Source organism: Streptomyces sp. NPDC013157 (assembly GCF_042899865.1).
Classification (GTDB): Bacteria; Actinomycetota; Actinomycetes; order Streptomycetales; family Streptomycetaceae; genus Streptomyces.
In genome coordinates, this window is sequence record NZ_JBIBAK010000007.1 from 1 (window position 1) to 115,343 (window position 115,343).

At 70.9% G+C, this 115,343-nt stretch carries 72 protein-coding genes and 1 riboswitch (1 of these 73 running past the window's edge); of the genes, 43 read left to right on the forward strand and 29 right to left on the reverse strand.

Annotated elements, in window-relative coordinates:
• On the reverse strand, positions 1-678 hold a 678-nt coding region (locus tag ACFY6U_RS21570), incomplete at its 3' end, for a maltotransferase domain-containing protein (protein ID WP_390040475.1).
• A gap of 649 nt (positions 679-1,327) precedes the next feature.
• On the opposite strand from ACFY6U_RS21570, the gene ACFY6U_RS21575 reads away from it, so the two are divergent.
• The 5 genes from ACFY6U_RS21575 (at position 1,328) to ACFY6U_RS21595 (ending at position 6,749) form a co-directional block, all read left to right on the forward strand.
• Positions 1,328-3,952 carry a glycosyltransferase family 1 protein gene (locus ACFY6U_RS21575; protein ID WP_390040477.1) on the forward strand — a complete coding sequence of 875 codons (2,625 nt, stop codon included), beginning with the start codon at positions 1,328-1,330 and terminating at the stop codon, positions 3,950-3,952.
• A 153-nt stretch (positions 3,953-4,105) separates the two neighbouring features.
• Positions 4,106-4,426: a hypothetical protein gene (locus tag ACFY6U_RS21580; protein ID WP_390040479.1), complete on the forward strand. Its 321-nt coding sequence runs from the start codon at positions 4,106-4,108 to the stop codon at positions 4,424-4,426.
• The gene (locus ACFY6U_RS21585) at positions 4,423-5,853 is read left to right on the forward strand and encodes a putative T7SS-secreted protein (RefSeq protein ID WP_390040481.1); all 1,431 of its coding nucleotides are present in this window, start codon (positions 4,423-4,425) and stop codon (positions 5,851-5,853) included. The genes ACFY6U_RS21580 and ACFY6U_RS21585 overlap by 4 nt, the downstream gene beginning before the upstream one ends.
• A 21-nt stretch (positions 5,854-5,874) precedes the next feature.
• The gene (locus ACFY6U_RS21590) at positions 5,875-6,366 is read left to right on the forward strand and encodes a SitI3 family protein (protein ID WP_390040483.1); all 492 of its coding nucleotides are present in this window, start codon (positions 5,875-5,877) and stop codon (positions 6,364-6,366) included.
• A 35-nt stretch (positions 6,367-6,401) separates the two neighbouring features.
• Positions 6,402-6,749, forward strand: coding sequence for a DUF6086 family protein (locus tag ACFY6U_RS21595; RefSeq protein ID WP_390040485.1), 348 nt, complete (start codon positions 6,402-6,404; stop codon positions 6,747-6,749).
• A gap of 3 nt (positions 6,750-6,752) precedes the next feature.
• On the opposite strand, the gene ACFY6U_RS21600 is transcribed toward ACFY6U_RS21595, so the two are convergent.
• From ACFY6U_RS21600 to ACFY6U_RS21630, 7 genes are all read right to left on the reverse strand, one after another.
• Complete coding sequence (locus tag ACFY6U_RS21600; protein ID WP_390040487.1) at positions 6,753-7,268, reverse strand: DUF1990 family protein; 516 nt, start codon at positions 7,266-7,268, stop codon at positions 6,753-6,755.
• Between the two features lie 71 nt (positions 7,269-7,339).
• Positions 7,340-8,986, reverse strand: a complete 1,647-nt coding sequence (locus ACFY6U_RS21605) for a M4 family metallopeptidase (RefSeq protein WP_390040489.1) — start codon at positions 8,984-8,986, stop codon at positions 7,340-7,342.
• 250 nt (positions 8,987-9,236) lie between these two features.
• Entirely contained in the window at positions 9,237-11,282 is a 2,046-nt protein-coding gene (locus ACFY6U_RS21610) for a M4 family metallopeptidase (RefSeq protein ID WP_390040491.1), read from the reverse strand.
• Between the two features lie 321 nt (positions 11,283-11,603).
• Positions 11,604-13,355: an ABC transporter ATP-binding protein gene (locus ACFY6U_RS21615; RefSeq protein ID WP_390040493.1), complete on the reverse strand. Its 1,752-nt coding sequence runs from the start codon at positions 13,353-13,355 to the stop codon at positions 11,604-11,606.
• A complete protein-coding gene (locus tag ACFY6U_RS21620; protein WP_390040495.1) occupies positions 13,352-15,157 on the reverse strand; it encodes an ABC transporter transmembrane domain-containing protein in 1,806 nt (601 codons plus the stop codon). Before ACFY6U_RS21620 ends, ACFY6U_RS21615 begins: the two co-directional genes overlap by 4 nt.
• 33 nt (positions 15,158-15,190) lie before the next feature.
• Positions 15,191-17,059 (reverse strand): ABC transporter ATP-binding protein, encoded by a 1,869-nt coding sequence (locus ACFY6U_RS21625; RefSeq protein ID WP_390040497.1) that lies wholly within the window; start codon positions 17,057-17,059, stop codon positions 15,191-15,193.
• Positions 17,056-18,948, reverse strand: a complete 1,893-nt coding sequence (locus ACFY6U_RS21630) for an ABC transporter ATP-binding protein (protein WP_390040499.1) — start codon at positions 18,946-18,948, stop codon at positions 17,056-17,058. Before ACFY6U_RS21630 ends, ACFY6U_RS21625 begins: the two co-directional genes overlap by 4 nt.
• Positions 18,949-19,140: 192 nt before the next feature.
• On the opposite strand from ACFY6U_RS21630, the gene ACFY6U_RS21635 reads away from it, so the two are divergent.
• The 5 genes from ACFY6U_RS21635 to ACFY6U_RS21655 are packed head-to-tail and all read left to right on the forward strand — an operon-like array spanning position 19,141 to position 23,648.
• A complete protein-coding gene (locus ACFY6U_RS21635; RefSeq protein ID WP_390040501.1) occupies positions 19,141-20,052 on the forward strand; it encodes an ATP-binding cassette domain-containing protein in 912 nt (303 codons plus the stop codon).
• A complete protein-coding gene (locus ACFY6U_RS21640) occupies positions 20,049-20,783 on the forward strand; it encodes an ABC transporter permease (RefSeq protein ID WP_390040503.1) in 735 nt (244 codons plus the stop codon). The genes ACFY6U_RS21635 and ACFY6U_RS21640 overlap by 4 nt, the downstream gene beginning before the upstream one ends.
• Before the next feature lie 22 nt (positions 20,784-20,805).
• Positions 20,806-22,056: a sensor histidine kinase gene (locus ACFY6U_RS21645; RefSeq protein WP_390040505.1), complete on the forward strand. Its 1,251-nt coding sequence runs from the start codon at positions 20,806-20,808 to the stop codon at positions 22,054-22,056.
• The gene (locus ACFY6U_RS21650; RefSeq protein ID WP_390040507.1) at positions 22,046-22,690 is read left to right on the forward strand and encodes a response regulator; all 645 of its coding nucleotides are present in this window, start codon (positions 22,046-22,048) and stop codon (positions 22,688-22,690) included. Before ACFY6U_RS21645 ends, ACFY6U_RS21650 begins: the two co-directional genes overlap by 11 nt.
• A 40-nt stretch (positions 22,691-22,730) precedes the next feature.
• Positions 22,731-23,648, forward strand: coding sequence for a dihydropteroate synthase (locus ACFY6U_RS21655; RefSeq protein WP_390040509.1), 918 nt, complete (start codon positions 22,731-22,733; stop codon positions 23,646-23,648).
• A gap of 34 nt (positions 23,649-23,682) precedes the next feature.
• On the opposite strand, the gene glgX is transcribed toward ACFY6U_RS21655, so the two are convergent.
• Entirely contained in the window at positions 23,683-25,932 is a 2,250-nt protein-coding gene (gene glgX / locus ACFY6U_RS21660) for a glycogen debranching protein GlgX (protein WP_390040511.1), read from the reverse strand.
• 243 nt (positions 25,933-26,175) lie between these two features.
• Between glgX and ACFY6U_RS21665 the strand changes: the two genes are divergently transcribed.
• The 6 genes from ACFY6U_RS21665 (at position 26,176) to ACFY6U_RS21690 (ending at position 32,572) form a co-directional block, all read left to right on the forward strand.
• Positions 26,176-27,411, forward strand: a complete 1,236-nt coding sequence (locus ACFY6U_RS21665) for an Ig-like domain-containing protein (protein ID WP_390040513.1) — start codon at positions 26,176-26,178, stop codon at positions 27,409-27,411.
• A gap of 212 nt (positions 27,412-27,623) precedes the next feature.
• The gene (locus tag ACFY6U_RS21670) at positions 27,624-28,802 is read left to right on the forward strand and encodes an Ig-like domain-containing protein (RefSeq protein WP_390040515.1); all 1,179 of its coding nucleotides are present in this window, start codon (positions 27,624-27,626) and stop codon (positions 28,800-28,802) included.
• Between the two features lie 88 nt (positions 28,803-28,890).
• Positions 28,891-29,658, forward strand: a complete 768-nt coding sequence (locus ACFY6U_RS21675) for an enoyl-CoA hydratase/isomerase family protein (RefSeq protein ID WP_390040517.1) — start codon at positions 28,891-28,893, stop codon at positions 29,656-29,658.
• A 289-nt stretch (positions 29,659-29,947) separates the two neighbouring features.
• Entirely contained in the window at positions 29,948-30,451 is a 504-nt protein-coding gene (locus ACFY6U_RS21680) for an ATP-binding protein (protein WP_351491156.1), read from the forward strand.
• Positions 30,452-30,623: 172 nt separating this feature from the next.
• On the forward strand, positions 30,624-31,379 hold the full coding sequence (locus tag ACFY6U_RS21685) for a polysaccharide deacetylase family protein (RefSeq protein ID WP_390040519.1): 756 nt from the start codon (positions 30,624-30,626) through the stop codon (positions 31,377-31,379).
• Complete coding sequence (locus ACFY6U_RS21690; protein WP_390040521.1) at positions 31,379-32,572, forward strand: YncE family protein; 1,194 nt, start codon at positions 31,379-31,381, stop codon at positions 32,570-32,572. The genes ACFY6U_RS21685 and ACFY6U_RS21690 overlap by 1 nt, the downstream gene beginning before the upstream one ends.
• Before the next feature lie 11 nt (positions 32,573-32,583).
• Here ACFY6U_RS21690 and ACFY6U_RS21695 read toward each other — a convergent pair whose 3' ends face one another.
• Positions 32,584-33,267 carry a GNAT family N-acetyltransferase gene (locus ACFY6U_RS21695; RefSeq protein ID WP_390040523.1) on the reverse strand — a complete coding sequence of 228 codons (684 nt, stop codon included), beginning with the start codon at positions 33,265-33,267 and terminating at the stop codon, positions 32,584-32,586.
• Between ACFY6U_RS21695 and ACFY6U_RS21700 the strand changes: the two genes are divergently transcribed.
• Positions 33,266-34,177 (forward strand): MerR family transcriptional regulator, encoded by a 912-nt coding sequence (locus ACFY6U_RS21700; RefSeq protein ID WP_390040525.1) that lies wholly within the window; start codon positions 33,266-33,268, stop codon positions 34,175-34,177. The genes ACFY6U_RS21695 and ACFY6U_RS21700 overlap by 2 nt on opposite strands.
• 60 nt (positions 34,178-34,237) lie before the next feature.
• Entirely contained in the window at positions 34,238-34,450 is a 213-nt protein-coding gene (locus ACFY6U_RS21705) for an EF-hand domain-containing protein (RefSeq protein WP_351491145.1), read from the forward strand.
• 211 nt (positions 34,451-34,661) lie between these two features.
• Here ACFY6U_RS21705 and ACFY6U_RS21710 read toward each other — a convergent pair whose 3' ends face one another.
• On the reverse strand, positions 34,662-35,693 hold the full coding sequence (locus ACFY6U_RS21710) for an AraC family transcriptional regulator (RefSeq protein WP_390040527.1): 1,032 nt from the start codon (positions 35,691-35,693) through the stop codon (positions 34,662-34,664).
• A gap of 90 nt (positions 35,694-35,783) precedes the next feature.
• Here ACFY6U_RS21710 and ACFY6U_RS21715 point away from each other — a divergent pair, with 90 nt between their 5' ends.
• Positions 35,784-36,785 carry a zinc-dependent alcohol dehydrogenase family protein gene (locus ACFY6U_RS21715; protein ID WP_390040529.1) on the forward strand — a complete coding sequence of 334 codons (1,002 nt, stop codon included), beginning with the start codon at positions 35,784-35,786 and terminating at the stop codon, positions 36,783-36,785.
• Positions 36,786-36,880: 95 nt separating this feature from the next.
• Complete coding sequence (locus ACFY6U_RS21720) at positions 36,881-37,579, forward strand: NADPH-dependent F420 reductase (protein WP_390040531.1); 699 nt, start codon at positions 36,881-36,883, stop codon at positions 37,577-37,579.
• A gap of 82 nt (positions 37,580-37,661) precedes the next feature.
• On the opposite strand, the gene ACFY6U_RS21725 is transcribed toward ACFY6U_RS21720, so the two are convergent.
• Positions 37,662-38,222, reverse strand: coding sequence for a glycoside hydrolase family 25 protein (locus tag ACFY6U_RS21725; RefSeq protein ID WP_390040533.1), 561 nt, complete (start codon positions 38,220-38,222; stop codon positions 37,662-37,664).
• Positions 38,223-38,323: 101 nt separating this feature from the next.
• The gene (locus ACFY6U_RS21730; protein ID WP_390040535.1) at positions 38,324-39,367 is read right to left on the reverse strand and encodes a phosphatidylinositol-specific phospholipase C domain-containing protein; all 1,044 of its coding nucleotides are present in this window, start codon (positions 39,365-39,367) and stop codon (positions 38,324-38,326) included.
• Between the two features lie 142 nt (positions 39,368-39,509).
• On the opposite strand from ACFY6U_RS21730, the gene ACFY6U_RS21735 reads away from it, so the two are divergent.
• Positions 39,510-40,442: a PfkB family carbohydrate kinase gene (locus tag ACFY6U_RS21735; RefSeq protein ID WP_390040537.1), complete on the forward strand. Its 933-nt coding sequence runs from the start codon at positions 39,510-39,512 to the stop codon at positions 40,440-40,442.
• 39 nt (positions 40,443-40,481) lie between these two features.
• Here ACFY6U_RS21735 and ACFY6U_RS21740 read toward each other — a convergent pair whose 3' ends face one another.
• Positions 40,482-40,781 carry a hypothetical protein gene (locus ACFY6U_RS21740; RefSeq protein WP_390040539.1) on the reverse strand — a complete coding sequence of 100 codons (300 nt, stop codon included), beginning with the start codon at positions 40,779-40,781 and terminating at the stop codon, positions 40,482-40,484.
• Positions 40,782-41,268: 487 nt separating this feature from the next.
• Here ACFY6U_RS21740 and ACFY6U_RS21745 point away from each other — a divergent pair, with 487 nt between their 5' ends.
• Positions 41,269-42,414, forward strand: coding sequence for a hypothetical protein (locus ACFY6U_RS21745; protein WP_390040541.1), 1,146 nt, complete (start codon positions 41,269-41,271; stop codon positions 42,412-42,414).
• A gap of 337 nt (positions 42,415-42,751) precedes the next feature.
• A complete protein-coding gene (locus ACFY6U_RS21750; RefSeq protein ID WP_390040543.1) occupies positions 42,752-43,069 on the forward strand; it encodes an ArsR/SmtB family transcription factor in 318 nt (105 codons plus the stop codon).
• A 3-nt stretch (positions 43,070-43,072) separates the two neighbouring features.
• Here the strand turns inward: ACFY6U_RS21750 and ACFY6U_RS21755 are convergent, their stop codons facing one another.
• Positions 43,073-44,410: a cation:proton antiporter gene (locus tag ACFY6U_RS21755; RefSeq protein WP_390040545.1), complete on the reverse strand. Its 1,338-nt coding sequence runs from the start codon at positions 44,408-44,410 to the stop codon at positions 43,073-43,075.
• A gap of 150 nt (positions 44,411-44,560) precedes the next feature.
• Here ACFY6U_RS21755 and ACFY6U_RS21760 point away from each other — a divergent pair, with 150 nt between their 5' ends.
• From ACFY6U_RS21760 to ACFY6U_RS21820, 13 genes are all read left to right on the forward strand, one after another.
• Complete coding sequence (locus tag ACFY6U_RS21760; RefSeq protein WP_390040547.1) at positions 44,561-45,307, forward strand: 4'-phosphopantetheinyl transferase family protein; 747 nt, start codon at positions 44,561-44,563, stop codon at positions 45,305-45,307.
• A gap of 75 nt (positions 45,308-45,382) precedes the next feature.
• Positions 45,383-45,697, forward strand: a complete 315-nt coding sequence (locus ACFY6U_RS21765) for an ArsR/SmtB family transcription factor (RefSeq protein ID WP_390041112.1) — start codon at positions 45,383-45,385, stop codon at positions 45,695-45,697.
• On the forward strand, positions 45,697-45,963 hold the full coding sequence (locus ACFY6U_RS21770; protein ID WP_390040549.1) for a hypothetical protein: 267 nt from the start codon (positions 45,697-45,699) through the stop codon (positions 45,961-45,963). The genes ACFY6U_RS21765 and ACFY6U_RS21770 overlap by 1 nt, the downstream gene beginning before the upstream one ends.
• A 115-nt stretch (positions 45,964-46,078) precedes the next feature.
• Positions 46,079-48,388 (forward strand): MMPL family transporter, encoded by a 2,310-nt coding sequence (locus ACFY6U_RS21775; RefSeq protein ID WP_390040551.1) that lies wholly within the window; start codon positions 46,079-46,081, stop codon positions 48,386-48,388.
• A 222-nt stretch (positions 48,389-48,610) separates the two neighbouring features.
• Positions 48,611-48,829: an MbtH family protein gene (locus ACFY6U_RS21780; protein ID WP_390040553.1), complete on the forward strand. Its 219-nt coding sequence runs from the start codon at positions 48,611-48,613 to the stop codon at positions 48,827-48,829.
• 203 nt (positions 48,830-49,032) lie between these two features.
• Positions 49,033-69,255: an amino acid adenylation domain-containing protein gene (locus ACFY6U_RS21785; RefSeq protein ID WP_390040555.1), complete on the forward strand. Its 20,223-nt coding sequence runs from the start codon at positions 49,033-49,035 to the stop codon at positions 69,253-69,255.
• A gap of 48 nt (positions 69,256-69,303) precedes the next feature.
• The gene (locus tag ACFY6U_RS21790; RefSeq protein ID WP_390040557.1) at positions 69,304-70,251 is read left to right on the forward strand and encodes an ornithine carbamoyltransferase; all 948 of its coding nucleotides are present in this window, start codon (positions 69,304-69,306) and stop codon (positions 70,249-70,251) included.
• Positions 70,248-71,561 (forward strand): MFS transporter, encoded by a 1,314-nt coding sequence (locus ACFY6U_RS21795; protein WP_390040559.1) that lies wholly within the window; start codon positions 70,248-70,250, stop codon positions 71,559-71,561. The genes ACFY6U_RS21790 and ACFY6U_RS21795 overlap by 4 nt, the downstream gene beginning before the upstream one ends.
• A gap of 81 nt (positions 71,562-71,642) precedes the next feature.
• Complete coding sequence (locus tag ACFY6U_RS21800) at positions 71,643-72,455, forward strand: thioesterase II family protein (RefSeq protein WP_390040561.1); 813 nt, start codon at positions 71,643-71,645, stop codon at positions 72,453-72,455.
• Between the two features lies 1 nt (position 72,456).
• Entirely contained in the window at positions 72,457-73,674 is a 1,218-nt protein-coding gene (locus ACFY6U_RS21805) for a cytochrome P450 (RefSeq protein ID WP_390040563.1), read from the forward strand.
• 6 nt (positions 73,675-73,680) lie between these two features.
• On the forward strand, positions 73,681-78,768 hold the full coding sequence (locus tag ACFY6U_RS21810; protein WP_390040565.1) for an amino acid adenylation domain-containing protein: 5,088 nt from the start codon (positions 73,681-73,683) through the stop codon (positions 78,766-78,768).
• A 38-nt stretch (positions 78,769-78,806) separates the two neighbouring features.
• Positions 78,807-79,118, forward strand: coding sequence for a phosphopantetheine-binding protein (locus tag ACFY6U_RS21815; RefSeq protein ID WP_390040567.1), 312 nt, complete (start codon positions 78,807-78,809; stop codon positions 79,116-79,118).
• Positions 79,115-80,458: an NAD(P)/FAD-dependent oxidoreductase gene (locus ACFY6U_RS21820; protein WP_390040569.1), complete on the forward strand. Its 1,344-nt coding sequence runs from the start codon at positions 79,115-79,117 to the stop codon at positions 80,456-80,458. The genes ACFY6U_RS21815 and ACFY6U_RS21820 overlap by 4 nt, the downstream gene beginning before the upstream one ends.
• 81 nt (positions 80,459-80,539) lie before the next feature.
• Here ACFY6U_RS21820 and ACFY6U_RS21825 read toward each other — a convergent pair whose 3' ends face one another.
• The 3 genes from ACFY6U_RS21825 to ACFY6U_RS21835 form a co-directional block, all read right to left on the reverse strand.
• Positions 80,540-85,891 (reverse strand): type I polyketide synthase, encoded by a 5,352-nt coding sequence (locus tag ACFY6U_RS21825; protein WP_390040571.1) that lies wholly within the window; start codon positions 85,889-85,891, stop codon positions 80,540-80,542.
• A gap of 24 nt (positions 85,892-85,915) precedes the next feature.
• The gene (locus tag ACFY6U_RS21830) at positions 85,916-86,977 is read right to left on the reverse strand and encodes a ketoacyl-ACP synthase III family protein (RefSeq protein ID WP_390040573.1); all 1,062 of its coding nucleotides are present in this window, start codon (positions 86,975-86,977) and stop codon (positions 85,916-85,918) included.
• A gap of 72 nt (positions 86,978-87,049) precedes the next feature.
• Positions 87,050-91,540, reverse strand: coding sequence for an amino acid adenylation domain-containing protein (locus ACFY6U_RS21835; protein WP_390040575.1), 4,491 nt, complete (start codon positions 91,538-91,540; stop codon positions 87,050-87,052).
• 154 nt (positions 91,541-91,694) lie between these two features.
• Here ACFY6U_RS21835 and ACFY6U_RS21840 point away from each other — a divergent pair, with 154 nt between their 5' ends.
• Both ACFY6U_RS21840 and sbnB read left to right on the forward strand, forming a co-directional pair.
• Positions 91,695-92,630 (forward strand): TauD/TfdA family dioxygenase, encoded by a 936-nt coding sequence (locus ACFY6U_RS21840; protein WP_390040577.1) that lies wholly within the window; start codon positions 91,695-91,697, stop codon positions 92,628-92,630.
• 54 nt (positions 92,631-92,684) lie between these two features.
• Entirely contained in the window at positions 92,685-93,719 is a 1,035-nt protein-coding gene (sbnB, locus tag ACFY6U_RS21845) for a 2,3-diaminopropionate biosynthesis protein SbnB (RefSeq protein ID WP_390040579.1), read from the forward strand.
• Here sbnB and ACFY6U_RS21850 read toward each other — a convergent pair.
• On the reverse strand, positions 93,716-94,537 hold the full coding sequence (locus tag ACFY6U_RS21850; protein WP_390040581.1) for a BTAD domain-containing putative transcriptional regulator: 822 nt from the start codon (positions 94,535-94,537) through the stop codon (positions 93,716-93,718). The genes sbnB and ACFY6U_RS21850 overlap by 4 nt on opposite strands.
• 616 nt (positions 94,538-95,153) lie before the next feature.
• Here ACFY6U_RS21850 and sbnA point away from each other — a divergent pair.
• Positions 95,154-96,143, forward strand: a complete 990-nt coding sequence (gene sbnA, locus ACFY6U_RS21855; RefSeq protein ID WP_390040583.1) for a 2,3-diaminopropionate biosynthesis protein SbnA — start codon at positions 95,154-95,156, stop codon at positions 96,141-96,143.
• Between the two features lie 263 nt (positions 96,144-96,406).
• On the opposite strand, the gene ACFY6U_RS21860 is transcribed toward sbnA, so the two are convergent.
• The 3 genes from ACFY6U_RS21860 to ACFY6U_RS21870 form a co-directional block, all read right to left on the reverse strand.
• Positions 96,407-98,023: a tryptophan halogenase family protein gene (locus tag ACFY6U_RS21860; RefSeq protein ID WP_390040585.1), complete on the reverse strand. Its 1,617-nt coding sequence runs from the start codon at positions 98,021-98,023 to the stop codon at positions 96,407-96,409.
• Positions 98,024-98,048: 25 nt separating this feature from the next.
• Positions 98,049-98,645 (reverse strand): flavin reductase family protein, encoded by a 597-nt coding sequence (locus ACFY6U_RS21865; RefSeq protein WP_390040587.1) that lies wholly within the window; start codon positions 98,643-98,645, stop codon positions 98,049-98,051.
• Positions 98,646-99,522: 877 nt separating this feature from the next.
• Complete coding sequence (locus ACFY6U_RS21870; RefSeq protein WP_390040589.1) at positions 99,523-100,551, reverse strand: LuxR C-terminal-related transcriptional regulator; 1,029 nt, start codon at positions 100,549-100,551, stop codon at positions 99,523-99,525.
• 587 nt (positions 100,552-101,138) lie between these two features.
• Here ACFY6U_RS21870 and ACFY6U_RS21875 point away from each other — a divergent pair.
• Positions 101,139-105,221 carry a carboxypeptidase regulatory-like domain-containing protein gene (locus tag ACFY6U_RS21875; protein ID WP_390040591.1) on the forward strand — a complete coding sequence of 1,361 codons (4,083 nt, stop codon included), beginning with the start codon at positions 101,139-101,141 and terminating at the stop codon, positions 105,219-105,221.
• 1,011 nt (positions 105,222-106,232) lie between these two features.
• On the opposite strand, the gene ACFY6U_RS21880 is transcribed toward ACFY6U_RS21875, so the two are convergent.
• The 7 genes from ACFY6U_RS21880 to gcvT form a co-directional block, all read right to left on the reverse strand.
• A complete protein-coding gene (locus ACFY6U_RS21880) occupies positions 106,233-106,652 on the reverse strand; it encodes a PIN domain nuclease (protein WP_350781766.1) in 420 nt (139 codons plus the stop codon).
• Positions 106,652-106,894: a type II toxin-antitoxin system VapB family antitoxin gene (locus ACFY6U_RS21885; protein ID WP_293996899.1), complete on the reverse strand. Its 243-nt coding sequence runs from the start codon at positions 106,892-106,894 to the stop codon at positions 106,652-106,654. Before ACFY6U_RS21885 ends, ACFY6U_RS21880 begins: the two co-directional genes overlap by 1 nt.
• Positions 106,895-107,152: 258 nt before the next feature.
• On the reverse strand, positions 107,153-107,362 hold the full coding sequence (locus ACFY6U_RS21890) for a hypothetical protein (protein WP_390040594.1): 210 nt from the start codon (positions 107,360-107,362) through the stop codon (positions 107,153-107,155).
• An 874-nt stretch (positions 107,363-108,236) separates the two neighbouring features.
• On the reverse strand, positions 108,237-109,604 hold the full coding sequence (locus ACFY6U_RS21895; protein WP_390040596.1) for an L-serine ammonia-lyase: 1,368 nt from the start codon (positions 109,602-109,604) through the stop codon (positions 108,237-108,239).
• A 56-nt stretch (positions 109,605-109,660) separates the two neighbouring features.
• Positions 109,661-110,923: a serine hydroxymethyltransferase gene (gene glyA / locus ACFY6U_RS21900; protein ID WP_390040598.1), complete on the reverse strand. Its 1,263-nt coding sequence runs from the start codon at positions 110,921-110,923 to the stop codon at positions 109,661-109,663.
• A gap of 39 nt (positions 110,924-110,962) precedes the next feature.
• Entirely contained in the window at positions 110,963-111,340 is a 378-nt protein-coding gene (gene gcvH / locus ACFY6U_RS21905) for a glycine cleavage system protein GcvH (protein WP_390040600.1), read from the reverse strand.
• A gap of 123 nt (positions 111,341-111,463) precedes the next feature.
• Positions 111,464-112,591 carry a glycine cleavage system aminomethyltransferase GcvT gene (gcvT, locus tag ACFY6U_RS21910; RefSeq protein ID WP_351491103.1) on the reverse strand — a complete coding sequence of 376 codons (1,128 nt, stop codon included), beginning with the start codon at positions 112,589-112,591 and terminating at the stop codon, positions 111,464-111,466.
• Between the two features lie 158 nt (positions 112,592-112,749).
• Positions 112,750-112,847: riboswitch (glycine riboswitch) on the reverse strand.
• Between the two features lie 183 nt (positions 112,848-113,030).
• Here gcvT and ACFY6U_RS21915 point away from each other — a divergent pair.
• The 3 genes from ACFY6U_RS21915 to ACFY6U_RS21925 form a co-directional block, all read left to right on the forward strand.
• Positions 113,031-113,705 (forward strand): AAA family ATPase, encoded by a 675-nt coding sequence (locus ACFY6U_RS21915; protein ID WP_390041114.1) that lies wholly within the window; start codon positions 113,031-113,033, stop codon positions 113,703-113,705.
• Positions 113,706-113,786: 81 nt separating this feature from the next.
• Positions 113,787-114,578: an enhanced serine sensitivity protein SseB gene (locus tag ACFY6U_RS21920; protein WP_390040603.1), complete on the forward strand. Its 792-nt coding sequence runs from the start codon at positions 113,787-113,789 to the stop codon at positions 114,576-114,578.
• 150 nt (positions 114,579-114,728) lie between these two features.
• Positions 114,729-115,343: the 5' portion of an enhanced serine sensitivity protein SseB C-terminal domain-containing protein gene (locus ACFY6U_RS21925; RefSeq protein ID WP_390040605.1), read on the forward strand. Its footprint extends 183 nt past the window's final position; the window shows 615 of its 798 coding nt (coding positions 1-615); its start codon is at positions 114,729-114,731; its stop codon lies beyond the right edge, outside the window.

Here is a 115,343-nt window from a genome sequence, read left to right on the forward strand (position 1 = left end):
CCAGGAGCCGTACAGCGCCCGTTCACGCTCCACGAGCAGCGGCAGCTCCTCGGAGACGGTCACCAGCTCCCGCAGCGGATACCGCGCCAGGACCTTGTCGACCTCGGGCATGAGGGCGGCGGCCAGGCGCCAGGGGGCGGGCCGTTCCTCGTCGCGGAGGGCGGCGGCCGCGGTCAGCAGGATTTCCCGTTTTTTTGCCTTCGGGACCCCGGCGGCGGCCCGTTCGTAGAGCCGGGCGCCCTCCTCCAGGACCAGATCGGTGTCCATGCCCGCCGGGATCTTGATCTGTGCGTGGTGGCGCCAGGTGGCGACCGGATCTCCCCATGCCTCGACCTGGTAGGTCCAGCGGCCCGGTTTCCCGTCGACGGTGACCTCGGCGCCCCAGCGGTCCGTCCCGGGGACCAGCTCCCGCATCGGCGTCCAGGGCCCCGGGCGGCCCTTCGGGTCCTTCAGTACGACGTTGGCGGCGACGGCGTCATGGCCCTCGCGGAAGACGGTGGCGGTGACCTCGAACGACTCCCCGGTGACCGCTTTGGCGGGCCGGCGCCCCTGCTGGATCAGCGGGCGGACGTCGAGGACGGGTATGCGGCCGACGGCGGTGGCCTCGTCCGCGCTGGGTGGCGCGCCGGGTGACGTGCGCCGGTTCGGAGGTGCTGACGGTTGGTGCGTGGCGGGCATGACCGCTCCTGTCCGCGGCAACGAGGGTGTGGGCGGATGGGTGGTGGGGAGGTGGGTCCTGCGGGGGTGTACCTGGTGTTGTACCGCTGCCTGGTGTCAGTGCTGTGTCTGTGGGGTGTACCGGAGGAGCCTTCCCACCCTATTCGGGTGGGCAATCCGGCACTTTGTTAACTACTCAGCCGTATGTCTACGCACAAGACCGGTCCCGTTCGCGGCGAACGGGACCGCTGGCGTGTTCGGATACCGGAAACCGCTTCACGACTCCGGTACCCGCAGGAGCCTGTTCGGCGCCCCGCGCCCCGCATCCGACACCTTCCCGCTCGCCGCCCCCGCAATCAGGGCGTCGGTGACCGGGGTGAACAGGCCGACGGCGAGGGGCATGGCGAGCCGTCCGGCCCGTGCAGCGCTTGCCGCGACGCCCTGGCCGTTCGGCACACTGCCGCAAGTATGGCTTGATTGCGTCCGGCGCGGCCCGGTCCGCACCGCCTCCGGCCCGTCCGGCGTTCGAGGACGAGGCCGTTCAGGCAGAAGCGGGGGTCTGGGGACGGCAGCCCCCAGCGGTACCCCGACACCGGTACTGTCGGACAGACGCCGAGCCGCACACCGCCGTACGGCTCTCACCGCGAACGCGAAACGCACGAGGTGGAATGTGAAGGCGATCCGTCGGTTCACCGTCCGTCCCGTTCTCCCCGAACCCCTCCGCCCCCTCAGCGACCTGGCCCGCAACCTGCGCTGGTCCTGGCATGCCGAGACCCGGGACCTCTTCCAGGCCGTCGATCCCGAGCGCTGGGCCGCCTCGGAGGGCGACCCGGTGCGGCTGCTCGGCAGTGTGCCCCCGGCACGGCTCGCCGAGCTGGCGGGCGACCGGCGCTTCCTGCGCCGGCTGACCGCGGTCGCCGACGACCTGGGCGACTACGTGACCGGCGACCGCTGGTACCAGTCCCGCTCCGAGGCCGCCGAACTCCCGGCCGCCGTCGCCTACTTCTCACCCGAGTTCGGCATCACGGCCGCCCTGCCCCAGTACTCCGGCGGCCTCGGCATCCTGGCCGGCGACCACCTCAAGTCGGCCAGCGACCTCGGCGTGCCGCTGATCGGCGTCGGCCTGCTGTACCGGCACGGCTACTTCCGGCAGACCCTGTCCCGGGACGGCTGGCAGCAGGAGCACTATCCCGTCCTCGACCCCAACGAACTCCCCGTGGCCCTGCTGAAGGAGGCCGACGGCGCCCCGGCGCACGTCTCCCTCGCGCTGCCCGGCGGCAGACTGCTGCGGGCCCGCATCTGGCTGGCCCAGGTCGGCAGGGTGCCGCTGCTGATGCTGGACTCGGACGTCGAGGAGAACGACGTCGGCGAACGCGGGGTCACCGACCGGCTCTACGGCGGCGGCAGCGAGCACCGGCTGCTCCAGGAGATGCTGCTCGGGATAGGGGGTGTGCGGGCCGTACGGACGTACTGCCGGCTCACCGGCTACCCCGAGCCGGAGGTCTTCCACACCAACGAGGGCCACGCCGGCTTCCTCGGCCTGGAGCGGATCGCCGAACTGGTCGCCGAGGGGCTGGACTTCGACGCGGCGCTGGAGGCGGTGCGGGCCGGCACGGTCTTCACCACCCACACGCCCGTCCCGGCCGGCATCGACCGCTTCGACCGTGAGCTGGTCGCCCACCACTTCGGCGCCGACGCCGAACTCCCCGGGATCGGCGTCGAGCACATCCTGCGGCTCGGCATGGAGACCTACCCCGGCGGTGAGCCCAACCTGTTCAACATGGCCGTGATGGGGCTGCGGCTCGCCCAGCGCGCCAACGGGGTCTCGCTGCTGCACGGCAACGTCAGCCGGGAGATGTTCTCCGGGCTGTGGCCGGGCTTCGACGCCGACGAGGTGCCGATCACCTCGGTGACGAACGGGGTGCACGCCCCGACCTGGGTGGCCCCGGAGGTGGTCCGGCTGGGCGCCCGGCAGCTCGGTGACCGCCGCACCGAGGAGGCGCTGACGGTCGGCGGTCCGGAACGCTGGGACGCCGTCGCCGAGATCGCCGACCAGGAGATCTGGGAGCTGCGCCGCAGCCTGCGCGAGCAGCTGGTGCTGGAGGTGCGGGAGCGGCTGCGCGCGTCCTGGCGGCAACGCGGCGCCGGTACCGCCGAGCTGGGGTGGATCGACGGCGTCCTCGACCCCGACGTGCTCACCATCGGGTTCGCCCGGCGCGTCCCCTCGTACAAACGTCTCACGCTCATGCTGCGCGACCGCGACCGCCTGATGGATCTCCTGACCCATCCCGAGCGGCCGATCCAGATCGTGGTGGCGGGCAAGGCGCACCCGGCCGACGACGGCGGCAAGCGGCTGGTGCAGGAACTGGTCCGCTTCACCGACGACCCGCGGGTCCGCCACCGCGTCGTCTTCCTGCCCGACTACGGCATGGCGATGGCGCAGAAGCTCCTGCCCGGCTGCGACATCTGGCTGAACAACCCGCTGCGCCCTCTGGAGGCGTGCGGGACGAGCGGGATGAAGGCGGCGCTCAACGGCGGCCTCAACCTGTCCGTCCTGGACGGCTGGTGGGACGAATGGTTCCAGCCGGACTTCGGCTGGGCGATCCCGACGGCGGACGGCGCCGGAACCGATCCCGACCGCCGGGACGACATCGAGGCCGCCGCGCTGTACGACCTGCTGGAGCAGCGGGTGACCCCGCGCTTCTACGAGCGCGGCCGCAGCGGTCTGCCGGACCGCTGGATCGAGATGGTCCGCCAGACCCTCACCCTCCTCGGTCCCAAGGTGCTGGCGGGCCGCATGGTCCGGGAGTACGTGGAGCGCCTCTACACCCCGGCGGCGCACGCCCACCGGTCCATGACCCCGGACACGGCCCGCGAACTCTCCGCCTGGAAGGGCAGGGTGCGGGCGGCCTGGCACGGCGTCTCGGTGGACCACGTCGAGACGGCCACCGCCACGGCCACCGCCGAACTCGGCACCACCCTCGCCGTACGCGTCCGGGTCCGCCTCGGCGACCTCGTCCCCGACGACGTGGAGGTCCAGGCCGTCTCCGGCCGGGTCGACCCGGAGGACCGCATCACCGACGCGACCACGGTGCCGCTGAAACCGACCACCGGCCCCGACCTGGAGGGCCACTGGACCTACGAGGGCCCCCTCTCCCTGGACCGCACGGGCCCCTACGGCTACACGGTCCGCATCCTCCCCACCCACCGCCTGCTGGCGTCGGGCGCGGAGCTGGGGCTGGTGGTGGTGCCCGCGGAGGGGGCGGTGACGGGGGCCGGGGTGCTGATGCGCTGACCGCGTGGAACCCGACACGCCAAGGGTGGGTTTTGCCTGCCCTTGGCGATCGGATTGCTCGTCGGTGGCATCTGCCATGCCTGCCCCATGCGCACCGTCACTACGGTTGCGAGTGGACATGTACGCGAAGTGACGTACGGGGGCGGAGCTTCGATGAGCGATCTGAGAGCGGACACCAGGCGCATACGCGAGTGCTCGCGAGCGCTGCAGCGGATCTACGACAACTTCACCAGCCGCACCAATCCGGCCGAGGACCTGTCCGCGGCGGAACTCGGAGACCGGCGCATAGTCGGTGCCTTCGACGAGTTCGCCGACAACTGGAAGATCCACCGCAAGGACCTCGCGGAGAAGATCAGGAAGCTCGGCGTCATCACGGCGGAGGCGGCGAAGGGGTACGACGCCGTCGATGCCGACCTCGCTCAGGCACTGCGTGAGCAGGACGACCGGGCCAGGCACGATCGCAGGCTGAAGTGAGGCGCCCGCCTGTCGGCGAGTGGAGCGTCCTTGACGAGGACGGCGACCCGGTACCCGGCGATCCGGACGCGGTGGCCCTGCTCGGCCAGTCGTTGCGTGAGGTCGCCGACGACATCTGGCGCGAAGCGGGTGACGTGGAGGCGCTGTGCGGTGTCGAGTCCTGGAAGTCCAAGGCGGCAGACGCCTTCCGGGACACCGCGCGGGACACCCTTGACCCGTTGCGGAAGGCCTACCACCGCTATGACAAGGCCGCGAGCGCCATGGGGACCCGGATCGTCGACGGCAGTACCGCCGACTGGGCCAGCGCTCTCGAACACGCACAACAGCTGGCCGACAAGGCGCTGAAGGCCGCACAGGCCGCTCACGCCGATCACGAGTCGGCGGTCCGGAGCATCCAGGGTCTGCCGAAGGACACGGCCGACGACGATCCCCGGCGTGTCCGGCTGAACAAGGCGCGGGACCAGGCGGCCGGCGACCTGTCGAGCGCCAAGTCGGCCCTCCGGCACGCCAAGGATGTCCGCGACGACGCGGCGAACCAGGCCGCGAAGGTCATTCACCGCGCCATCACCCATGACGGCATGCACGACTCCGGGTGGGACAGGTTCGGCAACGCGGTCGACTCCATCGCGTCCGACGTGGGGGACTTCCTCAAGGACGCAGGTGAGGTCCTGGTGTCTGATCTCGCCTCCCTCGGCAACGCGATGCTGCACGACGCCGGCTCCACACTCTCCGTTCTCGGCGGACTCGCTCTGGTGGCGGGCGGCCTCGGGGAGGAGGCCGGAGGCGTGCTGCTGGACGCCACCGGCATCGGCGCCGCCCTCGGTATCCCGATCAATGTCGCGGCCGCCGCCCAGATCGCCGTGGGGGTGTCCATGGCGGGTGCCGGACTGGCCAACATCGTCAACGACGCGACCGGGCCCGACCGGGTCGACATGACGTCCGACGGTACCGGCGGCGGAGGCGGTGACTGGGATCCGGCGGCGGAGGCGGGCCGGACCAAGCCGTCGGGGCAGCCGGACCCTGCCGCGCAGCCGCGCGGGAAGCCGGAATCCCTGAGCAAGAATGACGACGCGGAGACGATCCGGGCCAAGGGCCGGGAGGTGCACTCTGCCGAGACGCTGGCAAAGCAGGGATACGACGTCGAACAGTCCCCGGGTACGATGCCGAACGGCACCAAGCCCGATTTCCGGATCGAAGGCGAAATCTTCGACAATTACGCCCCGACGTCCAGCAGTCCCCGCTCCATCTGGTCCGCTGTGGAGAAGAAGGTGGACAAGGGGCAGACAGAGCGCGTCGTTCTGAACCTCGGAGACAGCAACGCCGATCTCGGGGCACTCCGAAAGCAGTTCCACGACTGGCCCAAGTCAGGCCTCAAAGAGGTGCTGGTGATCGACCGCGCCGGAAACGTCGTTCCTCTCTATCCGTAGAAATCAAGAGAAAGTATCTCCATGGCAATCGAGTACGATCTCGACATCGCGACGGGATCGTCCGCCGCCGAGGTCGCTGCCCGGCTCTCCGAAGCGGGCAGGGAGAGTGGCGTGTTCGACACGTCGGTCGCGCCCGAAACGCTCATGGCGCGGGGGACGTTCGCGCTGAGCCGACTGGGGACCACCGTCAGCGTCCTCCCGCAACGGACGCCACACCCGTGGCACCCCGTCGTCGCCGGACTCGGATTCGTTCCGACAGTCGGTGTGGGATTTCGGATGGCCAAGGACGCCGACGTCCCGGACCAGCAGGACGACATGATCCGCCTGGTGGCCCCTCTGCTGGAGAACATCGACGGCGACGCGGTTCTGCACTTCCAGTACGAGGTGATCTGGCTGCTTCGCCGGAACGGCGAGCTCAGCCTCGACGAACGGGACGACATCTGGCCGCCACGGCGGCTGGCCCTGATGACGCAGCCCTACCGGCGGGAAACCCACAGCATGGACTCAGAGTGAGCCGGCACGTGCGATTCCGGTTTCACGCGGCCGATATGCCCGGGCGCGACATCTGGTGCCCGAACGCCGAGGTCGCCCAGACATTCGTGGGGACTGCCGAGGTCTTCTCCCAGGTTTTCGGCCTCGCATCAGGCATCGGTGACCCCGTCGACGGAGTCTGCCTCATCGACTTCGCGGACTTCGGCGTGCTCTGTGCCGCGGCCGTCGGCCGGTTCAGCGGCACTCGTGAGGGAATCCTGCGCTCCCTGTCCCTCGGCTTCATCGCGACCGCGCTCGTCCTCATCGACCGCGCAGGACAGCCGGCGCCCGCCATGCCCGGCCCGGATCAGGAACGGGCATGGGCGGTACTGCGGGACCAGCATGCCCGGGCCATGACTGTCTGACCGTCAGAACTCCGGCTCCGCATCCGCGCAGAGCCGCCGCAGTACCGCCCCGCACCTGCGCGCGTACGCGTGCTGCAGCCCCCGGGCCGCGGCGCCGCCCGCGCGGGCGTACCACTTGGCGGGTCTGCTGAAAGCCGCGACCGTGAGCCAGACCGTGCCGTCGCCGGTGCGGTCGACCACGAAGGCCTCCTCGCCGCTTTCGGGGTGGCCGGCGAGGGTGCCGTAGGCCCAGCCGGCGCGGCGGGACTCCTCGGCCGTCCAGACGATCCGGCAGGGGGCCTTGATCAGGCCGGCCAGGGTGACGGTGACGTCGACGCCGGGGGCCGCGCGGTCGGCGGTGGCGTCGATGCCCACGCCGAGGGCGCGGTGGAGTTCCCAGGTGAGGACCGCCTCGGCGGCCCGGTGGAAGACTTCCTGGCCCTCGCCTATGCGCGTGCGCACGTGCAGGGGGTGGAAGCCCGGTGGGCAGGCGGCGAGGTTGTCGCGGGTGGCGCCGACCGCCTCGTACGTGAAGGACATGGGAGAGAGCGTAGGGCGGGCCCCCGGGACGCCTGCTCCCCGGGGGCCCGCCCGTGACGCTCGGTGCGGGGTCAGCTGACGTTGACCGCCGTCCAGGCCGCCGCCACCGCGTTGTACTCGGTGGAGCCGGAGCCGTACAGCGCGGCCGCCGCGGACAGCGTGCCGGTGCGGGCCGACTTGTAGTTGGTGGTCGAGGTGAAGTACGTGGTCAGGGCCTTGTACCAGATCTGGAGGGCCTTGGCCCGGCCGATGCCGGTGACCGTGGAGCCGCTGTAGGTCGGGGAGTTGTAGGACACTCCGTTGATCGTCTTCGCGCCGCTGCCCTCGGACAGCAGGTAGAAGAAGTGGTTCGCGACACCGGACGAGTAGTGCACGTCCAGGTTCTTCACCGACGAGGACCAGTAGTCGGCCGAGCCGCCGTCCTTGCTGGGCTTGTCCATGTAGCGCAGCGGGGAGCCGTCGCCGTTGATGTCGATCTTCTCGCCGATGAGGTAGTCGCCGACGTCGGAGGAGTTGTTGGCGTAGAACTCGACGCCGGTGCCGAAGATGTCGGAGGTGGCCTCGTTCAGGCCGCCGGACTCGCCGCTGTAGTTGAGGCCGGCGGTGTTGGCGGTGACGCCGTGGCTCATCTCGTGGCCGGCCACGTCCAGCGAGGTCAGCGGGTGGGTGTTGCTGTCACCGTCGCCGTAGGTCATGCAGAAGCAGCTGTCGTCCCAGAACGCGTTGACGTACGAGCTGCCGTAGTGGACGCGGGAGTAGGCGCCGACACCGTCGTTCTTGATGCCGCTCCGGCCGAAGGTGTCCTTGTAGAAGTCCCAGGTCTCCTGCGCACCGTAGGCGGCGTCGGCGGCCGCGGTCACGTCGGTGGTGGAGCTGGAGGCGGTACCGGTGCCCCACGTGTTGGTGGTGTTGGTGAACAGGGTGCCGGTGCCGGAGCTGGTGGTGTGCTTCAGGTTGTAGGTCTTGTGGCCGCCGCGGGAGGCGTCGGTCAGCGAGTACGTCGAGCCCGACAGCGTGGTGGTGAGGCTGACCGTGCCGGAGTACAGGGTCTTGCCGGTGCCGGTGGCGTTCTCGATGCCCTGGTACTCGAAGAGCTTCTTGCCCGTGGCCGCGTCGGTGATGACGTGGAGCTGGTTCGGGGTGCCGTCGTCCTGGAAGCCGCCGACGATCGTCTCGTAGGCGAGGACGGGGGTGCCGGAGCCGGCCCAGATCACCTTGCGGGCGCCGTCGGCGGCCGACTTGGTGGAGCCCAGCGTCTTCGCGGCGGCGAGGGCCGTCTTCTCGGCCTTGGCCGCGGTGAGCTGCGGCTTCAGGGAGGCCACCTTGATGGTCGCCTTGGTCGCCTTGGTGACGCCCTCGGTCTTGCCGGCCTTGGAGGTGTGCACGACGATGTCGCCGCCGAGGACGGGCAGGCCCGCGTAGGTGCGCTCGTAGCGCGTGTGGACCGTGCCGTCGACGTCCTTCACGACGTCCTTGACGACCAGCTTCTCCTTGGTGCCGAGGCCTATCTGCTTGGCCGTCTCGGCGACGTGCGCGTCCGCCTTCTGGATCAGGGCGGTGCGGGCGGCGTTGGAGAGCAGCGTGGGGGCGGCGGCCAGCGGCTGCTTGGCGGCGGCCGAGGCGTTCGCGGTCATACCAGTGGTGAGGAGGGCGCCGGCGGCGACAGCGGTGGCGATGGCGAGCGTGGTGCGCTTGTGACGCGCGTAGAGGGGGCTCACTCAAGCTCCTTCAGGATGTGGGGAGTCCGGGCGGAGTGGGGTTACCGGCCCGGCTTTGGTGATGTGAAGTTGCTGTGCTGTGCGACGGGTGAAGGAAGAGTGACATCAAGGTCGCGTACATGTCAGGACCCTGAAGTGATGTTGGCCGAAAAGCAGGTGTTGGGTGAACATTGCGGCCATGTAAAACGGGCGCCGCCCGAGGGGAGGTCCCCCGCGGACGGCGCCCGGTGCGCGCGGTTATTACCTGCGGTTACGGGAAGGTCAGCTTCCACCCGTTGATCGTGCCGACGTCCTGCGCGGCCTGGTCCTGGACCTTCAACTTCCAGGTGCCATTGGCCGATTCCGACGAGGCGTTCACCGTGTAGGTGTCCGTCACGTCGTCCGCCGAGTCGGAGGAGCTGAAGTTCTTCAGCCGGTACGACGTACCGGACGGACCGACGAGGTCGATCACCAGGTCACCGCGCCACGTGTGGCTGATATTCGGCGTTACCTGCAAGGTGCTCGGCGCGTTTCCGGTCCGGCCGGAGACCGTGATCGACGAGGTGACCGCGGGCCCGTTGTCCGGAATCGACACAGGCGTGGTGCTCTCGTACGACGTGCCCGTACCGCCGCCACCGCCGGACCGCGAGCCGACCGCCACGGCCGCCCAGGCGTCCTGCACCGCCTTGTACTCGGTGCTGGTGGTGCCGTACAGCTCACCCGCCGCCGCGAGGGTGCCGGTGCGGGCGGCAGCGTAGTTGGTGGTCGAGGTGAACTTGGTGGTGAGCGCCCGGTACCAGATCTGCAGTGCCTTGTCCCGGCCGATGCCGGTGACCGGGAGGCCGTCCTTCGTGGGCGAGTTGTAGCTGACGCCGTTGATGACCTTGGCGCCGCTGCCCTCGCTCAGCAGGTAGAAGAAGTGGTTCGCCACGCCCGACGAGTAGTGCACGTCGAGGCCGCCGACGGACGAGGACCAGTAGTCGGCCGAGCCGCCGTCCTTGCTGGGCTTGTCCATGTAGCGCAGCGGCGTGCCGTCGCCGTTGATGTCGATCTTCTCGCCGATGAGGTAGTCGCCGACGTCGGAGGAGTTGTTGGCGTAGAACTCGACGCCGGTGCCGAAGATGTCGGAGGTGGCCTCGTTCAGGCCGCCGGACTCGCCGCTGTAGTTGAGACCGGCCGTGTTCGACGTGACGCCGTGGCTCATCTCGTGGCCGGCCACGTCGAGGGCGGTCAGCGGGTCCGCGTTGCCGGAGCCGTCGCCGTACGTCATGCAGAAGCAGCCGTCGTCCCAGAACGCGTTCACGTACGAGTTGCCGTAGTGGACGCGGGAGTAGGCGCCGACGCCGTTGTTCTTGATGCCGCTGCGCCCGAAGGTGTTCTTGTAGAAGTCCCAGGTCTCTGCGGCCCCGTAGTGCGCGTCGGCGCCCGCGGTGGCGGCGTTCGACGTGGTGCCGTTGCCCCAGGTGTTGCTCGACTGCGAGAACAGCGTGCCGGTGCCCGAGGTGCCGTGGTTCAGGTTGTACGTCTTGTGGCCGCCGCGGTCGCCGTCGGTCAGGGTGTACGTCGAGCCCGACTGGGTCGTCGACAGCGACACGGTCCCGCTGTACTGGGTGTTGCCGGTGCCGGTGACGTTCTCGATGCCCTGGTACTGGAAGAGCTTCTTGCCGCTGGCGGCGTCGGTGATGACGTGCAGCTGGTTGGGGGTGCCGTCGTCCTGGAAGCCGCCGACGATCGTCTCGTAGGCGAGGACGGGGGTGCCGGAGCCGGCCCAGATCACCTTGCGGGCGCCGTCGGCGGCCGACTTGGTGGAGCCCAGCGTCTTCGCGGCGGCGAGGGCGGTCTTCTCGGCGCTCGCCGCGCTCTTGGCCGGGGAGAGGTCGGCGACCTTGAGCGTGGCGTTGTTCGCCTTGATGACGCGATCGGTGGCACCCGACTTCGCGGTGTCGACGATCAGGTCGCCGCCGAGCACGGGCAGGCCCGCGTAGGTGCGCTCGTAGCGGGTGTGCACGGTGCCGTCGGCGTCCTTGACGACGTCCTTGACGACCAGCTTCTCCTGGGTGCCGAGGCCTATCGCCCTGGCGGTGGCGGCCCGTTCGGTGCTCGCGTCGCGGAGCAGTTCGGCGCGCTGCGAGGGCGAGAGCTTGACGGCCGCGTGGGCCGGGTTGGCCCTGCCGAGCTGCGGGGCGGCCGGGGCGGCGCTGGCGGCGCCCGACTGGACGGCGGCGGCGATCAGGGCGCCGACCCCGGCGAGGGCGACGGCAGCGGTGCGGCGGTACGTGCTGTGGGGGGTGCGTCTGCGAGAGGAACTGCTTCTCAACACTGACTCCTTCTGCGTGGCCGCGGGTCGCACGGCCAGGGGAGATCCGGACGGCGGGTGGGCCGGCCGGGCAGAACTGGGCGGAACGCGGAACCATGTGCGCGTGCAGTGCCGGGCCGACAGCGACGGTGGGGTGAAGCTGTGGGGTTGCTGTGAGTCGGCCGTGGGAAGAGTGGCACCAGAAAACGCAAACTGTCAGGACCGCGTCAGAAACTTGGCCGGAAATCGTCCGTTGTCCGGATGTTCATGTTCGGTATGCGGATGGTTGGGGGGGATGTCAAGGGCCGCAGCCGCTACAGCCGCCATGGCCGCTACGGCGGTTCAGGGCGCCTTGTCGCCGTGCCAGGTCGCCCACAGGGCCGCGTACGCCCCGCCCGCCGCCACCAGCTCCTCGTGCGTGCCCAGTTCGGTGAGGAGGCCGTCCTCCATCACGGCCACCCGGTCGGCGTCGTGCGCGGTGTGCAGCCGGTGGGCGATGGCGATGACCGTACGGCCCTCGAGCACGGCTGCCAGGGCGCGCTCGGTGTGCCGGGCGGTCGCCGGGTCCAGCAGCGCGGTCGCCTCGTCCAGGATCAGCGTGTGCGGGTCGGCCAGCACCACCCGGGCCAGCGCGAGTTGCTGGGCCCGGGAGCCGCCGGCGGTCGTGCCGCCCGTGCCGCCCGCGCCGAGCAGGGTGTCGAGGCCGTCGGGCAGGCCGCGCACCCAGTCGTCGGCGCCGACGGCGGTCAGCGCCGTCCACAGGTCCGCGTCGCTCGCGGCCGGTTCGGCGATCAGCAGGTTGTCCCGGACCGTGCCGAGGAAGACGTGGTGCTCCTGGGTGACCAGGACGACCTGGCGCCGGAGCCGCTCCGGTTCCAGCCCGGCGATCGGCACCCCGCCCACGGTCACCGAGCCCGACCCGGGCGCCTCGACGCCGGCCAGCAGCCGGCTCAGCGTCGTCTTCCCGGCACCGGACGGCCCCACCACCGCGAGCCGCTCCCCGGGCCGCACCGTGAGGTCCACCCCACGCAGCACCTCACCGCCGCGCTCGTAGGCGTACCGCACCCCGCGCACGTCGATCCGGTCGTCCGCCGGAGTCGGCGCCGCGCCGTCCGCCGCCGCCCGCGGAGCCCGCGCCAGCCCCTCCACCCGGGCGAACGAGGCGCTGCTGGACTGGAGTTGCTCCACCCGCATCAGGATCTGGTCCAGCGGTTCCGTGAACTGCCGCAGATACAGCGCGGCCGACACCGTCACGCCGACGCCCGTGTGCAGCAGCCCGCCGACCAGCAGCACCCCGGCCACCGGCACCGTGTACGACACCTCGACGGCCGGAAAGAACACGGTCCGCAGCCACAGGGTGTAGAACCGGGCCTTCCGGTTGGTCTCCAGCGCGTCCCGGCTCGCCGTGATCCGCTGCTCCTGGAGCCGGAACGCCTCCACCGTGCGGGCGCCCGACACCGTCGCCGTGACGATCTCCGCGACCCCGGAGGTGGCCGCGCCCTCGGCGAGGTAGCCGTCCCGGGCCCGACGCAGGTACCAGCGCAGCGCGAACCAGACCGGGGTCAGCCCGAGCACCCCGAACCCGGCCAGCACCGGGTCCAGGACGAACACGGCGCCCATCACGAACGCCGCCTGCACCGTGGCGACCAGCAGCTCGGGACCGGCGTCCCGCAGGGTGGTGCCGACGGTGCTCACGTCGCCCGTGCCGCGTGCGGTGAGGTCGCCGGTGCCGGCCCGCTCCACCACCGACGCGGGCAGCGCGAGCGCCCGGTCCACGAACTCCTCGCGGACGCGGGCCAGCGTCCGCTCGCCGAAGCGGTGGCCGAGGTAGCGGGCGGAGCGGGCGAGCAGCAGCTGGGCTAGGGAGCAGAGCAGGATCCACCGGGCGAGGTGGTCCACGGCGCCGACCCCGCGGCCGGCCCGTACCTCGTCCACGATCCGGCCCACCAGCCAGGGGCCGGCGAGGCCGGCGCCGGCCGCCGCCGCGTTCAGCAGCAGCGCGGCGGCGAAGGGCCCGCGGTCCGCCCGCACCAGGCGGAGGGTGGCCCGGCGTACGTCGGCGCGTCCCGCGACGGGAAGTTGACTGGTCGTCACCTTGCGAACTCCTCGTCCTCCGTGTCCCGGGCCACGAGGGCCCGGTAGCCGGGTGCGTGGTCCAGCAGTCCCTCGTGCGTGCCGGTCGCGGCGACCTTGCCGTCGACCAGGAAGACCACCTCGTCGGCGTGGGCCAGCAGCAGCGGGGAGGTGGTGGTGAGGAGGGTGGTGCGGCCGTGGCGGGCGGTGCGGAGGCGCTCCGCCACGAGGGCCTCGGTGTGGGCGTCGAGGGCGGAGGTGGGTTCCACGGCGAGGAGGACCTCGGGATCGGTGAGCAACGCCCTGACGAGGCGGATGCGTTGGCGTTGGCCGCCGGAGAGGTTGCGGGCCTGGGCGGTGAGTTCGGAGTCGAGGCCGTGGGGGAGGGCGCGGACGATGTCGTCGGCCGCGGCGGCGTGGAGGGCTCGGGTGAGGTGCGCGCCAGGGGGTGAGGCTTGGGGTGCGTCGGCGGGTGCGGCGCCGCTGTGGCTGATCGCGCAGTTCCCCGCGCCCCTTTGGGGCGCGTTGTGGGCGCCCTTTTCATACAGTCCCGCACCGATCGCATCGCGCAAGGTGCCGGCGAACAGGTCGGCATCGTTGTCGGCCACCAGGATGCGGGCGCGGACCTCCGGGAGCGGGACGGCGTCCAGTCGTACTCCTCCCCAGGTCACGTCCGAGCGGGTGTAGCGGCCCAGGCGGTCCACCACCGCTCCCGCCTCCGCCGGGCCGGCGCTCACCAGGGCCGTCAGGCGGCCGGGGCGGACTCGTACGCCCGAGTCGGGGTCGTGCAGGACGGCCGGGTCGGCCGGGGGCCGGCGGGTGCCCTCGTCCGGTTGCGGCTCGTGGCGCAGGAGGCGTACGACCCTGCGGGCGGCCACCACCCCGCGGCTCAGCTGGTAGCCCATGTCGAGGAAGAACGCCACCGGGCCCACCAGGACCGCGACATAGCCGTACACCGACACCAGCTGGCCCACCGTGATGTCGCCGCGCGCGGCCATCCGGGCGGCGATCCAGGTCACCACCGCCAGGAACACCGTCGGCAGGCCCATGCCGAGCGCCTGGACCCAGCTGGCGACCGCGCCCACCCGGTAGCCCTGGGCGCGCAGGTGCTGGGAGTCGCGGCGGAAGGCGTCCGCGAACAGGCCCTTGCCGCCCAGGCCGTTGAGGACGCGCAGGCCGCCCGCGAGGTCGCCGATGCGGGCCGTCAGGACGCTCTGGCGTTCCCGGTACTCGGTCTCCCTGCCCTGCAGCCGCCGGGCCAGCGGGCCCGCGACGAGGGCCACCACCGGCACTCCGAGCAGTACCACGCCGGTCAGCAGGGGCGAGATCGTCAGCAGGAGACCGGCCACCACCGCGTACACCACGACCGCGCCCACTCCGGGGCCGACGACGGTCAGCGCCTGGGCGATGGTGTGCACGTCGCCGACGCCGATCGTCACGACCTCCCCGGCATCGGACCGGCGCGACAGCTCGGCGCCGAGCCGTACCGTCTGCCCGACGAGCACCTTGATCGTGCGGAAGTAGGCGTCCATCCGCACCCGGGTCATCGTGCGGTGGCGCATGATGCTGATCCAGGCGTTGACCGCACCGAGGGCGAAGATCGCCGCCGTCCACCCGGCCAGCACCGCCATGCGGCCCGGCACCAGGCCGTCGTCCACGGCCCGGGCCATCAGGTACGGCGTTGCGGCCATCAGCGTCAGCCAGACACTGGCCAGCAGCGCCCCGGCGAGCGAACGGCCCCGCTGGCGGGCCACCAGCCACCACAGGTAGGACCACCCGCCGCGCGTGTCGGGCGTGCCCGGATCCTCGTACGCGTCGATCACCCTGCGACCCCCGTTCTCCCGGCGTTCTCCCGACTAGGCCAGACTGTCCCGCCACGCCCGGTGCAGATCCGCGAACCTGCCCGTGCCCGCGATCAGTTCGGCCGGGCGGCCGTCCTCGACGATGCGGCCGTGCTCCATCACCAGCACCCGGTCGGCGATCTCCACGGTGGACAGCCGGTGCGCGATCACCACCGCCGTACGGCCCCTGAGGACGGTCGACATCGCACGCTGCACGGCCCGTTCACCGGGGATGTCCAGGGAACTGGTCGCCTCGTCGAGGATCAGCACCGCCGGGTCGGCGAGCAGGGCGCGGGCGAACGCGACCAGTTGGCGCTGCCCGGCCGAGATGCGGCCGCCGCGCTTGCGGACGTCCGTGTCGTACCCGTCGGGAAGCGCGGCGATGAACTCGTGCGCACCGATCGCCTTGGCCGCCTGCTCGATCTCCTCGCGGGTGGCGTCCGGGCGGCCGATGGCGATGTTCTCGGCGACCGTGCCGGAGAACAGGAACGACTCCTGGGTGACCATCACCACCCCGCGGCGCAGTTCGGGCACGGTCAGTTCGCGCAGGTCCACGCCGTCCAGGAGGACCCGGCCGTCGGAGGGGTCGTAGAAGCGGGCGAGCAGTTTGGCGAGCGTCGACTTGCCGGCGCCGGTGGAGCCGACCACCGCGACCGTCTGCCCGGCCGGGAGGGTGAGGTCGAAGACGGGCAGCACCTCGCCACCGGTGCGGTAGGCGAAGCGGACACCGTCGAAGACGACCTCGCGGCCCGGGAGTTCGCCCGCCGTCGGGGGCAGTTCCTTCGGGACCGAGGGCTCCGGGACCGACGGGGTCTGGGCCAGCAGGCCCGCGATCTTCTCCAGGGAGGCGGCGGCCGACTGGTAGGAGTTGAGGAACATGCCCAGGCGGTCGATCGGGTCGTACAGCCGCCTCAGGTAGAGGACGGCCGCGGCCAGGACGCCCAGCTCCAGCGAGCCGGACGCCACCCGGTAGGCGCCCCACAGCACGATCACCGCGACCGAGGTGTTGGCGACCAGCCGGGAGCCGACCACGTACCGCGCCATCTCGAGGAGCGCGTCGCCGTTGGTCCGCTCGTGCCGGCGGTTCAGCACGGCGAACTCGGCGTCGTTGGCGGCCTCCCGGCGGAACGCGCGCACCGGGCGGATGCCGTTCATCGTCTCCACGAACTTCACGATCACCGCCGCGATCGCCGTGGACCGCGCCTTGTACACCCGTACCGCGCGCCGCTGGTACAGCCGCACGAGCAGGTACAGCGGTACGAAGCTGGCCACCGCGACCGCGCCGAGGCCCAGGTCCAGCCAGAGCAGCATCGCCGAGATGTACAGGAAGGAGAGGATGACCGTGACCAGCTCCTGGAGGCCCTCGGCCAGCAGCTCGCGCAGCGACTCGACGTCCGTGGTGGAGCGGGAGATGAGCCGGCCGGACGTGTAGCGCTCGTGGAAGTCGATGCTCAGCGCCTGCGCGTGGCGGAAGATGCGGCCGCGCAGGTCGAGGAGGACGTCCTGGTTGACGCGGGCGGAGGCCTTGACGAACGCGTACTGGAGGCCGCCGGAGAGCAGGGCGCTCAGGCCGTACCCTGCCGCGACGGCGAACAGCGGGCCGTGGTCGTGGCGGCGGAAGGCCGGTACGGCCGTGTCGATGGCGTACGCCACCAGCAGCGGGCCCGCCTGGACCGCCGCCTGCTGGAGCAGCAGGAGGAGCGTGGTGACGGCGACCCGCGCCTTCATGGGGGCGAGGAGCGAGCGCAGCAGGGTGGCCGTGGCGCCGGGCGAGGTGGGCAGGACGTCGCGGTCGAAGAGGTCGCCGCCGGCGGTGTCGGCCGGGTGCGGGTGCGGGCGTTCGTCGTCCTCGTCGGGGGCGGGGAGGGAGGTGGCTGCGGTCATCGGCGGTGATCCTCCCCGGACATCAGGTGGGCGTACTCGGCGTTGGTGCGCAGGAGTTCGTGATGGGTGCCGACGGCGGTGACCCGGCCGCCGGAGAGCAGGGCGACGCGGTCGGCGAGCAGGACGGTGGAGGGGCGGTGGGCGACGATCAGCGCGGTGGTGTCGGCGAGTACGTCGCGCAGCGCCGCCTCCACGGCGGCCTCCGTGTGCACGTCCAGGGCGGAGAGCGGGTCGTCGAGCACGAGGAAGCGGGGCCGGCCGACGACCGCCCGCGCCAGCGCGAGGCGCTGGCGCTGGCCGCCGGAGAGGCTGAGGCCCTGTTCGCCGACCTGGGTCGCGGTGCCCTGGGGGAGGGCGTGCGCGAAGTCGGCCTGGGCGACGGCGAGGGCCCGTGCCAGCTCGGGTTCGCCGGCGCCGTCGCCGGCTCCCATGAGTACGTTCTCGCCGACGGAGGCGGAGAAGAGGGTGGGTTCCTCGAAGGCCACGGCGACGAGGGAGCGGAGTTCCTCGCGGGGCATGGCGGTGATGTCCCGGCCGTCGAGGGTGATCCGCCCCGAGGTGGCCTCGTGCAGGCGGGGGATGAGGGCGGTGAGGGTGGTCTTGCCGCTGCCGGTGGCGCCGACGAGGGCCATGGACTCGCCGGGGCGGATGTGGAGGTCGACGAGTTCGAGGGTCGGGGCGGAATCGGGGGCGGCGTCGGGGTAACGGAACTGCACGTTCTCGAAGCGGATGCCGTCGGGTTCGGGAGCCGGTCCGTCGTCGGGTGCGGCGCCGTTGTGGCTGGTCGCGCAGTTCCCCGCACCCCTTTGGGGCGCCTCGGCGCAGCGCCCACCAAGGGGCGCGGGGAACTGCGCGCTCAGCCCCCACGCACCCGCGGCCGACAACGAATCGGTGTCCTCCGGGACCGCGTCCCGCACCTCGAAGTACCGTTCGGTGGCGGTGGCGGCCTCCTGGCTCATCGCCAGCAGGAAGCCGATCGACTCCACCGGCCACCGCAGCGCCAGCGCCGTCGACAGGAACGCCACCAGCGTCCCCGCGCTCAGGTCGCCCTCCGCGACCTGGATCGAGCCCCACAGCAGCGCCGCCCCGATCGCCACCTCCGGCAGGGTCACGATGACGCCCCAGATCATTGCCAGCATCCGCGCCTTGCGCAGCTCCGTGCCCCGCAGGGTCCGTACCAGTTCGCGGAACGCGTGCGCCTGGCTGCGGTGGCGGCCGAAGCCCTTGATGATGCGGATGCCGAGCACGCTCTCCTCGACCACCGTCGTCAGGTCGCCGACCTGGTCCTGGGCGAGCCGCGCCACCTCCGCGTACCGGTTCTCGAAGATCACGCACGTCCAGACCACCGGGATCGTGGGCCCGAGGATGACCAGGCCCAGCGTCCAGTCCTGGGCCAGCATGATCAGCACGCCGACGAGGATCGTCACCCCGTTGACCAGGAGGAAGGTCAGCGGGAAGGCGAGGAACATGCGGAGCAGCATCAGGTCGGTGGTGGCCCGGGAGAGCAGCTGGCCGGAGGCCCAGCGGTCGTGGAAGGCGACCGGCAGGCGCTGGAGATGGCCGTACAGGTCCGCCCGCATCCCCGCCTCGACACGGGACAGGGGCCGGGCGACCAGCCAGCGGCGCAGGCCGAAGAGCAGGGCTTCCGCGATGCCGAGCAGCAGCAGGTACAGCGCGCCGAGCCACACCCCGCCCGGGTCGCGGTCGGCCACCGGGCCGTCCACCATCCACTTGAGGACGAGGGGGATGACGAGCCCCGTGCAGGAGGCGACTATCGCCACGAACGCGGCGATGGACAGCCGCACCCGCACCGGCCGTACGTACGGCCACAGGCGCAGCAGGGTGCGGACGGCGGAGCGGTCCTTGGTGGTTGCACGTGTCGGAGGCATCAGGGGCGAGCCTACGGATCGGCACTGACAACGCCCACCGAGTTTTGGCCGGACCGGAATCGGCCGCTGGTCCTACGACCTGGGCGTTCGAAGGGTCGTACAGGTGGATCCGCGGCATCAGCCGATCGGTTGATGGCGGTTCGAGCGGGGCGGCCGATGCGGCGGGCCGGGGCCGGCCGGGACCCTCGGAACATGCCAACCGTCATCGAATTGACAGACCTGCGGAAGTCCTACGGCGGCCGGGCCGTCGTGGACGGGGTGAGTCTCGCCGTCGAGGAGGGCGAGATCTTCGGGATCCTCGGGCCGAACGGGGCCGGCAAGACCACCACCGTGGAGTGCGTGGAGGGGCTGCGGGTGCCCGACGCGGGGCGGGTCCGGGTCACCGGGCTCGATCCCGTCGCCGACCACGAGAAGGTCGCCCGTGTCCTCGGCGCCCAGTTGCAGCAGAGCGAGCTGCAGCCCAAGCTCACCGTCCGCGAGGCCCTTGAGCTGTACGCCTCCTTCTATCCGAGCCCGCTCGACTGGACGCCGCTCGCCGAGCGCCTCGGGCTCACCGACAAGCTCGCCACCCGGTTCGGCAAGCTCTCGGGCGGACAGCGGCAACGCCTCTTCATCGCACTGGCGTTGATCGGCAACCCGCGGGTCGTCGTCCTCGACGAGCTGACCACCGGGCTCGACCCGCGGGCCCGGCGGGACACCTGGGAGCTGATCGAGGACGTCCGGGACCGCGGGGTCACCGTCCTCCTCGTCACCCACTTCATGGAGGAGGCGCAGCGGCTCTGCGACCGGATCGCGGTGATCGACAAGGGGCGGGTCGCCGCCCTGGACACCCCGGCCGGGCTGATCCGCCGCAGCGCGGGCGCCACCGTCATCAGCTTCACCCCCTCCGCCCCCTTGGACGACCACGACCTCGCCGCCCTCCCCGCCCTCGCCTCGGTCGAGCGCAAGGACGGCCGGATCACGCTCTCCGGCACCGACGAGACCGTCAACGCCGTCATCACCCTGCTCGCCCGGCACCGCATCACCGCCCACCAGCTCCGGGTCGTGGACGCCACCCTCGACGACGCGTTCCTGGACCTCACGAAGGAGGCAGACGCAGCATGAACACCGCAGTCCTGCGCACCGAGTTCCGCCTGTTCCGCCGCGAACCCGGCGCCGTCTTCTGGGTCTTCCTGTTCCCGACGCTGCTGCTGGTGATCCTCGGTTCGATCCCGTCGTTCCGGGAGGCCGACAAGTCCCTGGGCGGGCTGCGCCCGGTCGACGCGTACGTGCCCGTCGCCGTGCTGATCGCCCTGATCATGTCCGGGGTGCAGACCCTGCCCCAGGCGCTCACCGGCCACCGGGAGCGGGGCATCCTGCGCCGGATGCGGCTCACCCCCGTACGGCCCTCCGCGCTGCTGTCCGCGCAGATGGCCGTGCAGGGCACGGTCGCCCTCGGCTCGGCGCTGCTGGCGCTCCTCGTCGGCCGGCTCGCCTTCGACGTGCGGCTGCCGAAGCAGCCCGGCGGATACCTGCTGGCCCTGCTGCTCGCGGCCGCGGCCGCCCTCGCCCTCGGCTCCGTCGTCTCGGCGCTGTCCCGCACCACGAAGATCGCGGGTGCGATCGGCTCGGCGGTGTTCTTCCCGATGATGTTCTGCGCGGGCGTGTGGATCCCGGTGCGGGAGATGCCGCACGCCATGGCCCGTGTCGTCCAGCTGACGCCGTTCGGCGCGGCGGCCCGCGCTTTGGACCAGGCCGCCGCCGGTCACTGGCCCGGCTGGGAGCACCTGGGCGTGCTCGCCCTCTGGACGATCCTGCTGACGGCCGGGGCCACCCGCTGGTTCCGCTGGGAGTGAGCCGGTGCCGGAGACTGGTGCCATGGCGAACGCCGACGAAGCGGCGACCAGGGTCTCCTTCGACCGCTGGGGGCCCTACGCGCTGCTCGCCGTGGGCGTGGTGACGGCGGTCGGCTCCGCCCACGTCGTCGGCATGACACGGGCCGCGATGTGGGCCTCCGGCGTGCTGGTGGTCCTGGCCCTGCTGCTCCAGGTGTACTGGGGGCGGGCCGCCCGGAAGCGGCCCGGGCCGAACCGGACGAGCGTGAGGCTGTACTTCGTGCGCTGGGCGCTCGGGTTCGCGCTCACGTGGCTCAACCCGTTCTTCGCCTTCTACGCCGTCACCGGCTACTACACCGCCGCCCGCCAGCTGACCCGCCGGCTGGTGCTGCCCGGTCTGTTCCTGACCGCCGTCACCATGGCGGGCAGCGAGATCGGCGGGATGCCGCCGCACGGCCTGCTGTGGTGGTTCGGCTTCGTCATCGTGTTCGGCGCCAACTGCGGACTGGTCGCCCTCTTCACCCGGGCCAACGCGCAGGAGCAGGCGCGTGCCCGCACCCAGGCCGAGACCATCGCCGCGCTCGGCCGCGCCAACACCGCGTTGCAGCAGGCCCTCGACGAGAACGCCGCCCTTCACGCCCAGCTCCTCCTCCAGGCCCGGGAGGCCGGCGTCGCCGACGAGCGCCGCCGCCTCGCCGCCGAGATCCACGACACCATCGCCCAGGGGCTGGCCGGGATCATCGCCCAGCTCCAGGTCGTCAGCAACACCCCCGATCCGGAGGTGGCCGAGGAGCACGTGGGCCGCGCCCTGGCGCTGGCCCGGCACAGCCTGGGCGAGGCCCGCCGTTCCGTGCACAACCTGGCCCCGGTCGCGCTGGAGCACGACGGGCTGCCCGAGGCGCTGCAGAAGACGGTCGCCGAATGGGGCGAACGGACGTCCATACGCGCCGAGTTCACCCTCACCGGCACCGTCGAGCAACTGCACGAGGAGGTCGCGGCCACCCTCCTGCGCATCGTCCAGGAGGCGCTCTCCAACGCCGCCCGGCACGCGCACGCCTCCCGGGTCGGCGTCACCCTCTCCTACCTGGGCGACGAGGTCATCCTCGACATCCGCGACGATGGCACCGGCTTCGACCTGCTCACCGTGCCCGCCCGCACCCGCGCCGGCGGCTTCGGCCTGGACGGCATGCGCGCCCGCGCCGAACGCATCGCGGGCTCCCTGACCGTGGAGTCCGAACCGGGGCTCGGCACCGCGCTGTCGGCGCGCGTACCGTTGGTCCGCCATGACGACTGAGCCCCCGATCTCGCTGCTGATCGTCGACGACCACCCCGTCGTCCGCGACGGCCTGCGCGGCATGTTCGAATCCGCCCCCGGCTTCACGGTCCTCGGCGAGGCGTCGAACGGCGCCGAAGCCGTCACGCTCGCCGGCACCCTCGACCCCGACGTGATCCTGATGGATCTCCGCATGCCGGGCGGCGGCGGAGTCGACGCCATCCGCGAACTCACCCGGCGGGGCGCACGCGCCCAGGTCCTGGTCCTCACCACGTACGACACGGACTCCGACACCCTGCCCGCGATCGAGGCCGGCGCCACCGGCTACCTGCTCAAGGACGCCCCGCGCGAGGAGCTCTTCACCGCCGTCCGCGCCGCCGCCCAGGGCCGCACCGTCCTCTCCCCGGCCGTCGCCTCCCGCCTGGTCTCCGCCGTCCGCACCCCCGCCGCCCCCGGCAACGAACCGCTCTCCGCCCGCGAACGCGAGGTGCTGACCCTGGTCGCCCGCGGCACCTCGAACCGCGAGATCGCCCGCGAGCTCTTCATCAGCGAGGCCACGGTCAAGACCCACCTCACCCACCTCTACGCCAAACTGGGCGTCAACGACCGCGCGGCGGCGGTGGCGACGGGGTACCAGCGGGGGATTCTGGGCTAGCGCGGTGGCTTCTCGGGCGGTCGTACAGAAATGAGGTCGGATGATTTCCCTTGCTCATCTGATAGATCTGGCGCGGCGATTCGAGGGTGATCTCTCCTTACCCGTCGAACCACTTCGAGTGGGGGATCGGGAAATCGATGTCGACACCACCCCCGCCGTCATGGGATGCATCAACCTCTCTCCGGACTCCACCTATCGAGAGAGCGTCGCGACCTCGACCGAGTCAGCGGTCAGGAAAGGTCGCATCCTCGCGGCACAAGGTGCCGACATCGTCGACATCGGTGCCGAGTCGAGCAATCCCCGCACTCGCAAGGTCTCCGTGCAGGAACAGGTGGCCGCCTTGGTGCCGGTCGTGAAGGAGCTCGTCTCGGAAGGTATCACCGTGTCGATCGAGACCTACGAGCCTGCCGTCGCCCGGTCGTGCCTGGAGGCGGGGGCGCTCCTGCTCAATTACTCCGGCGGGTTGGCATCGGACGGTGAGATGTTCCCCATGCTGGCCGACCACGAAGCGACAGTTGTCCTGTGCCATGTCGAAGGAAAGAACTCCCGGGACGTGGGCGCCAAGGGCATCGACCAGGATCCCATCCCCGGGATGCTCGACTATTTCGAGAGGCGCGTGGATCACGCCCGTTCGGCCGGGGTCGATCGAATCGTCATCGACCCCGGGATCGGCTTCTCCCATGACAGACACATATCCGCCGATGCCCGTGTTCACTATCAGGGCCGTGCCCTCTTGAACACGTTCCGGCTTCGACGGATGGGTCTTCCCATCTGCCACTCACTGCCGCATGCCTTCAGCCTCTTCGAGGACGAGTTCCGCACCGCCGAAGGCTTCTTCACGGTTCTGGCGCATCTAGGGGGAACAGGTGTCTACCGTACCCACGAAGTTCCGCGGATAAGGGCGGTACTGGCTGCTCTCCGAGCACTCGGCCCTCAATCCTTCGCTCCCAGAGCCTGACCAGGGCAGGGGAGTACCCGGATGCCGCCCTCCGTCAGCCAACCACCCTAAGCAAGAGCACCGCCCGCCCCGACACCGTGATCACCGTCCCCCCCTCATGCACCACCCCCGGCTCCGCGCCCTGCTCCTCCAGTGAGGTGTCCACCAGTACCTCGTAGCGTTCCGCCCACGGCGGGCCCGGCAGGACGAACCGGGCGGGGCGGTCGCCGGCGTGCAGGACGGTCAGGAAGCTGTCGTCCAGGACCGGGGCGCCGCGGTCGTCGCGGCCGGGTATGTCCCGGCCGGAGAGGTACATGCCGAGGGTGGCGGCGGGCGCGTACCAGTCGTCCGCGGTCATCTCGTCGCCGCGGGCCGTGAACCAGGCCAGGTCGCGCAGGCCGTCCGCCGAGTGCGCGCGTCCGGAGAAGAAGGCGCGGCGGCGCAGTACCGGGTGGCGGTGGCGGAGCCGGATGAGGCGGGAGGTGAGGTCGAACAGCGGCCGCCAGGCCGGGTCGTCCAGCAGGCTCCAGTCCAGCCAGCTGATGTCGTTGTCCTGGCAGTAGGCGTTGTTGTTGCCGCGCTGCGTGCGGCCCAGTTCGTCGCCGGCGACCAGCATCGGGACACCCGTCGACAGGAGGAGGGTGGTGAGGAGGTTCCGCAACTGGCGCCTGCGCAGCGCCCGTACGCCCTCGTCGTCCGTCTCGCCCTCGGCCCCGCAGTTCCAGGAGCGGTTGTCGCCGGTGCCGTCCCGGTTGTGCTCGCCGTTGGCCTCGTTGTGCTTGTGCTCGTACGACACCAGGTCGCGCAGGGTGTAACCGTCGTGCGCGGTGACGAAGTTGACGGAGGCGTAGGGACGGCGGCCGCCCCACGCGTAGAGGTCGCTGGAGCCGGAGAGGCGGTAGCCGAGGTCGCGCACGTCCGGGAGGGCGCCGCGCCAGAAGTCGCGGACGGCGTCGCGGTAGCGGTCGTTCCACTCGGTCCAGAGGGGTGGGAAGGCGCCTACCTGGTAACCGCCCGAGCCCACGTCCCACGGTTCGGCGATCAGCTTCACCCGGCGCAGCACCGGGTCCTGGGCGATGACGGCGAGGAAGGGGGAGAGCATGTCGACGTCGTGCATCGAGCGGGCCAGCGCGGCGGCGAGGTCGAAGCGGAAGCCGTCCACGCCCATCTCCGTGACCCAGTAGCGGAGGGAGTCCGTGATCAGGCGCAGCACGTGCGGGCGGACCACGTGCAGGGTGTTGCCGCAGCCGGTGTAGTCGGCGAAGCGCCGGGCGTCGTGGTCCTGGAGCCGGTAGTAGCCCCGGTTGTCGATGCCCTTCAGGGACAGCGTCGGGCCCAGCTCGCCCGCCTCCGCGGTGTGGTTGTAGACCACGTCGAGGATGACCTCGATCCCGGCCGCGTGCAGCGCGCGCACCATCCGTTTGAACTCGCCGACCTGCTGTCCCGTCGTACCGGAGGCGGCGTAGGCCGCGTGCGGGGCGAAGTAGCCGATGGAGTTGTAGCCCCAGTAGTTCTTCAGGCCGCGTTCGAGCAGGTGGCCCTCGTGGGCGAACTGGTGGACGGGGAGCAGTTCCACCGCCGTGACGCCGAGACCGACCAGGTGCTCGATCGCGGCCGGGTGGGCCAGTCCCGCGTACGTGCCGCGCAGCTCCTCGGGTATCCCGGGATGCAGTCTGGTGAAGCCGCGCACGTGCAGCTCGTAGATGACGGAGTCCGCCCACGGCGTCTTCGGGCGGTGGTCGTCCGACCAGTCGTCGTCATCGTGGACGACCACGCCCTTCGGGACGTACGGCGCCGAGTCGCGGTCGTCGCGGACGGTGTCGGCGACCTGCTGGTCCGGCCAGTCCCGGACGTGCCCGTACACCTCGGGCGGCAGCGCGAACTCGCCGTCCACCGCCCGCGCGTACGGGTCCAGGAGCAGCTTCGCCGGGTTCCAGCGGGCGCCGGTCCACGGATCCCAGCGGCCGTCGACCCGGTAGCCGTACCGCTGCCCCGGCAGCACACCGGGGACGAACCCGTGCCAGATCTCGTGCGTGAGTTCGGTCAGCGGGATGCGGGTCTCCCGCCCCTGCTCGTCGAAGAGGCAGAGCCGGACCGCCTCCGCACCGGCCGCCCACAGCGCGAAGTTGGTGCCCGCCACGCCGTCCGGCCCGACCCGGAACCGGGCGCCGAGCGGTGTCGACGCCCCCGGCCACGCCGCCGGGACGGGGAGGGGCGTCCCGTTCACCGCGGGGGCGTGCGCCGCGGCGCCGTCCGCCCTCGGGGCCCGCGCCGGTGCCCCCTGCTGCTCGGCTGCGCTCGTCACCTGTCGGCCCCTTTTTGTGTCCCGCGGCTCGCCGACCACCGGGGCGTGCCCACCCGCGTCCGAGCAGCCGACGGCGCCCGGACTCCCGGTCCCGGGCACGGTCGGCGGCTCGCTACGGACGTGCCCGCGACGGCTCGCGCACGGGCACGACGGCTCCCCAGCTCGTCGTCCTTCCCTCTGTTCTGCCCAGTGCCGGCGTCGCACTCACGTTTCCCAGGGGCATGCCCGCTCGTTGAGCCGCACGTGAGTCATCCACAAGGGCGCGCACGGCGCGCGGGGGCCGCGCTGGCCGCGGTACTGACATGGGCGGGGCTGCTGGCGGGAGCCGCCGGCTGCTCCTCGGACGGCACGGACGGGCTCGGCGTCGACCACGTCCTCGGCGGCAAACCCGCGGCCCCCGAGGACGTCATCCGCATCTCCCCGGACGACGGCACCAAGGCCGTACGGCCCGACGGGCGGCTGACGGTACGGGTGCCGGCCGGCCGCCTGGAGTCCGTCAGCGTCGTCAGGTCCCAGGACGCCCAGGACTCCCCGGTCCCCGGGCACATCGCCGCGGACGGCAGGACCTGGCGGCCCGACGACCCGGGCCTCGCGCTCGCCGCCAGGTACACCGTCGACGCGGTGGCCGTCGACGGGGACGGCCACCGCTCGGCCCGCCACACCACCTTCACCACGCTCGTCCCGGACGAACGCTTCATCGGGTACGTCACCCCGGAGAACCGGGCCACCGTCGGCACCGGCATGATCGTCTCCCTCGCCTTCAGCCGCGACATCGACAACCGCGCCGCCGTCGAACGCGCCATCCAGGTGACCGCGAAGCCCGCGGTCGAGATCCGTCCGCACTGGTTCGGCAAGAACCGCCTCGACTTCCGCCCCGAGCGCTACTGGCAGCCCGGCACGGTCGTCACCGTCGGCCTGAACCTCCGTGACGTCGAGGGCGCCCGCGGCGTCTACGGCCTCCAGTCCAAGACGTTCACCTTCACCGTCGGCCGCAGCCAGGTCTCCCTCGTAGACGCGGCCGCCCACACCATGGAGGTCCGCCGGGACGGCGAGCTGCTCGCCACCGTGCCGATCACCGCGGGGGCGCCCGAGCACACCACCTACAACGGGAAGATGGTGGTGATGGAGATGCACGACGTGACCCGCATGAACAGCCGCACGGTCGGCTTCGGCGGCGAGTACGACATCCCCGACGTCCCGCACGCCCTCAAACTCACCGACTCCGGCACCTTCCTGCACGGCAACTACTGGGCGCCGGACGCCCCGGGCCACGTCAACGTCAGCCACGGCTGCGTGGGCCTGCGTGACGTGAAGGGCGGCAGCTCGGACACGCCCGCGGGCTGGTTCTACGACCGCAGCCTCATCGGTGACGTGGTCGAAGTCATCAACAGCAAGGACAAAACGGTCTCTCCCGACAATGGACTCGGTGGGTGGAACATGGGGTGGAAGGAGTGGAAGGCGGGCAGCGCGGTCAAGTAGCCAGGTGGGGGGCGGGTCGGTGGGGGCGGGAAGTTGCGACGCAACGGTGACATTCGCCCAACACCAAGCTCAAAACCCTGCGGTTACTATGCGCCAATGCGTGCGCCTGACGCGCTGGGGTGGGCCTGACCAGGCCCTGGGAGGGGAGAACGACTTTGAACGAGCGGCCGATATCGGGGGCGTCGGTTCGGGGGGCGCGGAGGAAGCAGGGGATGGCGGTCGTCGCCGGAGTCCTGCTCATGGCCGTCACCGCCTGCGGCGGGGGCGGCTCCTCCGCCAAGGGGGCGGACCAGGGCAAGGCCAAGGACTCCACCACCCAGGCGAGCAAGCAGTCCGTCGCCACCGTCAGCATCAGCCCCAAGTCCGGCGCGACCGGCGTGGACACCAGCGGAGCGCTCAAGGTCAGCGCCGCCAAGGGCAAGCTGACCGACGTCGAGGTCAAGGACGCCAAGGGCACGGAGATAGCCGGGGCGATAGCGGCGGACGGCGCCAGTTGGACGCCGTCGACGCACCTCGCCAACTCCACGAAGTACACCGTGCACGCGGTCGCGAAGGACGCCGACGGCCGTGAGTCGGCGGAGGACTCCAGCTTCACGACGCTGACCCCGAAGAACACGTTCATCGGCTACTTCACGCCGGAGGACGGTTCCACGGTCGGCGTCGGCATGCCGTTCTCCATCCACTTCACCCGGGGCATCACCGACCCGGACGCGGTGGAGAAGGCGATCACCATCAAGACCGAGCCCGCGGTCGACGTCGAGGGCCACTGGTTCGGCAACGACCGGCTCGACTTCCGCCCCGAGAACTACTGGAAGTCCGGCACGAAGGTCTCCGTCTCCCTCAACCTCGACGGCGTCGAGGGCCGTGACGGCGTCTACGGCGAGCAGGCCAAGACCGTGAAGTTCACGATCGGCCGCAACCAGGTGTCCGTCGTCGACGCCAAGAAGCACACCATGAAGATCATGCAGGACGGCAAGGTCGTGAAGACCCTCGCGGTCACGACCGGCAAGCCGGGCTACGACACGTGGAACGGCCAGATGGTCATCAGCGAGAAGCTGCGCGTCACGCGCATGAACGGCGAGACGGTCGGTTACGGCGGCGAGTACGACATCAAGGATGTGCCGGACGCGATGCGGCTGACCACGTCCGGGACGTTCATCCACGGCAACTACTGGGGTGGCGACGCGTTCGGCAACTACAACGCGAGCCACGGGTGCGTGGGGCTTCGCGACATCCGGGGTGGGGGTGACCGTGCGCTGCCTGCTGCCTGGTTCTTCGATCACTCGATCGTCGGGGACGTGGTGACGGTGAAGCACTCCAACGACCAGACCGTGTCGCCCGACAACGGCCTCAACGGCTGGAACATGTCCTGGAAGGAATGGACCAAGTAGTTCCCTGGCTGCGGGCCGGTGGGGGTTGTTCGCGCAGTTCCCCGCGCCCCTGAAGGGGCGCTGATGAACCGGCGTTAACCTGCTCGGTATGACTGTGACCCTCGAAGTCGCCGAAGGCGTAGGTACGATCCGCCTCGACCGGCCGCCCATGAACGCGCTCGACGTCGCCACCCAGGACCGGATCAAGGAGCTGGCGGGAGAGGTCACCCGTCGCGAAGACGTACGTGCCGTCGTCATCTACGGCGGCGAGAAGGTCTTCGCGGCGGGAGCCGACATCAAGGAAATGCAGAACATGGACCACGCCGCCATGGTTCTGCGCTCCCGTGACCTCCAGGACTCCTTCAGCGCCGTCGCCCGCATTCCCAAGCCGGTCGTCGCCGCCGTCACCGGCTACGCGCTCGGCGGCGGTTGTGAGCTCGCCCTCTGCGCGGACTACCGCATCGCCGCCGACAACGCCAAGCTCGGGCAGCCCGAGATCCTGCTCGGGCTCGTCCCGGGGGCCGGCGGCACCCAGCGGCTGCCCCGGCTGGTCGGGCCGTCGAAGGCCAAGGACCTGATCTTCACGGGCCGTATGGTCAAGGCCGACGAGGCGCTCGCCATCGGGCTCGTCGACCGTGTCGTGCCCGCCGCCGACGTCTACGCCGAGGCGCACGCCTGGGCGGCGAAGCTGACGCAGGGGCCGGCGATCGCGCTGCGGGCCGCCAAGGAGGCGATCGACACCGGCCTCGAGACCGACCTGGAGACCGGGCTCGCCGTCGAACGGAGCTGGTTCGCCGGGCTGTTCGCGACCGAGGACCGGGAGCGCGGGATGCGGAGCTTCGTCGAGGAGGGGCCGGGCAAGGCCAAGTTCCTGTGATCTTCGCCCTGCTGTGAATGCCCCGAACCCCTTGCAATTGACGCGATGTCTGATTCAGGGTCCCCCGATGGGGCGGATTATGGGAGCCTTAAGGCAACCCTAAGCCCGCCTTGTCGAGGGGGTCTGGCGATTGCCCGGAGATGGCACGTCTTCGCAGGTCGGACCAGTTGCCGATGCCTCCGTAATGCCGACAGCATATGCCGGTCGCCCGGTATCGGGCGGAAGCTTTGCAGGGGCGTATTCCCCGGGAACGGCCACGGAGGGCGCTCCCGGCGGCCATGATGGGGGCATGGCGGGGCTGGAGGGCATCGAACAGCCGCGGGGACACAGCCGTGCGGCCGCGGCGCGCTGGTCGCCTGCGGTCGAGGACGAGCGGGCGCTCAAGGCGATCGAGCTGTTCGGCAACCCGACGGACGCGGAGGTTCCGCTGCCGTCCCGCCCCGAGTCCGCGGCGACCGCTCGCCGGCTCGCCCAGGTCGTCGTCCTCCGCCAGTGGCGGCTCAGCCCCAAGATGACGGAGGACGTGGTCTTACTCGTCTCGGAGCTGGTGGGCAACGCCGTGCGGCACACCGGCGCCCGGGTGTTCGGCCTGCGGATGCGCCGCCGTCCCGGATGGATCCGGGTGGAGGTCCGCGATCCGTCGCGCGGACTGCCCTGCCTGATGCCGGTTCAGGAGACGGACATCAGTGGGCGTGGACTGTTCCTGGTGGACAAACTGGCGGACCGCTGGGGCGTTGATCTGCTTCCCCGGGGCAAGACGACGTGGTTCGAGATGCGGGTGGCTGATAGATGAGGCCCGACAGATGAGGCCCGGTCGAGCGCGCCCCGAAGGGGCGCGGGGCTGTATCGACTTGCGGCTGCCGCCGCGTGGGCGCGACCAGCCCCCCACCGGCCGCAACGTGCAAAAACAACCCTTTTCGGGTCAATAGCCAATTTTCTTACCTGTGCACCCTTAAATAGTGCGGGTGACCCCCACCAACCGACGCGACCTCCTCCGCGCAGGCGCAGCCTTCTCCGCCGGAGGCGCGCTCACCACCGGTTGCGCCACCACCGGTACGGCCACCGCGGCACCCTCCGCCACCACCCCCGCCTCACCGTCGCCGTCGGCTTCCCCCACCCGGCTCCCCTTCCAGGTCACCCGCGGCCCCCGTACCACCGCGGCCGTCGCCCTCACCTTCCACGGCCAGGGCGACCCCGCCCTCGCCGACCAGCTCCTCACCACCGCCGAGCAGCACGGCGCCCACCTCACCGTGCTGGCCGTCGGCAGCTGGCTGGACGCGTACCCCGCCATGGCCCGCCGCGTCCTCGACGGCGGCCACGACCTGGGCAACCACACCCAGCGGCACGTCTCCGTCAACGCCATGGCGGAGGCGGACGCCCGCAAGGAGATCACCGAGTGCGCGGACCGGCTGAAACGGCTCACCGGATCGATCGGGAGCTGGTTCCGCCCCTCCAGGGCGCCGACCGCCTCCCCGCTCGTCGCCCGGCTCGCGGCCGAAGCGGGCTACCCGCACGTGCTGTCGTACGACGTCGACTCGCTCGACTACACCCGGCCCGGCGCATCGGCCATCACCCGCAAGGTGCTCGCGGAGGTCACGGGCGGCTCGGTGGTGAGCATGCACTTCGGGTATCCGGACACGGTCGCCGCCCTCCCCGACGTCCTCCAAGAACTCCACCGCCGTGGACTGCGCGCGGTCACCACCACGGAGCTGCTCAGCTGATGCGAACCACGAACGCCGCCCGTCTGCTGTCCGCCGGTGCCGTCCTCGCCGTCCTGGCGCTGCTGCCCGCCTGCAGCGGCGGCTCCGAGAGCCCCGGCAGACCGGCCGCCGGCACCACCGCGGCCGTGCAGCCGCCGGCGAAGAAGGCGGGGCAGGCCGTCGACGGACTGCCGGGGATGCCCCCGGTCCTCGACCCGAAGGACGTGTACGCCGCCGACCGCCCCGGCAACCTCTCACCCGTCGTCAAGGGCTTCCCGTCCCTGGTCTACGTCCCGAACACCAACTCCGACACGGTCTCGGTCATCGACCCGAAGACGTACCGGGTGACCGGGACCATCCGGGTCGGCCGGCAGCCGCAGCACGTCGTGCCGTCCTGGGACCTGAAGACCCTGTGGGTCAACAACGACCTCGGCAACAGCCTCACCCCCATCGACCCGAGGACCGGCAAGGCCGGCAAGCCGGTCGCCGTGCACGACCCGTACAACCTGTACTTCACGCCCAACGGCAAGTACGCGATCGTGATGGCCTCCAACGACCGCCAGCTGGTCTTCCGGGACGCGCACACCATGCAGACCGTCAAGGCCGTCCCGGTCGGCTGCTACGGCGTCAACCACGCCGACTTCTCCCTCGACGGCCGGTACTTCATCGTGTCCTGCGAGTTCAGCGGCGAAGTGCTCAAGGTGGACACGGAGCAGATGAAGGTGCTCCGGCAGGAGAAACTGCCGTACCACGGCGCCATGCCGCAGGACGTCAAGGTCTCGCCGGACGGCAAGCGGTTCTACATCGCCGACATGATGGCCGACGGGGTGTGGATCCTGGACGGCGACGCCTTCACCAGGCCGACCTTCCTGGCCACCGGCAAGGGCGCTCACGGGCTGTACGTCAGCCGGGACTCCCGCGTGATGTACATCTCCAACCGGGGCGAGGGCACCATCTCCCTCTTCGACTTCGCCCGGAACCGGCTGACCGGGAAGTGGCGGCTGCCGGGCGGCGGCAGCCCCGACATGGGCGGGGTCTCGGCGGACGGCAAGGTGCTGTGGCTGTCCGGCCGCTACAACTCCGAGGTGTACGCCATCGACACCCGCAACGGCGCCGAACTGGCCCGCATCCACGTCGGCAGCGGCCCGCACGGCCTCGCCGTCTACCCGCAGCCGGGCCGCTACTCGCTCGGGCACACGGGCATCTTCCGCTGACCGGTGCGGGGTCAGGCCTTGAGCAGCAGCGCCTCGGCGCCCACCGGCACGTAGCCGGCCGCCTGGAACGCCCGGACGCTGCGGGCGTTCCCCGGCGCGACCTGCGCCCACAGGGGTTCGTCCGCGAGCTGCCGGGCGGCGGCCACCAGGGCCCGGCCCAGCCCGCGCTGCCGTCCCCCCTCGTCCACCTCCACCGAGACCTCCAGGCGCCCGGCGACCCCGCGCCCCAGCGTCAGCACCCCGCCCGCCACCGTCCAGGCGCGCACCTCGTCCCGGCGGGCGCGGGCGTAGGCGACCCGGGAGTGGTCGGGGCCGGTGAGCTCGGTCAGGGGAAGGTCCGGGCGGCCGGGCAGCGGGCCGGCCACCAGCAGCGCGTCGATCGTCTCCTGCTCGCGGCCGGTGCGGTCCATCAGGGCGGTGAGGAAGCGCGCGTTCATCGTCGCGCACAGGGGATCGCAGGGGACCGCACGCAGGGTGTCGTACACCCACCCGGGGTCCTCGTCGACGAAGACGACCGAGTGGGCGGTGAAGGAGAGGATCCCGGCGTCCCGCGGGGAGGGCTGCGGTACGACCGTCGTACGGCCGTCGGGCGGCGGGAAGACACCCCGGGCCGCCGCGTCCAGAATGTCCCGCAGGGTCTCTGTCACCGTGCTCCTTGAGTCTCCACCCACTGGAAGGCCCACACTCGCAGACATGATCGAAGACGGCACCGGACTTTTCACCATCGGCGAGCTGGCGAAGGCCACCGGGCTGACCGTGCGCACCATCCGCTACTGGTCCGACGAGGGCGTGCTCACTCCGGTGACCCGCTCCGCGGGCGGCTACCGGCTCTACGACGCCGGGTCGTTCGCCCGGCTGGAGCTGATCCGCACCCTGCGCGAGCTGGGGCTCGGCCTGGGGCATGTGCGCCAGGTGCTCTCCGGCGAGCGGACCGTGGCGGAGGTCGCCGAGACGCACGTGGCGGCGCTGGACGCGCAGATCCGGGCGCTGAAGGTGACCCGTGCGGTGCTGTCGACCGTGGCGCGACGCGGTTCGACTGCGGAGGAGATGACCCTGATGAACAGACTGGCGCGACTGTCCGCCGCCGAACGGCAGCGGATCGTGGACGACTTCGTGGAGGAGATCTTCGAGGGGCTGGACACGGCCGACCCGTGGATCCGGGAGCGGACCCGGGCCCTCGGGGTGGCGCTGCCCGACGATCCCGGCCCCGAGCAGGTCGACGCCTGGGTGGAGCTGGCCGAGCTGCTGCCGAACCCGGACTTCCGGGCGGCGATGCGCAGGATGATCGAGCTCAACGCGTCCGACCGGGGACCGGACACCCCGGCCGGTGCCTCGCAGTGGTTCTTCCGCAAGCTGGTCGACGTCGTCGGCGCGGCCCGGGAGCGCGGGGTGGCGCCCGAGGCGCCGGAGGCGGACGCCGTGCTGGCCGAGGTGTTCGGGGCGGGCACCGACCGGGCGGCGGTGCTGCGCCGGATCGACCTGGGCAACGAGGTCGCCCGCTACCGGGAGTTGGTGAACGTCATCAAGGGTGCTCCGGCGCCGCCGCAGTACCAGGAGGAGTTCGGCTGGGTGGTCGCCGCGCTGAAGGCCTGGCCGGGCCGTTAACCTGACCTGCGGCACTACGCCGGTACGGCAATGGAAACACGGACATAAAGGGGCGGATCGGTGGCGGACATCGACGAGGCACGCGAGCACTTCCAGCGGATCGACGCGGACGGTGACGGTTTCATCACCGCCGCCGAGTTCAAGACCGCTCTCGCGCAGGGGGGCGACTGGAACGTCACCGAGGCGGTGGCCGAGGCCATCATCAAGACCCGCGACCTCAACGGCGACAAGGTCCTGTCGTTCGACGAGTACTGGGCCTACCTGAGCAAGTAGGTTCCACGAGCGGAGGGGCGCCCGGCTCCTGGAGCGCGGGCGCCTCTTTCTCATGCCCGGTTCACCGCCGACGTTCTCATGCCCGGTTCACCGCCGACAGGACCGCCCCGACGGACGCGGCCCACGAGGCGCGGGCGCGCGCGGTGTCCGAGGGCGATGCGCAGACGGCGGCGGAGGTGCTGCGGGTGGAGCTGGCGGATCCGTTCGCGGGTCAACCGGCGGGGCGGGCAGGGCGGGGGGTTTGGTTCGCGGGGCGGTCGGCGGTGCTGGCTGTGGGTCGGTCCGGGGGGTCGTCCGTGAAGCGGCCCGCGGTGCCGGCCGTGGGGCCGCCGGAGGCTCTGCGGTACTGGCCCGGTGCCGTGCCGTACTCCCGTTTGAAGGCCTTGGCGAAGGCGAACTCCGAGGTGTAGCCGGTGCGTTCGGCGATCTGGCGCAGGGTGAGGGTGTGGTCGCGCAGCAGTCGGCCGGCGCCGGTCATCCGCCACCAGGTCAGGTAGGCCAGGGGCGGTTCACCCACGAGCGCGGTGAAGCGGCGGGCGAAGGCCGCCCGGGACAGGCCGCCCCGGGCGGCGAGCTCGGCCACCGTCCAGGGGTGGGCCGGGTCGCCGTGGACGGCACGCAGCGCCGCCGAGACCGCGGGGTCGGACAGCGCGGCGGACCAGCCCCTGCCCTGCTCGTCGCCCCGTTCCCGCTGCCACCAGGCGCGCAGGATGTAGAGCAGCAGGGTGTCGAGCAGCGAGGTGACGATGGCGTCCGCGCCCGGCTGCCGCTCCTCCAGCTCCATTCCGAGCAGTTCCACCGCGGCCCGCAGCGAGCGCTGGGCGCCCACCCGGGCGGGCAGATGGACCACCTCCGGCAGCTCGGAGAGCAGCCGGTGGGCACGGGAGCGGTCCAACTGGTAGGCGCCGCACAGCAGTACCGTGTCCGGCTCCGCCTCCCGTGCCGTACGCGGCGGTTCGGGCCAGCGGCCGTCCGGTCCCGGGCGCACGTCCTGCAGCGGCACGTCCGGTCCGCTGGCCAGCGCGTGTCCGTGACCGTGGGCAAGGAACACCACGTCCCCGGGCCCCAGCGCCAGCGGCTCGCCGGCCGCCGGCAGGAGCCACGCCGACCCGCGCAGCACCACATGGAACCCGGCGCCCGCCGAGGCCGCGAACCGCATCCCCCAGGGCGCGTGCTTGTCCCGGCGGGAGGAGTGCGGTCGCCCGGTGCGCATCGCAGCCACCGCGTCGCTCAGTACGTCCATGTCCACACCGTAGCCCGGCGAGACGCTGAGACAGGAAAGCGAGACAGCGGGGCATGGATCGTCTCGCGGGCGCCGCCTAGCGTCGATCGCATGTCGAACACCGCACGCACCGTGCTCTTCCACGAGACCGGCGGACCCGACGTCCTGACCGTCGAGGACGTGCCGCTCCCCGACCCCGGCCCCGGTCAAGTCGTCGTACGCGTCGAGGCGCTGGGCCTCAACCGGGCCGAAGCCCTGTTCCGCTCGGGCACCTACTACTACCAGCCGACCCTGCCCGCCTCCCGGCTCGGCTACGAGGCCGCCGGGATCGTCGAGGCGGTCGGCGAGGGCGTCACCGAACCGGCCGTCGGCGACCCGGTGACCACCGGCCCCGGCATCGAGATGAGCGCGCGGGGCGTGTACGCGGAGCGCGTGGTGCTGCCCGCGGCCTCGGTCGTCCCGCGCCCCGACGGCGTGGACGCGGTCACCGGCGCCGCGGCCTGGCTGACGTACACGACGGCGTACGGCGGGCTGCTGGAGACCGCGGGGCTGCGGCCCGGAGACCACGTCCTGATCACCGGGGCGTCCAGCGGCGTCGGCACCGCGGCGATCCAGGTCGCCCGCCGCGTCGGAGCGGTCCCGCTCGCCACCACCCGCACCGAGGCCAAGCGGAAGCGGCTGCTGGAACTGGGCGCGGCGGAAGTGATCGTCACCGGGGAGTCGACGGCAGAGGCCGTGGCGAAGGAGGTCAGGCGGCTCACCGGGGGCAGCGGCGCCGAGGTGATGTTCGACGCGATCGGCGGCCCGGGCTTCCGCCCGCTGGCGGAGGGACTGGCCGCGGGCGGCTCGGTGGTGGTCTACGGCTGGCTGGACCGCCGCCCCGCCGAGATCCCCTGGAACTGGCCCTTCACCATCCACACCTACGCCAACCAGGCCCTCACCTCGACCCCGGAGGGCCGGCGCCGTTCCACCGCCTTCCTCAACGCGGGCCTGGCCGACGGCGGTTTCCGCCCGGTCGTCGGTGAGGTGCTGGACGGCCTGGACCGCATCCGGGAAGCGCACCGCCTGATGGAGTCCAACACGCACATCGGCAAGATCGTCGTACGGATCTGAGCGGCTGGACCCGGGGGCCGGAACCGGGCCTCACCCGTTCGGCCCAGCCGTGGAATAGGCCGCGCACGCCCGAGGTTGTCGCCGCACAGCAGCACATGTATGCAAGTGCATGGACCTTCGAAAGGCGTGTCATGAAGATCGGCATCATCGGCGCAGGGAACATCGGCGGCAACCTCACCCGGCGGCTGACCGCCCTCAGGCACGACGTGTCCGTGGCGAACTCGCGGGGCCCCGAGACGCTCGCCGCCCTGGCCGAGGAGACGGGGGCGACGGCGGTACGGGCCGAGGAGGCCGCGCGGGGTGCGGAGGTCGTGGTGGTCACGGTCCCGGTGAAGGCGGTCCCGGACCTGCCGTCCGGGCTCCTGGACGGCGCCGCGGACGACGTCGCCGTGATCGACACCGGCAACTACTACCCGCGGGAACGGGACGGCCGGATCGCCGGCATCGAGGACGAGGGCATCACGGAGAGCCGCTGGACCGAGCGGCAGATCGGCCACCCCGTGATCAAGGTCTTCAACGGCACCTTCGCCCAGGACATCCTGGACCGCGGTCGCCCCGCCGGAGACCCCGAGCGCCAGGCCGTCCCGGTCTCCGGCGACGACGAGGCCGCCAAGCGGGTCGTCCGGGCCCTGATCGACGAGCTCGGCTTCGACACGGTCGACAACGGCGGCATCGACGACTCCTGGCGCCAGCAGCCGGGCACCCCGGTGTACGGCCTGCGCGCGGGTGTGGAGGGCGTACGCAAGGCCCTGGCGGAGGCGTCCCCGGAGCGCCAGGAGAACTTCCGGGGCTGACGGCTCCGCGGGCCCGCGGAGCGGCCGGCGGTGGGATCGAACCGGGGAGCCCGGTCCCGCCGCCCCGGACGGGCGGCGCCGCTCAGTCCTCCTTCGACGCCCAGGCCTTGAGGGCGGCCTTGCTGGCGAAGTCCGCCACGTCCTTGTCGTGGGGGTCGCTGGTGTACTGGTGGAAGCGCCAGTCGGCCTTGATGCGGGGGTGGCCGGCGCTGACGTAGTCGGCGATCCAGAGGCCGTCGCCGGCGTACGACGTGGTGTCGATGGTCAGCCAGAAATTCCGGTTGGTGTAGAGCACGACCCGGTGGCTGGGCCTGAGCGCCTTCACCTTGCGGATGAAGGAGTCCTTCTCGGCGTTGCTGGCACGGGTGCCGTCGCCGGTGGTCTCCCAGTCGACGGCGAGGATCTCGCCCGCCTTCTCGGGGGCGTGCTGGACGAAGTACTCGGCCTGGGCGGTGAGGTTGCCGGGCCAGAGGAAGTGGTAGTAGCCGACGACCAGTCCGGCGTCGCGGCCGGTCTTGGTCTGGGCGGCGAGCTTGGGGTTGACGTACGAACGCCCCTCCGTCGCCTTGATGAAGACGAAGGAGAGGCCGTCCGTGTCGTAGGCAGACGACTGGTACGCGCTCACGTCGATTCCGTGCAGCATGTGCGGTGGCTCCCTGAGTGCCAGTGGGGTGACACGAATTGCAACTGCGTATGTCGTATGCCCCGACACGCCGAGAGGGATCCGCGAGGGCGCGTGAATTGTCAGCCGCGGGCCGCCACTTCGCCGAGCACGGCCGCCGACTTCGTCGACCAGTCGGAGGTGATGATGCTGGCGTGGTCGGCGGCGAGCAGCGCCAGCCGGGCGGCCGCTTCCGCGTCCGTCGGAGCGGTCGAGGAGATCGCCGGTGAGACGTTGTAGGCGTCCGTCATGATCAGGATGTAGTGGTTCGTGGCGTAGAACGACGTGTCGTAGCCGTTGTTCACGTACGTCGCCGCGTCGCCGTCGAAGAAGACGAACCAGGGCTGGATCGAGGCGTCGTACCTGCTGGTCCGGGGATCCCCGTTCGCGGCGCCCAGGACGGCGGGGAAGGCCTGGGCCTGGGAGATGTTCCCGGCCGCGTACAGGTCCCGCAGGTGGTCGCCGTACTCCTCGTCCGTCCAGTAGTGGTCGAACGGGTTGGCCTCCTCCACCGTGCCCGGGATCAGTTCGAAGATGAACTTGCCCTTGAGCTGGTCACGGGTGGGCCAGGCGTTGGCCTTGGCGGCGGCGTCGAGGCTGGAGTACGAGGAGCCGAGCAGGTCGGCCGGCTTGTACACGCTGCTGCCGAGCTTCTGCGAGACGAGGGTGTCGAACGCGCCGGGGCCGAGGCCGATGGTCTGGTTGAACCCGACCTTCATCTCGACCTTGACGACGACGGGCGCGTGGTCCGGGTGCAACTGCTCCCAGGCCGCCATGTTGTCGAGGCAGCTGCCGAGGTCCTGGCTGGTGCTCTGGCTGTACAACTGGCTCGGCGTGTTGGCGTGTTCGCAGTTGTTGTCGTTGCCCCACGGGTTGCTGTGACTGACCCGCCACCGCTTGCTGATGCTGTCGACGTACACGTCCAGCTCCAGCAGCGAGGCCCCGGAGTCCATGGCCTGCGCCCAGTAGGTGTACTTGTCCTTCTCGTACGCGTTGTGCGTGCCGACGGAGGTGGTCTCGGAGAACTTCGCCGCGTTCAGGTCCGTGTCCGCGTGCGCGGCGGAGCCCGCCATCACGAACAGGGCCCCGGCACCCACGACCGCCGCCAGCCGTCTCAGTACACGCATGACCCAACTCCCTTGGGTTGGTGGTGAGTTGGCGGCAGCGTAGAAGGAAGTGGTTACTGAGCGGTAGCCCCTGGGGGAACTTCGGCCTCCGGAACTCCCGCAACTCCCTCAGGACCCGGGAGGCCGCACGTACGCTGACCGCATGCCGAGGCCGGAGGAGGCGCTGGTGGGGACGGGTCCGGTGGGGCGGCGGCCTGCGGGCCTCTTCGTGGGGCTGTGCACCCTGGACGTCATCCAGCTGGTGGACCATGTGCCGGGGCCGGACGAGAAGCTGACGGCCCGTGACCAGGTGGTGGCCGCGGGCGGTCCGGCCACGGGCGCGGCGGTGGCCTTCGGCCGGCTGGGCGGCCTGCCCCGGCTGCTCACGGGCCTCGGCTCCCATCCGCTGGCACTCGGCGTCCGGGCGGACCTCGACGCGCTCGGCGTGCGTGTCGCGGACCTCGCCGCCGGCCGCGTGGAGCCGCCCGCGGTGTCCTCGGTCCTGGTGACCGCGTCGACCGGGGAGCGCGCGGTCGCCTCCACCAACGCGACCGGCCACCGGCTGCGGGCCCCGGCCGACCCGGAGTGGCTGGTGGAACTGGTGGAGTCGTGCGACATCGCCGAGTCCGACGGGCATCACATGGACCTGGCCGTCGACGTCGCGCACGCCGCCCGCTCGGCCGGCCGCCGCACCGTCCTCGACGCGGGCAGCTGGAAGGACGGCACCGAGAGGCTGCTGGCGTCGACCGACGTCGCCGTGTGCTCGGCGGACTTCCACCCGCCCGGTACCGCCACGCCCGCCGAGACCCTGGAGTTCCTCCGGGACCACGGCGTGACCTGGGCGGCGGTCACCGGCGGCGGGGCGCCGATCGTGTGGGCGGGCCCCGGTGCCGGTGGCCTCGTCGGCGTTCCCGAGACCCGCGTGGTGGACACGCTGGGCGCGGGTGACGTCCTGCACGGTGCCCTCGCCTATCACCTGAGCGCCCACGACCGCCTCGACGGGCCGTCCTTCGCCGACGCCCTGGCGCGCGCCGCGGCGGTGGCCTCCCGCGCCTGCGCCTCGTTCGGCACGCGCGCGTGGCTGACGGCGGGCTGACCGGCGGCCACGAGCGACCGCGTAACGCTTCGACCCTCCTCATCGGTCCCATGGGCCGCTTGCGTATCCGCTCGCGGCGATTCGGCCATGCTTCGCGGCCCGGGAAGCGTGCCCGCAGGCGGTCGGTGAGCCCCGGTCCCCGAAAACACGCGGGTGGGGATCCGGCTCAAACACGCGTGTTCGATCGACCAGCGCGACGATGCCGGTGGCACCCTGGACGCAGGCGGCCGCCAACTGGCCGGTACCGGGGCCGTCGAGCAGCCAGTACGGCGGCGTCGAGGCGATCTCCAGCCCGCCGGCCACCATGATCTCGAATTCCACCCCCGGCGACACCGTCACGCGTCCCCCCTCCCGCAGGAACCGGCAGCCTGCCCCAGAGCCTTGACCACCGACGGGGGACGTATCCCGCCACCGGGGCAGGAACCCCCGGCAGCGCAGAAGAGAGCGCGAACCCGTCGGCCGGCCCCGGCACCTCAGCACTCGATGACGTTCACCCCCGGCCCGCCCCGCGCCGTCTCCTTGTACTTGACGGACCTGTCTGCCGTCTTTGGTCACTGTGTTGACCTGCGGATTTGTCATGTTCGGAATCGATCTGTGGCAGGCCGTGGACTTTTCGCGGACCGGATGCCGAGTATCCCCACGGGCCTGTGGCTTCCCTGCGCGACGGATTCGGCCATGCCTGTCGCCTCGGTGGCCGGAAGCGTCCAACAGCGCTGATCAGTGTGTATAGCTCGGACGTAGTGGTTGTCTCGACACTCGCCTGAGACGGGGCGCGTCAGGCATTGCCCGCGCGTCGTCCCTCGGTTTCCCAGGGAGAGGAAGAACAGTGTTCGCACGAAAGTCCGGTCAGGCGAGGGGTATCCGAGCCCGGCTCCGCGGGGCATCCGTCGTTCTGGCGGCGATCGGCGTGGTCATCGGCTTCGCGGAGGGTCCCGCAGCGGCGGCAGACAACTGGACGGCGGTTGCCGACCCGGACAGCAGCCGCTGGTTCGACGCCTTCCTCGCGAACGGTGGCGACACCGTGTTCGCCCGCAGCGGCTCCTATCCAGGCGGCGACGCCGGCAGCGGCGAGGTCGCCCGGTACTGGCAGCGCAACGGCACGACCTGGACGTTACTGCCGGCCATCTCCAGCCAGACCGTGGAGACGAACGACGACGACGTCTGGACGGCCACCTCCGCGAACGACTTCTGGGTGGTCGGCCAGACCGCGGCCGCGGCCACCGTGGGCAACCACTGGAACGGCACCGCCTGGGAGCAGCGCTCGCCCACCGACACGACGGTGCGGTTCTTGGACATCAAGGCCGTCTCCGCCAACGACGTCTGGGCAGTCGGCACCACCCGCTCGTCGTCCGCCTCCTCGCTCCCGGGCACGATCGGCCATTGGACCGGAAGCGGCTGGCAGGTCACCAAGGTCACCCCGACCACCGGCAGCCAGACCGAACTCACCTCCGTGTACGTGAAGTCGGCGAGCGACATCTGGGCCGCCGGTGAGACGTGCACGGCCGTGGGCGGGAGCAACTGCCGCGGCTATGTCACCCACTACGACGGCACGTCGTGGAAGGAGGTGGCCGTTCCGACCGGCACTGTCGGGATCGAGGAGATCACGGCCGGCCCCTCCGGCGAGGTCTGGGCCGCGGCGGGCACCAAGGTGTTGCGCTGGACCGGCTCCGCCTGGACCGGCGGAGCCGACGTGTCGGTGTCGGGTGCCTACGCGATCCGTGAACTGACCTGGGCCGGCGGGAAGCTGTACGCCGGGCTCGGGCTGGGCAGCGCCAACAGCCACTCGGGCATCCTGCGCTGGACGGGTACCGCCTGGGAACAGGTGACCCGTGTGCCCGAAACCACCGGCTACTACGTCACGAACGTGTACGAACTCTCCGGCGCCCCCGATGGCACTCTGTGGGCCGCGGGTTCGTACGCGCAGCTCTTCGCCACGCCGACGTTCGCCGCGACGCTGGCGCCGGGTTCCTGAGCAGCCCGAGCACAACGGAAACACAGGGAGCCTGTGAAGGAGAAGTGCGAACTTCTCCTTCACAGGCTCCTTCCTTCTGCGAGAACGCCTCCCACGCGGAGGCCGGCCTGAGGTTCTGTGCGATCCCCGTCGCCGACTGCCATACCGTCAAAGCCAGTTGAGCTGCGGCTATGAGCGCTGTCCTGGTGCCGTCCCGGCAACTGCTCCCGTCGGAAGGACCCGACGAGGAGTGTTTCTCCCATATGGGGACGGCCCGTGCGACCTTCTTCCTGATCATTTGACAACCGCAAAGATCGTAGGCAAGTCTCCTCATGTTTCGGCCGGACAGGGGTGAGCCATGGACAGCGAGGAGCTTCTGGCGTTACTTGCTGCTTTGGGTCATCCGCAGCGCCTGAGGGTGATGGCCGAGCTTGCCGAAGGCAGAGTGTACGTGAGCGAGCTGGCCCGCCGTCTGGGCATGTCCCGGCCGCTGCTGTACATGCACCTGGAACGGCTGGAGAAGGCGGGCCTGGTGGTGGGCGCTCTGGAGCTGGGCGAGGACGGGACACCGCTGAAATACTGGGAACTGGTGCCTTTCGGCCTCTATCTGAACGCCGACATCATCCGTGCGGCAGTGCAGGACGACAACCCGACGGGGGACGAGGCGGACGGGTAGGGCTCATGCCCGGTCGCTTTGAGCGGCCGCGTCCTGCCGGAGCGCCGGTTCGGGAAGGAAGCCGGACGCGTCGTCGCGCCGACGCAGCCGATTCAGGGCCGGTGTGGTGAGCGCCGTCGTGACCAGAGCCATCAGGACCAGCATGGTGAACAAGTCCCGCCCGATCACACCGAGTTCAAGGCCGACGTTCAGAATGACCAGTTCGGTCAGGCCGCGGCAGTTCATCAGCGCGCCCAGCGACAGGGCCTCCCGCCAATTCTGCCCGCAGACGCGGGCCGCCAGGGTGCTGCCGCCCCACTTTCCCAGAATGGCGACGGCGAGGACGACGACGGCCCAGAGCCACAGGGCCGGGTCGTCGTCGAGCATACCGATGTCCGTGCTCAGGCCGGTGTTGGCGAAGAAGAGCGGCAGCAGCAACGGGACGACGACCGTGCGTAGCCGCGTGGCGACGCGTTTGACTGCGAGGGACCGGCGGGGCACCACCAGGCCGAAGAGGAACGCGCCGAACAGCGCGTGCAGCCCGATGCGGTCGGTGGTGAAGGAGGACAGGCAGATGCCGCTGAACACGGCGAGGAGGACCAGCCAGTCCTGCCCGGTGTCCGGTGCGTTCGGGACGGGACGGCTCGCATCGTTTTTCGCCACCGGCCCCTCACCCGGCGTCCAGCGGGCGAGAGCGGGCCGCACCAAGTAGAGCATGGCCGCGAGGAACAGGCCCGATGCCGCTACGGTCCGGGCCGGGTCGAGGGCGGAACCGCTGTGCGAGACGGTGACGACGATCGCGAGCAGGCACCAGGCCAAGGCGTCGTTGACAGCCGCGGAGGCCATCGCCAGGGCGCCGAGCGAGGTGTGGTACATCCCGCGGTCGGTGAGTATGCGGGCCAGTACGGGGAACGCGGTGATGCTCAGCGCCACGGCGATGAACAGCACGAAGGGCAGTCGTTCGACGCCGTCGGGAGCCAGGTACGCGTACATGCCGCTCGCGAGGGCCATCCCGAGAAGCAGCGGCAGGACGATGCCGGCCTGGCTCACGACGAGCGCCGTACGCCCCAGACCGCGCACGAGCCCCAGATCCATTTCCAGGCCGATGAGGAACATGAAGACCAGCAGTCCCAGTTGACCGAGTGCTCCCAGGTACGGGACCGAGGCCGGCGGTATCAGCCAGGTCTGTCCCGCGGGCCACACCATGCCGAGCAGGGACGGGCCGAGCAGGATGCCGGCGGCGATCTCGCCGACCACCGGTGGCTGACCGATCCGGCGGGCCAGGGCGGATCCGGCCAGACAGGCGACGATCACTGTGGGGACGGAGATCAGAAGGCCGGTCACCGGATCGGGTGCGGACACGAGCAGCTCCTCGGCTCTGTGGCGGGCCTCCTCAGGGTTCGAGGGGAGGCTATACAGCCCCTATACGGCGGCCGGATATGCGGCCTGTATAGGGGGCGCCGCGAGTATCGGAGCTTGTTGGCCCGGCCCGTGAGCAAGGAGATCCCCGGAATGACCGAGACCAGTGGACGCTTCCGCGAGACAGGGGCCATCCACGTCTGGCACGGCCGGGTGGGGGACCAGACCCTGCCGTCCGACCTCCTCGTCCTCGGCGACGACGAACTGCGCCTGGCCGGCCGGGCATCCGATCTCCGTGCGACGCACTACGCGGGCGTGCACGCGGCCGTCCGGCGCGTGCTCGGTTCCTGCTATCTCGGGGTGTCGCCCGCGGACGTCCGGTTCGGCCGGCACGCCTGTCCCCGCTGCGCCGATCCCGGGCACGGCCGCCCCCGGATCGAACACCCGGTTACCGCGCTCGACTTCAGCCTTTCCAGATCGGGGCCGCACTGGCTGCTCGCCGTGACGGCGGGTGAGCAGGTGGGGGTCGACATCGAGCGGTGCGCCCCCGACCAGGTGGCCGAGGTGGCGTTGACCGACGACGAACTCGACCTCATGCGGCGCGCGGACCTGCCCGAGCGGCGTCAGGAGCTGTTCTACCGGGCCTGGACCCGCAAGGAGGCGGTGCTCAAGGCCTGCGGTGTCGGCATGGTCGCGGAGCTCCGGGATCTGGAGACCCGGCCGGCCGATGCCGGGCCCGTGACCGTCGGGTACGGCGAACCGGGCCTCGCCGGGCGTTGGTACGTGCGGGACCTGGCCCTGGGGCCCGGGCTGGTCGGGGCACTGGCCCAGGATGCCGGGCGCGTCCGGCCCGTGGTGATCAGGCAGGCTGAGTCTCTGCCTGGCATGTGGCAACTCTGATTGGTACCTGCTAACGTTTCTTGGCATGTGCTGGGTGTTGCTATGAAGGCGCCTCTGCCAAGCGGAGACGAGTTGGTGCTGACGCTGGCGACGCTGGCCAACCCACACCGTCTGCGGGTGGTGGCGATGCTGGCCGGCGGGCGAAAGTACGTGAGCCAGTTGGCTCGGGACATGGGGATCAGCCGCGCGCTTCTCCAGGTCCACCTGAAGAAGCTGGAGGCCGCAGGATTGGTGTCGGCGCAGCTGGAGATCTCACCTGATGGGAAAGCGATGAAGTTCTACGAGGTGACACGGTTCTCGGTGCACCTGACGCCGGAGGCGATCGCGGCCGTGGTACCGGAGCTGACCGGTGTCGAGACGACCCGTGGGGACGGGGAGGGGACTGTCTGATGAAGGCCACCGACTACCACACCGGTACCGACTGGCAGGAAGTGTTCGGCGTCATCGGCGTCTTCCTGCTGATCACCGTGGTGCTCACGGTGATCATCTGGCAGTTCGGCGCCAACTGGCGCGCGAAGGCCGTGCTGGCCCGCGAAGAGGAGTACCGCAAGCTGGCCGAGCAGTCGCTCGCCGCCCAGCAGGAGACGGAACGCCGTCTGGCCGACATGGACGGCCGCATGGCGTCGCTGGAGCGGATCCTCAAAGAAGTCGAGTAGACGCCGACTGGACCGCCGAGGTGCAACTCGGCGGCCCAGTGTTCGGAAGGCATGTCCCTCGCCACTGGGCGAGTTTTCCCTGGATACGCTCCTCCACGTGTAAGGAGAGCAGCTCATGCTGCGCAAAGGCAAGTCAGACCGCGGGCTGCCCGCAGAAGAAGAGAGGCCGGACGCACCGCGGGCCCTGGACCCGGTGGGCCCCGCCCGCGGGGTCGTGGAGTCCGTCGCCGGATGGTCGGTCCGGCACAAGGGCCTCGCCATTGCGGGCTGGCTCGCGCTGGTGATCGTCGCCATCCTCTCCAGCGCGCTGCTCAGCGGCTCCGACGCCCGGTCCACCGATCCCGGTGAGGCGGGCCGGGCCCAGCAGATCGTGCGCACCGAGGACAGCGGTGACTCGATCCGCGAGAACGTGCTGTTCCAGTCGCGCGAGGCCGACGGTCCCAAGTTCACCGAGAGCAGCCGGCTGCAGGGCGCTGCCAAGGACCTGGTGTCCAAGCTGCGCGGCGCGGACGCCGGGGTGCGGGACATCGGCTCGCCGCTCGGCGCCCACGGCGAGCGATGGCTGTCCGACGACGGCCGGTCCGGCCTGGTGACCTTCGAACTCGGCGGACCACTGGAGAAGCAGAAGGCGTACTACGCCAAGGTCGTCAGCCTGCTGAAGGAAGTGCAGGACAGCAACCCGGACCTGCGGATCGTGCCGGCCGGCGACCGCAGCCTGAACGCCGTGGTCGACGACGCGATCAAGGACGACTTCAAGAAGTCCGAGGTCACCTCGCTGCCCCTCACCCTGGTGATCCTGCTCGTCGTGTTCGGCTCGCTGATCGCCGCCGGTATTCCCCTTCTGCTCTCCGCGACCGCGGTGATCGGCACCTTCGGACTGCTGCAGACCGTCGGGCACTTCGTGCCGGTCAACAGCGCCGCCTCCTCCATCGTGCTGCTCATCGGCATGGCGGTCGGCATCGACTACTCGCTGTTCTACCTGCGCAGGGAGCGGGAGGAACGGCTGGCGGGACGTGACACCCGGGACGCGCTCGCGATCACGGCCCGCACCTCGGGCCGCGCCGTGGTGGTCTCGGGCCTCACCGTGATGGTGTGCGTGCTCGGCCTGCTGTTCTCCGGACTCGACGTCTTCAAGGGCCTGACCGCCGGCACCGTGATCGTCGTGGGCATGACGGTGCTCGGCTCCGTCACCGTGCTGCCCGCGACGCTCGCCGCCCTGGGGCACCGGATCGACAGGGCCCGCATCCCCTGGCTCGGCCGGCGCAGGACCGTGGCGCGCGAGTCGCGCATCTGGTCCTCGGTGGCCCGCACCGTGGTGCGGCGCCCCGCGCTGACAGGGGGCGTCGCCGCCCTGGTCCTGCTGCTCGTGGCGCTGCCCGCCTTCGGGATGCGGCTCCAGGACCCGGCCACGACCGACAGTCTGCCGCGCAGCGTCGCCCAGGTGGACGCCGCGGTACGCATGAACGACGCGTTCCCGGGTGCCGCGAGCCCGGCCCGGGTGGCGATCGCCGCCGACGACGGCTCGAGCGCCGACACCCCCGCCCTGCGTACGGCCGTCGCCGCCCTGCACGAGGAGGCCGCCACGCCGGGCAACGGGATCGCCGAGCCGATCACCTGGGTTTCCGTCGGCGACGTGGTGGTGGTGCGCGTACCCCTCGTCGGCAAGGGCACCGACGACACCTCCAACGCGTCCCTGGAGAAGCTGAGGGACAAGGTGCTGCCCGCTACTCTCGGCAAGGTGCAGGGCATCGACTACGCGGTCGGCGGCAAGACGGCGACGCCGTACGACTTCGCCCACCAGCTCAACGGCCGCGCTCCGGTGATCTTCGTCTTCATTCTCGCCCTCGCCTTCGTCCTGATGGTGATGGCCTTCCGCTCCTGGGCGATCCCGCTGGTGTCGATCCTGCTCAACCTGCTCTCGATCGGCGCGGCCTACGGCGTCCTCACCTGGGTGTTCCAGGACGGGCATCTGGGGTCGCTGCTCGGCTTCACCTCCTATGGCGGTGTGGTCGCCTGGCTGCCGCTGTTCATGTTCGTCATCCTCTTCGGGCTGAGCATGGACTACCACATCTTCATCCTCAGCCGGATCAAGGAGCGCTGGGTGGGCGGTGCCGACGCGCGTGCCGCGGTCATCGGCGGAATCAGCAGCAGCGCGGGTGTGGTGAGCAGCGCGGCCGTGATCATGATCGGTGTGTTCACGGTCTTCGTCAGTCTCTCCGCCATCGAGTACAAGATGATGGGCGTCGGCATGGCGGTCGCCATCCTCGTGGACGCCACCGTCGTCCGCGGTGTGCTCCTGCCCGCCGCCATGACCCTGCTCGGCGACCGCGCCTGGTCGCCCCGGCCCGGCAAGTACGGCAGCCGCGAAGGCTCCGCGGCGACATCCGCCGAGGCGCAGACCCCCGAACCAGTACGTCCTGTCTAGCCAATCCCCCGTGGCAGACGGGACGTACTGCCCCACCTCACCCCTGAACGGGGGGTGAACCAAGCGCTCCGGCCCGGGAGTTCGGCAACAGCCGGCTCCCGGGCCGGAGCGCTCGCATAGCTTGGCTATAGCCGAAGTATCGGGTCCGCGACGAGGCTCGGGACGTTGATCGCAGCGCATTCGAGGAATGCGGCATCTCCGTCTCTCACGTGAGGATCTCCGATGGCCGATGAGCGGGACGACGACCAGACCTACCACGTCGTGATCAACGACGAGGAGCAGTACTCCATCTGGTGGGCCGACCGGGAACTGCCGGCCGGCTGGCGCGCCGAGGGCACCACAGGATCGCGCGCCGCATGCCTGGCGCACATCGACGAGGTGTGGACCGACATGCGTCCGCTCAGCCTGCGTCGGCGCATGGAGGAGCGGGCCGCGCACTGAACTCCCGGTCGCGAACACGCCGGTCGAGCTGAAGTGATCAATTTTCCACATCGGGTTTTGCTGTGCCAGCGGTGGCAGGAGGAGCAACACAGATGAGCGCCGGAAATGACGAGCGAAGCGCTGCCGTCGATGTTCTTCGGGAGAGGCTCCTCCGCCGGCGGCTCGGTGGGAACTCCCGCAGTGGCCGTCCCGGCATCAGCCCCGTGGACCGGAACACCCCGCTGCGGCTGTCCCACGGGCAGCAGCAGATGTGGTTCCTCAACCGGCTCGAACCCGGCAGCCCCGAGTACCTGGTTCCGTTCGCGTTCCGGATCCGCGGCGCACTGGACACCGAGGCGCTGCGCCGCGCCTGGACGCAGCTGACGGCCCGCCACGAGATCCTGCGCACCCGCTACGCGCTGGACGCCGCCGAGCCGGTGCAGATCGTCGACGACGCCGTCGCCGACCTGGATCTTCCACTCACCGATCACCCCCGGGACAGGGTGCCCGGTGTGGTGGCCCAGGAGGCGGTCACCTCCTTCGACCTGGAGCAGGAGTGGCCCGCGCGGGCGCGGCTGCTCAGGCTGGCGCCGGACGACCACATCCTCACCGTGGTCTTCCACCACATAGCCTTCGACGCCTGGTCCACCCGCGTGTTCGGCAGCGAACTGGCCGCCCTCTACAAGGCGTTCCGCGACGGACGCTCCCCGGCGTTGCCGGAACTCCCCGTCCAGTACGCCGACTACGCGGCCTGGCAGCGTGCGGAGGTCGCCGGCGAGGCCCTGGAAGGGCATCTGGACTACTGGCGGACCCAGCTCGACGGCACCGCCCCCGTCGACCTGCCCGCGGACCGGCCGCGGCCCGCCCTGCGCGGCCACGACGGAGCGGAGGTCGCCTTCGAGCTCTCCGCGGAGCTGACCGCCGCGGTCCGGGACCTCGCGCGGCGCCACGACACCACCCCCTTCGTCGTGCTGCTCTCGGCCTTCCAGGCACTCGTCGGCCGCTACACCGGACAGCGCGACGTGGCCGTGGGCACCACCGTGTCGGGACGCACCCACCCGCAGTCACAGGCACTCATCGGCTATGGCATCAACACCCTGGTCCTGCGCGGGCGCTGGGAGTCCGACACCGGTTTCACCGAACTGGTCTCGCGGGCCCGCAGCACGCTCATCGACGCCTACGACCACCAGGCCGTGCCGTTCGCCCGACTGGTCGACGAACTGAGGCCGGAACGCGACATGTCCCGCACGCCTCTCTACCAGGTGGCGCTCACCATGCACCAGCGTGGGGACGGCGGACTCACCCTGCCCGGCCTGGACGTGGAGGCGTACCCCATGACGAGCCGGATCGCCAAGTGCGATCTCGAGCTCCAGATCAACGACGTCTCGCAGGACTCGTTCCAGGGGCAACTGGTCTACGCCACCTCGCTCTTCGACCGGGCCACCGTCGAGCGTACGGCCCGGCACTTCGTACGCCTGCTGGAGTCCGCCCTGGCCGCACCCGAGCGACCGCTCTCCCGGCTCGACATGCTCGACGAGGGTGAGCGTGAGTTGTTGCTCGGGTGGGGTGGGCCTGCGGGGTCGGTCGAGGAGGTGTCGCGGTGTGTGCAGGAGGTGTTCGAGGAGCGGGTTGCGTTGGCGCCCGACGCGGTTGCGGTGGTCGCGGACGGTGAGGAGTTGTCGTATGCGGAGGTGAACCGGAGGGCGAACCGGCTGGCGCATCATCTGCGGTCGTTGGGTGTGGGTGCCGAGTCTGTGGTCGGGCTCTGCCTGGAGCGTGGGGTGGAGCTGCTGCCGGCTCTGCTCGGTGTCCTCAAGTCCGGTGCCGCCTATCTGCCCTTGGACCCGGCGCACCCGGTGGAACGGCTCGGCTACGTACTCGCGGATGCGGGTGCGGAGGTGGCGGTCACCACCTCGGCCCTCGAAGGGCTGTTGGAGGAGGGGGGCTTTGACGGTCGGGTGGTGGCGTTGGACCGGCACAACGCGGTGCTGGCGGGTTGCCCGGAGTCCGATCCGGAGGTGGTGTCGGGGCCGGACAACGCGATCTATGTGATCTACACGTCGGGTTCGACGGGGCGTCCCAAGGGTGTGACCCTCACGCACGCCAATGTGGTCCGGTTGATGCGTGCCGCGCAGGAGCATTACTCGTTCGGTGCGTCGGATGTGTGGAGTCTGTTCCACTCGTTCGCTTTCGACGTGTCGGTGTTCGAGATGTGGGGTGCGTTGCTGCACGGCGGCACCCTGGTTGTTGTCCCGCGGGATGTGGCTCGTTCTCCGGAGGATTTCCTGGATCTTCTGGTGGAGCGGCGGGTGACGGTGCTGAGTCAGACGCCGTCGGCGTTCCGTGCGTTGGTGGCTGCCGCGGGTGAGGGTGATCCGCGTGTCGATCGGCTGGCTCTGCGGCATGTGATCTTCGCGGGGGAGCGGCTGGAGTTGCGTGAACTGAAGCCGTGGACGGACCGGCTGGGTCTGGACAGCCCTGTTCTGGTCAACATGTACGGCATCACCGAGACGACCGTGCACACCACGTTCTACCGGGTCACGGAGGAGGATGTGCGGGCGGCGTCCGGCAACCCGGTCGGTGCGCCCTTGAGCGACTTGTCGGTGCATCTGCTGGACGGCAGAGGTGAGTTGGTGCCGGTGGGGGTGCCCGGTGAGATTCATGTCGGTGGTCCTGGCGTGGCGCGGGGGTATCTCGGGCGGCCGGGTCTGACCGCGGAGCGGTTCGTGCCGGATCCGTTCGGGCCGGCGGGTTCGCGTCTGTACCGCAGTGGTGACCTTGCCCGGCGTCGGCCGGACGGCGGTCTGGACTACGTGGGCCGTATCGACCATCAGGTCAAGATCCGTGGCTACCGTGTGGAGCTGGGGGAGATCGAGGCCGCGCTGGCCGCGCACCCGCATGTGCGTGAGGCTGTCGTCGTCGTGCGTGAGGACAGTCCCGGGGACCGGCGTCTGGCCGCCTATCTGGTTCCCGCGCGCGGCGCGACGGTTCCCGAAACGCGGGAGCTGCGTGAGCTGCTGGCCCGTGATCTGCCCGACTACATGGTCCCCGCGGCGTTCGTGGCCCTGGACGCCCTCCCGCTCACCGCCAACGGCAAACTCGACCAGCGCGCCCTGCCCGCCCCCGGCACCGACGCCTTCCTCCAGAGCGCGTACGTCGCTCCGCGCACACCCACCGAGGAGCGGGTCGCCGCGGTATGGGCCGGCGCCCTGGAGGTCGACCGGGTCGGAGTGCACGACAGCTTCTTCGACCTCGGCGGCGACTCCATCCGCGCCGTGGCACTCGTCGGCGCCCTGCGTGCCGAGGGCATCGACGTGTCGGTGCGCGACGTCTTCGACCGGCGTTCGGTGGCCGAACTGTCCGAGCTCGTCACCGGCAGGCCGGCCCTCTCCGCGGAGTCCCAGGTCTTCGTCAAACCCTTCGAGCTGATCAGCGCCGAGGACCGCGAGCGGCTCCCGGAGGGTGTCGTCGACGCCTACCCGCTCTCGCAGATCCAGACCGGCATGGTCATCGAGATGCTGGCCGACGAGGGCCGCAACAACTACCACAACGTCTCCTCGTTCCGGATCCGCGACGACCGGCCGTTCTCTGCCGCCGCCTTCGAAGCGGCGGCCAGGACCCTGGTGGAACGCCACGAAGTGCTGCGCACCTCGCTGCACCTCACCGACTACTCGGTGCCGATGCAACTCGTCCACGCCACCGCGGACATCGTCGTCGGCGTACACGATCTGACAGGTCTGGACGCCGAGCAGGCCGAGGCGGCGCTGCGCGAGTTCGTGGCCCGGGAACGGCTCACCCTCTTCGACCTGGGCACGCCCTCGCTGATGCGCTTCCACGCCCATCCCACGGCCGGTGACGGCCTGTGGATCTCGGCCACCGAGTGCCACCCCATCCTGGAGGGCTGGAGCCATCACTCGATGCTGATGGAACTCCTCGACTGCTACCGGGAGATCAGGGACGGCGGCGGCCCCGGCGCGTTCGAGGCGCCCGAGGTGCGCTTCGCGGACTCCATCGCCGCCGAACTCGGCTCGCTGGCCTCGCAGGAGGACCGTGCGTACTGGCGGGACGTCGTCGACGAGTACGCCAAGTTCACCCTGCCCGCCGGGTGGGGCGAGGATCCGGACGCCCCGCGCCGGGCCCACCACGTGATGGTGCCCTGGGGCGACCTGGAGCCCGGCCTGCGCGCCCTCGCCACCAAGGCCGGCGCCTCGCTCAAGAGCGTCATGGTCGCCGCCCACACCAAGGTGCTGAGCCAGCTCACCGACGCCCCGGCCTTCCACACCGGACTCGTGTACGACGTGCGCCCGGAAGTCGTGGGCGCCGACCGCGTGTACGGCATGTACCTCAACACCCTGCCGCTCCCGGTCGACCGGTCGGCGGGCACGTGGCTGGAGCTGGTACGGCAGGTCTTCGCCCGTGAGGTCGCCTCCTGGCCGCACCGCAGGCACCCGCTGCCCGCGGTCCAGCGGGCCTTCGGCGGCACCCAGCGGCTCATCGACGTGTTCTTCAACTACCAGGACTTCCGGCAGGTCGACACGGACCTGGTCGACGACGCCGTGGGCATCGACGACAGCCCGACCGAGTTTCCGCTCACCGTCTCATCCCGCAACGGTCACGTCTTCCTGACGGCCGACTCCTGGGCGCTCAGCCGCCCCCACGCCGAGCGCATCGGCGCCATGTACCGGGCGGTGCTGGAGTCGATGGCGGCGGACCCCGCCGCGGACGCCCGGGGCACCTTCGTGGCGGCGGACGAACTGAGCCGCCAGCTTCGGGAGTGGGCGGTCAACCCCGCCGAGCCCGAGACCCGGACCGTGCTCGACCTGTTCGAGGAGCAGGCCGCGCGGACCCCCGACGCCACCGCCGTCGTCCACGCGCGCACCCGGATGTCGTACGCGGACCTCGACGCCCGCGCCAACCGCTACGCCCATCGTCTGCGCTCCCTCGGGGTCGGGCGGGAGTCCGTCGTCGGCGTGCTCCTGGACCGCGGCGTGGAGCTGGTCGCCGCGCTCCTCGGCATCTGGAAGGCCGGGGCGGCCTATCTGCCGATGGACCCCGTCCTGCCCCCCGAACGCATCGCGCACATGCTGACCGACGCCCACGCCGCGGCCGTCGTGACGCACTCCGACCACGAGGACCGGCTGCCCGCCTCGGAGACGACGCGCCGCCTGCTCACCGACCGGGACGGCTTCGCCCTCGGCAGCCTGCCCAAGACCGCCCCGGCCAGGGCGATCTGCCCCGACGACCTCGCCTACGTCATCTACACCTCGGGCTCGACCGGCCTGCCCAAGGGCGTGCTCGTACCGCACCGCGGTCTGGCCAACCACGTGCGCTGGGCCGTGGACGAGCTCGCCGCCGAGGGCAGCACCGGAGCGCCGCTCTTCTCGTCCATCGCGTTCGACCTCGTCGTACCCAACCTGTGGGCGCCGCTGCTCGCGGGCCAGGCGGTCCGCCTGCTGCCCCAGGACCTCGACCTGGGCGCGCTCGGCGAGACCCTGGCCGCCGCGGGGCCGTACAGCTTCGTCAAGCTGACCCCCGCCCACCTGGAGGTCCTCACCCACCAGCTCTCCGCGGAGCAGGCCGCCGCCCTCGCGCCGGTCCTGGTCGTGGCGGGCGAGGCACTGACCCGCAGGGTCGTACGGGCCTGGCGCGAACTGGCCCCCGCGACGCGGCTGGTGAACGAGTACGGGCCGACCGAGGCATCGGTGGGAACCTGCACGTTCCCGGTACCGCGGGACACCACGGCCGAGGTCATGCCGATCGGCCGGCCGCTGCCGAACGTGACGATGTACGTGCTGGACGAACGGCTCCAGCCGCTGCCCGTGGGCGTGCCGGGCGAGCTGTACGTCGGCGGGACCGGCGTGGCGCGCGGGTATCTCGGCCGGCCGGCCCTGACGGCCGACCGGTTCCTGCCCGACCCGTACGGGACACCCGGGGCCCGCCTGTACCGCACCGGCGACGTGGTACGCCTGCGAGCGGACGGCGACGTCGAGTTCCTGGGCCGTGCCGACGGACAGGTGAAGATCCGCGGCTTCCGTATCGAGCTCGGCGAGATCGAGGCCGCGCTCGGCGACCACGAGCAGATCGCGGACGCCAGAGTCCTGCTGCGCGAGGACATCGCCGGGGACAAGCGGCTCGTCGCGTACGTCGTGCCGGAGGGCGCAGCGGCCCCGGCCCCGGGGCCGCTGCGCGAGGCGCTCGCGCGCACCCTGCCGGACTACATGGTGCCGTCCGCGTTCGTGGTGCTGCCGGTGCTGCCGTTGACGGCGAACGGGAAGCTGGACCGCGCGGCGCTGCCGGCGCCGGGGGAGGGTTCGTTCGCCCGGCGGGAGTTCGTGGCGCCGTGGACAGCGCTTCAGGAGCGGGTGGCCGCGGTGTGGGCGCGCGTCCTCGGCGTGGAGCGGGTCGGTGTGACGGACGGTTTCTTCGATCTGGGCGGGGACTCGATCCGTGCGGTGGCGTTGATCGGTGCGTTGCGTGCCGAGGGTCTGGACGTGTCGGTGCGGGACGTGTTCGAGCGCCGGACGGTGGCGGGTCTTGCGGAGTCGCTGGCGGGGCGGTCGGCCCTGTCGGGTGAGGACGGGGTGTTCGTCGAGCCGTTCGCGCTGGTGCCGGAGGTGGACCGGGAGCGGCTGCCCGAGGGGCTGGACGACGCGTATCCGCTCTCCCGCATCCAGACCGGCATGCTCGTGGAGACCCTCGCCGACGACACGTGGAACAACTACCACAACGTCAACGTCTACCGCGTGCACGACGACCGGCCCGTGGATCTGCCCGCCCTCCGCGCGGCGGTCGCGGAAGTCGTGGCCCGGCACGAGGTGCTGCGTTCCTCCGTGCACCTGAGCGGATTCTCGGTGCCGCTCCAGCTCGTGCACGCACAGGTCGACATACCGACGGACCTGCGAGACCTCAGCCACCTGGACGAGGAGGCACAGCGGCGCGCCATGACCGCGTTCGTGGCCGCCGAACGCGCCGACGTCTTCGACCTGTCCGCGGCCCGCCCGCCGCTGCGGGTGTTCGCGCACCAGCTCGGCGGCGAGTCATGGCTGTGCACCTTCACGCAGAGCCACGCGATCATGGACGGCTGGAGCAACCAGCTGTTCCTCGTCGACCTGGTGGCCTGCTACGGACGCATCCGGGACGGCCTGGAGCCCGAGCCGTACGACGCGCCCCGGGTGCGGTTCGCCGATTCCGTCGCCGCCGAACTCAAGGCCCTGGACTCCGCCGAGGACCGCGCCTACTGGCAGGGCATCGTCGCGGACCACGCCACGTTCACGCTTCCCGCGCACTGGCACGGCGACCGGGACCGGCCCGCCGAGACGATCCGGGCCGGGGTGCGCTTCGCGGACCTGGAGCAGGGCCTGTCCGCCCTGGCCAGGACGGCCGGCGTCTCGCTCAAGAGCGTGCTGACCGCCGCCCACCTCAAGGTCATGAGCCAGCTCACCGACGAGCCCGCGTTCCACACCGGCCTCGTCACCCACTGCCGTCCCGAGGCCGCAGGCGCCGAGCGGCTCTACGGCACGTTCCTCAACACACTGCCGTTCCCGGCCGACCGCACCGCCGCGACCTGGCGGGAGCTGGTGCGCCAGGTGTCCGACCGGGAGATCGAGGCCTGGCCGCACCGCCACTTCCCGATGCCGGAGATCCGGCACCCCGGCGGAGGGCGTCTGATCGACGTCTTCTTCGGCTACCTGGACTTCCACGCCATGGACTCCGACGTGGCCGAGGACGGCTGGGGCTTCAACGACGCCCCGAACGAGTTCGCCCTCGCCGTCACCTCGCTGTCCGGGATCCTCAGCCTGCGCACCACCTCGCACACCCTGAGCCAGGACAACGCCGACCGGATCGCCGGGATGTTCCGCGCGGTCCTGGAGGCGATGGCCGCCGACGCCGACGGTGACGCCCGGGCCGTGTACCTGCCGGACGGCGAGCGTGAACTGCTGTTGAGCACGGGCGAGGCCGAGGCCTTTCCGCAGCCCGAGTCGCGGTGTGTGCACGCGGTGTTCGAGGAGCGGGCGGCCGCCGCGCCGGACGCGATCGCGGTCGTCGCGGGCGGACAGGAGCTGAGCTACGCGGAGGTGAACGCACGGGCCAACCGGCTGGCGCATCGCCTGAGGTCGCTGGGGGTCGGCGCCGAGTCGTTGGTGGGCGTCTGCCTGGAGCGTGGACCCGACCTGATCCCGACGCTGCTGGGCGTGCTGAAGTCGGGCGCCGGATATGTGCCGTTGGACCCGGTGAACCCCGCCGACCGGCTGGGCCACGTGGCGACCGACGCCGGGCTGCGGGTGGTGGTGACCGAATCGGCCGGCGTACCGCTGATGGCCGAGGTGTTCACCGGGGACCTGGTGGTCCTCGACCGGGACCGTGCTGAGCTGGCGGCCTCCCCGGACACCGACCCGGCCCCGCTGACCGGCCCCGACAACACCGTCTACGTCATCTACACCTCGGGCTCGACCGGCCGTCCCAAGGGCGTCGCCCTCACCCACGCCAACGTGCTGCGGCTCATGGACGCCGCCCGCGACAGCTTCGGCATCACCGGGGACGACGTCTGGACCCTGTTCCACTCCTACGCCTTCGACTTCTCCGTCCTGGAGATGTGGGGAGCCCTGCTGCACGGCGGGCGGCTGGTGGTGGTCGACCAGGACGTGGCACGGTCCCCCGAGGACCTCCTCGGCCTCCTCGTGGAGCAGCGCGTCACCGTGCTCTGCCAGACACCCTCCGCGTTCCGGTCCCTGGCGACCGCGGCAGCCGACGGCGGCGCGCGCGTCGAGGAGCTCTCGCTGCGGTACGTGATCTTCGGCGGGGAAACGCTGGAGATGTCAGATCTGCGGCCCTGGACGGACCGGCTCGGTCTGGAGCGGCCGACGCTCGTCAACTCCTACGGCATCACCGAGACGACCGTCATCGACACGCGGTACGTCATCAAGGCCGGCGACGGCGAGGAGGGCTCCTCCCTTCCCGTCGGCCGCGCGTTCCAGGGGGTCTCGCTCCGCCTGCTCGACCAGAACGGCCATCTCGTTCCGGACGGAGTGGCCGGCGAGGTGTGCGTCGGCGGGGAGGGAGTGGCCCGCGGATACCTCAGCCGGCCGGCCCTGACGGCCGAGCGGTTCGTCCCCGACCCCTTCGGCCCGCCCGGCTCACGGCTGTACCGCAGTGGTGACCTGGCACGGCGCCGGCCCGACGGGGACCTCGAGTATCTGAGCCGGATCGACAGCCAGGTCAAGATCCGCGGCTACCGGATCGAGCTGGGGGAGATCCAGGCGGTGCTCGCCGCGCACCCGGGGATCCGCGAGGCGGTCGTCGTCGTACGCGAGGACGTCCCGGGTGAGAAGCAGTTGGTGGCGTACTACGTGCCCGCGGTGAACGCGGCCCACGGGCCGGCCGCCGGACCGCCCCCGGGCAGGGAACTGGCCGCCCACTGCGGCACGAGTCTGCCCGCCTACATGGTGCCGTCGGCGTTCGTGGTGCTGGAGTCGCTGCCGATCACCCCCAACGGAAAGCTGGACCGTGCCGCGCTTCCGGTGCCGGACGAGGGGGCCTTCGCCCGGGCGGAGTTCGTGGCGCCGAGGACGCCGCTGGAGGAGCGGGTCGCGGCCGCCTGGGCGCAGGTGCTGAGGCTCGAACGGGTCGGTGTGACGGACGGTTTCTTCGATCTGGGCGGGGACTCGATCCGTGCGGTGGCGTTGATCGGTGCGTTGCGTGCCGAGGGTCTGGACGTGTCGGTGCGGGACGTGTTCGAGCGCCGGACGGTGGCGGGTCTTGCGGAGTCGCTGGCGGGGCGGTCGGCCCTGTCGGGTGAGGACGGGGTGTTCGTCGAGCCGTTCGCGCTGGTGCCGGAGGTGGACCGGGAGCGGCTGCCCGAGGGGCTGGACGACGCGTATCCGCTCTCCCGCATCCAGACCGGCATGCTCGTGGAGACCCTCGCCGACAACGAGCACAACCGCTACCACGCCTCCACCTCGTACTTCATCCAGGACGAAGCACCGTTCACGGAGTCCGCGCTGCGCCGTGCGGCCGACGGCATCGTCGCCCGCCAGGACGTCCTGCGCACCTCCGTGGACCTCGCTTCCTACTCCGTACCCATGCAGCTGGTGCACGAGCGGGCGGCCATCCCGCTCGCCGTGCACGACCTCCGCGGCCTCGCGGAGAGCGCCAAGCGCGAGGCGCTGACGGCGTACGTGGCCGGGGAGCGCTCCCAGGTCTTCGACATCGCGGCGGCTCCGCTGGTGCGCATGACCGTCCATGTCGAGGACACCGGATGGCGGCTCTCCTTCACCTCGTCGCACGCCGTGATCGAGGGCTGGAGCCTGTACCAGTTCATGACCGAGCTGCTCGCCGACTACCGCCGGATCCGGGACGGCCTGGAGCCCGAGCCGTACGACGCGCCCCGGGTGCGGTTCGCCGATTCCGTCGCCGCCGAACTCAAGGCCCTGGACTCCGCCGAGGACCGCGCGTACTGGCGCGCCGTGGTGGAGGACCACGCCCCGCTGTCCGTGCCCTCCGCCTGGGCCGACCCGGACGCCACCGGCGAGGACTTCACCGTGCCCGTCCCGGTGGGCGGTCTGGAGGCCCGGCTCAGGGCGCTCGCCGCCCACGCGCAGGCCGCGCCGAAGAGCGTGCTGCTGGCCGCGTACGTGAAGGTGATGAGCCAGCTCACCGGAGACGCCGAGTTCCACACCGGCCTGGTGTGCCATGTCCGTCCCGAGGTCCTCGGCTCCGACCGGGTCTACGGGACGTACGTCAACACCCTGCCCTTCCCCGTCGACCGCACCGCCCGCACCTGGCGGGAGCTGGTACGGCAGGTCTTCGACCGCGAGGCCGAGCTGTGGCCGCACCGTCACTTCCCGATGCCGGAGATCCAGCGCGAGGCGGGCGGCGAAGGCCGGCTGGTCGACACCCTGTTCAGCTATCTGGACTTCCCGGAGACCGAGGACCGGGACGTCGACGCGCGCACCGGCCTCGGCGAGGGCGCGACCGAGTTCGCGCTGGCCGTGACCGCCAACATCGGCATGGGGCTCAACCTCAAGGCCAATACCCGCACCATGAGCCGGGCCGACGCCGAACGGGTCGCCGGGATGTTCCGCGCGGTGCTCGAGTCGATGGCGGCGGACGCCGACGGGGACGCCCGCGCGGTGTACCTGCCGCCGGGCGAGGAGCAGTCGCTGCGCCACGCCGGCACCTTCCAGCCGTTCGAGGCCGATCAGACGTGCGTGCACGAGGTGTTCGAGCGCCGGGCGGCCGCCACGCCGGACGCCGTCGCCGTGATCGCCGACGGCCAGAAGCTGACGTACGCCGAGGTGAACAGGCAGGCCAACCGGATCGCGCACCAGCTGCGCGCCATGGGCGCGGGGCCCGAGTCGCTGGTGGGCGTCTGCCTGGAGCGTGGCGCCGACCTCATGCCGTCGCTGCTCGGCGTCGTCAAGTCCGGTGCCGGATACGTGCCGTTGGACCCGGTCAACCCGGCGGACCGGCTGCACCACGTGATCTCCGACGCCGGGGTCCGCGTCGTGATCACGGACGCGGGCCGGGCGCCTCTCGTCGAGGGCGCCGTCCAGGGCGCACTGCTGGTCCTCGACCGTGACCAGGAGGCGCTGGCCGCACGCCCCGAGACGAACCCGCCGAACCTCAGCGTGCCGGGAAACACCCTGTACGTGATCTACACCTCGGGCACCACGGGACGGCCCAAGGGCGTCTGCCTGACCCACGCCAACGCGCTCCGACTCTTCCCGGCCATGCGGCGGCGGATCTCCTTCGACGCGTCCGACGTGTGGGCGCTCTTCCACTCGTACGCCTTCGACGTCTCCGTGTTCGAGATGTGGGGCGCACTGCTGCACGGCGGCACCCTGGTCGTCGTCCCGCAGGACGTGGCCCGCTCCCCGGAGGACTTCCTCGGCCTGCTGGCCGAGCACAAGGTGACCATGCTCGCCGAAACACCCTCCGCCTTCCGCCCGCTGGTGGACCTCGCCGCACAGGGCGACCCGCGCATCGACCGGCTGTCGCTGCGCATGGTCATGAACGGCGGCGAGCCCCTGGAGCTGTCCGACCTGAGGCCCTGGATCGACCGGCTCGGCCTGGAGCGGCCGGTCCTCGTCAACGCGCACGGCATCACCGAGACGACCGTCATCGACACCTTCCACGCCGTCGAGGCCGGTGACGGCGAGGCGGGCAGCCGGATCCCCGTCGGCCTCCCACTGGACGACGTGTCCGTCCACCTGCTCGACCGGCACGGAAACCTCGTGCCCCTGGGCGTCCCCGGCGAGATGTACATCGGCGGTCCGTCCGTGGCCCGTGGCTACCTGGGCCGGGCCGCCCTGACCGCCGAGCGGTTCGTGCCCGACCCGTACGGCCCGCCCGGCACCCGTCTGTACCGGACCGGCGACCTCGCCGTGCGCCGTCCCGACGGACGGCTGGAGTTCTCGGGCCGGGCCGACGACCAGGTCAAGGTGCGCGGCTACCGCGTGGAGCCCGGCGAGATCGAGGCGGTCCTCACCGGGCACCCGCAGGTCCGCGACGCGGTCGTCGTCGTCCGGGAGGACAGGCCCGGCGAGCGGCGGCTGGTGGCGTACTGCGTCGCCGAGCCGTCCGCCGCCGGACTGCCCGACGGTGCCGCACTCGCCGAGCACTGCGGCACCGACCTGCCTGAGTACATGGTCCCCTCGGCCTTCGTCGCACTCGACGCCATGCCGCTGACCGTCAACGGCAAACTGGACCGGCGCGCCCTGCCCGTCCCCGCCGAGGAAGCCGTGGCCCGCGGTGACTTCGCCGCACCGCGCACCGCGGTGGAGGAGCGGGTCGCCGCGGTCTGGGCCGAGGTCCTCGGAGTCGAACGGGTCGGCGTCCACGACGGCTTCTTCGCCATGGGCGGTGACTCCATCCGCGGCGTCGCCCTGGTCGGTGCGCTGCGCACCGCCGGCTTCGAGATATCCGTCCGTGACCTCTTCCAGCACCGCACCGTCGCCGCACTGTGCGAAGCGCTCGGAGACTCGGCCGGGGCCGAGGGCGAGGCGCCCGGCGGTGAAGCGGCCGCCTCCGTCGCCCCGTTCGCGCTCGTCCCGGCGGAGGACGGAGACGCTCTGCCCGCCGGGCTGGACGACGCCTACCCGCTGCTGCGCAACCAGACCGGCATGCTGGTGGAGGCGCTGTCCGGCGGCGGCGAGAACAACTACCACAACGTCGCCACCGTCCTCGTCCCCGACGACCGGCCCTTCGACGGCGAGGCCCTGCGCCGGGCCGTGCGCACCGTAGTGGCGCGCCACGATGTGCTGCGCACGTCCGTCGACCTGACCTCCTACTCCGTACCGATGCAACTGGTGTGGAGGGACGCCGAGGTCCCGTGCGCCTGGCAGGACCTCAGCGGCTTCGACGAGCAGGAGCAGCGGCGTGAGGTCACCGACTTCGTCGCCGCCGAGCACGCCCGTCCGTTCGACCTCGGCTCCACCGCGCCGCTGATCCGGGTCTTCGCGCACGTCAGCTCGGCGGACGCGTGGTTCCTGACGCTCACCCAGAGCCACGTCATCCTGGAGGGCTGGAGCCACCAACTGCTCGTCAGGGAACTGGTGGACTGCTACCGCCGGTTCCGGGACGGCCTGGAGCCGGAGCCGTACGAAACGCCCGGCGTTCGGTTCGCCGACTCCGTCGCGGCCGAGCTGACGGCCCTCGCCTCCGAGGCGGATCGCGCCTACTGGACGGACGTCGTCGACGGGCACGCCAAATTGCCCCTGCCCGCCGCATGGGCGGACGGCGACGGCACGGCCCACGAGGCGTTCGGCGTCAAGGTGCCCCTCGAAGACCAGCGCGCCGCGCTGCACGCGCTCGCCGAGTCGGAAGGCGCCTCCGTCAAGAGCGTGCTGCTCGCCGCGCATCTGAAGGTGATGGGCCAGCTCACCGATGAACCCGCCTACCACACCGGGCTCGTGAGCCATGTCCGTCCCGAGGTGGAGGGCGCCGACCGGGTCTACGGCCTCTACACCAACACCCTGCCCTTCCCCGCCGACCGTTCCGCGCGCACCTGGCGCGATCTGGTACGTCAGGTCGCCGACCGCGAGATCGAGCTGTGGGAGCACCGCTACTTCCCGATGCCGGAGATCCAGCGCGAGTCCCGCGCCGGCGGCCGCCTGATCGACGTGATGTTCAACTACGTCGACTTCGGCAAGGGCCAGGACACGCGTGCCGAGGCGCTGGAGACCGTGATCAGCAGCGCCCCCACCGAGCTGGGCCTGTCCGTGAACGCGCACGGGGACGGCTTCCTCAACCTGCGCACCAGCACCGCGGTGATGAACCGCGCTGCCGCCGAGCGGCTGGCCGGGATGTTCGGCGCGGTGCTCCAGGCGATGGCCACGGACCCCGACGGGGACGCGCGAGCGGTGTATCTGCCCGAGGGCGAGCGGGAGTTGTTGCTCGGGTGGGGTGGGCCTGCGGGGTCGGTCAAGGAGGTGTCGCGGTGTGTGCAGGAGGTGTTCGAGGAGCGGGTTGCGGTGGCGCCCGACGCGGTTGCGGTGGTCGCGGACGGTGAGGAGTTGTCGTATGCGGAGGTGAACCGGAGGGCGAACCGGCTGGCGCATCATCTGCGGTCGTTGGGTGTGGGTGCCGAGTCTGTGGTCGGGCTCTGCCTGGAGCGTGGGGTGGAGCTGCTGCCGGCTCTGCTCGGTGTCCTCAAGTCCGGTGCCGCCTATCTGCCCTTGGACCCGGCGCACCCGGTGGAACGGCTCGGCTACGTACTCGCGGATGCGGGTGCGGAGGTGGCGGTCACCACCTCGGCCCTCGAAGGGCTGTTGGAGGAGGGGGGCTTTGACGGTCGGGTGGTGGCGTTGGACCGGGATGGTGCGGTGCTCGCGGGCTGCCCGGAGACCGATCCGGAGGTGGTGTCGGGGCCGGACAACGCGATCTATGTGATCTACACGTCGGGTTCGACGGGGCGTCCCAAGGGTGTGACCCTCACGCACGCCAATGTGGTCCGGTTGATGCGTGCCGCGCAGGAGCACTACTCGTTCGGTGCGTCGGATGTGTGGAGTCTGTTCCACTCGTTCGCTTTCGACGTGTCGGTGTTCGAGATGTGGGGTGCGTTGCTGCACGGCGGCACCCTGGTTGTTGTCCCGCGGGATGTGGCCCGTTCTCCGGAGGATTTCCTGGATCTCCTGGTCGAGCGGCGGGTGACGGTGCTGAGTCAGACGCCGTCGGCGTTCCGTGCGTTGGTGGCTGCCGCGGGTGAGGGTGATCCGCGTGTCGATCGGCTGGCTCTGCGGCATGTGATCTTCGCGGGGGAGCGGCTGGAGTTTCGTGAACTGAAGCCGTGGACGGACCGGCTGGGTCTGGACAGCCCTGTTCTGGTCAACATGTACGGCATCACCGAGACGACCGTGCACACCACGTTCTACCGGGTCACGGAGGAGGATGTGCGGGCGGCGTCCGGCAACCCGGTCGGTGCGCCCTTGAGTGACTTGTCGGTGCATCTGCTGGACGGCAGGGGTGAGTTGGTGCCGGTGGGGGTGCCCGGTGAGATTCATGTCGGTGGTCCTGGCGTGGCGCGTGGCTATCTGGGGCGGCCGGGTCTGACCGCGGAGCGGTTCGTGCCGGATCCGTTCGGGCCGGCGGGTTCGCGTCTGTATCGCAGTGGTGACCTTGCCCGGCGTCGGCCGGACGGTGGTCTGGACTACGTGGGCCGTATCGACCATCAGGTCAAGATCCGTGGCTATCGTGTGGAGCTGGGGGAGATCGAGGCCGCGCTGGCCGCGCACCCGCATGTGCGTGAGGCTGTCGTCGTCGTGCGTGAGGACAGTCCCGGGGACCGGCGTCTGGCCGCCTATCTGGTTCCCGCGCGCGGCGCGACGGTTCCCGAAACGCGTGAGCTGCGCGAGCTGCTCGGCCGTGATCTGCCCGACTACATGGTGCCCGCGGCGTTCGTGGCCCTGGACGCCCTGCCGCTCACCGCCAACGGCAAACTCGACCGTCGGGCCCTGCCCGTACCGGGCGTCGGCGCCTTCCTGCAGAGTGTCTACGTCGCTCCCCGTACTCCTACCGAGGAGCGGGTCGCCGCGGTGTGGGCCGGGGTGCTGGAGGTCGACCGGGTCGGAGTGCACGACAGCTTCTTCGACCTCGGCGGCGACTCCATCCGCGCGGTCGCGCTGATCGGTGCCCTGCGCTCGGCGGGGCTGGACGCGGCCATGCGGGACGTCTTCGAGCAGCGGACGCTCGCCGAGCTGTCGACGCGTCTCGACGAACGCGGACAACTGACCGCGCGGGACCTCACGATCGCCCCGTTCGCGCAGCTCACCGACGAGGACCGGGAGAAGCTGCCGGACGGCCTCGCCGACGCCTACCCGCTGACGCAGAGTCAGACGGGCATGCTCGTGGAAATGCTCGCCAGCACCGGTCCGCGCAAGTACCACCTGGTCAACTCCGTCCGCTTCCGCGACGGTCACGACTTCGACCCCGACGCGCTGCAACGCGCGGTGGACCTGCTGGTCGACCGGCACGAGGTGCTCCGCACCTCCGTCGACGTCGAGACGTACTCCACGCCGCTCCAACTCGTCCACACGGACGTCGCCCTGCCCGTGTCGGTCGTCGACATCCGAGGCCTGGACAGTGCGGCCCAGGACCGGACCGTGCGGGAGTACGTGGACAGCCAGAGCGAGGCCGTCTTCTCCTGCGACCGAGCACCCTTGCTGCGGATCCGCGTACACCGGTGCGCCGACCACATATGGCAGTTCACGATCACCCAGGCCCATGTGATCCTGGACGGCTGGAGCCTGGACGTGCTACTCGGCCAGCTCCTGGACGCGTACCACCGCTTCCGCGACGGCGGGGAACCGGAGCCGTACGACATACCCGATGTGCGCTTCGCCGACGCCGTGGCCGCGGAGACGCGAGCCCTCGCCTCGCCGGAGAGCCGTGACTTCTGGCGCGGCCTCGTCCAGCGGCACGAGAAGTTCGTCCTCCCCGCGGACTGGGGGGACGACCCGGAGAGCCCGCTGCGGTCCTACACCCTCAAGGTCCCCTTCGACGACCTCAAGGCGCGGTTGCAGGGCCTCGCGACCGACGCCGGGGCGTCGGTGAAGAGCGTGCTGATCGCCGCGTTCCTCAAGGTGATGGGCACCCTCACCGAGGAGCGGGCCTTCTTCACGGGCCTCACCAGCCATGTGCGCCCCGAGGCACGCGGTGCCGACCGGGTGCTGGGCATGCACCTCAACACGCTGCCGTTCCCGGCCGACGACACCGCGGCCACCTGGCGGGAACTGGTCCGGCAGGTCTTCGACCGCGAGGCATCGGCCTGGGCGCACCGCCACTTCCCGATGCCGGCCGTCCAGCAGGAGTGGGGCTACTCGGACCGGCTCATCGACGTCTACTTCAGCTACCAGGACTTCGACGAGGCGGACGCCGAACTGGCGGACGCCGACGCCGGTACCGGGTTCGCTCTCAACGAGTTCCCGTTCTCCGTCGCCTCCGGGTCCACCTGGCTCAACCTGCGCACCAACACCCATGCGGTCAGCCACGCCAACGCCGAGCGGATGGCGGCCATGTTCCGGGCGGTGCTGGAGGCGATGGCCGCCGACCCGGACGGCGACGCCCGGACGGCCCTGCTGCCGGACTCGGAGCGGGAGCTGCTGCTCGGTACCTGGGCGACGAATCCGGCCGAACCCGTGGAGCGCGACGCGGTCGCGGAGTTCGAGGAGCAGGCGGCACGGACACCCGACGCCGTCGCCGTGGCAGCCGACGGCACACAGCTCACGTACGGGGAACTGGATGCCAGGGCCAACCGGTTCGCCCGTCACCTGCGGGCACTGGGCGCCGGCCCGGAGTCGGTGGTCGGCGTGCTCCTCGAACCGGGTGCCGACCTGATCGTGACGCTGCTCGGCATCTGGAAGACGGGCGCCGCCTATCTGCCGCTCGACCCGGCCCATCCCGACGACCGCGTCGGTTACCTGCTGGCCGACGCGGGCGCCGAACTCGCCGTGAGTCACTCGTCGTACGAGGACCGCTTCAGGGACGTCTTCGGCGGGCGGCTCGTCCTGCTGGACCGGGAGGCGCGAGCGGTCGCGTCGGAGTCCGCCGAATCCATGGGCGTCGTGCGCGACCTGGACGCGCTCGCCTACGTGATCTACACATCCGGCTCCACGGGCCGGCCCAAGGGCGTCCTCGTGCCGCACCGCGGTCTCGCGAACCACCTGCGCTGGGCGGTCGGGGAGTTGGCGCAGCGCGGCCAGGGCGGCGCGCCGGTCTTCTCGTCCGTGGCGTTCGACCTGGTCGTGCCCAACCTGTGGGCGCCGCTGCTCGCCGGGCAGACGGTGCACGTGCTGCCCCGGGACCTGGACCGGCTCGGTGAACTGCTCGTCGAGTCCGGGCCGTACAGCTTCGTCAAGCTCACCCCCGCCCATCTGGAGATACTGCTCCACCAGTTGACCGCCGAGCAGGCCGACGGCCTCACGGAGGTACTCGTCGTGGCCGGTGAGGCGTTCACCCGGCGGACCCTGGAGGCCTGGCGGGAACTGGCCCCGACGACCCCGGTCGTCAACGAGTACGGCCCGACCGAGGCCTCCGTGGGCACCTGCACCTTCCCGGTCACCCGGCCGTCGGCCACGGACGTGTTGCCGATCGGCCGGCCGCTGCCGAACATGACGATGTACGTGCTCGACGCCCGTCTGGAGCCGGTGCCCACCGGAGTGGCCGGCGAACTGTACGTCGGTGGCACGGGTGTGACCCGCGGCTACTCCGGGCAGCCCGCCATGACCGCCGAGCGGTTCCTGCCCGACCCCCACGGCGCGCCCGGCGCCCGCCTGTACCGCACCGGGGATCTGGTCCGGATGCTGCCGGACGGCAACGTGGCCTTCCTCGGGCGGATCGACCGCCAGCTGAAGGTACGCGGATACCGCGTCGAGCCCGGCGAGATCGAGGCCGCCCTCACCCGGCTCGCCCCCGTTGCCGAGGCCAGGGTGGTGAGCCGTGAGGACACCCCGGGAGACGTACGCCTCGTCGCCTACCTGGTGCCCTCGGCCGACGGCGAAGCCCTTCCGGATCCGAAGGAGTTGCGTGCGGAGCTCGCCCTGACACTGCCGGCCCCCCTGGTTCCGTCGGCGTTCGTGACCCTTGCGCGGATGCCGCTCAACGCCAACGGCAAGCTGGACGAACGTGCCCTGCCCGCGCCCGACGCGGGCCTTGCCCCGGCCGTCCACACGCCGCCGCGGACCGCCACGGAGCTTGCCCTCGCCGACATCTGGTCCGCCCTGCTCGGCACCGGGCCGGTCGGCGTAGAGGACAGCTTCTTCGCGCTCGGCGGTCACTCGATCCTGGTGATCCAGCAGGTCTCCGAGGCCCGCCGGGCGGGGCTCCCGCTCACCCTGTTCATGGTCTACCAGCACCTCACCCTGGGGGAACTGGCGGCCGCGGTGGACGCGACGGCACAGCAGGAGCAGACACCGGCGGTCGCGGCGGTCCCCGCGCTGCCGTCACCGCTGCCGGCCATGGCGGAGACCGGCGTGCCCGGGGCGAGCGTGGCCCGGCTCGAAGGCGGTGAACTGGTCGCCGTCCAGGGCTTCGGCTCGCTCGCGGAGGGCGCCCCGCCGGTGACGCCCGACACCCTGTTCCAGGTGGGCTCCATGAGCAAGCACATCACGGCACTCGGCGTGCTGCGGCTGGTGGACCAGGGGGTCCTCGACCTCGACGAGGACGTCAACCGGTACCTCACCGGATGGCGGGTCCCCGGCGACGACGCCACCCCCACCACCCTGCGCCACCTGTTGTCCATGCGTGCCGCACTGGCCCCCGCGCCCGGCAAGGGATACCGGCCCGGCACCGTCCCCACGCTCACCGACCTCCTGCACGGCCGGCCTCCGGCGGTCAATGGCCCGGTGGCCGTCGAGGGGACTCCCGGAGAGGCCTTCCGCAAGGCCAACGTGCACTACTGGGTGGTCCAGCAGGTGATCGCCGACGTCACCGGCGACGCCTTCGCCGATGTGCTGCGCGACGCACTTCTGAAGCCGCTCGGCATGGAGCACAGCAGCTTCGACCAGTCCTTCCCCGAGCACTCCGGCCTCCCCGTGGCGATCGGACACGTCCCCGGTGGGAACCCGGTCGACGACGGGTGGCTGATCAGGCCGGACATGGCGGCGGCCGGACTGTGGACAACGGCCGCCGACATCGCCAGGGCCGCGCTCGAAGTACGGCGCTCCGCGCTCGGCCGGCCCCTGGCTCTGCTCACGGGGGAACGCGCCACGGAACTGCTCACGCCGTACCCCGACAGCTCCTACGGCCTCGGCACGGTCGTCGACCGGACGGGAGACGACCTTCACTTCGGGCACGGCGGTGAACCAGTTGGCTACCACGCGCTCCTCACCTGCGCGCTGCGGTCCGGCACCGGATGGGTCGTCCTGACCAACGGTTCGGCGGGGGAGCGGGTCGTCCGGGCCGTTGTCTCCGCCCCCGCACCCGACGAGGAATCCGGCGACCGCGCCCGGTGAGCCCCGACCGAGCAAGTGCCCACCCGCACCGAATCGAGGAAGCGAGTCATGGGAACCCCTGAGCAGCACCGAAGCCTTCTGTCGACCGACGACCTGACGGACACCGACCTGCGCGCCGTGGTGAACCGGGGTACCGAGCACGCGGCGGGCCGGCCGGACGGCACCCGGGCCCTGGCCGGTGACATCGTCGGTGTCTACTTCCGCATGACCTCCACCCGCACCCGGACCGCGTTCTCCTCCGGTGCCCTGCGGCTCGGCGCGCAGATCATCGCGTACGGTCCCGACGACCTCCAGATCAACACCGGGGAGTCGAGCGAGGACACCGGCAGGGTCTTCGCCCGGATGCTGGACGTGATCGTCGCCAGGACCGGACTTCCGCAGCAGGAACTGGCCGCGTGGGCCGACCCCGAGCGGCTCTGCGTGGTGAACGCCATGACCGCGGAGGAACACCCCACCCAGGCGCTCACCGACCTGACCACGCTCAAGGCCCGCTTCGGCGAGATCGAGGGCCTGCGCGTGGTCTACGTCGGGGAGGGCAACAACACGGCGGCCGCCCTGGCCCTGACCCTGACGCGGTTCCCCGGGGTCCGGTTCGAACTGCGGACGCCACCCGGCTACGGACTCACCAAGGACATCCGGGAGCGCGCGGAGGAGCACGCCCGCCGCAGCGGGGCGTCCGTCGTCGAGCGCCACGACATGGACGCACTGCCGCACGACACCGACGTCTGGTACACCACACGCTGGCAGACCACGGGCACGAGCAAGCCCGATGCCCACTGGCGGGACGTCTTCGCCCCGTTCCAGGTCACGCGGCAGCTGTGGGAGCACAGCCCGAAAGCCGTCTTCATGCACGACCTGCCCGCCCACCGCGGCGACGAGGTCACGGCCGAGGTGCTCGACGGGCCGGCGAGCATCGCCCTGGACCAGGCGGAGAACAAGATGCACAGTGCCATGGCGGTGCTCGAATGGTGCCGCGGCGCGGAGCTCACCGCATGAGTTCCGCGCGGGACACGCCGCTGAAGGAGCCGACGCCACCGACGGCGCCCCTGCGCAAGAACCGTGACTTCCTGAAGCTGTGGACCGGTGCCGGCATATCCATACTCGGCGTGCGGGTCGGCACCGTGGCGTATCCGCTGTTGATGGTCTGGCAGAACGGATCGTCGGTCGACGCGGGTCTGGTGAGCTTCGCCGCGCTCCTTCCCGTGCTGCTCGTCCAACTGCCCGCGGGTGTCATGGTCGACCGCTGGGACCGGCGCCGCACCATGATCGTCTGCGATCTGGTGGGGATCGTGGTGATGGGCAGCGTCGGGGTGGCCCTCCTGTTCGGGCGCGTCAGCCTGCCCCATCTGATGGCGGCGGCCTTCGTCGAGGGCGCGGCGTCGATCTTCTACCGGCTCTCCGAACGGGCCGCGGTCCGCAACGTGGTCCACGAAGACCATCTGCCGGCGGCTCTCTCCCAGAACGAGGCCAGAGGCAGAGCGGCCGGACTCGTGGGACAGCCCCTGGGCAGCTCGCTGTTCGCGCTCTTCCGCGGCTTCCCCTTCCTCTTCACGGCCGTCGGGCACCTGGTCGCCCTGTCGACGCTGCTGCTGATCAGGCAGGACCTCCAGACCGAGCGCACCGCCCCGCCCCGAAAACTGCACGTCGAGCTCGCGGAGGGTTTCGCCTGGCTGCGACGGCAGCGCTTTCTGCGGGCCGCCGTGGGGCTGGTGGCCGGCACCAACATCCTCTTCCAGATCCTCTCGCTCTCCCTGGTCGTGATCATCAAGGACGCCGGCGACTCACCGGCCGTCATCGGCGTCATCGGCATGGTCTCCGGGATCGGCGGCGTGTGCGGCGCGCTGTCCGGATCGTGGTTCGGGAGGCGGTTCTCCGTGTCCACGATCGTGATGGGTGTCTTCGCCGTCTGGACCGTCCTGATGCCGATGGTGGCGCTGACCGCCAACCCCTTCGCCCTGGGCGGGGTGTTCGCCGGGATGACCTTCGGCGGCGCACTGATGAACGTGGCGGCGGGCGTGTACCAGGTCCAGCTCACCCCGGACGAGCTCCAGGGCCGGGTCAGCAGCGTCGCGATGCTGCTCTCCTCGGGGGCGAACTCGCTGGGGCCGCTGATCGGCGGCTTCCTGCTGGGTGCCGTCAGTACGACCGCCACGGTGCTCGGTGTGGGCGTCGTGATGCTCGTGACGCTGATCATCTCGCTGCTCAGCCCGGCGATACGCAGCGCCCCCGCCACGCCCGTGATGACGCCCCCGCCGGAGAAACCCGAGAAGGCCGCAGCTCATAGCCCGGATAGCGAAGAAATATAGAAGCCGCCCGGAAGGTGAAGCCATGGAGATCCCTCACGTCCCGGCGCGGTCCCACCGGCACCGGCGGCCACGGACACGCCGATGACCCATCCGCACGGAAGCTGGTTCCGGTCGTACGTACCGCGCCCCGCGGCGCGGGTGAGGCTGTTCTGTTTCCCGTACGGGGGCGGAGCCGCGAGCGCCTTCCGCGGCTGGGCCGAGGAACTTCCGGACTCGGTCGAACTGGTGGCGGTCCAGTACCCGGGGCGTCAGGACCGGTTCGGCGATCCGAGCCCCACGGGAATCCCCGAGCTCGCCGAGGAGATCGTCCGCGCCCTCGGCCCCCGCTTCGACGTGCCCACCGCCTTCTTCGGGCACAGCATGGGCGGCGTCGTGGCCTACGAGGTCGCCCGCCGGCTCCGGCCCCGCTTCCCCTCCCCGCTCGCCCTGCTCGTGGTCTCGGCCTGCCGCACACCGGCCGACCGTCACCACGCAGGCCTGCGCTTCGAGGAGGACGAGATGCGCGCCTACATCCAGTCGCTCGGCGGATCCGGCGCCAAGGCCCTGGACGACGAGGCCGTCTGGCAGCTGGCCGGCCCGGTGATCCGTAACGACCTCGGCTGGACGGAGGCGTACCGGTACCTGCCCGGGGCCCCGCTGACCTGCCCGATCACGGCCGTGGCGGGTGACCGGGACCCGGCCGCCACCCCCCAGGACATGGAGCTGTGGAAGAACTACACCATCGCCGGCGCCGACACCCATGTCCTTCCCGGCGGTCACTTCTACTTCGAGGACGGCCTCCCGCGGCTCGCCGCACTCCTCGCCGGGAAGCTGACCGCCGCCGACGCGCCGGCACCGGCCGCGCCGGCACCGGCCGCGCCGACATCCTCCGCACCGACAGGGAACCGGTCGTAGCATGTCCGACTCGCAGACCCCGAGCCTGCTCAACCTCTTCACCCCGCCGTGGTCCTCGACCCCGTACGGCACCTACGACTTCTACCGGGAGATCCGGGAGAAATCCCCGGTCTACTACGACGAGTGGATGCGCACCTGGGTGATCCTCGGGTACGACGAGATCAGCCGGCTGTCCAAGGACGGCCGCCTGTCCGGGGCACGCATCGACGCCTTTCACGAACAACTGCCCGCCGACGTGCGGGCGGACATCAAGCCCCTCGCGAGCGCGCTCTCGGACATGATGCTGTTCAACGAGCCGCCCCGGCACACCCGGCTGCGCCGGCTGATCAAACCGGGTCTCACCCCCCGCTTCATCCGCGAGATGCGTCCGACCATCGAGAAGCTCGCCGACGAACTCCTCGACCGTGTCGTCGACCAGGGCCACATGGACGTGATCCACGACTTCTCCGAACCGCTGACCCGCGGTGTCATCACCCGGCTCGCCGGAGTCCCCGACCGGGCGGCCCACCTGCTGGAGAACTGGCCCGGACTGCTGCACGAGTTCTTCACCCAGTCACGTGCCGAGATCTCCCGCATCACCGAGCTCAGGGACGCCTTCGACGAGGGCGGCCAGCAGCGCAGGGACGGCACCGGGACGGACCTGTTCACCCGGATCATCGCCGAGCAGCTCCAGCACGGTGACTTCACCGACGACGAGGTCTTCGCCAACTTCCTGCTCCTCATCGACGCGGGACAGGCCACGACCACCCACCTCATCGGCAACGCGGTGCTCGCGCTCATCGGCGCCCCCGACCAGACGGAACTGCTGCGGGAGCGGCCGGACCTCGGCGTCAAGGCCGCCCACGAACTCATGCGCTACGACAGCTCCGTGCAGTTCACCACCCGCGTCGCGCTCACCGACCTCGAGGTCCTCGGCCGGCGCATCCCGAAGGACGACTCCGTCACGCTGGTCCTCGGATCGGGCAACCGCGACCCGAGGCACTACCGGGACCCCGACCGGCTCGACATCACCCGGCCGGCCGCGGACCACCTGTCCTTCGGCCACGGGATCCACTACTGCCTCGGCGCCTCGCTCGCGGTCGCGGAGATCGACGTGGCGCTGCGCAGACTCCTGGAACGCACACGTGGCATGCGGCTCGTCGACACCCGGCCCGAATGGCTCGACAGCATCAACTTCCGGCTCCTCAAACGGCTTCCGGTGACCTTCGACAGGGGATGAATCCACATGCAGGGTGCCGCGCAGTCCTCCGGCATACCGATGACGCACGAACTCGTCAGCCGACGGGCGCGGTCGACGCCGGACGCCGTCGCCGTCGTGGAGGGCGACCGTCACGTCACCCTCCGGGAGCTGGACGAACGCGCCAACCAACTGGCCCACCTGCTGCGGGAGGCGGGCGCCGGACCCGAAGCGCCGGTCGGCGTCTGCCTGCCGCGCGGTACGCGCCAGGTCGTCGCCCTCCTCGCGGTGTGGAAGGCCGGGGCCGGATACGTACCGCTCGACCCCGGGCACCCCGTGCGGCGCACCGCGGCGCTCCTCGCGGAGACGGCCGCAGTGGTCGCTGTCACGGACGAGGCGTTCCAGGACAGCGTCGCCGTGGACGGGGTCCGGCGCGTACTGCTCGACGAGGAGCTGAGCGCGCTGGACGGACGTCCGGTCGGCCTCCCCGAGGTGGACGTCGAGGCCGGGGACTGCGCGTACGTCCTCTACACCTCGGGTTCCACGGGCCGCCCCAAGGGTGTCGTGATCAGCCACGCCGGCATCGGCAACCGTATCGCCTGGGTGGTCGACGCCCATCGGCTGGGCGCCGGCGACCGCGTGCTGCACAAGACGCCGATCACCTTCGACGCCGCGTGCTGGGAGATCTTCGCCCCGCTGGTCAGCGGCGGCACCGTGGTCCTTGCACCGGTCGGCGCGGAGCGCGACCCGGCGGCCATGCTGCGGGCGGTGATCGATCACCGGATCACCGTGCTCCAGGTCGTCCCCTCCGTACTGCGGATGCTGGTGGAGGAGCCGGGCTGGGACGAGTGCACGACACTGCGGCTGCTGTTCTGCGCGGGGGAGCCGCTCCATGCCGAACTGGTGCAGGAGTTCCGCCGCCGTGTCGGCAACTGCGCCGAGAACCTGGTGGTCTGCAACACCTACGGCCCCACCGAGTGCTCCATCGACGTGACCGCGTACGACGTCAACCCACTGCAACGCACCGGCCCCGTGCCCATCGGCACGCCCATCGACGGCATGCGCGTACTGCTTCTCGGCCCTGACGGCAGGCCCGTGCCGCCGGGTGAACGGGGTGAGTTGTGCGCGGCGGGCGTCGGCGTCGCCCGCGGCTACCTCGGCAGGCCCGGTCTGACGGCCGACCGTTTCCTGCCCGACCCCGAGGGTCCGCCGGGAGCGCGCCTGTACCGGACCGGGGACATCGCGCGCCGGCGGGCCGACGGCAATCTCGAGTACCTCGGCCGCGCCGACCACCAGGTCAAGATCAACGGAGTCCGGATCGAGCCCGGTGAGGTGGAGGCCGCTCTGGTGGCGCACGGCGCGGTGCGGGAGGCGGTCGTCGCACCCTTCACCACCCCCGCGGGCACCCTGCGCCTGGCCGCGTACGTACGGCTCGACAGCGCGCGGACCCGCCGGCGCCCACGTCAGGAACGCCACCGGGAACTGACCGGTTTCCTGCGCGGACACCTGCCCGAAAGCCATCTGCCCGCCGTGTACGTCGAGGTGGAACGATTCCCCACCACCTCCAGCGGCAAGCTCGACCGTCTGGCACTGCCCGCGCCGCGCCCCGAGCCGCACCAGGGCGCCGCGCCCGCCGGCCAGGCCGAGCACCTGGTGGCCAAGGTGTGGCGGGACCTGCTCAAGGCGGACGGGTTCGGTGTCCACGACGGATTCTTCGAGCTCGGCGGCTCCTCGCTCCAGCTGATCCGGCTCGCCAACCGGCTGCGCGCCGAGTCGGGCCGGCCGATCGAGCTGTCCCAGCTGCTGACCGCGACCACGGTGGCGGCCCAGGCCCGGCTGCTCGACGCGGACCGGGACGTGACCCCTCCGGTCCGCGCGGTCCCCCGAACCGGCACCCTGCCGCTCTCACCGGGACAGCGCAGGCTCTGGGTCCTGGACCGGATCGAACCGGGCAGCAGAGAGTGGGTGACCGGCCTCTTTCTGAGCGTTCCCGCGGGCGTCGGTGAAACCACCGTACGGCGGGCCCTGGACGCGCTCGCCGCGCGGCACGAGAGTCTGCGCACCCGGATCGTCACCGAGGACGGCGAGCCGGTGCAGGTCGTCGACGAGCCGGGCCCGGTGGAACTGCGTACGGTGCGCGCCCCCCGCGCGCGGGCGGGTGCCGTCGTGGAGGAGGACGCGGAGCACGGATTCGACCTGGAGCGCGGCCCGATGGTCCGCGCCGTACTCGTCGTCGCCCCCGACGGGACCGGCGGCACCGACGACGTCGCTGCTGCCGCCGCCGACTCCGCTGACAGGAGTGGCGTCCTCGCCCTGCTGACCCACCACATCGCCGGCGACGCCTGGTCGGCGACGATCCTGCGCCGTGAGTTCTACGAGATCCTCGACGCTCTCCTGGCGGAACGCCCCGCCCGGCTCGACCCGCTGCCCGTCCAGTACGCCGACTACGCGGCCTGGCAGCGCGAGCACCTCACGGACGACGTCGTCGAGCGCGAACTCAAGCACTGGAAAGGCGTGTTGAGCGGCGCCGAACCGTTTGCCCCGCGACCGGACCGGGCCCGGCCCCCGGCCAGGGACGCACGCGGCTCCGTGGTGACCTTCACCGTGCCCGCGGCCGTGGCCCGCCCGCTCACCGAACTGGGCCAGCGCCGCGGTGCCTCGCCGTTCATGACCCTGCTCACCGTCTTCTCGACCCTGCTCGCGCGCCACACCGGCCAGTGGGACGGCACGATCGGCACCCCGGTGGCGGGCCGTGAACGCCCCGAGTTCGAAGGGGTGGTCGGCTTCTTCCTGAACAGCCTCGTGCTGCGCACGCCGCTGGCCGGAGCGCTCACCTTCGAGCAGGCCCTGGACCGGGTGCGGGACACGTGCAGGGACGCCTTCGCCCACCAGGACCTGCCCTTCGACCGGCTGGTCGCCGAACTCGCCCCGGAGCGGGAGCTGTCGCGGACCCCTCTCTACCAGGTGGCCTTCGACTTCCACGACGAGGAGCTCACCGGATCCCCGGCCGAGGCCGACGACATGGACCTGGTCGTCGACGTGTCGACGGTCGCGAAGACGGACCTGACCCTGTACATGCGCCGCCAGCAGGACGGCACGGTGATCGGCGCCCTGGAGTACGCGACCGCCCTGTTCGACCGGTCCACCGTCGAGCGTCTCGCCGGCCACTTCCAGGAACTGCTCCGCTCCTGCGCGGCCGGGCCGGGCCGGCGCCTGGACGCGCTCGACCTCCTGACCGCGGACGAACGGCTGCACCTGACCGACTGGAGCGGCACGCCCGCCGCCCCGGTCACCGCCACCGTCACCGAGCTTTTCGAGGAACGCGCCGCCGCGACCCCCGACGCGACCGCCCTGGTCACCGACGGCACCACCGTGTCGTACGCGGAACTGGACGCGCGGGCCAACCGCCTCGCCCACCATCTGCGGGGACTGGGCGTGGGCCCCGAGTCCGTGGTGGGCGTCCTGCTCGACCGCGGTGCCGAACTGCCCACCGCCCTGCTCGCCGTGTGGAAGGCGGGGGGCGCCTATCTGCCCCTCGACCCGGGCTTCCCCGCGGACCGTGTCCACCAGACCCTCGAGGCCGCCGCGGCACGGGTCCTCGTGACCTCGTCCGCGCACCGCGCCCGGCTCGGGGCGGACCACGACACGCGGCACGTCCTCGTGGACGGACACGCCGCCGCGATCGCGGACGAGTCCGGCCGGCGCCCCGACCGCACCCCGGACATGGACCAGCTGGCGTACCTGATCTACACCTCCGGCTCCACCGGCCGCCCCAAGGGCGTGCAGATCACCCACCGCGGCCTGGCCAACCACATCCGCTGGGCGGTCGACGAGCTGGCCGCGGCCGGCACCGGAGGCGGCGCGCTGTTCTCCTCCGTCGCCTTCGACCTCGTCGTGCCGAATCTCTGGGCGCCCCTGGTCGCCGGACAGCCACTGCACCTGCTGCCCCAGGACCTGGACCTCGCCGAACTGGGCGCTCTGCTCCAGGCCGCCGCGCCGCTGAGCTTCCTCAAGCTCACCCCCGGGCATCTGGAGATCCTCGCGCAGCAGATCGCGCCGGAGCGGATGACCGGTCTGGCCGGGAAGATCGTGGCCGCAGGCGAGGCGCTACCCGTGGCCACGGCGGAGCACTGGGCGCGCGCCCTGGGCGAGGGACGGCTCATCAACGAGTACGGGCCCACCGAGGCATCCGTCGGCACCTGCGTCCACCCGGTGACGGCCCCCCTGGAGGGCGATTCCGTGCCCATCGGGCGCCCGTTGCCCGGCATGAGCGCGTACGTCCTGGACGCGCTGCTGAGCCCGCTGCCCGTGGGGGCCGTGGGGGAGCTGTACGTCGGCGGGACCGGTGTCGCACGCGGCTACGCCGGACAGGCGGGGCTCACCGCGGAACGGTTCCTGCCGGACCCGTACGGCCCGCCGGGCGCCCGCCTCTATCGCACCGGCGACCTGGTGCGACTGCTGCCCGGCGGCTCCGTCGACTTCGTCGGACGGCGGGACGGGCAGGTCAAGATCCGCGGATACCGCGTGGAGCTGGGCGAGATCGCGGCCGTCCTGCGCGAGCATCCGGCCGTACGCGACGCGGTGGCCGTCACCGAGGAGGCTCCGCAGGGGGGCACGGCCGTGATCGCCTACTGGGTTCCCGCGGCGCAGGCGGACCCGCAGCCCGACGTGCAGCGGGAGCTGACGGAGCACTGCGCGAAGCGGCTGCCCGCGTACATGATCCCAAGCTCGTTCACCCCGCTCGACGCCCTTCCGCTGACCGCCAACGGGAAGCTGGACCGGGCGGCGCTGCCGAGGCCGGCCGAGGCGGCGCAGGGCGAACTCGTCGCCCCGCGCGGCGTCGTCGAGGAGCGGATCGCCGAGATCTTCACCGACCTGCTGGGCACCCCGGCCGGAGCGGACAGCCACTTCTTCCACAGCGGTGGCAACTCGATTCTCGCGATCCGTCTGATCGCGCAGATCCAGACGGCGTTCGACATCGACTTCCCCACCCGTGCCGTCTTCGAGTCCGGCACGGTCGCCGGGCTCGCCGAGGTGGTGGAAGCGGCAGTCCGGGCCGAGATCGACCTGCTGTCGGAGGAAGAACTCACGACGCAGGCGCTGGCGCCGGACGTGCAGCGCACGACGGAACGGTAATGCGGGCGCGTCCCGCTCAGCGCAGAAGGTGGATGACGATGGCCGAAGCGAAGACCGTGCACAGCGAGCGCAGTGAGGACGCCTACGCGTCCGCACTCCTCACATTCATCGGAGAGGAGTTCCTCCAGGAGGACGAGCGGGCCGGACTGGACGCCACCACCCCGCTCATGGAGACAGGCATCCTCGACTCGTTGAGAGTCGCGCTCCTGCTGTCCTACATACGCGACGAACTGGGCCTCTACGTCTCCCCGGCCAAGATGGACACCAAGCACTTCCAGGACGTCAGGACCATCGCGGGCATGCTCGCCGAACTGGCCGTGGACACCGCCGGCGAAGGGAACGTGGCATGAGCGCCGATTTCGACGTCGCCGTGATCGGCGGCGGGCCCGCGGGCTCGACCATCGCCTCCTACCTCGCCAGGGCCGGGCTGTCCGTCGCCGTCTTCGAGAGCGAGACCTTCCCGCGCCCGCACGTCGGCGAGTCCCTGGTGCCCGCGACCACGCCGGTCCTGCACGAGATCGACGCGCTGGACAAGATCGACGAGGCGGGCTTCCCCAAGAAGTTCGGCGCCTCGTGGACCTCCGCCGAGTCGCGCGACATCCCGAACCTGGGGTACAGCGGGCTCAGCCACGGCTGGACCGCAGACATCCAGTTCGTCGAACGCAATCAGCCGGGCGTCGACCGCGACTACACCTTCCACGTGGACCGCGGGAAGTTCGACGCCATCCTGCTGCGGCACGCCGACGAACAGGGCGCCACCGTCTTCAACGGGGTCCGGGTCTCCAAGGTGGACTTCACCGATCCCGACCTGGTGCGGCTGACCTGCCGACTGGCCGCCAAGGACCTCGACTTCACCGCGCGCATGGTCGTCGACGCCTCGGGCCGCCAGACGCTCCTCGGCCGCCAGCTCAAGGTGAAGGTGTCCGACCCGGTCTTCGACCAGTACGCCATCCACACCTGGTTCGAGGGTCTCGACCGGGACGCGCTGGCGGGCGATGCCACCCAGGTCGACCACATCTTCGTGCACTTCCTGCCCATCAAGGACACCTGGCTGTGGCAGATCCCGATCACCGACACCGTCACCAGCGTGGGCGTCGTCACGCAGAAGAAGCGGTTCGCCGAGGCCAACGCCGACCGCGAGAAGTTCTTCTGGGACTTCGTCTCCAGCCGCCCCGACCTGTACGACGCCCTCAAGAACGCCCGCCGGGTCCGCCCCTTCAAGCCGGAGGGCGACTACAGCTATGCGATGCGGCAGATCTGCGGCGACCGCTTCATCCTGATCGGCGACGCGGCACGGTTCGTCGACCCGATCTTCTCCAGCGGTGTCAGTGTCGCCCTGAACAGCGCCCGTATCGCCGCCCAGGACATCATCGCGGCCCATGAGGCGGGCGACTTCGGCAGGCAGCGCTTCGAGACGTACGAGACCAAGCTGCGCCGCGCGGTGAAGTACTGGTACGAGTTCATCTCCATCTACTACCGCCTGAACGTGCTGTTCACCGCCTTCGTACAGGACCCGCGCTACCGCATCGACGTGCTGAAGATGCTCCAGGGCGACGTGTACGACGGCGAGGAGCCCAAGGCCCTGCGGGCCATGCGCGAGGTGGTCGCGGAGGTGGAGAACAACCCCGACCACCTGTGGCACCCGTACCTGGGCACCCTGCGGGCCCCGACCTCGGCGCCCGCCTTCTGACCCGACGCGGCAGCCTGTGACACAGCGATCCGCCCCGTGCTCCGAGCGCGGGGCGGATCGCTGTGTCACGGCGGGCATCGGTCAGGGCATGGGCGCGAGCCCCTCCTCCACGGTCGCGTCCTCGTCCGCCACGGGGGTCAGCAGCTGGGCCACGTGGCCCGCGATGGCGGTCACGGTGGGCTGGTGCCACAGCAGCGTCGCCGGCAGCTTCAGGCCGAACCGCTTCTCCAGACGGCGGCGCACGACGATGGTCATCACCGAGTCGAGCCCCTGCTCCACCAGCGACCTGCGGACGTCCAGCGAAGCCAACGGCAGCTGCATCTCGCCGGCGACCTGCGCCGCGACCTCCTCCCGGAGCCGCTCCCGGAGCTGCTCGAGGGGCAGATCCGCGAAGGACACGGCGTCCTGCCGCGGACCCGGGGCGCCGGCCGGCTCCTCGACGGAGATCTCACGCAGGACGGGCAGCCGTTCCGTACCCGGCTCCACCGGCACGGTACGCAGCACCGGATAGCAGCCGGCCCCGCGGCGCGCGGCGAACTCCCAGGCACTGAAGGCCTCGGACACCGAGATGTCGGTGACGCCCCGCTCGCGCAGCTCCAGATCGACGACCTCGTTGACCGCCATGCCCTGCCCGCGCCACGACGTCCAGGCGAAACTGATCGTGTCCGCGGCGCCGTGCGGGCCGGCGAGGCTGTTGCGGTACGCCGCGAGGGAGTCGAGGAAGCTGTTGGCGGAGCCGTAACCGGCCTGGCCGGGAAGCCCGAGCAACTGGCCGCAGGACGAGAAGAGCACGAAGAAGTCCACGCTGCCGGGCGGGAACTGCTGGTGCAGCGCCCACGCGCCGTCCGCCTTGGGACGCATCACCCGCCGCAGGGACGCCTCGTCGACGTCGTCGGCCATCCGGTTGTCGAGCACGCCCGCCGCGTGCACGATCCCGCGGACGGCCGGCAGACCAAGCGCGTCCGGGGTGAGCTGCCGCGCGACCGCGTCGGCGTCGGCGACGTCGAGCGCCACCGTGCGGACGGTGACCCCCTGAGCCTCCAGGGCACGTACCCCTTCGATCCGGTGGCGCACGGCCTCGTCGTCGACGGAGTCCCAGTCGGACCGCGGCGGCAGCGCAGTGCGCCCGGCCAGGACCAGGCGTCGCGCCCCCCGCTCGGCGAGCCAGTGGGCGACTTCGAGGCCGAGCACACCGAGCCCTCCGGTGATCAGATACGTCCCGTCGGGCCGGCAGGTCACCGGGGCGTGTGCGGCCTCCCGCCGGGTCCGGACGAGTCGCGCCGCCTCGGCGGTACCGCCGCGCACCGTGATGACGTCCTCGGCCGGAGCGGCTCGCAGCACCTCCAGGAGCGTGCCGGCCTCCGCGGCGTCCGCCTCGCCCAAGTCGACGACGCCGCCCCACAGTTCACCGTGCTCACCCGCGAGCACCCGGGACAGACCCCACAGCGGGGCGTGTGCGAGCCGGGCCTCGTCGTGGCTCTCCCGGACGCCGCGGGTCACGCACCACAGCCGGGGGAGGTGCGCGGTACCCAGGCCGGCCAGGCACTGGGCCGCGCGCAGCAGCAGCCAGGCATGGCCGGCGGCGGCCTCCGGCGGCGCACCCGCCGCGGTACCGGGCGCCACCAGCACGTCCACGGACTTGTCGAGGCCGTCCAGCCCCGCCAGCTCGCCGGGATCGGGCACAGTACGCACCCGCGCCCCGCGTTCGGCGAGGCGCTCGGCGAGCGCCGACGCGAAAGCCCCGTCGCCGTTGCCGACGACGACCACGTCCCGGTGGGCGGGAAGCGCGCCCTCCACCGCGGACAGTCCGAGCGGACGCCAGGTCAGCTCGTGCACAAGTTCCTGGGGCGGGGCCGTCAGCACGGTGTCCTGGCCGAGCGAGCTGTAGCGCACCCCGGTGAGCGCGGCGACCACCCGTCCCGCCTCGTCCGCGACGAACACGTCCACCGTGTCCTGCGCCGGATCGTGGGCGACGTGGATGTCCACGGCGTCGGGGACCGCGCCGACCGTCCGCACCCGTCCCACGTGCGCCACCATCCGCAGGGCCGCGGGCCCGGGGTAGGCGGAGGGTGCGACGGAGAGGGCGGCGTCGAAGACCGGCGCCCAGGTGGCGGCGGAGTGCTCCGGCTGCGGAGCGCGTACCCGGGCGCGCAGCGATCCCGCGCCGCGCAGGAGGTCGTCGACGGTCCAGTCGAACCCCATGGAGGGGACGCCGACCGAGGCCAGATGGCGCAGGATCTCGCCCGGGTCGGCGGGCGCGGCGTCCGGCGCGGGCCGCGGCAGCCGCTCGGGCAGCGTGAAGGCGTCGTCCCCGGCGGAGACGGAGGCGGAGGTGTGGGTGAGCCATGCCTCGTCGCTGTCCGCCGCCCGGGAGGCGAGGTACAGCGTGGAACCGTCATGGACGACCTGGAGCTCACGTCGCCGGTCCACGGTCAGCGGCAGCCGCAGCGCCACCTCGTCCAGCGCCCGGGGGCCTTCGCCGTGGCCGTCGAGCGCGCCCAGGAAGGTGTTGAGGAGGACGGCGGCGGGCACGATCTCCGTTCCGTTGATGGTGTGCGAGCCCGGGTAGGGGCGGTTGGCGTCGTCCAGCTCGGTGCGCCACAACCGCATCGCACGCCCGGCCACGGGGACGGGCGCACCACGCAACTCATGGGCGTCCACGTCGTGCTGGCACCCATGGCCGGACCCCTGGAGGGTTGACTCGCGCCAGTGCGCGGCGCGCTGCCAGGCCACGTGCGGCAGTGCCACGAGCTCGCCCGTCGGCTGCAGCCTCGTCCAGTCGACGTCGATGCCGTGGCAGTGCGCGTCGCCGAGCGCGACGAGCAGGCTGAGCGGCTCGGGCCGGTTGCGGCGCAGTGTCGACCCGACGAAGGCGTCATCGAGCTCGAGGCCACCGAGGGTCTCACCGATCGAGTGGGCCACCACGGGGTGCGCGGAGACCTCGAGGAACGACCGGTGCCCGTCCTCCGCGGCGGCGTTCACCGCCGCCGCGAGGCGCACCGGGTTGCGCAGGTTGGCCGCCCAGTAGGCGCCGTCCGCAGCCGGTGTCGTCCGGGGGTCGGCCAGGGCGGTGGAGTACATCGGGATGTCCGGGGTCCGCCGCGGCAGATCGTCGGCGGCCGCGGCGAGTTCGGCCAGCAGCGGGTCCATGTGCGGGCTGTGGAAGGCCACGTCGGAGGCGACCTTGCGCACGTCCACTCCCTCGTTCTGCCACGCGTCGAACAGGGCCGCCACCGCCTCGCGGTCGCCCGACACGACGGTGGACTCCGGGGAGGCCTGGATAGCGGCGACGACATCGCCGCGGCCCGCGAGGCGCTGCGAGGTCTCCTCCCAGGACAGGGCCGCCATGAACATCGCACCCTGCCCCGCCGCCCGCCGCAGCAGCCGCGAGCGGCGGCAGATCAACCGGGCGCCGTCCTGCGCGGTGAGCGCGCCCGCGGTGACGGCCGCCGCGATCTCACCGACGGAATGCCCGATGACGGCGGTCGGCACGGCGCCGTAGGAACGCCATACGGCGGCCAGACCGATCTGCATCGCGAAGATCATGGTCTGGATGCGGTCGACGGACTCGAAGTCCCCGTCGTCGAGCACCTGCCGGGGCGAGAAGCCGATCTCCTCCAGGAACACCGGCTCGAGCTCGTCGACCGCGGCCGCGAACGCCGGTTCCGTCTCCAGCAGCTCCCGGCCCATTCCGACCCATTGGGACCCGTGCCCGGAGAACACCCAGACGGTCTCCGAACCCGCCGCACTCGACGCCCCGGGCGCCGTTCCGGTCGGCGTCTCGCGCGACTCCTCCTCGGCGGCGATGCCCCGCAGCTTGGCGACGAGGTCCTCCCGGTCGCCGGCCACGACACCGGCCCGCACGTCCAGATGCGAACGGCGCAACGCGAGGGTGTGGCCCACCGACGCCAGGGGCACGTCACGGCCGGCGCCCGTCAGCCAGTCGGCGAGGTCGGCCGCGTACTCGCGCAGTGCGGCCCTGGACCGGGCGGACAGCGGGAACAGCCGCGGCGAGGCGCCGTCCCCGGGAGCCCGATCGGCGTCCGTGGCCTCGCCCGCGCGGCTCGGCTCGGCGGGTGCGGGAGCCTGCTCCAGCAGGATGTGCGCGATGGTGCCGCCGTATCCGAAGCCGGAGACACCGGCCCGGCGCGGGCGTTCACGTGCGGGCCAGGGGGTGGGCTCGGTGACGACCCGCAGCCCGTTGCCGGCCCAGTCGATCGCCGGGTTGCCGTCGCTGAAGTTCAGGCTCGGCGGAATCTCGCCGTGATGCAGGGCGAGAGTGGCCTTGAGCAGACCGGCGACGCCCGCCCCCGCCTCCAGATGGCCGATGTTGGGCTTCACGGAGCCGATCAGACATGGGTCGTCGGCCGGCCTGCCCTGCCCGTACACAGCGCTGAGCGCGCCCGCCTCCAGGGGATCGCCCACCGCGGTCCCGGTGCCGTGCGCCTCGATGTAGTCGACCGTGGACGGGGCGACTCCCGTGCGCCGGCAGGTCTCTTCGAGCAGCTGCCGCTGCGCGCTGCCGCTGGGCGCCATGATCCCGTTCGTACGGCCGTCCTGCTGGACCCCGCTGCCGCGGATGACGGCGAGGACCCGGTCCCCGTCGCGCTGAGCGTCGGACAGGAGCTTGAGGACCAGGACGGCCCCGCCCTCGCCCCGTCCGTAACCGTCGGCCGAGGCGTCGAAGGACTTGCTGCGTCCGTCGGGGGAGGTGGCGCCCGCGGCCTTCAGGGTCACCGAAAGACCGGGCGAGACGATGAGGTTGACGCCCCCGACGAGCGCCACCGAGCTCTCACCCGCACGCAGGCTCTGGCAGGCGAGGTGGGTGGCGACGAGCGAGGCCGAGCAGGCGGTGTCCACCGCGAGGCTGGGCCCGTGCAGGTCCAGCGCGTACGAGATGCGGTTGGCGACCGCGCACATGGCGCTGCCGATGCCGGTCCAGGCCTCGATGTTGGGCAGGTCCTCCAGGAGCCGGCGGCCGTAGTCGTCCGAGCCGACACCGACGAAGACCCCGGTGTCGCTGCCGGCGAGGCCGACGGGCGGGACACCGGCGTGCTCCAGGGCCTCCCAGACCAGTTCGAGCAGGATCCGCTGCTGCGGATCCATCAGTTCGGCCTCGCGGGGGGTCAGTCCGAAGAACGCGGCGTCGAAGCCCTTGATGTCGGACAGGAACCCGGCGGGCAGGTCGGCACGCCGTACCGCCGACGCGTGCTCGGGGCCCAGGCGGCGGTAGCCCTCCCAGCGGTCCTGGGGCATGGGGCCGATTCCGTCCCGGCCGGAGAGCAGCAGATCCCAGAACGCGGCGGGGGAGTCGCCCTGTCCCGCGAAACGGCAGCCCGCACCGATCACGGCGACGGGTTCGAGAGGGGCCGGAGTGCGGTTCTCGCCGTTCGGACCGCTCTCATCGGTGTTCGGGCCAGATCGTGTGGGCACGATCACGTCGTCTCCTTGCCTTGGTTAGCCGCACCACGGTGCGGGCTGCAGAATGCGCACGACCGCGGCGGAGAGGGTCACCCCGGGGCCGACGCCGAGCATCAGCAGGTGGTCACCCGGGCCCAGCTCGCCCGCCGTCAGCAGGTGGTCGAGGGACACGATCTGGTCGCTCGCGCCGAGATGGCCGACGGTCCGGCCGAACTCCCAGGTGGACTTCTCCAAGGGCAGTCCGAGCGCGGTCGTACAGCGCTGCTCGACGATCTCCCGGGAGTAGTTCATGTACGCCACGCGGGTGACGTCACCGATCGTCACGCCGGCCTCGGCGAGCGTGCGCTCGACCACTTCCAGCGTCCGGACGTGGACCTGGACCAGCGCTGCCGTGCCCGTACCGGTCGCGGCCGAGCGTTTCTTGAACTCGGCGTTGCGCGCGGTGAAGTCGAGCGGCCGTCCCACGGTCGGACCGGGCGGGAACAGAGGCTCGGCGCCGCGGTGCATCTCCTCGGCGTCCGTCACCGTCAGCGAACCCACCGCGAGCAGTTCCGCGAAACCCGGCTCGCCCGTGAGCAGGACGGCACTCGCGGCGTCCCCGGCCACATAGCCGGGCCCCATCCGCCAGCGGTCCATCATCGGGGTGCCGAAGTTGTCGGACGCGACGAGCAGCGCGGTGGACGGGCGGGCACCGGCGCGCGATCCGGGCCGGCCCGCCAGATATGCGGCGCCCAGTTCCAGTGCCCCGAACATGCCGTTGCAGCCCTGGCGTACCTCGACCGAGAGCACGTCGCCGCCGACGAGGTGCCGCTGGAGGTAGTACGGGGGCTGCCATCCGTCGGGACCCTGGTGCCAGGAGTCGGCGTAGAGCAGCAGATCCGTGTCCTGCGGGCGGTGGTCGCAGCGCTTGTACGCGTCCTGGGCCGCCCACAGTGCCATTTCCGGGGCAGGTGTCCGCCCGGCCACCGCCGCACCCGCCAGCTCGTGCAGCTCGACGTCCTCCGCCGGATAGAGACCCTGGGCGACGGCCTCCTCGATACCGATCGTGCGGGGCAGGTAGACCCCGAGTCCCTTGATGTACGTCCCGGGCGTGCGCAAGGCCGCCTCGCCTCCTCGGTGTCGGTGCGGTCACGGGCCGCGCGGGTGCGCGCTCCGCGGGATGACGCTCGGTCAGGGCCGGCCCGCGATGTCCTCGAGGATCCGGACCAGCCGCGTGAGCAGCCCCTGGGCGTCCCGCGGTGAAAACAGCGCCGGAAGGTAGCCGAGTCCCAGCGTCAGAGTGCGGCCCGGCTCGGTGACCAGGCGCAGGGGGTAGTGGGTGCCGTCCGCGATGTCGAACCCGGCGACCCGCAGCCCGCCGGCCGCCGTCACGTCCGTCGCGTCGTAGGAGGCGGTGAAGAAGGAGACCGCGGTGTCGAAGAGCTCACCGCCGCGCGGCGCCGCGGCCGGCCCGCCGTACGCGGCCTGCCGCCCGATCTCGTCCAGACCCAGGTGGTGATGGGGCACGAGGGCGGACTGCTCTCGCTGGAGCCGTACGACCATGTCGGTCAGCGGTTCGTCTGCGCGCAGCCGGAGGCGGACCGGGACGGTGTTCGTGAGCATGCCCACCATGTCCTCGACGCCCGGCAGTTGCGGAGGACGGCCGTACACGGAGGAACCGAAGACCACGTCCTCTCGGCCGGTCAGCTCCGACAGGAGCAGTCCCCAGGCTGCCTGCACCGCGGTGCTCACGGTGAACCCGTGGCTGCGGGCGCGCGTCGTCAGCTCCCCGGTCAGGGTCTCGTCCACGACGCGGGTCACACGCCCCTGCTGCTCGCCGTCCGTGGCCCTCGCGCCGTCGGCCGCGACCTTGGTGGGCCCGTTCAGGCCCTCCAGCGCGGCCGCCCACGCGGCACGGGACTCGTCGAGGTCCTGGTCGGCCAGCCACTCGAGGTAGCCACGGAAGGGAACCGCGGGGGGCAGGACCGGACGGTGGCCGTCCGGTGCGTAGAGCGCGAACAGCTCGCGCACCAGGGTCGCGGTCGACCAACCGTCCCAGAGGATGTGATGTGCCGTCAGGAGCAGTCGGTGACTCTCCTCGTCCCGCTTCAGCAGCAGGAACCTCATGAGGGGCGGCGCCGCCAGATCGAACCGGCGCAGCCGCTCCTCGCGCGCGGACAGCCGTGCCCTCTGCTCACGTTCCGCCTCCGGCAGCGTCGACAGGTCCTTTTCGGACCACGGCACTTCGAGGTCCTCGCAGACGATCTGCACCGGCTGGTCCGCGCTGTCGTGCCGGAACGCCGCGCGCAGCGCGGTGTGCCGGCCGACCAGCGCGGTGGCGGCCGCCCGCAGCGCCACCGGGTCCAGGGGGCCTGCCAGGTCGAAGCCGAGCTGTGCCACGTAGGCGTCGGCCGTCTCCGCCGACACCAGGCTGTGGAAGAGCAGTCCTGCCTGCAGCGGGGCGAGCGGCAGTACGTCGGACAGGCGGGGGTAGTGCCGAGCGAGGGCATCGGCCTCCTCCCGCGACAGCCGCACGAGCGGCAGGTCGGAGGGGGTCGGCCCAGCCGGGTCGTCGGGCGTCGCCGCTCGGGCCACGGCCGCCAGCCCGGCGACGGTGGCGTGCGCGAACACATCGGCGATCGCCAGGCCGAGACCCGCCCGGTGCGCCCGCGAGACGAGCTGGAGCGCCGAGACGCTGTCGCCCCCCAGGTCGAAGAAGGAGTCGTCGGCCGAGACCCGGTCCGCGCCCAGCACGTCCGCGAACAGCGCGCACAGGGTCTCCTCGCGCGCCGTGCGGGGCGCCCGGCCGGCCGCGGACCCGAAGTCGGGCACCGGCAGGGCCCGCCGATCCACCTTGCCGTTCGGTGTGACCGGCAGGGCGTCGAGCGCGACCACGGCCGCCGGCACCATGTAGGCGGGCAGGAAACGCGCCGCGAACGCCCGCAGTTCGGCGGGGTCCGGCGTCCGGCCGCCGGGCGCGGCGACGACGTAGGCGGCGAGTTGCCGCTGCCCGGGCCGGGCCTCCACCACGGTGGCGACCGCCGCGTCGACCTGTTCATGGCGGGCGAGTACCGCTTCGATCTCCCCGAGTTCGATGCGGAAACCGCGCAGCTTGACCTGGTCGTCGGCGCGGCCCACGTATTCGAGGGCGCCGTCCGCACGCCACCGTACGAGATCGCCCGTGCGGTACATCAGGGACCCGGGCGGACCGAACGGGCAGGGCAGGAACCGCTCGGCTGTCAACCCCGGACGGCGCAGGTAGCCGCGGGCGAGACCGGCGCCTCCGATATACAACTCGCCCTCGACACCGGGGAGTACGGGTGTCATGGAAGGGCCCAGGACGAAGACCTGGGTGTTGGCGATGGGCAGCCCGATCGGGGCGGGTACGGAGCCGTCGAGCGGTGCGCTCACCAGGGAGGTGACCGAAGCCTCCGTCACGCCGTACTCGTTGAACACCTCGCGGCCCGGCAGCCACCGGGCGAGCGTCTCGGCGGGCAGCACCTCGCCGCCCGTCATCAGCACCCCCAGGTCTGGCAGACCCTCCGCGGGCAGCTGCGCCAGGTACACGGGCGGCGCCCCCATGTGGGTGACGCGCCGGGAGCGGAGCAGCCCGGCCAGGTCCTCGGCGGACAGGGTGTTCCCGTCCGGAGCCAGGACCAGCGTGCCGCCCGCGCACAGCACGGGCCAGATGTCGCCCATTGCGACGTCGAAACTCGGCGAGACGAGCTGAAGGACCCGGCTCCCGGCGCCGATCCCATAGCGGGCGATCCGGTCCGCGACGAGGTTGCGCAGCCCCCGGTGAGGCACGACCACCCCCTTGGGGGTGCCGGTGGACCCGGAGGTGTAGATCATGTACGCGCTCTGCTCGGGGGCGGGAGCACTGGCCGCGGGCCCGGCACCGGGCTCCGCACCGGCCGGCGTCCCGGCGGGGTCCAGGAGCAGGTGCGGCGGTCCCGCGGGAAGCGTCGGCCCGATCGTCGCATCGGTGATCACAGCGGCCGGGGACGTGTCGTGGAGCATGTGGGCGATCCGCTGCGGCGGGTAACCCGGGTCGACCGGCACGATGGCCGCGCCCACCTTGAACACGGCGAGCATCGCGGCCACGAGCACGGGCGAGCGCGGCAGGGCCAGCACGACGAAATCCTCCGCGCCGACGCCGCGTTCGGCGAGGTACCGGGAGATCAGCTCGGCGCGCGCGTCGAGCTGTGCGTACGTCCAGAGGGCCCCCTCGTGTTCGATCGCGATGTCTCGCGGCGACCGCGTGGCCCGGACGGCCACGGCCTGCGGCACGGTCCACGCGGGCGGCTCGACCGCGGTGGTGTTACGTCGTACGACCAACTCGTCGCGCTCGTCGGGGGTGAGGACGTCGATCGTGTCGACGGGCCGGTCGGGCCGGGCCGCGACGGCCCGGACGAACGCCGTCAGCCGCTTCTGATGACCCGTCAGGGAAGCGAGGTCGTGCAGATCGGGATTGCCTTCGAAGACAAACGTCACCGCAGTGCCGTCGTCGTGCGAACGGATGCTGAGGAACAGGTCCGGGCACGGTCCGGACGCAAGGTTGTGCGAGGTGGCCTCGGCTTTCCCGAAGCGCAGCGCCCCGCCGAACGGCATGAAGTTCACGATGGGCCCGAACACGGCACCCACACCGTCCTGCACGGAGCCGGCCCGGTGCAGGTCCTCGAGGCGGAACCGCTCGTGCCGCAGCGAGGCGGCGACCTCCCTCGCCATGTCCCGCGAGAGCCTCTCCAGGGTGGCGCCCGGCGGGACGTCCAGGCGCACCCCGACCGTGTTGGTCATCATCGCGGGAGTACGACGGGCCGCCGCCGTGCGGCGGCCCGTCACGGGGACCCCGACGATCACGTCACGGCGCCCCGTGACCCGGTGCAGGTAGGCGGTGACGGCGGTCATCAGCAGGAGGTTCCAGGTGGTGCCGACCTGCGCGGCGGCCTTCTGCAGCAGATCCAGGTCGGCGGCGGGCAGCGGCGCCGAGCGGCGCAGTCGCACCATCCCGGAGGGCAGCGGCTTTCCGGGACACGCGCTGCCCGGGAGACGGAGGGGGGGAGGGGCGTTCTCGAACCGCTTCAGCCAGTAGTCCCGGTCCTCGCCGAACGCGGACGAGGCACGGTAGGCCAGGTCCCCGTCGAGCACCGATGCGAGCGGCGCGAACACGGCGGGCACCTCGGACCGCCCCTCGGACAGCGCCGAGTAGATTTCCGCGAGCCGCTGTACCAGGAGATGGACGCCGTAGCCGTCGATGACGACATGGTGAATGCGCAGAAAGAGGAAGAACCGGTCGTCCGCCAGCTTCAGCGGCGTGAACGAAGAGATCGGTCCCTCGTCCAGATCGACGGGACGGGACACCTCCTGCCGCATCCAGTGCTGAGCCCGAGCCTCCGGATCGGCCTCCGACGAGAGGTCGACCAGGTCCGGCTCGACGGCGTGCGCCGGGTCGAGCACCTGCCAGAGCCCGTCGTCCTGCACCACCGACCTGATGCGCAGCACGTCGGCCTCGGCCCGCAGCAACGTCCAGGCGGAGTTCAGCAGCCGGATGTCGAGGGCGCCGTCGACGGTGATGTACTCCGCGCAGTTGTACCGCTGGCCTGAGGAGTCCAGCTGGTGTGCGAACCAGACGCCCTGCTGACCGGCGGACAACGGCAGACGAATGACGTCCGTGTCGATCATTCCCGACTCCATGGCTCATTCCGAGTACCGGCACGGCCACCATGGAGATCACGGCTATATGCCGCCTATACAGGGGCAGTTGGAGCCGGGATACGGAAGAACTATAGATACGGCGGCCATCATCGGGCGACGCCCCACCGAGAGGAGCAGTCCGATGGACGGTCACTGGGTACCGAAGGAAGTCACACCGGTCGACGCCGACGCGGCGGCCACGCCGCAGGGACTGATCGGCCATCTCCGCGGCCTGGGCGATCCGGCGCCGCTGCTGACCCGCCACAAGGCCCTGGTCTTCCGCGGCTTCGGCGTCACCCGTGCCGGGTTGGAGGAGGTGATGGACCTCCTGCTGCCCAACCGACTCGCCTACGTTCACGGGAACTCACCGCGGACCAAGGTCGGCGAGAACGTCTACACCTCCACCGAGTACCCGCAGGAGTACACCATCTCCATGCACAACGAGATGTCGTACGCCCACCAGTGGCCCGCCCGGCTGCTGTTCTTCTGCGACCGGGAGCCGGCGACGGGCGGCGCGACACCCGTGGTGGACGGCGTGCGCTGGCTCGACGCGCTGGACCCCGAGGTCCGGGACGGTTTCGCGCAGGGAGTGCGCTACTCCCAGAACCTGCACAGCGGCCGGGGCCTCGGCAAGAGCTGGCAGGAGACCTTCGAGACCGAGTCGCGCAGCGAGGTCGAGACCTTCCTCAAGGACGCCGAGGCGGAGTGGGAGTGGCGTCGGGACGGCGGCCTGCGCGTCACGCAGCTGCGTCCGGCGACAGCCCGGCACCCGATGACCGGCACCGAGGTCTGGTTCAACCAGGCAGACCAGTGGCATGCGGCCGGCCTCGGGAGCGAGACGGCTGCGGCCCTGTACCAGATCATGCCGGCGGAGGATCTGCCGCAGTCGGTCACGTTCGCCGACGGCTCGCCCATCCCGGACCACTACGTCACCCAGATCCGCGACCGCGGCCTGGAGTCGTCCGTCGACGTGGACTGGCACACCGGAGACCTGATGCTCATCGACAACATGCTGGTCGGCCACGGCCGGCGCCCCTTCACCGGTCCGCGCCGGGTGCTCGTCGCGATGTCCGACTAGCGCCGGGACCCAGTGAGGGTGACAGGACGTGAGATCGACCGGAAGGCAGCTGCAGTGAGTGAGTTCGCGCCCCCGTCCTTCAGTGTGATCCCCGGCAGCCAGGTGCAGGAGGTGATCGACGGACGGGAGGAGGAGGTGATCCGGGTCGTGGAGGCGGCGTACCGGCTGCACGGCGAAGGCGCCACGGTGAATCCCGACTCGCACTTCCTCACGTTCCCCGACCGGCCGTCCGCGCGCATCATCGCGCTGCCGGCCTCCGTGCGGGGAGACGTGGACGTGCACGGCATCAAGTGGATATCGAGCTTCCCGGAGAACGTGGCCGAGGGCCTCCCGCGCGCGTCCGCGGTCCTGATCCTCAACGACACGCGCACCGGCTACCCGTTCGCCTGCCTGGAGAGCTCCGTCATCAGCGCGGCGCGTACCGCCGCCTCCGCGGCGCTCGCCGCCGCGCAGCTCAGCAGGGCGAGGAACGGCGAACGCCCCACCCGTGTCGGCTTCTTCGGGACCGGCCTCATCGCGCGCTACATCCACCGTTATCTGGCGGCGAGCGGCTTCGCCTTCGACGCGCTGGGGATCCACGACCTGTCGGCCGCGCACGCGGAGGCGTTCCGGGGCTATCTGCGGCGCACCGAGACCGGTGAGATCACCGTTCACGACAGAGCGGAGGACCTGGTCCGCTCCAGCGACCTGATCGTCTTCGCCACCGTAGCCGGCCGGCCGCATGTGACCGACCCGTCCTGGTTCGGCCACAACCCGCTCGTCCTGCACATCTCGCTTCGGGACCTGTCGACCGACGTCGTCCTGGCCTCCCACAACGTGACCGACGACGTCGAGCACTGCATGAAGGCCAATACCTCACTGCACCTGACCGAACAGCGCGTCGGCAACCGGGATTTCACGGCCGGGACGCTCTTCGACGTACTGACCGGCAGGATCACCTGCCCGGCCGACCGCCCGACGGTCTTCTCACCGTTCGGGCTCGGTGTGCTCGACCTCGCGCTGGCACGCTTCGTACACGAAGAAGTAGCCAGGGAGGGCGTGTTGCACACGGTCCCTGACTTCTTCAGCGAGCTGAGGCGTTACGGCTAGCGTCTTCGGCCGCCCTTCACCGTGTGCATCCCCGGCCTGTGCCGCAGCTCGGGCCGGGGGGCGCGGCCCATGAGACTGCTGGGGATCGTCAGCCGGTCCGGCACGGACGCGATGACGTCGGCTCCGTGACATCCCGTCGGTACGGCCGCGGGCTCCCGCCAGATCCCGTCGACCTCACCGGTGAGGATGGCCTGGTAGGCGTGGCGCAGGGCCGGTCCCGGGTCGACCCCAAGCTCCTCCTCCAGGTACTGCCGGCCGCCGTGGTAGACGGCGAACGCGTCGGCCTGCCGGTCGGACATGTACAGGGCGACCATCAGCTGGGCCCGTAGCCGTTCGCGCAGTGGGTGCGCGCCGACCAGGGCGACGAGCTCAGGGGTGAGTTCCTCGTGCCGGCGCAGCGCGAGATCCGCCGAGATCCGGTTCTCCAGGGCCTCCATGCGGGCTTCGTCTATGCCGGGTCCCGCGGTTTCCAGCAGCCGGTCGGTGACATCGGTGAGTGTCGGGCCGCGCCAGAGGGCGAGTGCTTCCTGGAGCGCCTCGGTGGCGTAGGAGTAGTTGCGCTTCCGCAACGCGGTGCGGCCGGCGTGGCACAGCCGCTGGAACTCGCGGTAGTCGAACCGCCCCGAGGCGGTCCGGAGCAGGTACCCGGTTCCCTTTCGGACGATCTCGGCCTGCCGGTCGAGGTGCTGGCGCAGCCGCGAGGCATATGTGTAGATCTGGGCTTGATACGTTTCAGGCGGAGTCCTGCCCCAGAGCATCTCGCCCAGTCGGTAGTCGGGGAGTACCTGTTCGTCGGCGAGGAGAAGGGCCGCGAACATGGTGCGCTGCTTCTTGCCGTTCAATGGTAACTCGGAGTTGTCTGACCATAATCCGACCGGGCCGAGAATGCGGAATTCCAGCATTGCGTTGGTACCTCCTGTTTGTCGTGCGGAGTCGAACGCAGAATGGTGAAGGGAATTCGGAAAATGTCGGAAGAGGGGATTTTCCGCCTCAAGGAATGATGTGAATGGAGCACGCGGCGAAATGGCCGGGCTTCCTGGATTATGTGCGGTCAGGCTGGCGGATTAAAAAGTCGCGCCGCGACGCACGGCATAATTCTTTCACTGGTGTTGCCCCCGTTGTCGTCCCAAGTCCGGCGATCATGTGCTTGATCGGCGTAGACGTTGTGACTCTAACCTTGCCATCGGTGGGAGTCAAGGATTGGTATCTGAGAATTGGCTCGGTAGCGGAAATCCGCTTGCCTCGGATTGAGGTTTCTGTGTAAGCGGGGAGTGTGGCATTCCGCTTCGTTGTTGGCCTGAGGGTGTCGTGAATTGATGGCTCCGGCTAACTCTCGCTGACATGTGCCAGAAGGAAATGTCATCCTGCTTTCGGCCCGCCTGGCCGGTTCTGCTTGTATAGGTCAAATATGGGGTCAGTCGTGAGCATGTTCGCGTGGCCGTCATTATCACGAATCCCCTGGATTTCAATGTCGAAGACCTCTATGTAGACCTCTGGCAGAGCGTCGGATGTCGGCTCTACCTCAAGTGCGAGGGCTTCAACTTCGCCGGATCGATCAAGATCAAAGCCGCTGTGGAGATGGTGGCGGCGAAGGAAAGAGAAGGCCGGCTCCGCCCGGGCGGAACGCTCGTCGAGTCCTCGTCGGGGAACATGGGTGTGGCCCTGAGCATCGTCGCCGCGAGCAAGGGGTACCGATTCGTGTGCGTGACCGACGTACGGTGCACACGCGCGGCCCGGCTCACGATGGAGGCGCTGGGCGGGGAGGTGCACGTGATCGGCGAACCGGATGCCGAGGGCGGTTATCTCGGGGCCCGGATCGCGCACGTCAGGAAGCTGTGCGAGGAGAATGCCGGGTATGTCTGGCTCAACCAGTACGCCAACTCGGCGAACTGGCGCGGCCATTACCGCACCACGGGCCCCGAAGTGGCCAAGGCTTTCCCCGAGCTGGACGTGCTTTTCATCGGCGCGGGAACGACCGGCACTCTGATGGGCTGCGCGCGCTACTTCAGGGAGAACCATCCCGGGGTCACGATCGTGGCCGTCGACGCGGCCGGTTCGGTCACCTTCGGCAGGCCGCCCGGCCGGCGGATGATTCCCGGCCTCGGCACGAGCGTACGCCCACCGATCTTCGACGCGTCGTATGCGGACGACGTCGTGTACGTCGAGGAGGCTGAGACGATCCGGATGTGCCGCCGCCTCGTGGGCCACGGCTATCTCTTCGGAGGGTCCACGGGAACGGTCGTCAGTGGCGCCCGCGACTGGCTGACGGCACACGGGCGCGACGACATGACCGCGGTCGCCATCTCACCGGACCTCGGCGGCAACTACCTCGACACCATCTACGACGAGGTGTGGGCGAGCGGTGTCACCGGAGCCGACGGTGCCACAGCGCGGCCGGGGCCGGCCGAGAGCCGACACGTGTGAGACCGGTGGAGGGCTTCCGCGACGGACGGTGGCGTTCGCCGGCCCGACGCGAGGGCGGCCGTACGTTTCTACCGGGGTCGTCCGGCAGGCACGGTCGTGGGGAGCGGTGGCCGGGGCGGACGTGAAGCTCCTCGGCGGGGCGCGCGCCGCGCGCCCCGCCACGCGGGTGCGATGAGCGTCGGGCGCCCCGAGCCGGCTCCTGAGCGTCGACCTGCGGCGGCACAGGCCGGTTGCCGGTGTGCCGCCCGGGCGGCACACCGACGTCACTTGTTGTGCAGGCGGCGCAGGTAGTCGTAGGTGGAAGGCAGGGACTTCAGCAGTTCGTCCCGCCGGTGTCCGACCTCCGCAAAGGCCGCCTCGGCCGACTCGACGGACGACGGGCGGTGGCTCAGCAACGACAGGGAGTGATCCGGTAGTACGTCGAGCCCGGTGAACACGCAGTAGTAGTTGGCGTTGCTCCAGAAATTGCGGAACTCGGCCTCGAAGTTGCCGTAGTAGTTCGCCTCGTCGGTGACCGGCAGGTTCACGCCCAGACCCGCCTTGTACAGCGCCACCTTCTCCTTGAAGTCGTCCGTGAGTTCCAGCTCCTTGCAGGCGCGCCAGAACGCCGTGTCGTTGCGCGGGGCGAAGCTGAAGTGAGCCTGGACGAAGTCCCGCGTGTCGTCGAACATCGTCTCGATCTCGCGGTTGAACCGGTCGACCGGAACCGGGTCGAAACGCTTGTCCGGGAAGTGCTTGACCAGGTGGTAGAGCGCCGCGTAGACGAAGTAGATGCCGGTGGACTCGAGCGGCTCCAGGAAGCAGGACGCCAGGCCGATGCCCACTACGTTCTTCACCCAGGCACGCCGGTTGCGCCCGACCCGGAACTTGACGTGGTTGAGCGGCTGCTTCTCCGGATCAAGGCCCCACATTCGGCAGAACTCCGCGGTCGCCTCGTCCTGGGACGCGAAGCGACTGGAGTACACGTAACCAGTGCCGAACCGCCCCAGCATGGGGATCTTCCACGTCCAGCCCGACGACATCGCGATCGCCGAGGTGAAGGGTTCGACGCCGTGGGTCTCGTCGTCGTGCGGCACCTGGGTGGCGACCGCCCGGTCGTTGAGGAGATGGTCGCTCATGTCCAGGAACGGCTCCTTCATCACCTGGTTGATGAGCAGCCCCCGGAAGCCGGAGCAGTCGACGAACAGGTCGGCCTCCAGCCTCCGCCCGGATTCGGTGGTGATGGCGGTGACGTGCCCGCGCTGGTCGACCTCCGCTTCGGTGAACTTGTCCTCGATGTGCACCGCTCCCTGCTTCTCGACGGCGAACCGGCGCAGGAAGTCGGCTACCAGACTGGCGTCGAAGTGCCAGGCATAGCTCGCCCACCGCGTACCGTCCAAGAAGCGCGGGGACAGTTTCTTGTCGAAGACCGCAGGCTGGACGTAGCACGCATAGTCGAACGGCTTGTCGGTGGCACCGGCCAGTCTCTTGTACGTCCAGTAGTGCGACAGCGGCAGGTTGTCGTGGCTCGGCAGCAGACCGAAGAGGTGGTCGAAGTGATCCTGCCCGGTTCCGTGCGGCCGCGCCTCGGCCTCACCGGTCCCGGGGGTGCGCCAGTTCACGAATCTGATGCCCATCTTGAAGCTGGCGTTGCACTCGGGCATCCACTCCTCCTCGGACAGGCCGAGAAAGTCGAAGAACACCTTCTGCAGGTTGGGGATCGTGGCCTCACCCACCCCGATCCGCGGAATCGCGGGCGCCTCCAGCACCGTGATGCGCACGGTCGGTCCGAGCGCCCTGCCCAGGTAGGAGGCGGTCATCCAGCCCGCCGTGCCACCTCCGAGTACGAGTACGTCCTTGATGCGGTTGTCACCCACGGCGGTCAGTCCTCCAGAGCGCATAAGGGATGTTCAGGGACGACGACGTTCAGCGGTTCACGTCGGGAACTCCGGTGGCCGGCGTATCGGCCGGCAGGGGCCAGCGGGCGTACCGACGCAGTCCGTACAGCAGCGGTGCGGGCGTGAGGTCGCGCGTGATGACGCGCTCGACCTCCGCGAAGACCGCGGTGTGATCTCCGATCACGGTGGTGCTCAGCAGGGCGCAGTCGGCCGTGGCGTGGGCATCGGCCCACAGGTGAGGGCCTCTGGCCTGCACGGGGAGTTCCCATTCCGTGCTCTCGAAGCGCTCGGGGTCGCCTGAGCTGAAGCGGTTGGACGTGGCCTGGGCCCCGTCGTGCAGGAGGTTGAGCGCGAAGCCTCCCTGATCCCGGATCGCGCTGAGGGTCGGACTGGCACTGCGCAGACTCACCAGGAGGCAGGGCGGCGCCACGGAGATGCTGCACAGCGAGGTGCATGTCATACCCCGGGGCCGGTGGTCCGCGTCGAACGAGGTGACGACGGCCACTCCGGTCGGAAAGGTGGCCATGAACGGCCGCAGATCCACGTCCGCCGAAATCGGGGGCGGCTCGGCCGGCCGGCCGCCGGACGTGGCATGCGGCACGGAGGTGCGGGACGGGCGGGGCATGTCGTGCTCCCGTCGTTCGGTCCGAGTGGTGAACCACGGCGGATACGGGGTCGGTCGGGACGCGTGGTCCGGGACGGTCACCCGTCCCGACGACGGCTCAGTTTCCGTACGGCTGCCGCAGCCGGCCGCTCTCGCGCGTGCACCGCAGGAGGGGGAGCGTGCCTGTCTCGGCCATGGGTTGTCTGCCTTCCCGCCGGAGCCGTGGAGACGGAGCGCTGGCCGCGCCGCGGTGTTGCGGGGCGTATACGCGACAGCATTCGATCGGTGTCAGGCTGGGCGAGTCCCCTATAGACCGGCTATACGGACCGGTTCGCGTGGATGATGCACGCACCCTGAGGCGCGCCGGAAAGGCCGTCCGGCACTGCTGCGGGCGCTGGACGACGGCGGCGGGCGGTCGGTGCTGGTCGTTCCTTCGTGCAGGCCCGTATCCCTAGCACTCGATGATGTTCACAGCCAGCCCACCCCGCGCCGTCTCCTTGTACTTGACGGAGCAGGCGGCGGCGGCCGCGACAAGCCCATTGGCATGCGGGTTTGCCGGGATTTTCTTGATCGAATCGATCAGTGGGTTTTCTCGGGGGATTTTCGGCCGGTGGCGGTCGGGGCTCCGTCGTTCTCGCGGTCGGCCCGAAGGCGTCGGTTGGGTCCGACACCCCAAGTCTGCGGTGGTGGGCGGTTCGTGACGGGCGGCGGATGCGCATGCAGGCACCGCTTCCGGTGATCAAGGAGTGTCGAGTTCGCTGATCACCACAACGGAAGACCGTGCCTGCCGTGCCATCGGTCACCCGTCCCCGCCGGGCTGGGCCGACTCGCGGGCTGTGATCCGGCCTGACAGCAGTCACCGCATCCGCCGGCAAAGGCCTTCGGGGCCGGGGGCACGTCAATCCTCCGGATCCCCGAACCAGCCGCGTTCCTGGGCCAGCAGGGCTATCTGGAAGCGGGTCCGTGCGCCCAGTTGTCTCCCCAGATCGCTGATGTGGGTCTGAACGGTCCGGCGACTGAGCCGCAAGGCGCGCGCGATGGCATCGTCCTTCATCCCGGCGGACATCAGGCGAAGAATGTCCCGCGTCCGACTGTGGAGAGCGCCATCCTGTCTCTCGGGGCTCGCGGTGGGCGAAGCGGGCCGGCTTTCCAGCGAGAGGGGCACCGCACGCTCCCATACGCTCTCGAAGAGGGCGGTCAGTACGTCCAGCAGTGTCGAGGAGTGCACGACAAGTGACCCCGCGGCGGGATCGTCCCGCCGCAGCGGCATGATCGCCGCGACACCGTCGAAGATGACGAGTTTCATGGGCAGTCCGGGCATGAGCCGCAGCTCCCCTTCCGTAGCCTCGCCCCGGAGGGCCGTTTCCAGGCATCCGTCGTCCGCGATTCCGTCGCTGTCGTACACGGACCGGAGCCGGACGCCGGGACGGACCGTGGCGCCCGCCGAGGTTGAGGCGTCGGTAGGGGCGATCCGCGAGGTCACATACGGCGGCTTCGCGAAATGCAGGACCTCCTGCCGACTGCTCCTCAGAAGGTGTGCATAGCGGGCGCCGACCTGTTCATCGCTCTCGACCACCTCGAAGAGGTCCGAGGCGATCTGCCGGCCCGGGGCCGTGCGATAGACCTCGTGGAGCTGTTCCGCGTACAGCTCTGCCCTGGCCAACTCCTGTCGTCTACGGGCGAGAAGGGCCCCCAGCGAGGAGCGGGGCGGGCTGGCACTCCAGCGCGTGGGCCGTTCCCTGACGCGTACGGCCAGGAGTTCGGCCTCCAGGGACCGCAGGGCGGTCCGGGCCGCCGGGGCCGGCACGCCGATCCCTGCCGCGACCGCGTCCTCGTCCGCGTCCGGATGGCCGACCAGGTATTCCAGTGCCTGCCGGGCGACGGCGCCCAGGCCGGTGCCTGGCCACAACGCATCTAGGGAGGACACGTCCACCAGCGACTCCTCGGAAGATCGGAACGAGGTTCACGCCGATGCTACGCAAGTGTGCAACTGCGCGGGCCCACAGGCGGCGGATCTTGTCAGGCGAGGCTGCCGAGATCAGGATGATCACAGGTCACCGGTGCGGTGATCTCCGTTCTGACCACATGTCCGGACCGACAACTCCCGTGGCCGCCGCAGAATGTCCGCCCCGGTCCCCGGCCGCTCCGCAGCCGACTGAAAACAATCACCGTGCAGAAATAGGCCCACGCTTTTGTGATCTAGCGGCGGGGTCCCGTTGGCATGGAAATTTATTTCCGACCCGGATCGCAGTCCTCTTTTGCGGATTCGATCGAATGACATGCACATGTAACACGGCGTTTATTGTCAATTGCCCTTCAGGGTACGCCAATTGATGGTGGCGAATGCGACTATCCGTATCCGCCGTCGACCGGGAACCGCATACGAGTCGACCCTTGCAATGCAAACTGAGGAGTAACGTTTTGCGCGTCTCACCGAGAACCGGTTCAGCTTTACGCCGAAGAGCCGCCGCCTGCCTGACGGTCCTGAGTGCCGCCGCAATGACGGTCCTGGGCATGCAGATCCCGGCCCACGCGGCGCCCCCGTCCGTTGCCTCGGCATCCTCGGCCAAGAAGAAGACCGCCCTCGAACCCTCCTGCTCCACGCCCAAGAAGGGCGAGGCCGCCTGTTTCGCCCTGCGCCGCACCGACACCAAGGCCGTCAAGGGCCTGCTGGCCGCCTCCGTCAGCCCCAGCGGCTACGGCGCCGCCGACCTGCAGAGTGCCTACAGCCTTCCCGCCGACGGCGGTGCGGGCCAGACGATCGCCATCGTCGACGCCTATGACGATCCCAACGCCGAGGCCGACCTCGCCGTCTACCGCGAACAGTACGGGCTGCCCGCCTGCACCGCCGCGAACGGCTGCTTCACCAAGGTCGACCAGCGCGGCGGCACCGACTACCCCGCGCCCGACTCCGGCTGGGCCGGCGAGATCTCACTCGACCTGGACATGGTCTCCGCGGCCGCGCCGAACGCGCACATCCTGCTCGTCGAGGCGGACCAGCCGAGCTTCGAGGACCTCGGAGCCTCCGTCGACCAGGCGGTCGCGCTCGGCGCCAAGTACGTCTCCAACTCCTACGGCACCAACTACAGCAGCACCCCGGGCAGCGGCGAGAGCCCGGACGAGACGACGTACGACGCCCACTACAACCACCCCGGTGTCGCAGTGGTCGCCTCCTCGGGCGACAGCGACTACGGGGTGGCCTACCCGGCCGTCTCGCCCTACGTGACGTCCGTCGGCGGCACCTCACTGGTCCGGGACTCCGGCACCGCACGCGGCTGGTCCGAGTCGGTCTGGAACCGCGACGGCCTCGGCCCGGGATCCGGCTGCTCCCTCTACGAGCCCAAGCCGGCCTTCCAGACGGACACCGGATGCGACAAGCGCACCGTCGCGGACGTCTCCGCGGTGGCCGACCCGGCCACCGGCGTCGCGGTCTACCAGACCTACGGGGGTGGCGGCTGGCAGGTGTACGGCGGCACCAGCGCCGCCTCTCCGATCATCGCCAGTGTGTACGCGGACGCCGGGACCCCTGTCGCGGGCACGTACCCCAACTCCTATCCGTACGCCTCCGGGGCCGGTCTCAATGACGTGACCAGCGGCGACAACGGCACCTGCACCCCCGCCTACCTGTGCACCGCCGGTGCCGGGTACGACGGCCCGACCGGCCTGGGCACGCCCGACGGGCTGGCCGCGTTCCGCAGCGGCCCGCACGGGAAGCTCTCCGGCACCGTCACCGACGACAGCACCGGCAAGCCGGTCGCCGGAGCCACCGTCACCACCCAGGGCGGCGGCACCGCGCACACCGCCGCCGACGGGACCTACTCGCTCGTCCTGCCGGTGGGCAGCTACGACATCACCGTCGAAGCCTACGGCTACGCCACCAGCACCGCCTCCGGCGTGTCCCTCGCCGACGGCGACACCCTCACCAAGAACTTCGCCCTGGCCCCGGTCCCCAGCCGGACGGTCTCCGGCAAGGTCACCGACGGCTCCGGCCACGGCTGGCCGCTCTACGCCAGGATCACCGCGGACGGCGTCCCCGGCGGCCCGGTGTGGACCGACCCCCTCACCGGCTCCTTCGACCTGAAGCTGCCTCAGGGCCACGACTACACCCTGCACGTGGACAGCGCCTATCCCGGCTACACGTCGCCCACCAAGAAGATCACCGTCGGGGACTCCGACCAGAGTCTGAACGTCGCGGTCCCGGTCGACCCGTGGGGGGCCACCGCGCCCACCGGTTACTCGGTGCATGACGAAGGCACCACCGAGACGTTCGACTCGACCGACTCCGCCCCGAAGGACTGGAGCGTGGTCAACGCCGACGGGACGACCGGCGGCTGGGCCTTCGACGACCCGGGCTCACGCGGCAACACCACCGGCGGCGACGGCGGGTTCGCCGTCGTCGACAGCGACCACTACGGCAACGGCGCGCACCAGGACTCGCAACTGCTCAGCCCCGTGTACGACTTCACCGGCGACTCCGCACCCGAGATCTCCTTCGCCAACGACTACTGGGCCATCGGGGGCCAGAGCGCGGGCGTCGACGTGACCACCGACGGTGGTGCCACCTGGACCAGTCTCTGGTCCGCCACGGAGACCACCTTCGGCGCGCAGAAGGTCGAACTCCCGCTGACCGACTACGCCGGCAAGGCATCGGTCCAGCTACGCTTCCACTTCACCAGCTCGTTCGGCTGGTGGTGGAAGGTTGACAACGTTTTCGTCGGCGACCGCCACGTCACGGCCCTGCCCGGCGGTCTGCTTACCGGCACCGTGACGGATGCCAACACCTCCACGGGGCTGGTCGGCGCCACCGTGACGAACAAGGACGACGACAAGCAGAGCGCCGTCACCCTCGCCACTCCCGACGACCCCGCCCTGGGCGACGGCGTCTACGCCCTGTTCTCCTCCCTCGGCAGCCACGGCTTCACCGCGGCGAAGCCGCACTACACGGGCCTCGACAAGACGGTGAAGGTGGCGGCCGACAGCGCTGTCGGCGCGGACTTCGCACTCGGCGCCGGGCAGCTGACCCTGGACAAGACCTCGGTCACCGCGTCGGTCGGCTGGGGCGAGCAGACCACCGAGAGCCTGACCATCAAGAACACCGGCACGGCGGCCGCCACCGTCAAACTGGGGGAACAGCCCGGCGGGTTCAGCATCGAGTCCGCGGGCGGCGCCCCGCTGAAACTGGTCAAGGGCACCTACTCCCCGCTGTCGAGCAAGGCCGCCGCGACCGCCGCGGGCACCACCGCCAAGGTGGCTCCGGGAGCCGCCGGTGACGCCTGGCAGGCGGCCCCCGACCTGCCGGTCAAGCTGATGGACAACGCTGTCGCCACCAACGACGGGAAGGTCTACTCCGCCTTCGGCTTCAACGGCAGCGCCGACACCAAGGACATGTACGTCCTCGATCCGGTCGCCGGTACCTGGACCAAGCTGGCCGGCGCGGCGGACACCCGGGAGGATCCCGCCCACGGCTTCATCGACGGCAAGTTCTATGCCGTCGGCGGCTGGGGACCCGGCGGCGACCCCGACTCCAAGCTGGAGATCTACGACCCCGGAAGCGACACCTGGACCACCGGCGCCGCCTCGCCCAAGCCCTACGCCGGCTCCGGCAACGCCGTGCTCGACGGCAAGCTCTACGTGGTCGGCGGCTGCGGGGCAGAATCCTGCGGCAGCACGGACGTCACCGCCTACGACCCGGCCGCCGACACCTGGTCCACGGTGGCCGACTACCCGGAGTCGATCTCCTGGAGTTCCTGCGCCGGCATCGGCGGCAAGCTCTACTGCGCCGGCGGTCTGAACGGCAACAGCGAGGACAAGCACTCCTACGTCTACGACCCCGCCACCAACGCGTGGTCACAGGTCGCCGACCTGCCGATCACCCTCTGGGGCTCCGCCTACACCTCCGCCAACGGCCTGCTCGTCACCGCCAGTGGCGTCACCCAGAACAGCATCACCAACCAGGCCTTCGCCTTCGACCCGAAGGCCGGCACCTGGACCACCCTGCCCAACGCCGACACCGCCACCTACCGCGGCGGAGGTGCGCTCGGCTTCTTCAAGGTCGGTGGCGGCGTCGCGCTCGCAACCCCCGCAACGACGGTGGAGGTGCTGCCGGGCTACGACCAGGGAGAAACGGCCGACGTCAGCTGGCTGAGCGAGAGCGAACAGCAGCTCACCCTTCAGCCCGGCAAGAGCTCGAAGGTGACGATCACCCTGGACGCCTCCGTGGCCGAGGTGACCCAGCCGGGAGACTTCACCGCCCGGTTGTCCGTCAGCTCCGACACCCCGTACTCCGTGCCCAGTCTCCCTGTGGAGATGGACGTCGCCCCGCCCAAAACCTGGGGCAAGATCACCGGCACCGTGCTGGGGGTCACCGCGGACGGCGGCACTGCGCCGATCGCCGGGGCCACCGTCCAGATCGACACCTGGGCCACGAGCTACACGCTGACGACGGACACCCACGGCGGGTACGCCCTGTGGCTCGACGTCCGCAACAACCCGCTCACCGTCATCGTCGCCAAGGACGGCTTCCAGCCGACCGTCGCGACGGTGAAGATCAAGAAGAAGTCCACCGTCACCGAGAACTTCACCCTCAAGAGAAAGTAGAGAACGGCCGATAGCCGGGGTGGGACGCTCCCGAACAGGGGCGACCCACCCCGGCCTTCGGTACAGGGCCCGGCGCAAGGAGCGCGCTTCCGCGATGCGGTGCGCAGTCCTCAGCATGCCGCCGGGCGAACCGGACGGCGTCGACATCGCCATGGCGCTGATGATTCACCTGGACTCGGCGGCAATCGTCCAACTCGCCACGTCGAACCGCCTGCGGCCTGCATCTGCCGCCTCACCACCGATGACGTCATCGACGCGACGACGGCCATCCCCTGCGCCTGGGCCGAGAGCCTGCCGATATCCCGCCCCCTTGGACCTCGGTGGGCCACCGCCTACCTGTTCGGTGTCAGCACGCGCCGGGTCGAGAAGCTCGCCGCCTCCCTCGGGGGCACCCGATTCTGCCTGCCCGGTCCTTCAGGACCTGTTGTGCCTGGGCGTGCGTGAGCCCGGTGCAGTGGCGCAGCGCTTCGCATTACCGTCGTTGTAACCGTGCGGCACGTCTGTCCCTCACGCGCGCTGCCGACTCGGCACCGCGGGTACGAGAGCGGACAGCGCGGTACAGGAGCCGGCTCGACTGTCCATTTCCAGCGCCAAGGCTGAACCCTCAGCCAGATCGCGAGCAGGTTCGGCAAGATCTTTTGCTCACCAGTCCCGGTCGGCACAGGGCAGCGCGACGCCGGCGACCGACTTCGCTGTCCGGGAACCAGCAGGCACCACGAGGAGACAGGAGGCGACCCAGAGAAGGCCCTGCTCACACACCCTGGAAGCATCGTCGGTCCGGGGCACGCTGGGGACTTTCCGGGGACTTTCAAGTCTGTCCCGGAGACTCTCCGGGGACTTTCCGGCGAGGGCCCGGGCGTGAAGTTCGTCACCGCGCGGCCCGCCGACCCCCGCCGCCGAGGATGGCAGCCGATTGTTCCCCGCCGCTTACGGGCGCGGCCCGGCCCGGAATGTCGAGGCCGGCACGCTCCCTGTAGGAGTCAGTGGTCTCCATTGCGTTCTCAGTACCGTTCAGCGGTCGGCGATGCCTGGTGGCACGACCCACTCGGTGGGTTGGCCGGTGAGGGAGGCGATCATGTCGAAGTCGCCGTCGTAGTGGAGTACGGTCAGCCGGTTCAGCTCCGCTGTGGCGGCGATGAGAAGGTCGGGGAGTGACAGTGCCCGGTGGAAGCCTGCGTTGAGAGCGTGGCGCTGGACCTCCAGGGCGCGAGTGAAAGTGTGGTCGTCACTGTGCAGGTAGTCGAAGGCGCGCAGCCAGGTACTGATTCGCGTTGCCTCGGCGGTGTCCCGGGCCGAGTGGATCATCTCGTATTCGGTGGGTTGGCAGACTGAGAGCAAGTAGCGCTCGTGGAGGGGCTTGAGTACCTCTCTGACGCCGGGTTTTGTCCAGCGCGCCAGAGCGGACTTGTCGATCAGGTAGCGGTCCTGCATCAGGCGGCTCGGCCACCTTCGCGCTTAAGGGTTCCGTCGGCGTTCCGAGGGCCGGTGCTCTCGATGATCTCGCTGAAGTCGAAGTCGCCGGCGTCCATGGCGTCGAAGCCCTCCTGTCGTAGGTGCCGTTTGACGGCGTCCTCCATGGCGAGGCGTACGGCCTGGGCTTTTGTCTTGGTGCCGAAGATGCGCATGGCCTCGGCGACCATGGTCTCGTCGAGGTCGATTACTGTCCTCGCCATACTGGCCTCCTCGCGTGATCAGAACCACCAAATGATATCAGATTTGCATCAGAAGCGATATCGTATGGCGTGTGCCGGCGGGGTCCGTCATGTCGGTCGTGGAACCTGGTCGGCCTCGTCCTCCTCGCGGATGGGGACCGTCTTGAGTGTCGTGGGATCGAATGCGACGCCGTCGTCGATCTGCGATGGCCGCGACGCTGCGGATGATCTCGGTTTCCGTGTCTGGGAACGAGCGGCCGAGGATGTCGATGTCGCGGGTCATTCGACGTGCGCCGAACTGGGCGAGCAGCAGGCCGCCCTGAGGACGAAGTGCTCCCGGCCCAGGGGCGATGAGGCCGGGCGGTAGAGGAACCGTTCGAGGACGTACTCGACCATGACCTCGTCCGTGGACCGGCTGTTGCGGCGGGCCAGGTTGCGCAGATCGTTGTAGACGCGGCCTGCTGTGGTGCCGCGGGTGCGGTTGGCCATCAGGCGAGCACCGTCTCTACGGCGGGGCGGACGACGGAGAGAACGTCCAACTCGCCTGCGATGTGCTGGAGTTCGTCGACGCCGCCGGGTCTGCTCCGGCGCAGGTAGCGGCCGAGCGCGGACAGGGCGAGGGTCCGCCGAGACGGCTGCGGTGGCGCATCGCGTCGACGACGCTGCGGGCTGCGTTGTACATGGGGATGGTCTCTCCCGGGGCTGCTTCGAACCGTTCGATACCGAGGTCGAAGGTCTTCGCGGCGTACTGCGTCGCCACGGTCGGCGGGTAGGAAATCGTCGGGCGGCGTGTACCGCGCGGCACGGCGATGTGTACTGCTGCGGGGATGTCGTCGATCAGCTCATGCAGAGCCAGGACGGATTCACCGCATACGACGGCGCGAGGGGCCCGTGCGCACGCGGCCGGCAGATCCGCGTGCGCCGTCTCCGGGGCGTCTGCCCGGCGGTACACCCCACGGGACAGTTCGTCTATCCGCGCTTCTGTGACCAAGTGCGCCAGATCGCGGGGGGAGAGCAGGGCCTGACGCGCCTGCGCCGTCGTGAATGTGGGGGAGAGGCCGGCCAGCCGCTGTTCCAGACGTGAGTTTTCCGCAGCGTCGATGTGTCGATGTATCGAATGAGACCCCTCAGGCGGACTCAGGGGGTCGATTTGATGCGTCCAGTGGTGAGTGGGCGGCGCATCCGGTATTGATCACGTGCCGCGAAACTGCAGGTCAAGAGCTACTTTCATGGGGACTTTCCGGGGGCTTTCCGGGGACTTTCAAGCCTGTCCCAGGGACGTCCCGGGGACTTTCCGCCGCGTAAGCAGGGAAGGCCCCGACAGCGCCGAAAGACACGAACGCGCTGGTCAGGGCCCATTCCCCTAGCACTCGATGATGTTCACCGCGAGCCCCCCGCGCGCCGTCTCCTTGTACTTCACGCTCATGTCGGCGCCCGTGTCCTTCATGGTCTTGATGACCTTGTCCAGGGACACCTTGTGGGAGCCGTCGCCGCGCATGGCCATGCGGGCCGCGGTGACCGCCTTGACCGCGGCCATGCCGTTGCGTTCGATGCAGGGGATCTGGACCAGGCCGCCGACCGGGTCGCAGGTGAGGCCGAGGTTGTGCTCCATGCCGATCTCGGCCGCGTTCTCGACCTGTTCGGGCGAGCCGCCGAGGACCTCGGCGAGCGCGCCCGCCGCCATCGAGCAGGCCGAGCCGACCTCGCCCTGGCAGCCGACCTCGGCGCCGGAGATGGACGCGTTCTCCTTGAAGAGCATGCCGATCGCGCCGGCCGCGAGGAGGAAGCGGACCACGCCGTCCTCGTCGGCGCCCGGGACGAAGTTGATGTAGTAGTGCAGGACCGCCGGGATGATGCCCGCCGCGCCGTTCGTGGGGGCGGTGACCACCCGGCCGCCCGCCGCGTTCTCCTCGTTCACGGCCATCGCGTAGAGCGTGATCCACTCCATCGCGTGCGCCAGCGGGTCGCCCTCGGCGCGCAGTTGGCGCGCGGTCACGGCGGCCCGGCGCTTCACCCGGAGCCCGCCCGGCAGGATGCCCTCCCGGGACATGCCGCGGGAGACGCACGCCTGCATCACCCGCCAGATGTCCAGCAGGCCCGCGCGGATCTCCTCCTCGGTGCGCCAGGCCCGCTCGTTCTCCAGCATCAGCGCGGAGATCGACAGGCCCGTCTCCTTCGTCAGGCGCAGCAGCTCGTCGCCCGTGCGGAAGGGGTACTTCAGGACCGTGTCGTCGAGTTTGATGCGGTCCGCGCCGACCGCTTCCTCGTCGACGACGAAGCCGCCGCCGACCGAGTAGTACGTCTTGGAGAGGAGCTCGGCCCCGGACGCGTCGTAGGCCCAGAGGGTCATGCCGTTCGCGTGGTAGGGGAGCGCCTTGCGGCGGTGGAGCTTCAGGTCGTCGTCGAAGGAGAACGGGATCTCGTGCTCGCCGAGGAGGGACAGGCGGCGCGTGGCCTTGATCGCCTCGATGCGGTCGTCCGCGGTCTCCACGTCCACCGTGCGCGGCGAGGCGCCCTCCAGACCGAGCAGCACGGCCTTGGGGGTGCCGTGGCCGTGGCCGGTCGCGCCGAGGGAGCCGTACAGCTCGGAACGTATCGAGGCGACGGACTCCAGCAGGTCCTCGTTGCGCAGGCGGCGGGCGAACATCCGGGCCGCGCGCATCGGGCCGACGGTGTGGGAGCTCGACGGGCCGATGCCGATCGAGAACAGGTCGAAGACCGAGATGGCCACGGGAACTCCTCCAGAGAGGGCGGGGGCACACGCCGTCGGGTGCCCCCACCAGGGAACTACTTGTTCAGACCGGGGTAAAGCGGGTGCTTCGCCGTCAGCGCCTCGACCCGGGCCTTCATGGCCGCCGCGTCGTAGGACGGCTTCAGCGTCTCGGCGATCACGTCCGCGACCTCGGCGAAGTCCTCGGTCGTGAAGCCGCGGGTGGCCAGCGCCGGGGTGCCGATCCGCAGACCCGAGGTGACCATCGGCGGCCGCGGGTCGTTCGGGACGGCGTTGCGGTTGACCGTGATGCCGACCTCGTGGAGCCGGTCCTCGGCCTGCTGTCCGTCCAGCTCCGACGCACGCAGGTCGACGAGGATCAGGTGGACGTCCGTGCCGCCGGACAGGACGTTCACGCCGGCCTCGCGGGCGTCGGCGGCGGTGAGCCGTTCCGCCAGGATCCGCGCACCCTCCACCGTACGACGCTGGCGCTCCTTGAAGTCCTCCGAGGCGGCGACCTTGAAGGAGACCGCCTTCGCCGCGATCACGTGCTCCAGGGGACCGCCCTGGAAGCCCGGGAAGACGGACGAGTTCAGCTTCTTCGCGAAGGCCTGCTTGGCGAGGATGATCCCGCCGCGCGGTCCGCCGAGCGTCTTGTGGGTGGTGGAGGTGACCACGTCCGCGTAGGGGACCGGGTTCGGGTGCAGCCCCGCCGCGACCAGGCCGGCGAAGTGCGCCATGTCGACCCACAGGTAGGCCTCGACCTCGTCGGCGATCCGGCGGAACTCCGCGAAGTCCAGCTGCCGCGGGTACGCCGACCAGCCCGCGATGATCACCTTCGGGCGGTGCTCCTTGGCGAGCCGCTCCACCTCGGCCATGTCGACCAGACCGGAGTCGTCGACGTGGTAGGCGACCACGTCGAACTGCTTGCCGGAGAAGTTCAGCCGCATGCCGTGGGTCAGGTGGCCGCCGTGGGCGAGGTCCAGGCCCAGGATGGTGTCGCCGGGCTGGGCCAGCGCGAACAGGGCCGCCTGGTTGGCGGAGGCACCGGAGTGCGGCTGCACGTTGGCGTACTCGGCGCCGAACAGCTCCTTCACCCGGTCGATGGCGATCTGCTCGGTGACGTCGACGTGCTCGCAGCCGCCGTAGTAGCGGCGGCCCGGGTAGCCCTCGGCGTACTTGTTGGTGAGGACCGAGCCCTGCGCCTCCATGACCGCCAGCGGAGCGAAGTTCTCCGAGGCGATCATCTCCAGGGTGGACTGCTGGCGCGCCAGCTCGGCGTCGACCGCGGCGGCTACCTCGGGGTCGAGCTCGTGCAGGGGCGTGTTCAGAACGGACATCTGTTTCTACGACTCCTAGGCCGGGGTCTGCGGCGGCTCTCAGCCGGCGGTGAAGGCGGTGTACTCGTCGGCGGAGAGCAGGTCGTCCGGCTCGTCCGTGACGCTCACCTTGAACAGCCAGCCGCCCTCGAAGGGGGCCGAGTTCACCAGGGACGGGTCGTCGACGACGTCCTCGTTGACCGCGGTGATCTCACCGGTGACCGGCGCGTACAGGTCGGACACCGACTTGGTCGACTCCAGCTCGCCGCAGGACTCGCCCGCGGTCACCGTGTCGCCGACCGCCGGGAGCTGGACGAAGACGACGTCACCGAGCGCGTTGGCCGCGTGCTCCGTGATGCCGACCGTCGCCACGCCGTCCTCGGCGGCCGTCAGCCACTCGTGCTCCTTGCTGTAACGCAGCTGCTGGGGGTTGCTCATGGCCTGAATTCTCCTGTACGCGGGGGAGTGCTGGTGAATGGGGGACTGCTGGGAACGCGCGTGACCAGCGGCGATGTGCGCCAGGTCACGCCCGGTGGCTGTTGCCGACGCCGGTTGGGGTGATCACTTCCGGCGCTTGTAGAACGGCAGCGGCACGACTTCGTACGGCTCGTGACTGCCCCGGATGTCCACGCCGACGCCTGCCGTGCCCGGCGCCGAGTGCGCGGCGTCGACGTACGCCATGGCGATCGGCTTGCCCAGGGTGGGGGAGGGGGCGCCCGAGGTGACCTCGCCGATCACCTCGCCGCCGGCGACCACCGGGTATCCGGCGCGGGGCACCCGGCGGCCTTCGGCGACCAGGCCGACGAGCACCCGCGGCGGGTTCTGCTCCGCTCGGGCGGCGGCCTCGGCGAGCGCCGCGCGCCCCACGAAGTCGCCCTCCTTCTCGAACTTCACCACCCGGCCGAGCCCGGCGTCGAAAGGGGTGAGCGAGGTGGTGAGCTCATGCCCGTACAGCGGCATGCCCGCCTCCAGCCGCAGCGTGTCCCGGCAGGAGAGACCGCACGGCACCAGGCCCACCGCGGAACCCGCCTTGGTCAGCGCCTGCCACAGCTCCACCGCGTGCTCCGGCTTCACGAACAGCTCGAAGCCGTCCTCGCCGGTGTAGCCGGTGCGTGCGATCAGCGCCGGGACGCCGGCGACGGTGCCGGGCAGCCCGGCGTAGTACTTCAGCCCGTCCAGGTCGGCGTCGGTGAGGGAGGCGAGGATGCCCGGGGACTCCGGGCCCTGGACGGCGATCAGCGCGTACGCGTCCCGGTCGTCGCGGACCTCGGCCTCGAAGCCGGCGGAGCGTTCCACGAGCGCGTCGAGGACGACCTGGGCGTTGGAGGCGTTGGCGACGACCATGTACTCGGCCTCGGCCAGCCGGTAGACGATCAGGTCGTCCAGGATGCCGCCGTCGGCCCGGCAGATCATGGTGTAGCGGGCCCGGCCCACGCCGACGGAGGCGATGTTGCCGACCAGGGCGTGGTTCAGCAGGGCGGCGGCCTGGGGGCCGGTCACGGTGATCTCGCCCATGTGGGAGAGGTCGAAGAGCCCGGCCCTGGTCCGTACGGCGACGTGCTCGTCGCGCTCGGAGCCGTAGCGCAGGGGCATGTCCCAGCCGGCGAAGTCGGTCATGGTCGCGCCGAGCGAGCGGTGCAGGGCATCGAGCGCGGTACGGCGGGGTGCGGCGGAATCGGTACTGCTCATCGGTCGGTCGTCTCCCGGAGGTCCCAAGGGCATGACAGGCGAGGGCTGTCCTCCCCATCTGTCATCGGAACCTGAGAGGTTCGCCCTGACCACGGATGTGACCACGGCTTGCACCTTGGGTGGAGCCACTGACACAGCGGCCCGCTTTTCAGATGTGCCTCGCCCGCGCGGTAACGGGGCCTGAGAGATTCAAGGGAGGGACTTGCTCCTTCGGCGCCCCAGCGAAGACGGCTGGGGACTCTCCCGCGCGGATTCAAGCGGCCGGTATGCAGTTGGCGCGGACATCATTGCACGCCGCCCGGGGCCGTGGCAGGCCGGACCTGGCCCTCCGTTCTGTGACGGGCCTGTGGCAGTACGCGAACGGAACCGCGAGACGCCGTGCATTACCTTCTCTTTACGTTAAGTGGGGAGAACCTTTCCTGAACCCCCAGGGAGGACGATCACGGTGACAAGGACCACGGCATACGCGACGACGACGGGCATCGCCGTGCCCCGGCAGCCGGCGGCCCCGGCCCGCGAGCGGTGCGGCGAGCTCCCCGCACCGGTCGTCCGCGACCTGCGCGACCGCGCCGGGCACAGCCCGCACGGCCTGCTCTTCGGCCCCCGTGACCTGGTCGTGGTCACGGGGCTGCCCGGCAGCGGCAAGTCCACCCTGATGCACCGCACCGTCCAGGGCATCCGCATCGACTCCCAGGACACCCGCGACCGCTGGGACGCCCGCCTGGCCCGCCTCCTGCCGTACGCCGTCTACCGCCCGCTGGTCCGCATCGCCCACTACGCCGGGCTGCGTCGGGCCCTCGGCACCGGCGAGGGCGTGGTCGTGCACGACTGCGGGACCCAGGCCTGGGTGCGCGACTGGCTGGCCCGGGAGGCCCGCCGCCGCGGCGGCACCCTGCACCTGCTGCTCCTCGACGTCACGCCGGGCACGGCACTGGACGGCCAGCGCGAACGCGGCCGGGGCGTCTCCCGGTACGCCTTCCTGCGCCACCGCCGGGCGGCCGGGCGGCTGCTGCGCGCGGCGGAGAAGGGGAGGCTGCCCGAGGGCGTCGGTTCGGCGGTCCTCCTCGACCGGGACGCGGCGGACGTACTGCGCCGGATCGCCTTCGCGGCCTGAATCGGCTGGTGGGGTGGCTTTGTCGGTGTCACCCGCTAGCCTTTCCAGCCTCAGCAGTGGTTTCCAGCAGGCGGTAGGCAGATGGACTTCCCGGCGGACATTCCCGCGGACTTCCCGGCACAGGCGCACCCCCACCCGCACGGCGGGTGGCCCGGCAACGAACTGGAGGAGGTCCTGTCGGCCTCCCTCGGCGTGCCCGCGGCGGCGGGCCGGCTCATCGAGGTACTGGGCCGGAGTTTCCTGTGGATCCCGCTGCCCGAGGGCGGCGGCCCGCACAGCGGCCCGCTGGACCTGCCCACAACGGAGATCGCGGGCCAGGTGTACGTGCCGGTCTTCAGCTCCGAGGAGCAGTTCCGCCTGGTGGCCGGCTCCCATCTGTCGTACACGATCGCCCCGGCGGTCGAGTTCGCCCGCGGGCTGCCCCCGCAGGTCGGCATCGCCGTGAACCCCGGGGGAGTCGTCGGGGTCCCGCTGCCGCCGGAGGCGGTCGCCCAGCTCTGCCGGACCGGCCGTACCGAACTGGACGGCCCCGCCTCCGGCGGCCGGGTCCGCCTCTTCGAACCGGACTGGCAGGACGACCCGATGGACTTCCTGGCCGCGGCGTCGGCGGAGTTCGCGGCGATCGGCGTCGTCGCCTCGGCCCGCCGCTGCCTCGCCGCGGTCGAGACGGCGGACCCGGTGATGTTCGTGGGCGTCGAACTCTCCCAGTGGGAGGGCGACGTGCGCGCCCTGCCCCTGGAGGCCCTGGGCAAGGCCCTGGGCCGGGTGCCGGTGAGGTGGCCGGTGAACCTGGTCCTGCTCGACGTGGCGGACGACCCGGTCGGCCACTGGATGCGGGAGAACGTGCGTCCCTTCTATCGATACGGCCACTAGAAACGCCCTCAGGGCAGCCAACCAAGGGGCGCGGGGAACTGCGCGACCAGCCACCACGAAGCCGCACCCGCGCACGGACAATCGGCCCCCGCCCCCTGGGCGCATAAGCTGTCTCCAAACGCGGGGCACCAGATGAAGGGGCGGTAACACGTGAGCGCCAGCGGCACCGCGGCGACCGGACAGGTCGAGCACATGCTGCGCCAGGTAACCCCCGGGCGCTACGACGCCTACGAGGCACTCCTCCGCGCCCTCGCCACGCCCTCCTCCGGCCAGATCTGGATGCTCCTCTGGCACGGCCAGGCCGGCTCCCCCGACGCCCAGTACGGGAACATGGAGGTCGAGGGTCACGGCTACGCCCCCTGTGTGACCTCGGCCCAGGAACTCTCCGCGAGCGGCTGGAACCGCTCGTACGAGGTGGTCGACGGCATCGACGTGGCCCGCACGCTCTACCCCGACCACTTCGGCCTCTGGCTCAACCCGCACGCCCCGGGCGGCGGCGTCGGCATCCCCTGGCTGGACCTGCGCCGCATCGCCACCGGCCTGGACCGCCAGCCGGCCGGCCCGCTCCGGCTCACCGAACCGGCCATCGAGATCCCGCAGTTCTACGCCCTGCTCACGCAGAACGCCCACCGCACCCCCGCGGTGCGCTCCCTGCGCCGCGCCTGGGTGCAGCCGGCCCTCGGGGCGCCGTACCTCGCGATCGGCCTGGACGTGTACGACACCTCGCCGCCGGCCGTGGACTCGGTGCGGGGGATGATGCAGCAG

Excerpts from the sequence above, each read along its gene's own strand:
- ACFY6U_RS21580 (WP_390040479.1), top strand. The coding sequence starts at position 4,106 with ATGAGCGATCTGAGAGCGGACACCAGGCGCATACGCGAGTGCTCGCGA.
- ACFY6U_RS21590 (WP_390040483.1), top strand. The coding sequence starts at position 5,875 with ATGGCAATCGAGTACGATCTCGACATCGCGACGGGATCGTCCGCCGCC.
- ACFY6U_RS21595 (WP_390040485.1), top strand. The coding sequence starts at position 6,402 with ATGCCCGGGCGCGACATCTGGTGCCCGAACGCCGAGGTCGCCCAGACA.
- ACFY6U_RS21600 (WP_390040487.1), bottom strand. The coding sequence starts at position 7,268 with ATGTCCTTCACGTACGAGGCGGTCGGCGCCACCCGCGACAACCTCGCC.
- ACFY6U_RS21625 (WP_390040497.1), bottom strand. The coding sequence starts at position 17,059 with ATGACCGCAGCCACCTCCCTCCCCGCCCCCGACGAGGACGACGAACGC.
- ACFY6U_RS21630 (WP_390040499.1), bottom strand. The coding sequence starts at position 18,948 with ATGCCTCCGACACGTGCAACCACCAAGGACCGCTCCGCCGTCCGCACC.
- ACFY6U_RS21635 (WP_390040501.1), top strand. The coding sequence starts at position 19,141 with ATGCCAACCGTCATCGAATTGACAGACCTGCGGAAGTCCTACGGCGGC.
- ACFY6U_RS21640 (WP_390040503.1), top strand. The coding sequence starts at position 20,049 with ATGAACACCGCAGTCCTGCGCACCGAGTTCCGCCTGTTCCGCCGCGAA.
- ACFY6U_RS21645 (WP_390040505.1), top strand. The coding sequence starts at position 20,806 with ATGGCGAACGCCGACGAAGCGGCGACCAGGGTCTCCTTCGACCGCTGG.
- ACFY6U_RS21650 (WP_390040507.1), top strand. The coding sequence starts at position 22,046 with ATGACGACTGAGCCCCCGATCTCGCTGCTGATCGTCGACGACCACCCC.
- ACFY6U_RS21655 (WP_390040509.1), top strand. The coding sequence starts at position 22,731 with ATGATTTCCCTTGCTCATCTGATAGATCTGGCGCGGCGATTCGAGGGT.
- ACFY6U_RS21670 (WP_390040515.1), top strand. The coding sequence starts at position 27,624 with ATGGCGGTCGTCGCCGGAGTCCTGCTCATGGCCGTCACCGCCTGCGGC.
- ACFY6U_RS21675 (WP_390040517.1), top strand. The coding sequence starts at position 28,891 with ATGACTGTGACCCTCGAAGTCGCCGAAGGCGTAGGTACGATCCGCCTC.
- ACFY6U_RS21680 (WP_351491156.1), top strand. The coding sequence starts at position 29,948 with ATGGCGGGGCTGGAGGGCATCGAACAGCCGCGGGGACACAGCCGTGCG.
- ACFY6U_RS21690 (WP_390040521.1), top strand. The coding sequence starts at position 31,379 with ATGCGAACCACGAACGCCGCCCGTCTGCTGTCCGCCGGTGCCGTCCTC.
- ACFY6U_RS21700 (WP_390040525.1), top strand. The coding sequence starts at position 33,266 with ATGATCGAAGACGGCACCGGACTTTTCACCATCGGCGAGCTGGCGAAG.
- ACFY6U_RS21695 (WP_390040523.1), bottom strand. The coding sequence starts at position 33,267 with ATGTCTGCGAGTGTGGGCCTTCCAGTGGGTGGAGACTCAAGGAGCACG.
- ACFY6U_RS21710 (WP_390040527.1), bottom strand. The coding sequence starts at position 35,693 with ATGGACGTACTGAGCGACGCGGTGGCTGCGATGCGCACCGGGCGACCG.
- ACFY6U_RS21715 (WP_390040529.1), top strand. The coding sequence starts at position 35,784 with ATGTCGAACACCGCACGCACCGTGCTCTTCCACGAGACCGGCGGACCC.
- ACFY6U_RS21720 (WP_390040531.1), top strand. The coding sequence starts at position 36,881 with ATGTATGCAAGTGCATGGACCTTCGAAAGGCGTGTCATGAAGATCGGC.
- ACFY6U_RS21725 (WP_390040533.1), bottom strand. The coding sequence starts at position 38,222 with ATGCTGCACGGAATCGACGTGAGCGCGTACCAGTCGTCTGCCTACGAC.
- ACFY6U_RS21730 (WP_390040535.1), bottom strand. The coding sequence starts at position 39,367 with ATGCGTGTACTGAGACGGCTGGCGGCGGTCGTGGGTGCCGGGGCCCTG.
- ACFY6U_RS21735 (WP_390040537.1), top strand. The coding sequence starts at position 39,510 with ATGCCGAGGCCGGAGGAGGCGCTGGTGGGGACGGGTCCGGTGGGGCGG.
- ACFY6U_RS21750 (WP_390040543.1), top strand. The coding sequence starts at position 42,752 with ATGGACAGCGAGGAGCTTCTGGCGTTACTTGCTGCTTTGGGTCATCCG.
- ACFY6U_RS21760 (WP_390040547.1), top strand. The coding sequence starts at position 44,561 with ATGACCGAGACCAGTGGACGCTTCCGCGAGACAGGGGCCATCCACGTC.
- ACFY6U_RS21770 (WP_390040549.1), top strand. The coding sequence starts at position 45,697 with ATGAAGGCCACCGACTACCACACCGGTACCGACTGGCAGGAAGTGTTC.
- ACFY6U_RS21775 (WP_390040551.1), top strand. The coding sequence starts at position 46,079 with ATGCTGCGCAAAGGCAAGTCAGACCGCGGGCTGCCCGCAGAAGAAGAG.
- ACFY6U_RS21780 (WP_390040553.1), top strand. The coding sequence starts at position 48,611 with ATGGCCGATGAGCGGGACGACGACCAGACCTACCACGTCGTGATCAAC.
- ACFY6U_RS21790 (WP_390040557.1), top strand. The coding sequence starts at position 69,304 with ATGGGAACCCCTGAGCAGCACCGAAGCCTTCTGTCGACCGACGACCTG.
- ACFY6U_RS21795 (WP_390040559.1), top strand. The coding sequence starts at position 70,248 with ATGAGTTCCGCGCGGGACACGCCGCTGAAGGAGCCGACGCCACCGACG.
- ACFY6U_RS21800 (WP_390040561.1), top strand. The coding sequence starts at position 71,643 with ATGACCCATCCGCACGGAAGCTGGTTCCGGTCGTACGTACCGCGCCCC.
- ACFY6U_RS21805 (WP_390040563.1), top strand. The coding sequence starts at position 72,457 with ATGTCCGACTCGCAGACCCCGAGCCTGCTCAACCTCTTCACCCCGCCG.
- ACFY6U_RS21810 (WP_390040565.1), top strand. The coding sequence starts at position 73,681 with ATGCAGGGTGCCGCGCAGTCCTCCGGCATACCGATGACGCACGAACTC.
- ACFY6U_RS21815 (WP_390040567.1), top strand. The coding sequence starts at position 78,807 with ATGGCCGAAGCGAAGACCGTGCACAGCGAGCGCAGTGAGGACGCCTAC.
- ACFY6U_RS21820 (WP_390040569.1), top strand. The coding sequence starts at position 79,115 with ATGAGCGCCGATTTCGACGTCGCCGTGATCGGCGGCGGGCCCGCGGGC.
- ACFY6U_RS21835 (WP_390040575.1), bottom strand. The coding sequence starts at position 91,540 with ATGATCGACACGGACGTCATTCGTCTGCCGTTGTCCGCCGGTCAGCAG.
- ACFY6U_RS21840 (WP_390040577.1), top strand. The coding sequence starts at position 91,695 with ATGGACGGTCACTGGGTACCGAAGGAAGTCACACCGGTCGACGCCGAC.
- ACFY6U_RS21850 (WP_390040581.1), bottom strand. The coding sequence starts at position 94,537 with ATGTTCGCGGCCCTTCTCCTCGCCGACGAACAGGTACTCCCCGACTAC.
- ACFY6U_RS21860 (WP_390040585.1), bottom strand. The coding sequence starts at position 98,023 with ATGCGCTCTGGAGGACTGACCGCCGTGGGTGACAACCGCATCAAGGAC.
- ACFY6U_RS21865 (WP_390040587.1), bottom strand. The coding sequence starts at position 98,645 with ATGCCCCGCCCGTCCCGCACCTCCGTGCCGCATGCCACGTCCGGCGGC.
- ACFY6U_RS21875 (WP_390040591.1), top strand. The coding sequence starts at position 101,139 with ATGCAGATCCCGGCCCACGCGGCGCCCCCGTCCGTTGCCTCGGCATCC.
- ACFY6U_RS21880 (WP_350781766.1), bottom strand. The coding sequence starts at position 106,652 with ATGCAGGACCGCTACCTGATCGACAAGTCCGCTCTGGCGCGCTGGACA.
- ACFY6U_RS21885 (WP_293996899.1), bottom strand. The coding sequence starts at position 106,894 with ATGGCGAGGACAGTAATCGACCTCGACGAGACCATGGTCGCCGAGGCC.
- ACFY6U_RS21890 (WP_390040594.1), bottom strand. The coding sequence starts at position 107,362 with ATGGCCAACCGCACCCGCGGCACCACAGCAGGCCGCGTCTACAACGAT.
- glyA (WP_390040598.1), bottom strand. The coding sequence starts at position 110,923 with ATGTCCGTTCTGAACACGCCCCTGCACGAGCTCGACCCCGAGGTAGCC.
- gcvH (WP_390040600.1), bottom strand. The coding sequence starts at position 111,340 with ATGAGCAACCCCCAGCAGCTGCGTTACAGCAAGGAGCACGAGTGGCTG.
- gcvT (WP_351491103.1), bottom strand. The coding sequence starts at position 112,591 with ATGAGCAGTACCGATTCCGCCGCACCCCGCCGTACCGCGCTCGATGCC.
- ACFY6U_RS21920 (WP_390040603.1), top strand. The coding sequence starts at position 113,787 with ATGGACTTCCCGGCGGACATTCCCGCGGACTTCCCGGCACAGGCGCAC.